Annotated in this window: 97 protein-coding genes and 1 tRNA gene (2 of these 98 running past the window's edge); 40 read left to right on the plus strand and 58 right to left on the minus strand. The window is 51.2% G+C overall.

The genetic code is table 11. The features are described 5' to 3' along the window. Positions 1–626: the 5' portion of a M3 family oligoendopeptidase gene (locus B156_RS0104975; RefSeq protein ID WP_018618542.1), read on the minus strand. Its footprint begins 1,108 nt before the window's first position; the window shows 626 of its 1,734 coding nt (coding positions 1–626); it begins with the start codon at positions 624–626; the stop codon falls past the left edge of the window. A gap of 149 nt (positions 627–775) precedes the next feature. Here B156_RS0104975 and B156_RS0104980 point away from each other — a divergent pair, with 149 nt between their 5' ends. Both B156_RS0104980 and B156_RS0104985 read left to right on the plus strand, forming a co-directional pair. Beyond that, complete coding sequence (locus B156_RS0104980; protein WP_018618543.1) at positions 776–1,153, plus strand: BlaI/MecI/CopY family transcriptional regulator; 378 nt, start codon at positions 776–778, stop codon at positions 1,151–1,153. Between the two features lie 107 nt (positions 1,154–1,260). Then, positions 1,261–3,510 (plus strand): M56 family metallopeptidase, encoded by a 2,250-nt coding sequence (locus B156_RS0104985; protein ID WP_018618544.1) that lies wholly within the window; start codon positions 1,261–1,263, stop codon positions 3,508–3,510. 92 nt (positions 3,511–3,602) lie between these two features. Here the strand turns inward: B156_RS0104985 and B156_RS0104990 are convergent, their stop codons facing one another. From B156_RS0104990 to B156_RS0105005, 3 genes are all read right to left on the minus strand, one after another. Continuing rightward, entirely contained in the window at positions 3,603–4,673 is a 1,071-nt protein-coding gene (locus B156_RS0104990; RefSeq protein WP_018618545.1) for a ferredoxin--NADP reductase, read from the minus strand. Between the two features lie 144 nt (positions 4,674–4,817). Next, positions 4,818–5,669 carry a BadF/BadG/BcrA/BcrD ATPase family protein gene (locus B156_RS0105000; protein WP_018618547.1) on the minus strand — a complete coding sequence of 284 codons (852 nt, stop codon included), beginning with the start codon at positions 5,667–5,669 and terminating at the stop codon, positions 4,818–4,820. A 59-nt stretch (positions 5,670–5,728) separates the two neighbouring features. Beyond that, the gene (locus B156_RS0105005; RefSeq protein WP_018618548.1) at positions 5,729–5,968 is read right to left on the minus strand and encodes a cytochrome b5 domain-containing protein; all 240 of its coding nucleotides are present in this window, start codon (positions 5,966–5,968) and stop codon (positions 5,729–5,731) included. A gap of 118 nt (positions 5,969–6,086) precedes the next feature. Here B156_RS0105005 and B156_RS0105010 point away from each other — a divergent pair, with 118 nt between their 5' ends. Next, positions 6,087–6,533 carry an immunoglobulin domain-containing protein gene (locus B156_RS0105010; protein WP_018618549.1) on the plus strand — a complete coding sequence of 149 codons (447 nt, stop codon included), beginning with the start codon at positions 6,087–6,089 and terminating at the stop codon, positions 6,531–6,533. Positions 6,534–6,669: 136 nt separating this feature from the next. Then, positions 6,670–7,704 carry a thiamine-phosphate kinase gene (thiL, locus tag B156_RS0105015; RefSeq protein ID WP_018618550.1) on the plus strand — a complete coding sequence of 345 codons (1,035 nt, stop codon included), beginning with the start codon at positions 6,670–6,672 and terminating at the stop codon, positions 7,702–7,704. A gap of 55 nt (positions 7,705–7,759) precedes the next feature. Here thiL and B156_RS0105020 read toward each other — a convergent pair whose 3' ends face one another. Together B156_RS0105020 and B156_RS0105025 are read right to left on the minus strand one after the other, a co-directional pair. Beyond that, entirely contained in the window at positions 7,760–7,981 is a 222-nt protein-coding gene (locus B156_RS0105020; protein ID WP_018618551.1) for a heavy-metal-associated domain-containing protein, read from the minus strand. 54 nt (positions 7,982–8,035) lie between these two features. Next, on the minus strand, positions 8,036–10,312 hold the full coding sequence (locus tag B156_RS0105025) for a heavy metal translocating P-type ATPase (protein ID WP_169518244.1): 2,277 nt from the start codon (positions 10,310–10,312) through the stop codon (positions 8,036–8,038). A gap of 235 nt (positions 10,313–10,547) precedes the next feature. Between B156_RS0105025 and B156_RS0105030 the strand changes: the two genes are divergently transcribed. After that, a complete protein-coding gene (locus B156_RS0105030; RefSeq protein WP_245563690.1) occupies positions 10,548–11,897 on the plus strand; it encodes a glycoside hydrolase family 2 TIM barrel-domain containing protein in 1,350 nt (449 codons plus the stop codon). Between the two features lies 1 nt (position 11,898). On the opposite strand, the gene B156_RS0105035 is transcribed toward B156_RS0105030, so the two are convergent. The 5 genes from B156_RS0105035 to B156_RS0105055 form a co-directional block, all read right to left on the minus strand. After that, on the minus strand, positions 11,899–14,451 hold the full coding sequence (locus tag B156_RS0105035) for a glycosyltransferase (protein WP_018618554.1): 2,553 nt from the start codon (positions 14,449–14,451) through the stop codon (positions 11,899–11,901). A 115-nt stretch (positions 14,452–14,566) separates the two neighbouring features. Continuing rightward, complete coding sequence (locus B156_RS0105040; RefSeq protein WP_018618555.1) at positions 14,567–15,139, minus strand: hypothetical protein; 573 nt, start codon at positions 15,137–15,139, stop codon at positions 14,567–14,569. Positions 15,140–15,231: 92 nt separating this feature from the next. Then, positions 15,232–16,329, minus strand: a complete 1,098-nt coding sequence (locus tag B156_RS0105045) for a mannose-1-phosphate guanylyltransferase (protein ID WP_018618556.1) — start codon at positions 16,327–16,329, stop codon at positions 15,232–15,234. A 131-nt stretch (positions 16,330–16,460) separates the two neighbouring features. After that, positions 16,461–17,966 carry a TolC family protein gene (locus B156_RS0105050; protein WP_040585125.1) on the minus strand — a complete coding sequence of 502 codons (1,506 nt, stop codon included), beginning with the start codon at positions 17,964–17,966 and terminating at the stop codon, positions 16,461–16,463. After that, positions 17,953–18,261 (minus strand): DUF952 domain-containing protein, encoded by a 309-nt coding sequence (locus tag B156_RS0105055; RefSeq protein ID WP_018618558.1) that lies wholly within the window; start codon positions 18,259–18,261, stop codon positions 17,953–17,955. The genes B156_RS0105050 and B156_RS0105055 overlap by 14 nt, the downstream gene beginning before the upstream one ends. Positions 18,262–18,518: 257 nt before the next feature. On the opposite strand from B156_RS0105055, the gene B156_RS0105060 reads away from it, so the two are divergent. Beyond that, positions 18,519–18,956 (plus strand): peptidylprolyl isomerase, encoded by a 438-nt coding sequence (locus B156_RS0105060; protein WP_018618559.1) that lies wholly within the window; start codon positions 18,519–18,521, stop codon positions 18,954–18,956. Positions 18,957–19,366: 410 nt separating this feature from the next. Then, positions 19,367–20,335, plus strand: a complete 969-nt coding sequence (locus tag B156_RS0105065) for a gluconolaconase (RefSeq protein WP_018618560.1) — start codon at positions 19,367–19,369, stop codon at positions 20,333–20,335. 161 nt (positions 20,336–20,496) lie between these two features. On the opposite strand, the gene B156_RS0105070 is transcribed toward B156_RS0105065, so the two are convergent. From B156_RS0105070 to gcvP, 4 genes are all read right to left on the minus strand, one after another. Next, on the minus strand, positions 20,497–21,306 hold the full coding sequence (locus B156_RS0105070; RefSeq protein ID WP_040585198.1) for a TspO/MBR family protein: 810 nt from the start codon (positions 21,304–21,306) through the stop codon (positions 20,497–20,499). A gap of 64 nt (positions 21,307–21,370) precedes the next feature. Then, positions 21,371–23,374, minus strand: a complete 2,004-nt coding sequence (locus tag B156_RS0105075; protein WP_026260612.1) for a CHU_0125 family OmpA-like outer membrane integrity protein — start codon at positions 23,372–23,374, stop codon at positions 21,371–21,373. A gap of 131 nt (positions 23,375–23,505) precedes the next feature. Further along, entirely contained in the window at positions 23,506–24,780 is a 1,275-nt protein-coding gene (locus tag B156_RS0105080) for a gliding motility protein GldB-related protein (protein ID WP_018618563.1), read from the minus strand. Positions 24,781–24,888: 108 nt separating this feature from the next. Beyond that, complete coding sequence (gene gcvP / locus B156_RS0105085) at positions 24,889–27,792, minus strand: aminomethyl-transferring glycine dehydrogenase (protein WP_018618564.1); 2,904 nt, start codon at positions 27,790–27,792, stop codon at positions 24,889–24,891. Between the two features lie 497 nt (positions 27,793–28,289). Between gcvP and B156_RS0105090 the strand changes: the two genes are divergently transcribed. From B156_RS0105090 to B156_RS0105100, 3 genes are read left to right on the plus strand one after another with little or no spacing between them, the layout of a single operon-like run. Further along, positions 28,290–29,132, plus strand: coding sequence for a glycosyltransferase family 2 protein (locus B156_RS0105090; RefSeq protein ID WP_018618565.1), 843 nt, complete (start codon positions 28,290–28,292; stop codon positions 29,130–29,132). A gap of 5 nt (positions 29,133–29,137) precedes the next feature. Then, positions 29,138–29,905 carry a DUF268 domain-containing protein gene (locus B156_RS0105095; protein WP_018618566.1) on the plus strand — a complete coding sequence of 256 codons (768 nt, stop codon included), beginning with the start codon at positions 29,138–29,140 and terminating at the stop codon, positions 29,903–29,905. A 28-nt stretch (positions 29,906–29,933) separates the two neighbouring features. Continuing rightward, a complete protein-coding gene (locus B156_RS0105100; RefSeq protein ID WP_018618567.1) occupies positions 29,934–30,803 on the plus strand; it encodes an alpha-1,2-fucosyltransferase in 870 nt (289 codons plus the stop codon). Between the two features lie 41 nt (positions 30,804–30,844). On the opposite strand, the gene B156_RS0105105 is transcribed toward B156_RS0105100, so the two are convergent. The 3 genes from B156_RS0105105 to B156_RS0105115 are packed head-to-tail and all read right to left on the minus strand — an operon-like array spanning position 30,845 to position 33,988. Continuing rightward, on the minus strand, positions 30,845–31,210 hold the full coding sequence (locus B156_RS0105105) for a DUF2304 domain-containing protein (protein WP_018618568.1): 366 nt from the start codon (positions 31,208–31,210) through the stop codon (positions 30,845–30,847). Then, positions 31,210–31,890, minus strand: a complete 681-nt coding sequence (locus B156_RS0105110) for a glycosyltransferase family 2 protein (protein WP_018618569.1) — start codon at positions 31,888–31,890, stop codon at positions 31,210–31,212. Before B156_RS0105110 ends, B156_RS0105105 begins: the two co-directional genes overlap by 1 nt. Next, entirely contained in the window at positions 31,883–33,988 is a 2,106-nt protein-coding gene (locus tag B156_RS0105115; protein WP_018618570.1) for a DUF7657 domain-containing protein, read from the minus strand. Before B156_RS0105115 ends, B156_RS0105110 begins: the two co-directional genes overlap by 8 nt. A gap of 131 nt (positions 33,989–34,119) precedes the next feature. Between B156_RS0105115 and B156_RS0105120 the strand changes: the two genes are divergently transcribed. After that, complete coding sequence (locus B156_RS0105120) at positions 34,120–35,145, plus strand: lysylphosphatidylglycerol synthase transmembrane domain-containing protein (RefSeq protein WP_018618571.1); 1,026 nt, start codon at positions 34,120–34,122, stop codon at positions 35,143–35,145. Positions 35,146–35,233: 88 nt separating this feature from the next. Here the strand turns inward: B156_RS0105120 and B156_RS0105125 are convergent, their stop codons facing one another. Both B156_RS0105125 and B156_RS0105130 read right to left on the minus strand, forming a co-directional pair. After that, a complete protein-coding gene (locus B156_RS0105125; RefSeq protein WP_018618572.1) occupies positions 35,234–35,665 on the minus strand; it encodes a hypothetical protein in 432 nt (143 codons plus the stop codon). 66 nt (positions 35,666–35,731) lie between these two features. After that, positions 35,732–37,363 (minus strand): amidohydrolase family protein, encoded by a 1,632-nt coding sequence (locus B156_RS0105130; RefSeq protein WP_026260614.1) that lies wholly within the window; start codon positions 37,361–37,363, stop codon positions 35,732–35,734. Between the two features lie 159 nt (positions 37,364–37,522). On the opposite strand from B156_RS0105130, the gene B156_RS0105135 reads away from it, so the two are divergent. After that, on the plus strand, positions 37,523–38,494 hold the full coding sequence (locus B156_RS0105135) for a hypothetical protein (RefSeq protein ID WP_018618574.1): 972 nt from the start codon (positions 37,523–37,525) through the stop codon (positions 38,492–38,494). 31 nt (positions 38,495–38,525) lie between these two features. After that, a complete protein-coding gene (locus B156_RS0105140; protein WP_018618575.1) occupies positions 38,526–39,308 on the plus strand; it encodes a hypothetical protein in 783 nt (260 codons plus the stop codon). 20 nt (positions 39,309–39,328) lie between these two features. On the opposite strand, the gene B156_RS0105145 is transcribed toward B156_RS0105140, so the two are convergent. The 5 genes from B156_RS0105145 to B156_RS0105165 all read right to left on the minus strand — a co-directional run bounded on the left by B156_RS0105145 (position 39,329) and on the right by B156_RS0105165 (position 44,278). Then, on the minus strand, positions 39,329–40,210 hold the full coding sequence (locus tag B156_RS0105145) for a metallophosphoesterase family protein (RefSeq protein WP_018618576.1): 882 nt from the start codon (positions 40,208–40,210) through the stop codon (positions 39,329–39,331). A gap of 32 nt (positions 40,211–40,242) precedes the next feature. Beyond that, positions 40,243–40,920 carry a hypothetical protein gene (locus B156_RS0105150; RefSeq protein WP_018618577.1) on the minus strand — a complete coding sequence of 226 codons (678 nt, stop codon included), beginning with the start codon at positions 40,918–40,920 and terminating at the stop codon, positions 40,243–40,245. A 4-nt stretch (positions 40,921–40,924) separates the two neighbouring features. Continuing rightward, positions 40,925–42,190, minus strand: coding sequence for a glycerophosphodiester phosphodiesterase (locus tag B156_RS0105155; protein ID WP_018618578.1), 1,266 nt, complete (start codon positions 42,188–42,190; stop codon positions 40,925–40,927). Then, a complete protein-coding gene (locus B156_RS0105160) occupies positions 42,187–42,930 on the minus strand; it encodes a hypothetical protein (protein WP_018618579.1) in 744 nt (247 codons plus the stop codon). Before B156_RS0105160 ends, B156_RS0105155 begins: the two co-directional genes overlap by 4 nt. 250 nt (positions 42,931–43,180) lie before the next feature. Further along, positions 43,181–44,278 (minus strand): glycosyltransferase, encoded by a 1,098-nt coding sequence (locus tag B156_RS0105165; RefSeq protein WP_018618580.1) that lies wholly within the window; start codon positions 44,276–44,278, stop codon positions 43,181–43,183. A 424-nt stretch (positions 44,279–44,702) separates the two neighbouring features. On the opposite strand from B156_RS0105165, the gene B156_RS0105170 reads away from it, so the two are divergent. From B156_RS0105170 to B156_RS0105180, 3 genes are read left to right on the plus strand one after another with little or no spacing between them, the layout of a single operon-like run. Beyond that, on the plus strand, positions 44,703–45,869 hold the full coding sequence (locus B156_RS0105170) for an acyl-CoA dehydrogenase family protein (protein WP_018618581.1): 1,167 nt from the start codon (positions 44,703–44,705) through the stop codon (positions 45,867–45,869). After that, the gene (locus B156_RS0105175) at positions 45,853–46,605 is read left to right on the plus strand and encodes a PIG-L deacetylase family protein (protein ID WP_018618582.1); all 753 of its coding nucleotides are present in this window, start codon (positions 45,853–45,855) and stop codon (positions 46,603–46,605) included. The genes B156_RS0105170 and B156_RS0105175 overlap by 17 nt, the downstream gene beginning before the upstream one ends. Positions 46,606–46,631: 26 nt before the next feature. Next, positions 46,632–47,231, plus strand: coding sequence for a class I SAM-dependent DNA methyltransferase (locus B156_RS0105180; RefSeq protein WP_018618583.1), 600 nt, complete (start codon positions 46,632–46,634; stop codon positions 47,229–47,231). A 14-nt stretch (positions 47,232–47,245) separates the two neighbouring features. Here the strand turns inward: B156_RS0105180 and B156_RS0105185 are convergent, their stop codons facing one another. Then, positions 47,246–48,415 carry a glycosyltransferase family 2 protein gene (locus B156_RS0105185; RefSeq protein ID WP_040585205.1) on the minus strand — a complete coding sequence of 390 codons (1,170 nt, stop codon included), beginning with the start codon at positions 48,413–48,415 and terminating at the stop codon, positions 47,246–47,248. Between the two features lie 174 nt (positions 48,416–48,589). On the opposite strand from B156_RS0105185, the gene B156_RS0105190 reads away from it, so the two are divergent. The 8 genes from B156_RS0105190 (at position 48,590) to B156_RS0105225 (ending at position 56,697) form a co-directional block, all read left to right on the plus strand. Beyond that, a complete protein-coding gene (locus B156_RS0105190) occupies positions 48,590–49,456 on the plus strand; it encodes a glucose 1-dehydrogenase (protein WP_018618585.1) in 867 nt (288 codons plus the stop codon). Positions 49,457–49,480: 24 nt separating this feature from the next. After that, the gene (locus B156_RS0105195; RefSeq protein ID WP_018618586.1) at positions 49,481–50,089 is read left to right on the plus strand and encodes a gluconate 2-dehydrogenase subunit 3 family protein; all 609 of its coding nucleotides are present in this window, start codon (positions 49,481–49,483) and stop codon (positions 50,087–50,089) included. Between the two features lie 55 nt (positions 50,090–50,144). Then, positions 50,145–51,686 carry a GMC family oxidoreductase gene (locus B156_RS0105200; RefSeq protein ID WP_018618587.1) on the plus strand — a complete coding sequence of 514 codons (1,542 nt, stop codon included), beginning with the start codon at positions 50,145–50,147 and terminating at the stop codon, positions 51,684–51,686. A 77-nt stretch (positions 51,687–51,763) separates the two neighbouring features. Continuing rightward, positions 51,764–53,104: a family 1 glycosylhydrolase gene (locus B156_RS0105205; protein ID WP_018618588.1), complete on the plus strand. Its 1,341-nt coding sequence runs from the start codon at positions 51,764–51,766 to the stop codon at positions 53,102–53,104. A gap of 11 nt (positions 53,105–53,115) precedes the next feature. After that, on the plus strand, positions 53,116–53,910 hold the full coding sequence (locus B156_RS0105210; RefSeq protein ID WP_018618589.1) for an alpha/beta fold hydrolase: 795 nt from the start codon (positions 53,116–53,118) through the stop codon (positions 53,908–53,910). Continuing rightward, positions 53,907–55,073, plus strand: coding sequence for a glycoside hydrolase family 1 protein (locus B156_RS0105215; RefSeq protein ID WP_018618590.1), 1,167 nt, complete (start codon positions 53,907–53,909; stop codon positions 55,071–55,073). The genes B156_RS0105210 and B156_RS0105215 overlap by 4 nt, the downstream gene beginning before the upstream one ends. A 59-nt stretch (positions 55,074–55,132) precedes the next feature. Beyond that, on the plus strand, positions 55,133–56,002 hold the full coding sequence (locus B156_RS0105220; protein WP_018618591.1) for a serine hydrolase: 870 nt from the start codon (positions 55,133–55,135) through the stop codon (positions 56,000–56,002). Further along, a complete protein-coding gene (locus B156_RS0105225; protein ID WP_018618592.1) occupies positions 55,999–56,697 on the plus strand; it encodes a uracil-DNA glycosylase family protein in 699 nt (232 codons plus the stop codon). The genes B156_RS0105220 and B156_RS0105225 overlap by 4 nt, the downstream gene beginning before the upstream one ends. Before the next feature lie 39 nt (positions 56,698–56,736). Here the strand turns inward: B156_RS0105225 and B156_RS0105230 are convergent, their stop codons facing one another. Continuing rightward, on the minus strand, positions 56,737–57,246 hold the full coding sequence (locus tag B156_RS0105230) for a lipocalin-like domain-containing protein (protein ID WP_018618593.1): 510 nt from the start codon (positions 57,244–57,246) through the stop codon (positions 56,737–56,739). 246 nt (positions 57,247–57,492) lie between these two features. Between B156_RS0105230 and B156_RS0105235 the strand changes: the two genes are divergently transcribed. Then, a complete protein-coding gene (locus B156_RS0105235) occupies positions 57,493–57,828 on the plus strand; it encodes a heavy metal-binding domain-containing protein (RefSeq protein ID WP_018618594.1) in 336 nt (111 codons plus the stop codon). Positions 57,829–57,991: 163 nt separating this feature from the next. Here B156_RS0105235 and B156_RS0105240 read toward each other — a convergent pair whose 3' ends face one another. After that, complete coding sequence (locus tag B156_RS0105240) at positions 57,992–59,521, minus strand: P-loop NTPase family protein (protein WP_018618595.1); 1,530 nt, start codon at positions 59,519–59,521, stop codon at positions 57,992–57,994. A gap of 177 nt (positions 59,522–59,698) precedes the next feature. On the opposite strand from B156_RS0105240, the gene B156_RS0105245 reads away from it, so the two are divergent. After that, entirely contained in the window at positions 59,699–61,492 is a 1,794-nt protein-coding gene (locus B156_RS0105245) for an IPT/TIG domain-containing protein (RefSeq protein WP_018618596.1), read from the plus strand. A gap of 96 nt (positions 61,493–61,588) precedes the next feature. On the opposite strand, the gene B156_RS0105250 is transcribed toward B156_RS0105245, so the two are convergent. Continuing rightward, positions 61,589–62,527, minus strand: a complete 939-nt coding sequence (locus B156_RS0105250; RefSeq protein WP_018618597.1) for a 2-hydroxyacid dehydrogenase — start codon at positions 62,525–62,527, stop codon at positions 61,589–61,591. 103 nt (positions 62,528–62,630) lie between these two features. Here B156_RS0105250 and pdxA point away from each other — a divergent pair, with 103 nt between their 5' ends. Together pdxA and B156_RS0105260 are read left to right on the plus strand one after the other, a co-directional pair. Continuing rightward, positions 62,631–64,232: a 4-hydroxythreonine-4-phosphate dehydrogenase PdxA gene (gene pdxA / locus B156_RS0105255; RefSeq protein WP_018618598.1), complete on the plus strand. Its 1,602-nt coding sequence runs from the start codon at positions 62,631–62,633 to the stop codon at positions 64,230–64,232. A gap of 97 nt (positions 64,233–64,329) precedes the next feature. Beyond that, on the plus strand, positions 64,330–65,217 hold the full coding sequence (locus tag B156_RS0105260; RefSeq protein WP_018618599.1) for a YicC/YloC family endoribonuclease: 888 nt from the start codon (positions 64,330–64,332) through the stop codon (positions 65,215–65,217). A 54-nt stretch (positions 65,218–65,271) separates the two neighbouring features. Here B156_RS0105260 and B156_RS0105265 read toward each other — a convergent pair whose 3' ends face one another. The 4 genes from B156_RS0105265 to B156_RS0105280 form a co-directional block, all read right to left on the minus strand. Continuing rightward, positions 65,272–66,765, minus strand: a complete 1,494-nt coding sequence (locus tag B156_RS0105265) for a lipopolysaccharide biosynthesis protein (protein WP_018618600.1) — start codon at positions 66,763–66,765, stop codon at positions 65,272–65,274. A gap of 89 nt (positions 66,766–66,854) precedes the next feature. Continuing rightward, positions 66,855–67,922, minus strand: a complete 1,068-nt coding sequence (gene pseI, locus B156_RS0105270) for a pseudaminic acid synthase (RefSeq protein WP_018618601.1) — start codon at positions 67,920–67,922, stop codon at positions 66,855–66,857. After that, positions 67,919–68,401: a GNAT family N-acetyltransferase gene (locus B156_RS0105275; RefSeq protein ID WP_018618602.1), complete on the minus strand. Its 483-nt coding sequence runs from the start codon at positions 68,399–68,401 to the stop codon at positions 67,919–67,921. The genes pseI and B156_RS0105275 overlap by 4 nt, the downstream gene beginning before the upstream one ends. Before the next feature lie 142 nt (positions 68,402–68,543). Further along, positions 68,544–69,896, minus strand: coding sequence for a PQQ-dependent sugar dehydrogenase (locus tag B156_RS0105280; protein ID WP_018618603.1), 1,353 nt, complete (start codon positions 69,894–69,896; stop codon positions 68,544–68,546). Positions 69,897–70,048: 152 nt separating this feature from the next. On the opposite strand from B156_RS0105280, the gene B156_RS0105285 reads away from it, so the two are divergent. The 5 genes from B156_RS0105285 (at position 70,049) to B156_RS0105305 (ending at position 75,907) form a co-directional block, all read left to right on the plus strand. After that, a complete protein-coding gene (locus B156_RS0105285; RefSeq protein ID WP_245563691.1) occupies positions 70,049–71,740 on the plus strand; it encodes a PA14 domain-containing protein in 1,692 nt (563 codons plus the stop codon). 52 nt (positions 71,741–71,792) lie between these two features. Continuing rightward, positions 71,793–72,131 (plus strand): tRNA-binding protein, encoded by a 339-nt coding sequence (locus B156_RS0105290; protein ID WP_018618605.1) that lies wholly within the window; start codon positions 71,793–71,795, stop codon positions 72,129–72,131. Positions 72,132–72,163: 32 nt separating this feature from the next. After that, complete coding sequence (locus B156_RS0105295; protein WP_018618606.1) at positions 72,164–74,221, plus strand: plastocyanin/azurin family copper-binding protein; 2,058 nt, start codon at positions 72,164–72,166, stop codon at positions 74,219–74,221. 211 nt (positions 74,222–74,432) lie between these two features. After that, complete coding sequence (locus tag B156_RS0105300; RefSeq protein WP_018618607.1) at positions 74,433–74,996, plus strand: hypothetical protein; 564 nt, start codon at positions 74,433–74,435, stop codon at positions 74,994–74,996. A 44-nt stretch (positions 74,997–75,040) separates the two neighbouring features. Then, on the plus strand, positions 75,041–75,907 hold the full coding sequence (locus tag B156_RS0105305; protein WP_018618608.1) for a tetratricopeptide repeat protein: 867 nt from the start codon (positions 75,041–75,043) through the stop codon (positions 75,905–75,907). A 122-nt stretch (positions 75,908–76,029) separates the two neighbouring features. On the opposite strand, the gene B156_RS0105310 is transcribed toward B156_RS0105305, so the two are convergent. Then, positions 76,030–76,102, minus strand: a tRNA-Met gene (locus B156_RS0105310). 146 nt (positions 76,103–76,248) lie between these two features. Between B156_RS0105310 and era the strand changes: the two genes are divergently transcribed. The 3 genes from era (at position 76,249) to B156_RS0105325 (ending at position 79,253) form a co-directional block, all read left to right on the plus strand. Beyond that, a complete protein-coding gene (gene era / locus B156_RS0105315) occupies positions 76,249–77,184 on the plus strand; it encodes a GTPase Era (RefSeq protein WP_018618609.1) in 936 nt (311 codons plus the stop codon). Positions 77,185–77,287: 103 nt separating this feature from the next. Next, a complete protein-coding gene (gene der, locus B156_RS0105320) occupies positions 77,288–78,595 on the plus strand; it encodes a ribosome biogenesis GTPase Der (RefSeq protein WP_018618610.1) in 1,308 nt (435 codons plus the stop codon). 352 nt (positions 78,596–78,947) lie between these two features. Further along, positions 78,948–79,253 (plus strand): ArsR/SmtB family transcription factor, encoded by a 306-nt coding sequence (locus B156_RS0105325; protein ID WP_026260618.1) that lies wholly within the window; start codon positions 78,948–78,950, stop codon positions 79,251–79,253. Between the two features lie 67 nt (positions 79,254–79,320). On the opposite strand, the gene ruvB is transcribed toward B156_RS0105325, so the two are convergent. Further along, a complete protein-coding gene (gene ruvB, locus B156_RS0105330; RefSeq protein ID WP_018618612.1) occupies positions 79,321–80,349 on the minus strand; it encodes a Holliday junction branch migration DNA helicase RuvB in 1,029 nt (342 codons plus the stop codon). A gap of 100 nt (positions 80,350–80,449) precedes the next feature. Further along, entirely contained in the window at positions 80,450–84,112 is a 3,663-nt protein-coding gene (locus B156_RS0105335; protein ID WP_245563692.1) for a PKD domain-containing protein, read from the minus strand. Positions 84,113–84,345: 233 nt separating this feature from the next. Between B156_RS0105335 and B156_RS0105340 the strand changes: the two genes are divergently transcribed. Beyond that, positions 84,346–85,377: a PorP/SprF family type IX secretion system membrane protein gene (locus B156_RS0105340; RefSeq protein WP_018618614.1), complete on the plus strand. Its 1,032-nt coding sequence runs from the start codon at positions 84,346–84,348 to the stop codon at positions 85,375–85,377. 219 nt (positions 85,378–85,596) lie between these two features. Here B156_RS0105340 and B156_RS0105350 read toward each other — a convergent pair whose 3' ends face one another. From B156_RS0105350 to ettA, 15 genes are all read right to left on the minus strand, one after another. Then, the gene (locus B156_RS0105350; protein WP_018618616.1) at positions 85,597–86,055 is read right to left on the minus strand and encodes a hypothetical protein; all 459 of its coding nucleotides are present in this window, start codon (positions 86,053–86,055) and stop codon (positions 85,597–85,599) included. Positions 86,056–86,081: 26 nt separating this feature from the next. Then, a complete protein-coding gene (locus tag B156_RS0105355) occupies positions 86,082–87,215 on the minus strand; it encodes an FAD-dependent monooxygenase (protein WP_018618617.1) in 1,134 nt (377 codons plus the stop codon). 84 nt (positions 87,216–87,299) lie between these two features. Beyond that, positions 87,300–88,058, minus strand: a complete 759-nt coding sequence (locus B156_RS0105360) for a cyclase family protein (RefSeq protein WP_018618618.1) — start codon at positions 88,056–88,058, stop codon at positions 87,300–87,302. Positions 88,059–88,072: 14 nt separating this feature from the next. Continuing rightward, positions 88,073–88,363: an antibiotic biosynthesis monooxygenase family protein gene (locus B156_RS0105365; protein WP_018618619.1), complete on the minus strand. Its 291-nt coding sequence runs from the start codon at positions 88,361–88,363 to the stop codon at positions 88,073–88,075. After that, positions 88,360–89,280 (minus strand): fumarylacetoacetate hydrolase family protein, encoded by a 921-nt coding sequence (locus B156_RS0105370; RefSeq protein WP_018618620.1) that lies wholly within the window; start codon positions 89,278–89,280, stop codon positions 88,360–88,362. The genes B156_RS0105365 and B156_RS0105370 overlap by 4 nt, the downstream gene beginning before the upstream one ends. A gap of 23 nt (positions 89,281–89,303) precedes the next feature. Next, complete coding sequence (locus B156_RS0105375) at positions 89,304–90,050, minus strand: SDR family NAD(P)-dependent oxidoreductase (protein WP_018618621.1); 747 nt, start codon at positions 90,048–90,050, stop codon at positions 89,304–89,306. A 7-nt stretch (positions 90,051–90,057) separates the two neighbouring features. Further along, complete coding sequence (locus tag B156_RS0105380) at positions 90,058–91,806, minus strand: DUF5597 domain-containing protein (RefSeq protein WP_018618622.1); 1,749 nt, start codon at positions 91,804–91,806, stop codon at positions 90,058–90,060. Between the two features lie 62 nt (positions 91,807–91,868). Beyond that, complete coding sequence (gene hisD / locus B156_RS0105385) at positions 91,869–93,164, minus strand: histidinol dehydrogenase (protein WP_018618623.1); 1,296 nt, start codon at positions 93,162–93,164, stop codon at positions 91,869–91,871. Between the two features lie 23 nt (positions 93,165–93,187). Further along, entirely contained in the window at positions 93,188–94,315 is a 1,128-nt protein-coding gene (locus B156_RS0105390) for an alpha/beta hydrolase family protein (protein ID WP_018618624.1), read from the minus strand. A gap of 159 nt (positions 94,316–94,474) precedes the next feature. After that, entirely contained in the window at positions 94,475–95,470 is a 996-nt protein-coding gene (locus B156_RS0105395) for a VOC family protein (RefSeq protein ID WP_018618625.1), read from the minus strand. A gap of 20 nt (positions 95,471–95,490) precedes the next feature. After that, entirely contained in the window at positions 95,491–96,387 is an 897-nt protein-coding gene (locus tag B156_RS0105400; protein ID WP_018618626.1) for an alpha/beta hydrolase, read from the minus strand. A gap of 24 nt (positions 96,388–96,411) precedes the next feature. After that, positions 96,412–97,275: a CE1 family esterase gene (locus B156_RS0105405; RefSeq protein ID WP_018618627.1), complete on the minus strand. Its 864-nt coding sequence runs from the start codon at positions 97,273–97,275 to the stop codon at positions 96,412–96,414. Between the two features lie 7 nt (positions 97,276–97,282). After that, a complete protein-coding gene (locus tag B156_RS0105410) occupies positions 97,283–100,624 on the minus strand; it encodes a glycosyl hydrolase (RefSeq protein WP_018618628.1) in 3,342 nt (1,113 codons plus the stop codon). 264 nt (positions 100,625–100,888) lie between these two features. Next, the gene (locus B156_RS0105415; protein WP_018618629.1) at positions 100,889–101,818 is read right to left on the minus strand and encodes a helix-turn-helix domain-containing protein; all 930 of its coding nucleotides are present in this window, start codon (positions 101,816–101,818) and stop codon (positions 100,889–100,891) included. Positions 101,819–102,017: 199 nt separating this feature from the next. Further along, positions 102,018–103,685: an energy-dependent translational throttle protein EttA gene (ettA, locus tag B156_RS0105420; protein ID WP_018618630.1), complete on the minus strand. Its 1,668-nt coding sequence runs from the start codon at positions 103,683–103,685 to the stop codon at positions 102,018–102,020. A gap of 68 nt (positions 103,686–103,753) precedes the next feature. Here ettA and B156_RS0105425 point away from each other — a divergent pair, with 68 nt between their 5' ends. Both B156_RS0105425 and B156_RS0105430 read left to right on the plus strand, forming a co-directional pair. Next, positions 103,754–105,028 (plus strand): DUF349 domain-containing protein, encoded by a 1,275-nt coding sequence (locus B156_RS0105425; protein ID WP_018618631.1) that lies wholly within the window; start codon positions 103,754–103,756, stop codon positions 105,026–105,028. An 81-nt stretch (positions 105,029–105,109) separates the two neighbouring features. Then, a complete protein-coding gene (locus B156_RS0105430) occupies positions 105,110–105,385 on the plus strand; it encodes a hypothetical protein (RefSeq protein ID WP_018618632.1) in 276 nt (91 codons plus the stop codon). Here the strand turns inward: B156_RS0105430 and serS are convergent. The 5 genes from serS to B156_RS0105455 all read right to left on the minus strand — a co-directional run bounded on the left by serS (position 105,382) and on the right by B156_RS0105455 (position 109,818). Then, positions 105,382–106,668: a serine--tRNA ligase gene (serS, locus tag B156_RS0105435; protein WP_018618633.1), complete on the minus strand. Its 1,287-nt coding sequence runs from the start codon at positions 106,666–106,668 to the stop codon at positions 105,382–105,384. The genes B156_RS0105430 and serS overlap by 4 nt on opposite strands. Before the next feature lie 64 nt (positions 106,669–106,732). Continuing rightward, a complete protein-coding gene (locus tag B156_RS0105440; RefSeq protein ID WP_018618634.1) occupies positions 106,733–108,070 on the minus strand; it encodes an aspartate kinase in 1,338 nt (445 codons plus the stop codon). A gap of 82 nt (positions 108,071–108,152) precedes the next feature. Further along, positions 108,153–108,653, minus strand: a complete 501-nt coding sequence (gene ribH, locus B156_RS0105445; protein ID WP_018618635.1) for a 6,7-dimethyl-8-ribityllumazine synthase — start codon at positions 108,651–108,653, stop codon at positions 108,153–108,155. Between the two features lie 159 nt (positions 108,654–108,812). Next, a complete protein-coding gene (locus tag B156_RS0105450) occupies positions 108,813–109,508 on the minus strand; it encodes a tetratricopeptide repeat protein (RefSeq protein ID WP_018618636.1) in 696 nt (231 codons plus the stop codon). A gap of 67 nt (positions 109,509–109,575) precedes the next feature. Next, positions 109,576–109,818 carry a DUF4926 domain-containing protein gene (locus B156_RS0105455; protein WP_018618637.1) on the minus strand — a complete coding sequence of 81 codons (243 nt, stop codon included), beginning with the start codon at positions 109,816–109,818 and terminating at the stop codon, positions 109,576–109,578. Positions 109,819–110,075: 257 nt separating this feature from the next. Between B156_RS0105455 and B156_RS0105460 the strand changes: the two genes are divergently transcribed. After that, on the plus strand, positions 110,076–112,457 hold the full coding sequence (locus B156_RS0105460; protein WP_018618638.1) for a TonB-dependent receptor: 2,382 nt from the start codon (positions 110,076–110,078) through the stop codon (positions 112,455–112,457). Here B156_RS0105460 and B156_RS0105465 read toward each other — a convergent pair. Continuing rightward, positions 112,454–115,114 (minus strand): PQQ-dependent sugar dehydrogenase, encoded by a 2,661-nt coding sequence (locus tag B156_RS0105465; RefSeq protein ID WP_018618639.1) that lies wholly within the window; start codon positions 115,112–115,114, stop codon positions 112,454–112,456. The genes B156_RS0105460 and B156_RS0105465 overlap by 4 nt on opposite strands. A 51-nt stretch (positions 115,115–115,165) precedes the next feature. Then, positions 115,166–115,343 carry the 3' end of a cystathionine gamma-synthase gene (locus tag B156_RS0105470; protein ID WP_018618640.1) on the minus strand. Its footprint extends 962 nt past the window's final position, so only the last 178 of its 1,140 coding nucleotides appear in the window; its start codon lies off the right edge, out of view — the gene reads right to left on this strand; its stop codon occupies positions 115,166–115,168.

A 115,343-nucleotide genomic window follows, 5' to 3' on the forward strand; every position in this document is an offset into this window, starting at 1 on the left:
AATAACTGGTCCAGCGCTTCGTGGTCCTGATACCGCCGTTCCCATATTTTGCGCCAGGCATCTTCCCGCACCGCCCGGTCGGTAGATTGCAATCGGTCGCTGGCTTCGGGCAAAGTCATCTCCCGGCCATCGATGTTTACCGTCATAGCCCCGGCAATAGCTCCGTACTTCCGCTCTTCGGTCTGCAAGTCGGTTTGCAACGGGATATTTTCATCGCGGAAGATTTCGATGGCTTTTTTCATACCCCGCACCATCACCTCATAGCCTTCATCGGTCAATTCATTGATGTAAGGGCTATTTACGGCTTTCAGGTCCAGGTCGTTGCCATAGGCAGTCATGGGAGGTTGAATCTCCGCAATAAAAAAATTAAGGTTGTTCACCAGCTCTTCGTTGGCCGTATCGCAGGTCATGCGGATGTACCGCCAGGCAAAATCCTCCGACAGATAGGACTCCAGTTCACTACGGTCCACAAGCCACTGCTTCAGTTCATGAGCGGTGCTGATTGGGCGGTCCAGTAATTCGTCGTAAAATGGTTTCACATCGTCCCAACTCTGCAACGCTATGGATTCGCCAATGAACAGGCGTGCCGGACGGGTGGGTACAGTTATCGTTTCGTCAAAAGTCATCGGTATCACAGACTTTAGTCTGTTTTAAAGAGAAAAAAACGGCACAAAGTCCGTACTAACTTAATCCCGTTTAAAACTTTTTTGTTCACAAGTTTGTATCTACGAAAAAATTCGTATATGTTTACTACGAAATTATTCGTAGATTAATTATGAAGCCAACTGACGCTGAACTGGAAATTCTGCATGTACTCTGGACCAACGGCCCCAGCACAGTACGGCAGGTACACGACGCCCTGAGTCAAAACCGGGATTTAGGCTATACGACAGCCTTAAAGCTGATGCAGATTATGGTTGAAAAAGGCTTGCTTACCCGCCAGGAGGATGCCCGGTCGCACACGTACACGGCAGCCGTCAGTGAAGAAGCAACACAGCAGGGATTAGTCGACCGCTTTGTTGAAACGGCGTTCCGGGGATCGGCGTCCAAACTGGTTATGCAGGTATTGGGCAACCACAAAGCCTCGCGGGAAGAGCTGGACGAGATTAAGCTGTTGCTGGATAATCTGAACCGTCACGATACCCCGGCGTGATTTACAGATTTACCGGATTGCCCTGATTTTGTGGCTATAGTGTGTCATCAGTCGACTGTACATATAGTCTTTTTCGATTTTTCCCAACCAAAGAAACTTACTTTCTCATGAGCGTCTATTATTTTCTAACAAGCCCAATTGCCGATGCCTTAGGCTGGACGTTACTACATGCCATTTGGCAGGGCTTTGCACTGGTGTTGCCCGCTGCGGTACTACTATATTTTCTTCGGCATCGGTCGGGGATAATCCGTTACCGCGTGGGGGTGTCTACCCTGCTGGCACAGGTGCTGGTTTCGGCCGCAACGTTTTTCTGGTACTACCAGCCCATTTCCGCTACGCAGCCTCTATCGCCAGCTACTACAGCCCGATATGCATCGCAGATCCGATGGCAAACAGTGGCCCAGTCGATACCCTGGCATCAGCAAACCCAGCAATTTCTGGAGAATCACCTGAGTCAGTTTGTGCTTATCTACCTGATTGGGGTGGCCCTGTTCGGGCTACGACTGGCTGGTGGGTGGATTTACCTGCAACAACTGAGCAAAACAGCTATGCTCCCTACATCGCAGCACTGGCTGGAGATGGCCAATCAAATTCGTTCTACATTGTCTATTCGGGCAGTCGTGCAGGTTCGTGAGTCGGCGCGCATAGCCATGCCAATGGTAGTGGGCGTATTGAAACCCGTTTTACTACTCCCCATTGGCCTGGCCACGCATTTATCGACCCGTGAAATTGAAGCCGTTTTAGCCCACGAATTAGCCCATATCAAACGGCACGATTACGCCGTCAATCTGCTGCAATCGATGGTGGAAGTGCTGTATTTTTTCCATCCGGCCCTCTGGTGGCTGTCAGCACGGGTGCGAGAAGAGCGTGAGCATTGCTGCGATGACCTGGCCGTGCAGGTTTGCGGGGGCAATGGCCGCATTCTCGCGCAGGCACTGGCCCACGTGGAAGAACTACGGCTGACTCAATCCACGCAAACGCCCGTACTGGCGATGGCTTTTGCGGCAAAACGGCAGCATTTACTACACCGCGTTCAGAGGATGTTGGGTGTACCCACGCGCCCCTTTGTGTCGAATAGCAGTCTGGCAGGCCTGACGCTGGCTACTATCCTGTTCATGAGTGTATCGGTATACGCCGTACAGCAGCAACCAAAACCAGCCGCCAAACAGCCAAAACCAGCTCATTCAACCCGAAAGCATACAGTTGACAGTAATTCAGCGTATGGTATGGTAGATAACCAGCGGATTAGCTACGTTCTCTGGAAAGGCCAGAAGCTACCGGCAACGCGTGTAGCCCGGCTGCAACGCCAACTTGACCAGGTGATGGCCGGTAAACTTTCGCTCGACACCGTGAAGCAGCCCGACCGGGATATTCTGCTGACCATTATCGAGCAGAACAATGCGCTTGGTGGCGGAATGGCATCGTTGAACGAAAACGCAAATGCTGACTTAAACGCGAACTTGAACGAAGATTTAAATACGGATTTAAATGCACAAGTTTCAGCCCGAATTGACTACAACACGATTATAAAAACCGCGCTTGATGCGGCTAACTCGGCTGGTACGTTCCCGGTTGATGTTGATGGTGTTCTGAAGAGAGTCGAGAAAATAGATTATAACCGGATTATCAATGAAGCGATGGCTTCGGTTGACACTACTATTTTCGACAGGGTCCGCGTGGCGAACGGGCCGGGCAGTAATCGATACAATCAACGCCGGATGGACAGCCTGAGTCAACTCATTGCCGAACGTTCCCGGCAGATGCAGGCTCTGCACCTCCAGATGGAAAAGTTGCGCTTTCCGGTGGAGGAAGTGGAACGGCAAAACGAAGTATTGAACTGGAAAAAGGATAAACTCATGGAGCAGCGTAACACGCTGATTGAGAAGCATCAGAAGTTACTCTACAATGACGGGAAAACAAAACTAAGTCAGGCGGAGGTTGAAAAGCAGATAGAAGCACTCGAACCGGAAATTAAGAAACTGGAAGGGGGCATGGAAGAGTTGAACCGGCAGATGGAGCAGTCTAATGCGAAGCAGGAAGAACTGAAAAAGCCAATGGAAGAGTTGGAACGCCAAACGCAACAGCTCGAAAATCAGGTGGAAAAGCTCTCTGACCAAATGGGACGATACGGCGATGATATGGCGCGCATAATGTCTATGATACCACCCATGCCCCCATCGGGTATTCGGGCAACACCCCGTCCCGTCCGGGCTCCCCGCCCGGCCCGCCTACCCCGGCCTGCCATAGCGCCCACTCCGCCTGCAAGCCCGAACCTGTCAGTTCCGGCCGTTCCTTCGGTAAACCCTCCCAGAGTTACCCCGCCCGCTGCTCCTAAGCCAGCGCCGAAGCCTAGATAATTTTTGTCATGGCTCCGCAGTAGAGAATCTCAGGCTTGACGAATACGCAGCGTTGAGATTCCCCCTGCGGAGCCATGACAAAAACGGTTGGTCTACTCAATCTCGATTACCACATCGGCCCCTACAGGGTGAGCGACGCAGGTTAGTATGTAACCTGCCTTCAGTTCTGATTCCGACAGGCCATCTTCCTCATCCAGTTTTACTTTACCCGATAGGCAGCGACCCATGCAGGCCGTACACATACCCGCCTGACAGGAGTAGGGCAGGTCAATATCTAGGTCCAGTGCTGCTTCCAGAATGGTTTGGTGCGGAGCAACGGCAAATTTATACTCGCTGCCTTCGTACAGGACCGTCACTTCGGGGGTACCACTGTCGGCAGCCGTGAGGGGTTCTTCTACTACATCACCCGCCATGACCGGTGCCGTAGCGTAGCTCTCCTTATGAACGTGCTCTGCCGAAACACCGACCAGTGCCAGTGCCGAACGGGCCTCGGCCATCATCCCATCGGGACCGCACAGGTACACACTGGCATTTTGCCGGTCTGTAGCAGGCATTTCTTCCAGAAGTTTGGTCAGCGTAGACTGATTCAGTCGTCCTTCGGCACCCGTCCAGCCCGCCGATGGCTGGCTAAGTATGTGGGTGGTCTGAAACCTGGATTTGCCATAGGCTTGCTCCATGGCATCCAGATGCGCTTTATAGATGATAGACGCCTGGTTTCGGTTGCCATAAATGAGCCATACCCGGCTATTGGGTTCAACGTGCAACGCCGACTTAGCCATTGAGAAGAGGGGCGTAATACCACTACCGGCCCCAATCAAAATAATAGTCCGGCGATTTTGCAGGTCCAGTTTTGGCGTGAAAGTCCCCATTGGCTCCAGGGTTTCCAGTACATCGCCGGACCGGATACTGTCGCACAGATAATTGGAAGCCAGACCACCCGGCACCCGTTTTACGGATACCGACAGTGATACGTCGACATGGGGCGACGATGCCATTGAATAGGACCGCCTTATTTTCTGACCGTTGATGTTGAGTAAAAAAGTTAGAAACTGACCGGGCTGATAGCGTACTTCCTCGTTGATAGGGTGCCAGAAACTGATTGTCACGGCGTCGGGCGTTTCCCGAACAATGTCTTTAACTTTTAAAAAATACCGATTTGCCATTACTATTCTTGTGGTTGCTATATACTAAACGCAGCAGGGAGCAGAAAAGCGAGGATACCTGAATAAAACCACCTGGCTTCCCTCTTTTTCTTCACCTGCCCGACGTTAGTTTTATCCGGCAAAGGTACGGCGAACGCCGGAAATTTATCCATTTCGGTGGTACCCAACCAGTCCTTCGGCGGGTGCTTTGAGGAGGTTACCCATTGTTAATCCCGTTTGTTCAACAGCCGTACGCAATTGCCGGGAAAAATAATGAGCTATCGACCCGACAAAATGAACAGGCCATTCAACCGATTCCGGAAAGCGGCTGACGTAGGTAGTAAGGAATGAAATAAACGCACCGGTTACCAGTTCTGTAACGTACGGGTGGGCCAGATGGTCGGACAGAAAGGGGGTAAATGAGGCAAAGTACCGGTTCGGAAATGGCTTTCTGTAAGCGTTTTCGAGCAACGCAGGCCGGTCGAGCGCGTAACGAATCTGGAAAGCCTGATGCAGGTCGGCAGGCAAACGGTCCTGAAAAAAGTCCCGGACGAGGGTTTTCCCCAGATATCCACCGCTTCCTTCGTCGCCAAGCCAGAACCCCAGCGATTGAATACCCCGCGTAATCTGCCCATTTTCGTAACAACACGCATTGGACCCCGTTCCCAGAATACAGACGATCCCGGCCTGATGGCCCGATGCCCCCCGGGCTGCACCCAGCATATCGCTGTTTACATCGATATGCTTTGCATCAGGAAACAACGTTTTCAGCGCATTCCCCACAATACCGTTTACCGGGGAGCCACTGCAGCCCGCCCCGTAGAAGAAGAGTTGTTCTATACGGGCATCGGTTACAGGCAAATGCAATTGATCTTTCAGTATATCTACCATTTGGGCAGACGACTGATAATAGGGATTCAAGCCATCCGTTTGCCGGGCGTGGATAGTACCATCAGCATCCAACAACCGCCAGTCGGTTTTGGTAGAGCCGCTATCCGCAATTAACTGTGTAGTCATTGACTCAATTGATAAATGCACTTGACCATAACTGATTGCCCATGACCACTACGGCTAATTTATACCAGTTCCCCTATCACCGGAAAGCGATTGAACACACTGTCGGAATGGGGTGCATCGGTCAACTCATCGGTCAGATCCTGACCCGCCCAGTGTTCATAGTGCTTTCCGTTGCGCCAAAGTCGTGAAGTCGACAAATCGTAGATAATTCCCTTGAATGCACACCAGATATCGTCGCGGTCCTGTCCATTACGTAGTGCTAGCTGTGAGCGGGTGTACTTTTGTACTAAATCAGGCATAAAAAAAGCGGCCGCATCCGTTAAATAACCAGTGAATTATTAGGCATTACTTTTGCAGGGAGAAAACAAAATTAGCGTAACTTTAGCCACTTCAAATCCTTGTGTAGTTGAATTACTTATGAGAAAGACTCAATCAATCGCTTTCTTTTCGGCACTGGCTCTGTTTAGTGTAATCCTGAGTTGTAAAAGCAATAAAGTGGCACCCGTTTCAGAACGCATTGCCAAAGTGTGGACCGCCAGCAAGATAGACGAAAACAGCACGACCGTTTATACAAAGGGAGCTACTAGCAACATTCGTAACTACGCTGGTTTCAAACTGGATTTAAGCGCTGCCCCAACCGTTAGATACACAGAATACGATGGCAATACCTTCGTTGGGCAGTATTCTGTTCCCGATGATAACACGCTCAAATTGACAAACCTGAACCCATCCCCCACCGGCGATAATGGTTCGATTACGTTTACCATCAATTCTATTGACGACAATAACCTGAAACTCACCCGGACATCGGCTAGTCAGAAAACGGGTGGTACCACCAATGTGTATACCCTAACAAATCCGTAAGTACGTCCTTAACGTTGTTTTCGTTAAAAAGCCACTCTGTCATCATTCGGAGTGGCTTTTTAACGAATTATGGGTAATAATCCGTTTTGTCTATCTTTAGGGTCTATCACTATTTGCACACCTTATATCTCTCCCTATGACTGATTTAAACACCCTTGGCGAGATCGGTTTAATTGATCGAATACGCCAGACAATACCAAAACCAACTCACAAAGAAACGATTCAGGGTATCGGGGACGATGCTGCTGTGTTTGACTGGGGTGACGATTTTGGGCTGTTTTGTACCGATATGCTTGTAGAAGGTATTCACTTCGACCTTACCTACGTCCCCTTAAAGCATCTTGGTTACAAAGCGGTGACGTTTGCGGTATCCGATATTGCCGCCATGAACGGTTTACCGATACAAATAACCGTTAGTATCGGATTAAGCAGTCGATTCACCGTCGAAGCCATCGACGAACTGTACGCCGGTATAAGAGCAGCCTGTAAGGCGTATAACATTGACCTGGTGGGGGGCGATACAACCTCTTCGCGTTCCGGCCTGATTATCTCGGTATCTGCTTTGGGAAAAGTACCGAAAGAGGCAATTACCTATCGGGACAAAGCGCAGGTCAATGACATACTTTGTGTTACCGGCGATTTAGGAGCAGCTTACATGGGTCTGCAGCTACTGGAGCGTGAAAAGCAGGTGTTTATGGCCGACTCCGGGATGCAGCCAAACCTGTCCGAAGAGAGAACCTACCTGGTTCAGCGTCAACTTCGTCCCGAGGCCCGTACCGATATTGTTCACGAACTTCGCGACCTCGGTGTGGTTCCTACTGCCATGATTGATGTGTCGGATGGGTTAGCCTCCGAACTGCTTCACCTGTGCCGTCAATCAAAGTTGGGAGCCATCATCTTTGACGAAAATATACCCATCGACGACCAGACTTATCTGGCGGCCGATGAATTCAACATCAGCCCGATAACCGCGGCTTTGAACGGAGGAGAAGATTACGAGTTGCTGTTTACCGTTCGACCGCAGGCGTTTGAAAAACTGGCAACCAACTCGCGTATTACCGCTATTGGTTATATCTCCAGCGATTCCAAGTACGTTGGCCTGTCAACCAAAGCGGGCCAGTTGACTCCTATCAAGGCACAGGGCTGGCAAGGTATATTTTCGTTGACGTAATCAAAATCGGGCCGTTCTTATAGATAGAACGGCCCGATTTTGGTTGATGCCAGCACTAAGGCCTGGGTATGGGTTCGGCTTTGAAACCTGCCTTCTCAACAGCCTCCCTGACTACATCGCCAATTCGGTTATCGGTGGTTTGTACAGTCAGAATTTTCTCGGGGCTGCTGGTGTCTACATTCCAGCCGTCGAGTTGTTCGATGTCGTTCAGGAAAGGAGTTACGGTGGCTACGCAGCCACCACACTTGATATTTGTTTTGAAATTGAGCGTTTCCATAGTTTGATTAACGTTTTACTTTTCTAGAATCTACACAAAAGACCAGTAATCGGATTATAACTTAACCGTCTTCAACCGCAGACTGTTCGTTACGACCGATACAGAGCTAAGCGCCATAGCTGCCCCGGCAATCATCGGGTTAAGCAGAAAACCGTTGATTGGGTACAACAGTCCAGCCGCCAGCGGAATGCCGATAAGGTTATAAATGAACGCCCAGAATAAGTTTTGCCGGATAGTCTGCACCGTCCTCTTCGACAGGTACAAGGCCTTCGGTACACTGGTCAGGTCCGAGGTGATAAGCGTCATTTTAGCTACGTCCATTGCAATATCCGACCCGTGTCCCATAGCAATACTAACATCGGCCTGAGCCAAGGCCTGTGAGTCATTAATGCCGTCGCCAATCATGGCCACTACTCGGCCTTTCGCTTGTAACTGTTTAATAAAATCGGCTTTATCGGTAGGCAGTGCTTCAGCCTTGTATTCCTCAATACCAACGGCCTGCGCTACGGCCGCTGCGGTCTGCTCGTTATCACCCGTTAGCATATATACGGCAATACCGCGCTGTTTCAGCGTATCAATGGCCTCCGCTGATGTTTCCTTAACCGGGTCGGCGATGGCCAGTATGGCTAGTACACGCTGTTCATCGGCAAAGAAAACCACTGTTTTTGCTTTCCGTTGCCATTGCGTTGCCTGCTTTTGTACGGCATCATCCGCTACAATTGCGCGGTTAGCCAGCGATCGGATATTTCCGACACTATACGTTTTACCCCCGTAAGAACCCGAAACACCCTGCCCGGTGAGGCTCTCGAATGTATCCAGAGTAACCCCCATCAACTTAGGAGACTCATGATGTATCTTCTCTACCACGGCCGATGCCAGCGGGTGCTCCGACCGCGATTCCAAGGCGTATAAAATGGGCAGCAATGCCGTTACGTCCGGTTCTGCTACCTGCCAGACTGCATCCGTAACGGTAGGTTTACCCTGCGTAATTGTGCCCGTTTTATCCAGCACCACGGCATTGACCCGGTAACCGAGTTCCAGACTTTCGGCATCTTTAATCAGGATGTTGTTATCCGCCCCTTTACCCACGCCGACCATAATGGCGGTGGGCGTAGCTAGCCCCAGCGCACAGGGACAGGCAATAACCAGGACCGTAACCGACGTGAGCAAAGCATGGGTAAACGCATTTTCTCCCGCAAAGACCATCCAGGCAATAAATGTCAGTATGGCAATACCCAGCACAATCGGCACGAAAATACCGGCAATTTTATCAACCAGTTTCTGCACCGGGGCTTTACTTCCCTGTGCTTCCTGCACCAGCCGGATAATTTGCGCCAGGACCGTGTCACCCCCAACCTTTTGCGCGGTAAAGCGAAAAGAACCGGTCTGATTGATGGTTCCGGCAAAGACCGATGCGCCACTATTCTTCTCTACCGGCACGGATTCCCCGGAAATCATGCTTTCGTCTACAAAAGATGCCCCCGACTCAACCAGACCATCTACGGCAATCCTTTCGCCGGGCCGTACCATAAGCACCTGCCCTACCTGAACCTGCGCAATAGGCAGGTCTCGTTCTATGCCGTTTTCTACAATCCGAACGGTACTGGGTTGTAAGCCAATCAGTTTTCTGATAGCCGATGAGGTATTGGACTTGGCCCGCTCTTCCAGCAGCTTCCCCAGCGAGATAAACGTGATGACCACCGCGGCCGCTTCAAAATAAACATCGGGGGTCAAACCGCGCTGCAACCAGAAGTCGGGGTTAACGGTGTTAAAGGCACTGAATAGAAACGCTATTCCGGTGGACAGGGCAACGAGCGTATCCATATTGGCTTTACCATAGCGAGCCTGTTTCCAGGCATTGCTGAAATAGGATCGGCCCAGCCAAAAGACAACGGGAGCGGTGAGCACCATCATCAGGTAGTTCTTATACCCCGCCGTTCCGCCCGGTTCCATCAGAAACATGCCGATGATTACGACGGGTACCGTAAGGATGGCCGCCCAGATGGTTCGCTTCTTCAGCGATTCATAATGCTTCTCCTGAGCTTCCTGCTGCACCTGCCGGGGGTCCTCCACGTTGACCACTAAATCGTAGCCGATTGCCTGCAAAGCCTGCTGCAAGCCCGTTGGCGAAACCACGTTCGGGTCATAATCCACCGTAGCCGACTGATTGGCGTAGTTTACGGTGGCCTGCGCAACGCCCGGCGTATTGGTCAGCATCGACTCTACACTCACGGCACAGGCAGCGCAACTCATCTCCAGCACCGGAAACTGCTGATGCGTCAATGCCGAATGTATCTTTTTATTTGTAACAGGCTTGCTTGCCTGAGTCATTTTATCCGTCGGTATCATATCTTTATAAGGACAAGACCTATCTTCCAGGTGTTCTTCTCTACCTTCAGATATAGAACAAAAAAAGGCATCGTTTGCGCTGATACTGACTTATATAATTCGGGTTACGCAGTACATTTTGACCCAGTTCTACGAATACCATAAAGCCCTGGCTACCTGGTGCAAAAGCTGAAACCGGACCAAAATAGCCATGCCCAGGGGTGACCTAGCAGCCAGTATGAGTCATTACTATATGATGCCTGACCAATTGTGCTTCCGAAAGCGGCTCCCCCTGCCTGGTATCTATTTGTTGTTAATACTGTTAACCAGTTGTCAGAAAACTGAACAACAGGCAGAAACAGCGAACAGACAGGCGCCTACGACTATAGTTTCCAGCGATAGTGGCTATCAGTTGCTGCACTACGGAAAGCCTTACTTCATAAAAGGAGCGGGTGGCATCAGCCATCTGGAGGAATTGGCGGCCTGCGGTGGTAACTCCATCCGGGTTTGGGACGATATTGACGCGGGACGAATTCTGGACGAAGCCCATACACTAGGGATTACGGTTATGCTGGGCCTGTGGGTAGAGCGCGAAATGGAAGGCTTTGATTATGACGACCGGGCCGCGGTGGAACGCCAGTACAATCGCATACGCAAAACCATACTCCGCTACCGAAATCATCCCGCCCTGCTGATGTGGTGCGTTGGGAATGAGTGGGCACAGGACGCAGATAATTTCAAGGTTTTCGACGAAGTGAACCGATTGGCCCGACTGGTCCATGAACTCGACCCCGGCCACCCGACCAGCACGGCTATATCGCCCGATAGCAAACGGGCCATCTGGTTAGTGAGCCAGCGATGCACAGAGGTTGATATTTTAGCGGTGAATTCCTACGGCCTGACCGCCCGGCTGGACGAGTTTTTTCGGGGAGGGGGCTGGACCAAACCTTACCTCATTTCGGAATACGGTGCCCCGGCCTACTGGGAAGTCCCTACTGCCCCTTGGGGTGCTCCCGATGAGCCAACTAGCCAGCAGAAAGTAGACTTTGTCCGTCAGTTTTATCGGCAATATATTGCTTCCAAGCCGCTCAACTGCCTGGGTGCTTACTTATTTTACTGGGGCAGCAAGCAGGAGGAAACCTCCACCTGGTTCAGTATTTTTGATGAACAGCGACGACAAACACCCCTGGTTGGCCTGATGCAGGAACTCTGGCGGGGCACGAAACCAACCAATAGAGCACCGGTTATCCAACAACTACTGATTGATGGTGAAGCAGTTGCGCATCGTTCGTTCGCGGTATCGGACACAGTGCACTGGGCAGCAATACGAGTAACCGAACCGGAACGGGATTCACTGCGGTACGAGTGGGTCATGAAACGCCGGGCGCGATCGGGCTCCGACTATGTCGGCATTCCCAGGCCAGCTATTCAGGGATTGATAACCCGTTCGGATAAAGCGATCATTCAGTTTCGCCTTCCCCAAAATCCGGGCGCTTACCGGCTATTTGTAAACGTGTTCGATACCCATGAGCACGTAGCAACCGCTAACTTCTCCTTTCTGGTTACTGCTCCACAATCTAGGCAGTAAATCAATTGGGTCTGGCGGATACTAAGGTTGCCCGGTAAGTACGCCATTCGTTTTCATCCCTGAAAATAACGCCCCGAACCGTTGGATACCGCTCCTGTAACAGGTCTATAGCTTCAATCGTCCACTGGGTGGTATCCGGTTGCTCAGCCACCGATGTCAGATGCGTAATAAGTATCGGTTTCTGACGAATGCTATACGCAGGATGCGTGCGTACGGCAGTGTGCGAAAGCTGGAAAAGGGCGGCAAACGAGTGACTTTTCCTATCAGGAGCTTGGTTCGGGTCATTCGTCACATTGAAACCCAGCCAGTCCACGAAGCCGTTTCCCGGATAATGCGTTACCAGCGTTGAGGGTAGAAACGGGCACCACACCCAGGTAATATTCGTGGCTTTCTGGTCGTGGCAATAGTGTACTATGTGCTGCCAGGCCTGTCGGCACAGGATTAAGTTGGCCGTTTGCTCCACGCCCCACGGGCGGGCTGCATTATCGAACTCCGGCATAAAACTCGCAAATACAAACCGATTATACGACCGCGTTTCCAGTACGAAGCGATGAAGAGCGGCATCGCGCTCACCCCGGATAATACTAAGCAGAAAGGTACGAATAGCTACTTCTGAACCAGCTTGTATGCCCGCTGGCTCAATATACAACAGGGGTAGCTGATTGAGTACATCCAGTTTTGGCGGGAGTGATACAATAGACTGGGGCTCAATTGACCAGTTTAGATGGTAAGGAATGATAGGACGGGATGAAACGGGAGTACCAGCCGCCGGCCGGTGTTTATACGAAGCCATCCCTACATAAAAAGGCTGCGTATTGGCATAACGCAAATTATTCGGAACGGTATTCGATGCCTTACGATAGGTAAACACCCCCATGCCGATAGTCAGTATCAGAACACCCACAAAAAGCGGGACAGCAGCCTGGCGGAGCCAGTTATACAGGCCATACCGTAAATTCCATATCCGAATACGAACGTTCCGGACCTGCGCCCGACTGGCTGATAGGTTGCTTAGCCAATTCCTTATTCCCATCAACATTTTTTCCTGCCCAACCAGCACATTCAGCATCAGAATCAGGGTGTTCAGCAATCCAAAACCAATCATTAGCTGGAAATAAATATTGTTCAAGGCAAACCGACCGTACCAATAAATGCTGTATCCAATGACTAACAGTGTCAGACCACTCATCAACACATTGGGTAAAACCAGCAGAATATGATTGCGGGGCTGATCATCTTTGGGTGTAGGAATGTAGGGCACCCTCACCCGGAACACCGTGTACACAAACCCCAGTACGTACACCCACCAGGTACCGCTGGCCAGAATGCCCCCGGCCAGGTGGAAACCAACTTCGTGCCGTTCAATCAGCCACCGCTGGGCGTACTGCCGAACCAGGAAGCCCGTCAGCAAGAGCGGAATATATACTGTACCAAATAGCAGGAGGTCCAGTTGAAGCGGCAGCTTCATTGTCATTAGCGATAGAATCGGAATAAGCAGATCAATCAGTTGTACTACACCCAGCAGATAGTACAGGGGCAGCGTGGCGTAGTGAAGCCGTTGTGAGCCTGTTAACCCGTTAAACACCTTCGGGTACGTTGTAAACAGCAACTCAAATGTTCCCCTTGCCCATTTGAGTTGCTGTTTATAATAGGCAGACAGGGTGGCGGGCACCAGTCCATACGATAGAGGCAGGGGAACATAAACGGACTGCCATCCCCCGGCATGGAGCCACATGGCGGTATGCATATCCTCCGATAACCCGTTGGCATGGCCGCCAATCGAATCCAGCGCACTCCGGCGGAATGTGCAGTTGGCCCCAATGGCCTGTGCTGTACCGTAATTACCCATGCAGGTCATCATGGGCCCGTAAAAGCTATAGGTCTGCTCAGAAGCCCCGAAAGCCGCCAGACTCTCTTTATGGTTATAATAGCCCTGTACACACTGCACGAATCCCACGACCGGGTTGTCAAAATGTGGTAGAACCCGGCTCAAAAAATCGGGGACGGGGATGTGATCGGGGTCAATAATGAGACAGATTTCGCCGGTTGCCTGCCGAAGGGCATTGTTGATATTACCGGCTTTGGCATCAATTTTAACCTGTCTCGTTACGTGAATCACCCCCAGTTCAGCGCATACCTGTTGTAGATAAGGGTCATTGGCTTCATCGCAGAGATAGGTTGTGTGAGGATAAGTGATTCGCTGAATAGCCCGCAGTGTATTGACAACCATTTCTTTCGGCTCACCATCGCAGTACGTCGTTAGCACATCAACCGTCCAGGTGCGGGTCGTTTCTGGCGTAGTGGTTGGTTTCACGCGCCAGTAGTGATACCATTCATGCAGCAGACGAAGTAGTTTAAATAGTACGGATATCGTCAGCAGGATGAATAGCCAGGATACACCCCTGTTCTGAGGCTGAAAGTAAACCCATAAAAAAGCCGCCATAAACAGCAGACCAATGCAAATAAGTACCCGTATCGGCCGATTATCGCCCGGGCGGGAGGAGAAAGAGTACTGTTCGCTGGGAGAATTGGTCGTAAAATCAGGCCATCTCATTGGCTGAATAAATTAATTACCGGTCTGATTTAGACTTTGTTCCTGAAGAAAGGTCAACCTGTTGGCCCAGCTAAATACGGGTCGTTCAGAAAAGTACAACAAAGCACTAATAGCCTTATCGGGTACGCAGAAACATGGAGTAGCAGGCCCGCTCGCATCGGGGCAACAGGAGCAGCGTGTCGGCCCGAAAAGCTACCCTCTGCCGAAAGGGGACAGTAGCCCGGTTGGTGGTAATATACAGGTTGACGCCTAAACTATCCTGACTCGTTGAGTCAACCCGAAAGTACCTGATAGGCGCGTAGTAAGTCATTTCGCTCCCAATGGCACTCAGCTTACCGTCCGGGGCAAAGGTGAGTGTTTGGGCGGGGGTACCAGGATATTGCCGGATCACATCAATCGTTTTCGTTATCCGGATAGAGTCTTTTACGTAGCGATCTTTCACAAAGACTGAATCTTTCACGTAAATACCATTCACTAAAGACGAGTCAATCCGAGTTCCTCCTTTCACAAAAACCGAATCAATCCGATAGTAAGCACTATCGGATTGATAGAGTCGCTCCACGAGTCGCCACGTACCGATAATGCGGGGGTCACTCGCACCGGGCGAAAATTCGGCCGTATTATCCTGACAGCGGGTAAGCATACCAGCCAGAAGTAAAGCGACGCTTAGGTAGAGGTTTTTTTTCACAAGTCAGTGGGTAGCTCGTAACACTAACGAACAGCCTGTTTCTGCCATTGCCTTGCCGGGCGTATGTGAAGAAACTAACTGCGCAGGGCTAGTTACACAAACTCTATGCCCCGTTCTTTGGCGTCAGAAACAAAATTTTTCACTTTCTGCTCTTCTTCTTTCCGGCAAATCATCAGCACGTTGTCGTACTCGGCTACAATATAGCCGTCCAGCCCATTCACGACCACCAACCGGTCTTTGGGTGTTTTGATGATGCAGTTTTTGGTATCGTACAGCATGATATGGCCGTCGATTACGTTGAAATCATCATTTTTTTCCGAGACTTCATAAAGCGATTTCCACGTACCCAGGTCCGACCAGCCAAAATCACTCAGCACCACATACACGTTTTCAGCCTTCTCCATCACACCGTTGTCGATAGAAATACTTTGCGTAAGTGAGTAGGCTTTGTCAACAAAAGCTTTCTCCCGGCTGGTGTAATAGACCTCATTACCTTCCTCAAAAATCTCGGCAACTTCGGGCAGATACTTCGTAAACGAACGGATGATAGCCTGTACATTCCAGACGAAGATTCCCGCGTTCCAGACGAATTCGCCACTGTCCAGAAACTGCTGCGCCAGTTCGAGGTGCGGCTTCTCGGTGAATGTTTTTACTTTGTTTATCGCACTGGCCGGCTCAGTGTCCGCTGTAGCACCATCTGCTGCGGGAATAAACTGGATATACCCATAGCCTGTATCGGGGCGGCTGGGCTGAATACCAAGGGTAACCAGAATCTCTTTGCCTCTTGTGGCATCGATAGCCGTCCTGATTGTTTCCTTAAACGCTTCTTCTTTGAGGATAATATGGTCGGCGGGGGCAACAACAACTACAGCATCCGGGTCCTTCTGCGCAATCTTGTAACACGCATAAGCAATACAGGGTGCCGTATTTCGGGCAATTGGTTCACACAGAATCTGGTCGTCCGCTAGTTGGGGGAGCTGTTGCTGGCAAAGGTCTTTGTACAACGAACTGGTAACGATATAAATATTTTCGGACGGGCAGATCCCGTCAAACCGGTCGGCTGTTTGTTGAAGTAATGTCCGGCCAGTGCCCAGAACATCATGAAATTGCTTGGGATAACTTGTCCGGCTAAAGGGCCAGAACCGCGTTCCAACACCCCCAGCCATAATAATTACATACGTATGATTCATTTTACTTAGCTAATTTTGTTACGAAGTTGCCATTATCTTATTGTTTTACCCCACAAAAACTTAGGATATTTAGTATCTGGCAAACAGCAGGTATCTCCGCAAAGTCAAAGTGTGGGCCTGATTTTCTACGTTTACCAATCTCCACCTACAGCCCGGAGCAGCGCAACGGCATATTGTGCTTCCTGGCTCTTCAGTTGAACCAATTGTTGCTCAGCCGTTAGAATGGTACGCTGGGCGTCAAGCACTTCCAGGTACGTGGCCAGCCCCCTAATGTACAGTTCACGATTATATTGCTCCGTTCGGCGGGCCAGGGCTACGGTCTGATTCTGCAAGTCGATTTGCTGACGGAGTAACGTGAGGTTGTCCAATGCCGTTTCGGCATCCCGTTGCGCCAGTTGAACTGCCTGCTGGTAAACGTACTGATTGGTTTGTGCCTGCTGTTTGGACAAGGCGATGGTTTGGCGGGCGCGGTGACCTTCATAGAGCGGCACCGACGCGTTGAGCCCCACCAGGAACGTGGCACTGCTGGGCGTAAACCATGGGCCAAGCCGTCCCGACAGCAACCCACCAGAGCCAATGAGGGTAACGCGCGGCAACGTGGTATTTTGCTGCAAAGTCACCTGAGCAGTCGCTATCTGGTTTTGCCGGACATACTGGATTACATCGGGCCGACGCTGTACCTGTTCGGGCGTAATGGCCGCGTACGGATACGAGGGGATAACTGTTGGCAGCAATCCGACCGGCACCGAAAACTGGTTTGGGTCCTGCGCACAAAGCTGGGCCAGTCCATTCACCAATTCCTTTCGGGCACGTTCCAGTCCTTTCAACGTCACCTGTAAACCGGCGTAATCTGTTTCGGCGCGTTGTACGTCAATCTGGTTGATCAGTCCAACCCGGAAACGCTCCCGCAAAATACCCAGGGTCGTATCCCGCGACTGACTATTTCGCTTAAAAACCGCCTGCTCCGCATCGTTTCCCCGAATCAGCAGGTACGTCCGGGCAATATCGGAAGCCAGCGTGAGTCGAAACGATTGATAGTCGGCTACGCTGGCCTGCGCCTGTAAATCGGCCACGGCAATACCGGAACGAATCCGTTTAAATAGATCCAGCTCGTAGCTGGCGTCAATCGGCAGCAGTTGAAGCGTGTTGAGCTGAAAGCGGGGTAGCTCATCCGGCACAGCCGTTGAGATAGCCAGCGGACGGTGTTGCGACAGACTTTGGGTGGTAAGCAGCACCGAACTCCGAAGCGACGGCGATAGAAATGACTGGGCCACCTTCACCCGAATGCGGGCTTCCTCCAGCCGACTCAATGCCACTCGCAGGTTAGGGCTATTATCCAACCCGAGTTGAATAAGCGATTCAAGCATAGTATCACCAAATCGCAGGAAACCACTGGTGGTAATAGCCAACTCATTATCAGTCAAACCCGCTGCCGAAGTCGGGAGTGGGGTAAATCCACCAGGCGCTGTAGGCACCTGCGACTGGATGATGCCGGGCGTAGTGACTGGTCCCGTACCCGGCTGGATGGTAACGGCACCACCCGTTGGATTGACCGGAGCAACCTGAGCACGGACTGGATAAACCAATGCACTTATTACCAGGATACTTCCCACAAAAAACGATTTACTTGACATCATCATTACTGTCTATTGCTACCACTGCGTCTTTGTTGATGGGCCCGTATACGTGTGGGAATAACTCATTATTCGTAGCCTGCTCATACCTGAGTTCGTGAACCAGTTTATCTGCATCAATGTGCAATACCAGCAGGTTGGGCGCATTTCGGTAGTATCGATCCAGCACACCGGGCAGCTGCTCCCGCGTCGACAAATGAATAAAACTTTCTGTTTCCAAACTACCGGCGCTATAAACGGGCTGGCCCTCCTGTCTTGCCCATTCACTGGCCTCAACAACGTGATAAAGTAGGTTCATCAATGTACAGATAAAGCGATTATAGCCCTTATTCTAATTGCACAAAAGCAAGAGGTTATCCAATACTTCTTTCTTCTTACTTCTAACTATCAGGCAATTTAGCCCTATTTACCCTAAAACCATCGTTGGAAATATTGACTTATTCAAAGAATAAATTGATTTAGCCAGTTACTCCCAGACAAGTGTAGTTTACTCGTTCATGCCTGACAATGACCAAAAATCATTGTAATTTTGCCTTCTACCAAAATGATTGTATCATGCCAAAGGCACAAATGAACACCGATAAGGGCAGAATGCTCATCGAATTTTTTGAGAAAGATGCTCCTAAAGCGGTCGATAACTTTATTTCACTAGCAAAAAAAGGATTTTACGACGGCGTCAAGTTTCACCGCGTCATTCCAAACTTCATGATTCAGGGGGGCGACCCAACAGGTACCGGTTCGGGCGGTCCGGGTTACACCATTGACTGTGAACTGACGGGCGAAAACCAATACCACGACCGGGGTGTACTCTCCATGGCTCACCGGGGACGCAACACGGGCGGTTCGCAGTTTTTCATCTGCCACAACCGTCAGAACACGGCTCATCTGGATCGGAATCACACCGTATTTGGTAAAGTGATAGATGGGCTGGACATAATCGATGAAATCCAGCAGGGTGACAAAATCAATAGTATCACCGTACTGGAAGAATAGCATCCTGTTTCCCTTCCTTGTTTCTTTCAGCCTCCACAGCATCCCCGGGCCTATTTGCCGGGTTGCTGTGGAGGCTTAAAAGTTAAAATCCAGCGAGTCACTTCTTGGACTCGCTTGGCTTTCTCTGGCAACGCTTCGCTTAAAGGTGAGCGTCCTGCCGGGTACATCGACTAACTGATTGAGCAGAGATCCCAGCCTATAAGCTCAGGGGGTTTAGCTTACGTAAAAGCAGATTCAGGCCACCAGTCAACTGAATGTTATATTCAGCTATCCAACGTAATGCAACGCAAATAAAAATTCGTGTTTATACACGAATTAACAAAACAAACTCGATGATATAAGTATTAATAGGAATGCCGGACCCGGCGTATTTCGTCGGAGAGACGAGAACCCAATTAATCTCATTCATCATGAAATCAAAATACATTCCGTACTCACTTCTCCTGTTGTCAGCCACGGGGCTAATCGCCTGCGAAGACCATCGCGACAGCCCGAACGCACCGTTTCCGGAGCGTATCGAATTCGTGGCTGAGCGTCAGTACCCCGAGGGTATTGCTTACTCCTCACAACTGGCCAAATTTCTGGTTACGTCGATTCCGCTCGGAAAAATCGGCACGGTTGCCACTGATGGCCGGTATCAGGATCTGCTCACTGACCCTGGATTTATTGCGGGTATCGGCATGAAAGTAGCGGGCGACCGCGTGTTTGTCTGTAATAGCGATCAGGGCCGTTCGGTCAGGAGCACCCCGGCGACTACCCGCCAACTGGCCGAGTTGCTGGTTTTTAACCTGAATACCCGTCAACTCGAACGGCGGACTGATTTAGACGCGCTTCTCCCGGAGGCTGAGCCAAACTTCGCTAATGACGTAACCCTCGCCCCCGACGGTACAGCGTATGTAACAGACTCATTTTCGCCCGTCATTTACAAGGTTACGCCGAATGGAGCCCCCAGCATTCTGCTCCGGGATAACGTCCGGTTCGCCAGCATGACTTTTGGCCTGAACGGCATTGTGTACCACCCCAACAATTTCCTGATTGTAGCTAACACAGGCCAAGGAAAGCTTTTTAAAGTTGATCTGGCCAATGGCAATGCTGTTTCGGAGATAATTGTGGCTAACACCAGCCCTGTTGCCAATTCATTACCAGGCGATGGCCTGACGTTATTCAACAATGACCTGTACGTGGTGACGGGCGGTAATCGCGTGGCTCAGGTACGCACAGCCGACAACTGGCAAACGGCATCGGTTGTCAAGTATGATGCCAGTGGCTATGTGGGTGCCACGACCAGCGTTGCCGTAAACGCGCAGGTTTATACGCTCAACGCCCGCATCGGCCAGACTGGCAATGACCAGAACTTTAGTATCCAGCGTTTTCGGTAAGCTACGGTAAATGCATAAATGGCCAGGGGGTCAAGTGGTGGTATCACTTGACCCCCTGGCCATTTGTACACTATCGGTCAGGCAGCTCATAGGGATGGGGTTATCCGGATTGTATCCTGCGTCGACCCCATCAGGCGATAAAATAAGGAGTTAGTTTTTAATCATGAATAGGACGGGGCCTTTCGCCAGATGGAACCTATGATAGCCAGCACAATGGCCACTATTACCCCCGCTCCGGCTAGTAACGGTATATTTCCAACCCCTTCCTGTTCTACAGCAATAGCGGCATAAGCCCAGGCAAATACCAGTATATAAGCTATTGACCGATATCGATTAAACACAATAGCTCCTATTACCAGGCCCACAATCAGCACACCTACGGCCCACGTTTGTTCGTTCAGCCCGATCAAACTGAAATCCGTTGATTTGAGGTAAACAGTTATGTTCAGTATCGTAGCAACCGTGAGCCAGCCGAAATAGATTGAGAAAGGAACGCGGGCCAGCCAGGTCTCTGCTGGCGAGGCTGCCGATTCAGGCAGGGTAGCATTAGGGTTAGTAGGTATAATTGGAACGTGCTGTCTTTCCAGTAGCCGCTGTTCAATCACTACCAGTGAAAATAACATCACCAGGATAACCAGCAACGCCACCCCGATAAGTTCATTGTTAAATAGGGGGCTCCAGGCCGCATTACAAAACGCATTCAATACGACCCACCACCCGATGGCCCGGAAACGGGGATTTGTTTGCTGTGAACCAAGGGACTGATATACTGCAAAAGCTAATAACCCCAGAAAAATAAGCCCCCAAATGGAAAATGCATAGCCTGCGGGGGTAATGAGCGTATGGTATTTATCGGAAATTTCACCGTTTGTCTGACCACCAAATGCACCCGCATTCGACAGGTAATTCATAACAATCATGGTGATTATACTGAACACAACGGCGAACTGCCTGATTTTATCGTTTTGCATAACAAAGCCCATTGATTGATACGTATACCAACCAATGGGCTTAGCGGTTTGTTCGCCCGGTAATTTATAGCTCCAGTATCTTGAATTCCGTCCGGCGATTGCGTTGGTGCTCTTCTTCTGTTTTGGCGTTCTTCACAATCAGCTGCGTTTCTCCGTAGCCTTTGTAGGTGAGCCGGTCGGCATCAACACCTTTCGAAACGATGTATTCAACCGCCGATTTAGCCCGGTTCTGCGATAGTTTCTGGTTGTAGGCATCCGTAGCACGGGCATCCGTATGGGAGCCTAATTCAATTTTCAGCGTTGGATTGTCCTTTAGAATCGTGACCAGTTTATCCAGTTCATCGGCCGCATCGGGACGGATGTTATACTTATCCAGATCGTAATAAATGTTATCCAGCACAAACGTTTTGTTAAGTGTTGCTCTGTCGAGCACAATAGCTACATTGAACGTCGTATCCGTCACAGGTTTGGTCAGGAACACGGGCGGAATACTTTTACCCTGCATCGTAAACGGCTCCCGGCGGGTCAGGTACCCTTTGCGTTCGGCCAGAATGGTATAGTCTTTACCTTCCTGCAACGGGTATTTACCAAAAGTGCCGGGTTGATCCGTAATCACTTCGGCAACAGGTTGCCCGGTAGCATCGTCCAAAATCCGCACTTTCGCCGAATCGAGTGGCGTTACGGGTGTTTCGTTGGCCGAAACCGTACCGGCAATAAAGTAGCGAACTGTTTTTGGCGCACTGGCCGGGGGCGTCTGAACGATAACCGTCGAGTCGCGTACCGGGCCTTCCTGGAAGTAATAAATATCATCGTCACCTTTCCCCCCCGACCGGTTCGAGGCCATGTAGCCGCTCGTTGGGTCGGTATAAATCAGGCCAAAATCATCGGCGGGCGAGTTGATGGGTTGCCCCATATTTTCCACCCGCGTAACCCCGCCCGAACGGGTAGCCACAAAAACGTCCAGCTTGCCCAATCCCGGATGACCGTCGGAGGCAAAATACAATTTGGCATCAGGTCCAACGTAGGGAAACATCTCATCGCCGGGTGTATTGATGTCGCGGCCCATATTGACCGGGCGGCTAAACCGCCCCGATGCGTCGATACTGGTACGATACAGGTCGATACCACCGGCACCACCGGCCCGGTTGGAGGCAAAATACAGCGTTTTACCATCGCCCGAAAAAGCGGGGGAGCCATCCCAGGCCAAAGAATCACTAATGGGTAACCGAAGCGGCTCATTCCAGGCGCCCCCCTCCCCTAACCGACTGATAAACAAGTCAACGTCCAGTCCACCTTTGCGTTTACCATTGTTGCCTCTAGCAAAAACCATTGTTTTGCCATCCTTCGTAAAAGTCGGTGTTCCTTCGTTTACGTTGCCCTGGAAGACGTTTGTGCTGAACAATTCGGGTGTCCCTGCCGCAACGGTACTCCCGGTTTCGTCCGGGTTTTGTGGTAGTTTCGTCTTGTACAGCCCCAGCATCGGCTGACCGTTGTTTTTGTAGGTCTGCTCTTTCCGCGACGCCGTAAACACCAGGTCCTCTCCCCGCACCACGGGCGCAAACTCGGCGCCCGTCGAGTTCAGGTTACCCATGTTTTTGAGGTTGATGAGCGATTTGTTCTTCGCTATGAGGCCGATAGCTTTCAGCGTTTCCACCTCCTGCTTCGCCTTGTTCAGGGTAGCTTTTGCGGTTGTTTTAGGCGCGTTGGCTACGAACTGCTGTAGCTGTTCCAGCGCAGCCGCGTAGTTCCCCTGCGATTTCAGCGCGTAGGCGTAGTTGAAGCGGGCATCCGACTCCGTGGTGTTGGCTTCGATTGCTTTCTGGTAGAACGGGACAGCTTCACCAAAGCGATTCGACAATCGGTACGATTCTGCCGTGTAATAATTGAGACGGGCAGCGTCAATCGTCCCCGCAGATGCCTTCTGAAATTGATTCAGCGCCAGGTTATATTCGCCAGCGTCGAAGTGTCTAACACCTTTTTTGTACGCCTGGAGAGCCGAGTTGCAACCCGTCAGCGCGAAAGCCAGACCCAACGCTACCAGCAATACAGACAACGTATTGGTTTTCATAGAGGTTAGTAAACTGAAATTGGTCAACCCGCTCAAGATAACAGAAATTTGGGCGGGTCTTACTTTTAACGAATTCCATCCGTCATTTATTGAGGATTGCATCAAGGTAAAATCAGCCGGGAAACAGCCAATCATTTACCACCATTTATCTTTTCATCCAGCCTGCTTTTCTCCAGAAATTGTCTGTAATCCGTGATGTGCAGGATATCATATACCGCCTGTTTTTTGTCGGCCATTTCCTCATAATAAGCCTTGCAAATCATGTATCCCACCCAATAGCCCAGGTCGGCAGGTTTATCGGCGGTTTCCTGAGCCGAGTTAGCAATCCAGTTCGAGGCTTTGTTTAAAAACATTTCGTTTTTAAAATCGGACCAAATTTGCTGTTCGCGCCCTTTAGCGTAGCTGGCTAAGCGAGGATTGGCCGTTTGGCCCGATATGAGTTCGCCCAGAAAATCCGCCATTCCTTCAACCAGGGCACCCCGCAACAGCGTCGTATCCTGCGCTAAATGGTTCTGCTGAAAATGGATGAGTTCATGTGCTACTATGTGGGGCAATCCTGTCAAATCACAAAAATTGTTCTTCTGCCAAAGCGTCAGCTCATCGGTAGGAGTATCAGGGGTTCGGCAGTTTTGGTCCAGGCCAATTATGAGGCCGTTAGCGGTGGATGTACCACCACTGGTAAAGCTGCCAATAACAAAATAGACGTTGGGAAATCTAGCGGGTGGATATAGGTTCTTAAAGTTAACGAAACTGGCAAGCATCTGAGGTTTTTGATCATCAACACTGAGCGTATTCGGGCGGATAGCCGCATAAAATCTGGGCTTACTATCATGGCCTTTGACGAAGTTACTAACTTCACGAATCTTGTATTGGTAGTAATCCTGTAATCCTACTGATGCTTTTGCCAGGTATACATCCTGATAGATCTGGGTCCGCCGAGCGGTATCTACTTGTATTCGATCGTATGCCTGCCAGAAATTGTGGACATCAGTAGTAACAAAAGTAGCCTTGAGCGGATCATCAAAATAGGCCTGCGCTGGTTTGATGCTGTTAACCAGCGGTTTCCAGCGTGGGTCGGGATGCAGGGCTTTTAAATCGGGATCGTTGGTAATGTTATCAAGATTATTGTAGCCGTACGTTTTGACTGCCAGCGTCAGGTATTTAAACGCCTGTTCAGGTTGACCTATGAGAGAATAACAACAGCCGGCATCGTAATAAACACGCTTACGCTGAAACGGAAAGTCGGCAGCGTCACCCGCCTGTAGATACAGAGGGGCAGCTACAGCAAAAGCCTTTGCATTGTAGCTACTATCTGCTTTCCACTGCAACGTGTTGAACGATTGCGCCAGTAGTTGGTTTGCCAGTAAACAGATGCCTAAACAAATCGAGTAATAAAATCCACTCATGAGACCCTGAAGACCTAATAGTTGGCAAAATAGTACGCTTTCCTGAATTAAAAAAAGTCACGAACCTGGTAACCAGGTTCGTGACTTTTTTTAATTTGTTTTCTTTCATTAAGCCTCCTGCTCCGCAATAGATTCTTCCGCCGTTTCTGTACTATATTCCTCCGTCGGGATGCAGGAACAGACAAGGTTCCGGTCGCCGTAGGCTGAGTCAATGCGGCTAACGCTTGGCCAGAACTTACGGGCACGAACCTGTGGGAGTGGATACACCGCTTTTTCGCGGCTATACGGCCGGGTCCAGTTGTCGCTGAGGGCTACCGTGGCGGTGTGTGGTGCGTGTTTCAGCACATTACTTACCCGGTCGGCAGCACCAGTTTCTATTTCGCGGATTTCGTCCCGAATGGTAATCATGGCTTCGCAGAAGCGGTCGAGTTCGGCTTTCGATTCCGATTCGGTCGGCTCAATCATGAGCGTACCCGCTACCGGAAACGATACCGTTGGGGCGTGGAAACCGTAGTCCATCAGTCGTTTGGCAATGTCTTCTACCTCGACTCCCGCAGCCGCTTTAAACGAGCGACAGTCGATAATCATCTCGTGAGCACAACGGCCGTTCGTACCGGTGTACAGCGTGTCGTAATGACCACTCAAACGAGCTTTGATGTAGTTCGCATTCAGGATAGCCCGCTTTGTAGCGTTCGTCAGTCCCTCCCCGCCCATCATGGCAATGTACGCGTACGATATAGTCAGGATACTGGCCGAGCCGTAGGGTGCTGCCGATACCGCATGGATAGCCTGGCTCCCTCCGGTTTGGACAAGTGCGTGACCCGGAAGGAATGGTACCAGCTGTTTGGCCACACCGATGGGGCCCATCCCCGGTCCACCGCCACCGTGCGGAATACAGAATGTTTTGTGCAGATTCAGGTGACAGACGTCCGCACCAATAGCGGCCGGGGAGGTTAGCCCAACCTGGGCGTTCATGTTGGCGCCATCCATATATACCTGCCCACCGTGGTTGTGAATGATAGCGCAGATTTCCTTGATGCTTTCTTCGAACACACCGTGTGTGGATGGGTAGGTAACCATCAGACACGACAGGTCACTGCTGTACTGCTCAGCTTTGGCTTTCAGGTCGTTGATATCAATATTGCCGCGCTCATCGCATTTCACGATAACCACTTTCATGCCGGCCATTACGGCACTGGCGGGGTTTGTGCCGTGCGCCGACTGAGGAATCAGGGAGATGGTTCGGTGATGGTCGCCCCGGCTTTCGTGGTACGCCCGGATAACCATCAGCCCGGCATACTCGCCCTGCGCACCCGAGTTTGGTTGCAGCGACATGGCCGCAAAACCCGTAATTTCGCACAGCCAGTCATTCAATTCCGTGAATAACTGCTGATAGCCAACCGTCTGTTCTTTCGGGGCAAAGGGGTGAAGTTTTCCAATCTCTGACCATGTAACCGGAATCATTTCGGCCGTGGCGTTCAGTTTCATGGTGCAGCTACCCAGCGAAATCATCGAATGAACCAGCGACAGGTCTTTCTCTTCCAGTGATTTCAGGTACCGCAGCATTTCGTGCTCCGTGTGGTGCGTATTGAAAATAGGATGGGTCAGGTACTCCGACGTACGAACCAGTTGCTCCGGCCAGGTCAGTTCCAGACCATCCAGAATCGTGTCTATATCCGCCTTTACACCAAATACGGTGAGCAGTTCCGTCAGGTCGTGTATCGTTTTGGCCTCGTCGAATGAAACACTGACGTGCTCCCCATCGGGTAGATAACACAAATTTATCTGCGCTGCCTTTGCCGACTTTTTCAGCGATTCGGCATCATCTACTTTTACCGTAACGGTATCGAAATAATTTTCGGCACTTACGACGTATCCACTCCGGCGCAGTGCCGTAGCAAAGGCTTTCGTCAGCCCGTGTACCTGTTCGGCAATGGCCCGAAGCCGTTGCGGACCGTGGTATACTGCGTAACTGCCGGCCATAACCGCCAGCAGCACCTGAGCCGTACAAATGTTGGATGTAGCTTTCTCCCGACGGATGTGTTGCTCCCTCGTTTGAAGCGCCATCCGGAGGGCGGGTTTCCCTTCGGCATCCTGCGAAACCCCGATGATACGACCAGGAATCTGACGCTTAAAAGCATCACGGGTTGCAAAGAAAGCCGCGTGCGGACCACCGTAGCCCATCGGAACGCCGAAACGCTGCGACGACCCAACAACAATATCAGCCCCCATCTCGCCAGGGGAGGTCAACATGGTTAACGCCAGCAAATCGGCCGCAACGGCCACGGTGATATTCAGTTCGTGAGCCGCAGCAATAAGGTCGGTGTAATTGAACACTTCCCCGTCCGAAGCCGGATATTGCAGCAACATCCCGAAAATAGTATCGCCGGTCAGGTCGACCGTACGGTGATCGCCAACCAGTACCGTAACCCCAATGGGCGTAGCGCGGGTCAACAGCACGTCGATGGTTTGCGGATGGCACCGTTCCGACACAAAGAAGGTACCGGCACTTTTCCGGCTGGCCGGGCGCATGGCAAACAACATGTGCATGGCTTCGGCGGCTGCCGTTCCTTCATCCAGCAGGGATGCGTTAGCTAGGTCCATACCCGTCAGGTCCGATACAACCGTCTGAAAGTTCAGTAATGCTTCCAGCCGCCCCTGGGCAATTTCGGCCTGATAAGGCGTATAGGCCGTATACCAGGCTGGGTTCTCCAGAATATTCCGCAGAATAACGTTGGGCGTAATGGTATCGTAATAGCCCGTACCGATGTACGACTTGAACACTTTGTTCTGCCCCGCCATTTTCTTAAAGTCGGTCAGAAACTGGATTTCTGATTTGGGAGCCGGTAAGTCGAGAGGTTTCTCAAGCCGGATCGCATCCGGTACAGTTTGCTCAATGAGTTGGTCGATAGAGTCAACGCCCACTGTCTGGAGCATATCGGTCAGTGCCGCGTCGGTCTGACCATGATGACGGTCTTCAAAAGATTCCTGGTAACGAAGATTCAACTTCATTGAACGATAATTTCTTTAGATGAGTGTACAGCGACAAAGTTAGGCAGGCCTTCCCTAAAAACAGGAACGAAATAGCCATTGGCCTAGCCCTATTGATTTCTGGCAAACGCTTTTTTTAACCGCGTGGTTCGACTTGAAGACGGGTTTGTTATACGCTCTATGCCCTGACCCGGCATGAAAACGGACTGTACCCTCCCTTGGCATTGATTGACAAGGACTTACCCGGCCACATAATCGATTAGATAGCGGACAGCAAGCTACCACCCGTTCTTTGTAAACACTCCCCAACAAGTCAGTAACGACGTGACCAATGGTACGTCAGGCAGGGGTATACGCAGCCCGGGTTTCCTGCGTTCTGGGTAAGAGACACCAAAACCGGGCATTATAGACTATGGCTTCGCTTAACAGGATACCAGCGCAGCCGTGTGGGATAGCTGTATGACCCGAATCGATAACCCGGCCACCCTCTTGGTTCGATAATTGCTAAACGCTTTTTTATGACGGCTCCAGACTGCCCACTCGTATCGGTTATTATGCCCGTTTACAACGGTGAACGGTTTTTGAGGTATGCTATTGAGAGCGTACTGGAACAAAGCTACGAGCACCTGGAGTTGATTATCATCAACAATGGCTCAACGGATGATACGGCAACTATTCTGGAGGCATATGCTCAAAAAGATCGTCGAATCATGGTTCTCTTCCACCCCGAACCGCTCGGCCATGCGGGCGAGGCTGCTTCTAATATGGCTAGCCGACACGCGACGGGAAAATACATCGCCAAGCTCGATGCCGATGACGTAGCGGTACCGAACCGGATTGAAAAACAGGTTGCCTTTCTGGAAGCGAACCCAGCTATCTTCCTGGTTGGCAGCCATCTGGAATTGATCGATAGCCAGGGCCGTAGTGTTGGAATACGTCAGTATCCACTCAGTAGCGGAGCCATTTACAAGGAGTTTTACCTTAGGTTCCCCGTTGCCAACCCGGCTATTATGTATCGGAATGGTGTTGTTACCGGCGATTTTTACACCTTACGCCATAAATCGTTCACCGACGACTACTACAGCTTGTTTTTGCACATTCATAATGGCCTGCTGTTCGCTAACTTGCCCGAACCCCTTACCCGCTACCGGGTCCATGATAGCAATACGGTATTTACTGACCTACGCCGAAAATGGATGATTAACATGGAGGTGAAGCAGGCTTTTGTACGCGATTTTGGCTATCAGGCTCCCTGGAGTCATCGGGTTCGAATCAGGCTTATCACAGTTTTCATTAATACATTGCCGGAAAAACTGCTGGTTAAGTTCATGAATCAGGCCCGTCAATTTTTAAACGCTTAAGCAGCATGATTTCCCGATTAATCCGATTAGGATCGCAAGTAGTATGGAATGGTTTGAGGGCGGTTCCGCCGTACATTGATGGTTACCTGCAACTCAAAAAGCAACTGCAGCATCGTACCGATTTTCCGGTTCTCAGTTACTACCCGGCCTTGTTTGACCGGTATGATGAAAGCGGTCATCTGATAAAGCATTATTTTCAACAGGACTTATTTGTAGCGCAGCAAATCTTCAGGAATAACCCCGTTCGTCACCTCGATATCGGCTCTCGAATTGATGGATTCGTCGCCCACGTGGCAACATTCAGGCCCATTGAAATCCTCGATATCCGTCCGCTGAACCGGCCCATTCCAAACGTGAGTTTCCGGCAGGCCGACCTGATGGCTTTACCTCCGGACCTTCACCACTATACCGATTCCATATCGGCCCTGCACGCCATTGAGCACTTTGGTCTGGGCCGTTATGGCGACCCAATTGATGTGGATGGCCACCTGAAGGCACTGGCCAATATCCGTCAGATTCTAAAGCCTGGCGGACGGTTTTACTTTTCTTCGCCCATTGGCCCCCAGGGTATCGTATACAATGCCCACCGGGTTTTCGATCTGTCTTACCTCATCCGGTTATTCGAGCAGGATTACCGTATCGATACGCTGTCGTACATTGATGATGATGAACGATTTTTCCACAACGCAGACTGGCATTCAGAAGCCGTGAAAACAAATTTCGGGTGTACCTACGGGTGTGGTATTTTTGAGATGACCAAACGATCCGACTAACCCACTCTAACCTTTCTCATTCCATTCCATGGTCATCTCCGTCCTGTCAGGAGGGTTGGGTAACCAGCTTTTCCAGTATGCCTTTGGCCTTAAATTAGCCGCTCAATTGCAGACGGAACTCCGGCTGGAACGACACCTGCTGGAAAGTAAAGCGATAGCCCGTTTGCGACAGTACACCCCGCGTACGTACGAACTTGACACCTTTGGGGTTGAAGCACCGGCGGCTTCCCTGATGGATACCGTTAGTTGTCTAAGCCGGGTAGCGTTATCTGACAAAACGGCTTTGTTACTCCGCGAGTCTACCCTGACACCGAACGCCATTAATAACCTAAACAATCGGGTTCGGGATGTGGTTTGCCTGGGTTACTGGCAGTCCGAGGAGTATTTCAGACCGGCAACAGAACAGCTCAGAAAGCACCTTGTGTTTCGGAAAAATCCAGCTCAGAGCCGGTCAATGGCCGATACTATCCTGTCTTGTCAAAATGCGGCTTTTGTTCATATTCGCCGGGGCGATTATGTAACCAATACCCACGCGAACCAGCATCATGGGCTTTGCGATGTGTCGTACTATCGTCGTGCGTGCGAGTACGTGAAGGAATGCATACCTGACGTCCAATTCTTCGTCTTTTCGGATGACCCAGACTGGGCCAAACGGGAGTTGGGAATTCATCTTCAGCCCGCCCGGTTTATCGACCACAACCGCGGAGCTGATAGCTGGCAGGATATGTACTTGATGAGTTTATGCCGCCACGCCATCGTAGCCAATAGTTCATTCAGCTGGTGGGGAGCCTGGCTCAACCCGGTGGCAGAGCGACTGGTTGTGGCGCCGGGCCAGTGGTTCGTGAATCAACCGGTTCTCAGCCAGCAGATCATCCCACCGCACTGGCATTGCCTGTAGCTAACGTGTCTGGGGATTTTTGCCCCCTCCGGATATGTAGTTTACGCTTTTTTGGTGCCCTGAAAAACGCGGTGATTTTTGATGGCGTTTTGCCGGATAATCTGCGTCAGGATAACGTCGTGCTGTAGTATCCGACGGTAGAGTATGGCAATCAACATCAGGAAACCGGTAAAAAGCAAGTAGAATAATAAATCGACACCGCGCCCCACACCCAGGCGGTTGGCAATGTAATAGGGAAGCTCGGGTACGGCAACAAACAGAATGCCGGTTAATACAATGGCCACAAAGAACAGCCGATACAACAATCGATTTCTGAAAAGACGCAGAGAAGCAACCGCAATGATCAGCAGCAGGACTGATAGCAGTAGCTGAATGGGGGTAAAACTAAAGTGAAAATCAGCGTTCATCAGCGAAAGTATTTATTGATAAAGACGTCTATCAGAATATCAACAGCCCCCTGCCAGCGTTGTCCTTTTACCTGGGAGTAATCCGTGTAAATAATGTGCGTGGGCATCTCTACGTACTTCAGACCCAGTCGCCGGATCTGCATCAAAATCTCACTGGCGTGTGCCATTCGGTTCTCCTTGAGCTGAATGGCATTCAGTGCCCGGCGATTCATAACCCGGAACCCATTATGGGCATCAGACAACCATAACCCCGTTAACAGGCCATTGATAACGCGGGCCACCCGCAGCAACAAACGGCGCAGCCGCGGAATAGCCATCAAGTCCTCCCGACGCAGAAAACGGGAGCCTAGCACCACATCGAGTTTTTGGGTACGCAGCGTTTCAATGAACCGATCAATATCAGCCGGGTTATGCTGCCCATCGGCATCGAAATGAACGACAATATCAGCCCCCTGCTGCCGGGCAAAATCCATTCCCGTTTGCAAGGCCGCTCCCTGCCCCAGATTAATGTCGTGACGCAGATAACAGACCGGCAGGTCGCGTACGGCATTGGCGGTTTCATCCGTCGAAGCATCATCTACCAGCACGACATGGTACTGATTCCCGAGCGAATTAATCGTTTGCCGAATCACTTTACCTTCATTATACGAAGGGATAACGATGTATACCTGCTCAATCATTGCTACGGTAGATTTGAATATTACCTAACACAGCCACCTGTTTCATGCACCGAATCTCAACGGGTTGGGGTACCCGATCAAAGATAAAATAGCGAACATTGAGTGTTCGTAGCTTAGGAGAGCAGGGGTCAAGTCCCACCTGATACCCATCTTCATAACCGTTCTGGATGATGACCGAGTCCGGATGAGCAGGGTCGACGTAAGAACCGTAAACCGTATGGGCATACCGATTGTAAGCCGAGTCTCGCTTAGCCGTTGGGTCCAGCACGCGCATCGACTTGAAATCTGGCTGATTTTTCACCCCACTCAACTGGTTTACGCCTGTGGCCGTTACCAGATAAGTTATGTACTGACTCCCCAATACCACCCACCTGGCTTTGGGTTCCTGGAGGTGAATTTCCCGGACCTTCCGGTAAAGCGCATTCTCGGTTATGGGTGCTGTTCCCTTGGCAACCGGGTTGATTTTCAGGTTAGGCAGGGTAAAGAGTACCAGTGCCCCGGCAATGAAGAGTTCCTTCCGGTGAAAGGTAGTAACGGGTAGCATCAGGTAGTTCAGGCCCGCGAAGAACAGCGTTGGCAACACCAGTTGATGGACCTTGAAGAACCCCTCTGAGGTGGAGATATTCAGCCAGGCCGCAAAGACCATAAATGCCAGCACGGCTATCGTCAATAAAGTCGCCGTTGTCCCGGAAAGCGATAGTTTTTTCTGCTTGCCAGCGTAGTCCAGATACAGTACAGCAAGAAATACATTGGCGATACCAAAGGGCACCTGCGCCCGCCGGGTCGGACTGAGGTCGAACAGGGTGATTTTGGCAAGAAATTCAGGAAAACCAACTTCAATGTAAATCAGAACGAACACAACGAATCCTAACAAAATCGTCAACAGCGGATCGAACTGTTTATGCCGCAGGTAGTAAATACCCAACCCTACCGCCACCACTGGCGTAAACGTGATAAAGTGTGATAACTCGCAGACATTCAGCCAGACTTTCGGGAAACTATCGTTGTTGATGAGCCAGCCAGCGTAGTATTCAGAAAACCAGTTGGCAATAAAGCCGGTCCCCCCCGTTTCGCTGCGTTTGCCCGGATAAACGGTATTACTCATCACATCGATGGTGGGTTTGGCATCCAGGTAGAACTGGTAAAACAGAATACCCATAACAACGAAGGCAATAGCGAATGTGGCCAGTTTGAGCCATACCTTATCCAGCAGATACTCTTTTTTTGCATTTCTCCAGACGAACCCAATGAGCAGCATAATCATCAGATAGCCGAGCATGACCTGGTAAGGAGGGTATAGGATAAGGGCAAACATGACGAAAGACCACATAAACAGCGGTCCCGCAATGAGCAGGGTTCGGACGTTACGGGCGTAGAACAGATAGACCGACGAAATCAAGAGTAAACTGGCCGCGAACTGTGTAGTGAGCACAAAATAAGACCACCAGGCAAACCCAGGCGAAAAAATCAGCCAGAATGCCCCCATCACCGACAACCAGAAATTGTTTCGGGTGAACAGCAAAAAGACCAGCGTGCTGGCAATCAGATTGAAGAAAATAACAAAGTTCCAATGCCACGAAAACCCGTGGTCGAAGTCGAATAGAAAAAACCCCCAGTGACTGGGTCTGAAGAAAGAGACAAAATGCTTGATGGGGTAATAGCCCACCAGGGCCACTTTCTCCCCCCCGATAGCTGCGTTTTCGAGCGGAAACCCCTGATGGGCCTGCGACATCATAAAAGGCGTTACAACGCCCCATTCATCAATTCGTATCGACTTAGGTGTACCCGATATAACCCCCCGTTTTATATCCGAACCATCGGGAATAACCGTATTCCACATGCCAATGGATGAATAGTTTATTTTCGCCAGCGTCAGCAGAATAAAAAGCCCCACGCAAATCCCGATAAACCACTTCACCCGCTTGTCAAACCGTATTAACTCAAAAGGTCGTTCGGCTTCGGGTAAATCGTCTGGCCTGGGTGGCACAACCGGCTGCGAACGAACCGCGGCAGCTTGAGGTTTTGGGGGTATTTGGGCCGAACGACTGGTTGAAGGTGCTGCCGCTGTAACGGGCAAACCTTTCTTTTTCTTTGACATGAGGGGGCTACGGACGAATTATTGTATGGGCTATGTTGTACAAAAAAGGTACGCGAAATCAAATCTACTAATACCATGCCAGTTCTGCCAGTGGCGAATAATCTGTTTGTAAAAATACCTAATTTGCCCGTATGAATAAACGATTGGTTCAGCAGGGGTTGCCCGTTGTACTTTCCATTGCTTTGCTTTGGTATGTGCTGAAGGACGTTCCACTGGCTGAGATAGGGGAGCAGTTTCGACAAGCTGACGTTGGCTGGCTGGCGGTATCGGGGTTGGTAACGGGCCTGTATCAACTGGTACGGGCAGCCCGCTGGCAACTTACCCTGCAGGCACTCGGTTATCAGCCTTCTTTATTCAGAACTACCACTGCGCTGCTGGCCGGTACCATGGCCAGTATGCTGGTTCCGGGGGCGGGAGAACTGACTCGCTGCGGTACCCTACAGCGAACCGATGGTGTACCGATGGCACAGGGCATTGGCTCGGTTGTGGCCGAACGGGTGGTCGATCTGATTATGTTGCTGGTCATCATTGCCCTGACGGTGCTGCTTGAATTCAGGCGCGTAGGGCAATATATGATGGATCTGCTGATGCCCGTTGCAAGACGGCTTATACCCGGCAAGCCATCGACTACACTGCTCGTTATCGTGTCAATCAGCTTAGTGGCCCTGTTCATTGGCCTGTATCATGTTTTGCGAAGTGAGGCTTTCTGGAAGAACCGGCTCGTTGTCCGGGTAGTTACGATTATCCGGGAAGTGAAACGGGGTTTTTTGAGCATTCAGCAGCTCAAACAGCCGGGACTGTTTGTCTTTCTGACTGTCGTGAATTATGGCCTGGCTTTTCTAATGACGTACAGCTTGTTTTTCGCGTCATCCCAAACAACGGCGCTCCCACCCCAGGCTGCCCTGACCATTCTGACCGTTAGCTCAGTAGGGGGAATAGCCGTACCGACCCAGGGTGGCATTGGTACGTACCATTTTCTGGTTAGCCGGGCATTGGTCTTATACGGAATGACCCTTACCGAAGGGGTTGTGGTAGCCACCTTTCTGCACGCGGTTCAAACCGGCTTCTCCCTGCTTTTCAGTAGCCTGAGTTTCCTGATTGTGCCATTGCTAATTGCCAGTCGCCGAAAAAAACAGCCAGCCCGTTTGATCAAGTAATCGGTCTATGGCTGCCACCTACTCCCAGCTGACAGGGCAGGCTCCTCATAACCTCATTCATGGCTCCTTCCCGTCAGCCCCGTCCGTATCAGGGAACGTCGTACTCGATGGTTGCCAGGTCGAAGGACTTGGCAAACAGGTCGACCAGTCGATTCAGAACCATAAACCCAGCTTTGGTATCGTTTTCATATACGAAGGGTGCCTCCGATGCGGCATCACCAGCAGACACCCGACCCGCTGCCGTGAAATGCACCGTGCCGTCGGTTACGGTAACCAGCACCCGAATCTGCACGTTGTTCAGTTCTTCCCGACGTTCGGTCGTTAAGGTGTACCGGGCTTCATCGGCCTCTTCGATAACGTAATCCTGCGTTTCCAGAAAACCTTGTACGGCCTGATAAAGGCTCGAATCGGCCGTAGCCGTTTGCAGGTCAATGCCGGTAGCCCCCTCCGGAATCGACTGAGTATAACCCGGCAAGCTTTGGCCTACTATCAATAGCAGGATGAACAGTACTAATTTCATGGTGTAAAGGTAAGACGATCAACCCAAACCGATGACCCGCTGGCGAGTGAACGCGTAGGGCTGCGGTCAGTTTTTACGCCCACCCGACACTTTACCCGCTTTGGCCGGTACGCCCGGCTGGGTTATCTCAAAGTTTTCTTTCTGCTTGGCGTCGGCCACCAGCTGGCGAACGTCGGCCAGCAGTTTTTTGGCATCATACACAATACCGTCTTTCACCGTATAGGTGACGCCACCTACCCGTTCTACTTCATTTTTGTCATTCAGATGGATGGCACCGGTACCATACAGCACTTTCAGGTTGGCCAGCGGGTTTTGATCGACAATCACAAAATCGGCCAGTTTCCCTACTTCGACGGACCCAATCTGGTCGGCCATACCGAGAGCTTCGGCCGCTTTCAGGGTGGCGGCCCGGATTACTTCCAGCGGGTGGAAACCGGCTTCGCGCAACAGTTCGAGTTCGCGGATGTAAGCAAACCCGTAAAGCTGGTAGATGAAGCCCGAATCGGACCCCGCCGTTACGCGCCCACCCCGGTTTTTGTATTCGTTGATAAAAGCCATCCATAGCTGGTAATTCTTTTTCCAGGCCACTTCCTGTTCTGTACCCCAGTTATGCCAGTACGACCCGTGCGAAATCCGGCTGGGGCCGTAAAAACGCCACAGACTGGGCATCGTATAATCGTCGTGCCACTCGGCGCGCCGGGCCAGCATCAGTTCGCGGTTGGCTTCGTAGATGTTGAAGGTGGGGTCGAGGGTAAAATCCAGGGCGATGAGTTCGTCCATTACCTTGTTCCAGCGTTCGGTACCGGGTTTGGCGGCTTGTTGCCAGAGGTTACCAGCTTCCTCAAACCGGTTTTGTTCGTTGCTGTAGTTATAGTTGGCGGGGTAGTTCTGCACCGTCTTATCGTCGAAGAGGGCTTCGGGCAGGCCGTACCAGTGTTCGAGTGAGGTCAGGCCTGCTTTAGCGGTGGCCAGGGCATTCATCCGGGCTACTTCCAGCTGGGCGTGGTGGCAGGCCGACCGCAGGCCCAGCTTCTTGTTTTCTTCCAGGGCGGCCCGAAAGATGTTCGGCTCGGCACCGAAGAATTTTATCCCATCGGCCCCGCGTTTAGCATTCAGCTGGACCCAGGCCCGCGCCTGTTCGGGCGTACTGATGGGTTCTTTGGCGCCCTGCCCAAATACGGTATAAGCCAGAATGCGGGGAGCCGTAATCTCGTTCTTATTGCTTTTTGCCCGGTGCTCCAGTACCCAGTCGAGGCCGTTGCCGCAGCTAGGGTCGCGGATGGTGGTGATACCGTGTCCCATCCAGAGTTTAAACACGTATTCGGCGTTGGCACCCTGCGCATGCCCGCCAATGTGGCCGTGCATGTCAATAAAGCCCGGCATCAGGTACATACCCTCGCAGTTCAGCTCTTTATCACCCGGCCCCGCCTGCGGGCGGCTCTTCGGGTCGATGGGTGTACCCGGAAACCCCACCTGCCTGATCTGCGAGATTTTGTTTTTCTCCACCACAATATCGACCGGACCAATGGGCGGTGCGCCGGTGCTATTCACCAGCGTAACGCCCCGGATAATGAGTTTTCCAAACGGCCCTTCTCCTTCCTGCCGCGCGGGCGCTTTTTCCACCTGCGCCAAAAGGGAATGAATACTAAAGAGGGAGCAACAAAGAATAAGAAGGAATGACGGGTAAACTGTCTTCATAAGTCAGGCGTTTCGATTTTGATAAAGAGTTGTAAGATAAGCGAAACAGTTGGACTTTTGTGATGCCCCTAGCCTGGATTTTAGTCTGGGTGACCGGCAGGCAAACTAGCTATCGATTCTTGACCAAACGGCTACCGGGCCTAAAGTCCAGCCTACTTTATGAAACAGTTCGTCACGAAAAACTTTTTACTCATCATCCTGCTCTTATCCGTTGCGTTCGCCTTCGCCATGAAAGCGACGGTTTTTCAGAAAGAGCCGGATAGCAAACCGAAACCGATTAAAGTAGTCCCGGCTGATTTTAATGCCTACTGGTTTTCGGGAAAGGCTGAATTGAACAGCTATACGCTTGAACAGGCACACTACGGGTCAATGTACCCCGGCGAAGCGGTGCTGATTTTTGTAACGGAGAATTTCCGCACCGATACGCAGGTTAAATCAGAATCACCGGCCAGCTATGATAAATCGGTGCCGGTTCTGAAAACGAACATCGTCCGGAAATTTGCGACGGGTATATACGACTATTCCCTGTTTACGTCCGTTTTTACGCCCGTGTCTGACGGTGACAACCGTGCGGCTGCGTTTCCGAATACGCTGAAAGTAAGCACATCCGTACAGGATTGGTGTGGGCATAGCTACCAGCAGATCAACTACCGCGATGCAGCGTATCAGGTGAGCGGCAAGTCGTACTTCGAAAATGAAGTGGATGCACAGTACACCGTACCGAAAGTGATGCTGGAAGATGAGATCTGGAATCGGATTCGTATCAGTCCCGACCAGCTGCCCACGGGCGAATTTCAGCTTATTTCCGGTACCATGGCTGCCCGACTGCGCCATAAACCTCTGGAACCACTTTCGGTACGAGGAACGCTGGACAACTACAAAGGCATCCTGTTTCCGGGTACTTCCCTAAAAGCCTATACACTCGAATACCACACCGACGACCGGACACTCGTGATTGTTTTTGAAAACCGATTCCCGCATAAAATCGTTGGTTGGAGAGAAACGTACAAAAGTCGAAACGCAATCCTGACCTCCACGGCTGTTCTGACCAAAACACTTCAGACAGACTACTGGAATCAGAACGCACCGGCCGACAGTACGTTACGGTTACAGCTACTACTAAAGCCATAAGATTTCACTCCCCTTTGCTTCTCTCAATCGCATGAACCGTAAAGCCATCTATTCACTTTTTTTGCTGGTATTCCTTAATGCCTGTTCATCGGACAAAGACAAACCGGCAAAAGCGGACGACCCCACTTACACGCTGATCTTCATTGACAAGACCCGTAGTGTAAACGTTGATAAAGACTTTGTAGCCCGAAAATACCAGCGGGCCATCACCGACATTATCGAGCAGAATATTCACCGGAAAGGCGACAAGCTGGACGTTTATTTTATTCACGAAAACACCTCAAAAGCCCGCGCGCTGAACGTATCGGTTCGCGCTGAAATGGAGGATGTCTCAGCGGCCAGTCCAACCGATCGGGAAGCGGCCGAAACCGAATTCGACCTGATGCTGACCCGCGAAAAAGCACAAATCAGGCAGCGGGTACTCCAGCAATTGATGACACAAAACAGTAGTTCGTCCAACCAGGAAACCGACATTTGGGCCAGCCTCCCCGTCATCGCAAAAGCCAACGAGTCGGGGGCAACGGTAAAGGTGTATTACCTGAGCGATATGATTGAGAGTGTGAGGGGACGGCCCGGCGAGTCGACCACCCGGCGGGATTTTCAGAAGACACCACCAAAAGACAACGCCCAGGCCGAAGAGTGGGCCAAAGCCGATGCCGAACAACTAAAACGGTACACCATCGGCAGCCCCGACATTACCATGATTTTACCCTTCGAACCGAATGCTTCCGTAAAAGAAAACAATCCCGCCGTTACGCAATACTGGCAAACGCTGTTTGCAGAACTGGGTGCAGGAACGGTGGAAGAGGAATAGCAGGCGGGTAAGTCCCCTGTCTAAACAGAAACCGAAACTGGTTCTGCGAGAATCTCGAACTGATACCCGATCGCAAAACCGGAGAAATCATTTTTTAGGCAATACGAAGTCAATACCAGCCCCTCGCCTTCGCGCCGAACGGCCAGGTAATGGAACATGGGTTTGTAGGTCGCAGCAATGTCGGGCAGGCGGCTGGACGAAGTATTCAGGGGCTGGCGTAATCCACCACCACCGCCAATGACCAGAAACGTTTTACCCTCAAACTCATACCGTTCAAAGGCATGAGAGTGACCGGTGATAAACAATCGTGCTTTCTGCGACTTTAAATAAGCCAGCACAAAACGCTGTTGCACCAGTTTGGATGAACCCACCAACTTACTGTTCGAATACGGTGCATGATGACAGGTTACGATAACTACCTTCACGTCAGCATCAGCATCCAGATCAACCAGCGTTTGCTGGTACCATGTCTGCTGCTTAACCAGGTCTTCGATTGACATTGTACTAAAGTTGGAGTTCAGCATGACCACTGCAATTTCGTCCGTGCGTTTTACGTAGCCGGTAGGGCTGTGTTCGGGAAAACGCTGCTGGAAATTTCTGGCTCCTTTGCGGGGACGACCCATTACGTCGTGGTTGCCCATGATGGCATACACCGCCGTTCCTACTTCTGTGCATTTCAGCAGAAACTGGTCAATGATACGCCACTTATTTTTTCGATAGCCAAGCGATACTATATCCCCCAGCCAATACAGGACGGTCGGCTTTAGCCGGATTATCTCGTCAAAAATAGTCCGGGTAGCCTTGGTGTTGTTATATGCCCTCAGTACTAACCGCTCTACCCACATGGGGGCCTGCGTGTCGCTCAAAAAAAGAATTTCCGATTTACTATTCTCTTCTTCCATAAATTATTCCGTTTACGGGCCGAATGGTTTTTTCACCAGGAAAAGGCTCGCCATACCAGTTGTACCTCCGCTGTAAAGGCCGCATTTTCTGCCGATACAGCATCATACCATTTCAACTCCCCTGCCACTCGAAAACGACGGCCAATTGGTTGCGTATAAGAACTGGCGGCCATCCAGCCCAAACTGTTTTTACTGCCAATAACATCGCCCCCATACCGCAACCTCGATTGGTTCAGGTAATAGCCCGACCCTACCGTTACCGCCATCCGCCGGGCTATACTCCGATCGGTACCACTGATCCAGGCCAGTGGCATCGAAAATACAACCAATACCGGAATAACCGATATGTTTACCCGGGCCGGTTCACCGATTATCTGCCCCCGGTAGCTATACATGGGTATCCACCCCGATTCCAGACCAATCCTCAACCGATGATCCGGATACCACATTAACCGAAAGGAAGCGGGCACTCCAAACCGGCTCAGATGGGATTGCTCCAGTGCATCCGGAATGAGTACATGCGTAGCATAATAGGATAGCCCGCTACCGGCTGTGGCAACGATTGTATAAGGGCCACGCCTGGTATCTTTTTTTGTATCAATCGAGTCGGGCACCATCCGGCGTGCCCGACGAACCTGCTGGGCGCTGGCAGACAAGCTCAGTAACAGCAGCACCAGTAGCCAGGTAATAGTAGGTAAACGAACATTCATAAGTTCATTGCTCAGTATAGTGATAAAAGGCAACTACGGGCGAATAGTTGGAGAGAATTCCGTCGAACCGATTCTGATTGATAAATTTCTCAATAAATGTTGGCTCATCAAGCGTCCAGACGTATACGGTGCGACCCTGCGCTTTCATGGCCAGTACCTCATCCGTTTGGGGGCCTAGTGTCCAGCGGGGGGCCCAGATACCTGCGCCGATACTGCGTGTAATAGCGGTGTCCAGTTCGCATAAAATGGGCGTATTTGCCTTGCTTTCCAAGGCTTTGTAGGAGTCCAGCGCATCGGTAGTAGGCAGACCAATCACAATAGTCAGGTCGCGGCCAGCCTGCTTTGCCTTCTGGTTATATTTTTGCTGAATAGCCTGTACGGGTTCCATAGGACCAGCGTATTTAGTGTCGAGCCAGACGAATGTAAGATCTGTATTGTACACAACGGCCTCCAGTGCTTCCTCCAGCGTTGGGATTTTCTCCCCATTCACCAACCGGACCAGGGCACTTAGCTGTTTGTACGTATACGACTCCAGTGAACCCGTCAGCCCATTTTTCTGAATGAGTCGTAAGTTTAGTGTATTGTCGTGGTAGAGTACCGGCACTCCATCTTTCGTGTAGCGTACATCCATCTCAATGCCCGTTGCTCCCAGGCGAGACGCCAGCTTGATAATGGCTACCGAATTTTCGGAAGCGGGCAGTAAGTCGGCGGTACGACCACCCGAACGGTGAGCCATAATGCTGAACGGTCTTTTGTTCAGCGGTCGTGCGTACTGCAACGTTAGTGGCTGAGTTGGCGCATCCTTACCGGCCCCATACAATCCTTTGATTACCAGTGAATCACCAACGGGCAACTTTCCCGTAAATGCCTGTAGCCTGCCATTGTGTTTAGCCTGCACAACCAAACGGGCCAGACCAATATCAGCATTTACCAGTTTACGCCAGTACCCATTCATCACCAGGCTGTCAGTCTGCGCACTACCCTCCAGGTTGAAATAGGCCGCATCAATGCCCGTAAACACCGATAGATAATGCGTTGAGTCAGTTCCCTCCAGTAGATAAGACCATTTCAGTGCAACCTCGCTGCCAAACTGCGTCGACCCATCAGAAACAACGTAAACACCTTCCATAGCCTGACGGACAGCCGGGGAAAACCGGCCGGAGCCAGGTGAATTTGAGAATGTATACGGCAGGGGTGCTTCGTACTCTTTTCGACAACCACCAAAGGCGATAACGAATAAGATGGGCACCAGGCAGGAATATCGTTTCACAGAATAAACGCGAAAATAAGTTGCGGATAAAACAGGTTCCGGTCAAATGTATCGTACAGGGACCAAAGCTGCCAGTTGAAATTTGAGTAAGCCGCCCGAAAGCCTGCCGATACGTACCGCTGATGGTAAAACGGTTGTTCCAGTACAATTGTGAAGGCAAACCCGTTTACCTGTAAACGATCCCGAACAATAGCCAGTGTACCCACTTCCGAGCGGTAATAATGATCCAGTATCACTTCAGATTTTACCGTTAAACGGAGGTCATTCTTCAGACGGTAGCCTACAGACACGTTCGGCATGGATTCAAGGCCGTAGGCCTGACTACTGAAAACGTCCTTTATTTCCAGTGCACCTCCCCATCCACTAACATCGTACCCCGCCGACACCGCCAGTCGGTCCGTTATTGGCCTGGCCCACCGCAGGCCCAGGCTTAGGTTATTCTGAACGAACTGGGTTTGAAACCGTCCGGCAAAAAATAATCGTTTGGTCAGGCCCCGCTGAAAATTAAGGTCGATGGCAGGCACACTTACCCTTACTTCCTCGGTCAGTTCGGGCGGTGTAGTCGTGAAAACAAGGCCCAGGGAATTACGCCAGGTGTGCGGCAGCGGTGCCTGAGGAAAATAAATTTCTGATTTCCTCGGCTTGCTTTCGGCCGACTGGGCACTAGCAAAGAAGGGTATTCCAAGCAGGAAGACTACAAATAAGTAGCCCCTGATACGCTTACGTCGAACTGTAGTCACCTGGCGGGTTTGTATTAGAGTGATTTGTAAACCGCACTAGGGAACAATATGTTGCGGAGGTACTACAAAATCAGTACAAATAGCAGGCCAACCACCCGTGTTTTACCCCCGTTGGATGCCGAATCCGGTAATAACTCCACATTTTTCTACCCGCTCAGGTAATGTAACCAGTCAGGTCAACTTTACAGGCATACACCACTATTGCACCCTTGTTAGCGCAATAGTGGTGTATGTATGGTATCGGTAGAACTTATTGGAAAACCTCTGCTAGCTGACTTTGCATAAGCCGGTTCATAGACTCCCAAGTTTTGTCCCAGGAGTTAGCCAGCAGGTACTCATCCACGGCCACCCAGTTGTCCGAGAAGTTAGGTTGGTCGAGTGCTTTTTCAATCTCCTGCTCAAATGCCGAAGCTGAATCAGCAATGAGCACGGGTGCCCATCCACCGTAGGTACTGACCACATCGTTAATTTTTGTCGAAACCACGGGCAAACCAGCCGCCAGGTATTCGGGCGTTTTGGTCGGGCTGATGTACCGGGTAGCTTCGTTGATGGCAAATGGCATAATTGCCACATCCCACTGACTAAAATAGGCCGGTAGTTCAGCGTATGCTTTCATACCCAGGTAATGAATATTAGCAGCTTTGGGAAGTGCGGCCGGATTAATTTTCACCACTGGACCCAACAGGATGAACTGCCAGTCGGGGCGCTGCTGAACCAGTGCTGCCAGCAGGTCAATATTCATCCGCTCGTCAATCACTCCACAGAATCCAACGCGGGGGCCTGATGGAATAGACTGCATATCATTGGGTACAGGTAACGAATGCCGGGCGGGCTCAAAATGGTTGTAGTCGATGCTGCTCGGGAAAGCAAACACATTGGCGTGCCGGTTCAGTTTGGCCTCATACAGACTTAGTCCACCGGTGAATACCAGATCTGCTTTGGCTAGCAAGGCTTTTTCCTGCTCAAGCAGACTGGGTGGTGCGCCCAGAAAAGCAGACAGTTCATCCATGCAGTCGTAAACAGTCAGGCGCGGAGTGAGGTGATCGCTAAAACGAAGTGCCATCGGGGTATAATACCAGGCAACAAATTCCTGAATACTATTTTGACTAAGCAGATCGTTCACTGCTTCCCGCTGTTGATGGATAATATCCTCATGCGGCATGCCATGTTTCAGGTGGGGCACCACCACCGTAATTGTTTCGCTAACGGCCCGCGTCTCAACCCATTGCCTGTCGCCATACACCGGCTCTTCAATGAACCAGACCCGCCATACCTGGCTGGCCCGACTCAGCAAATGCTGCGGGCGCTGGTAGACAAAATTCCAGCGCAGATGAGAAAAACAAAGCAAATTGTTAACACTATGATTGGTTAATCCTACTCCCGGGGATTGATGTTCAACTAGTTTATTGATTGTACTTGTATGTACTGAGGAAGTCTCCCCTAAATTTTGTTGCTGAAACATAAGTTGAATTGTGAGCTATAGTTTTGGGCAATAAGAATACAAACCGAGTAGAGTTGACTTTGTTAAGGCGATAAGAGACAAAATTGAAGGTATTTTGTGTTTCCTATCTGGTGGTCTCGCATCAGGCGCGCTAAACCAGCCGGTCAGGAAAGAAATACCTGTCAGACCAGCGTAACTTCGTCGTCAGCCTGATGCTGTTTTCAGGGTTGTCATCACCCTGCTCCAGTTATTTGCGGCCTGTTTTTTATGGACAGCCATTTCAGTAAACTGTTTCGTAAAACAATCGGTCGCACTACGGATTTATACGGGCATGGAATCCATTCAAATAGCCCCTCCTGCCAGCCAGACAATCCTTTCACTGGATGCCCCCTCTCAGCTCAACCCATTACTGGATCGCATTGCCGAACTGGCTCCCGACACCGATAGAGAAGGGGAATTCCCGGAAAATGCGTTCAACGAGTTAGCCGATGCTGGCTTGCTGGCCATTACACTGCCCGGACACGACCTTGATTTTACCCAGGGACGAACAGCCCGGCTGCTCCATTTGTTGAAGCGGATTGGCTCGGCCAACCTGGCTGTTGGACGCGTGTACGAAGGACACATCAATGCCCATTACCTCGTTCATTTGTACGCTACCCCAGCGCAGCAGGCAATGTGGTACGCAGATGCCAGCCAGCACCACCGGTTGTTCAGCGTCTGGAATACGCAGGCGGAAGACGGTATTCGTATTGACAAAGTAAACGGATCATACCGGCTCACGGGTGCCAAAACGTTCTGCTCCGGGGCCAACTGGGTGCAGCGCCCCCTGATAACTGGCCACTTGCAGGCGGAGTCAAAAAATGGCTGGCAGATGGCTATCGTACCCACAGAACGGGTTGGAGAAATAAGGCAGGATGAACGCTTCTGGCAACCACTGGGGATGCGGGCTTCGGCTAGCTTTAAACTTGATTTTACCGGCGTTGAAGTAGCGGAATCCGACCTGCTGGGTCAACCGGGGGACTACCTTCGGCAGCCCTACTTTAGTGGAGGAGCTATCCGCTTTGCCGCCGTGCAGCTGGGCGGTGCCGAAGCCATTTTTCAGGCTACCCGCTCATTCCTGATGGCTATGAACCGCACGGATGACCTCCTCCAGCAGACCCGGCTTGCCGAAATGGCTTACCTGATTGAATCGGGAAATCAGTGGCTCCAGTCTGCCGGGGATAAAACCGATCAATGGCTGGCCCAGGGAACAGACTGGGCCACAATTGTTGGATACGCTAACATGACGCGCACCGCCATTGAAGAAATCTGTTTGCGCGTGATGCCACTGGCAGAGCGCTGTGTAGGGGCAAGGGGCCTCCTTCGCCCCAACCCATTTGAGCGACTCCACCGCGACCTGACCCTGTACCTGCGCCAGCCTGCCCCGGATGCTACCCTGGTGGACATTGGGAAGTATGTACTGACAAACCCGCAGCAAGCCGATGAACTCTGGTCATAAATACGTCCAGCTATTGGAAGAGCGAGCTGTGCCGTTAACCGACTTTCAACCTATCGGTTCGGCCCTGGTAATGGCACCGCACCCCGATGATGAGTCGCTGGGCTGTGGTGGAACCATTGCCCTGTTGCGCGAGAGAGGATACGCTGTCCACGTGCTTTTTGTGAGCGATGGGACCATGTCGCACCCAAACTCGAACGCGTATCCAGCTTCCCGGTTGCGTGACCTGCGGGAACGCGAAGCGCGCGAAGCATTGCGGCAACTACACATTGATGCCGATGCCTGTACATTCCTGCGTTACCCCGACCGTCGGGTGCCAGCGGGCCGCGATTCAGGTTTTCCGGAAGCCGTTGCCCGCGTAGCAACTCTATTGGATAAGGTGAAACCCAACACCGTATTCATGCCCTGGCAACGGGACCCCCACCCAGACCACCGCGCCTGCTGGCAAATTGGTCAGGCAGCAGTTCAACAAAGTCACGCAAAGCCCAGAATACTGGAATACCTGATCTGGTTGTGGGAACTGGGAACGCCGGACGACTTGCCCACGCCCGACGAAAGAAAAGTCTGGCAGGTGGCTATTGAGTCGGTAATGAACCAGCGGAACCAGGCTATAACGGCCCATCAATCTCAGGTGACCCGGCTGATTGATGACGACCCGACTGCTTTTTATTTATCCCCCGAACTGCTGCGCCATTTCGATCCACCCCGTGAGTTATTTCTGGAAGCTACAGGTCTTTAATTATTTACCACAATAACTAATCCGTTATGTCAACGCCATCAGATAGTCTTGATCAAGCTTACTTCGACCGGGTTTATGAGGCCAATGCCGATCCCTGGTCTTTTGCTACCAGCCCTTACGAGTACCAAAAATATAAGGCGACAGTGGATGCTTTACCACGGGCGCATTACGCCAATGCGTTCGAGATTGGCTGCTCCATCGGGGTGCTGACCCAGATGCTGGCTGACCGCTGCGACCAACTGCTGGCCGTGGATGCCAGTGCATTGCCATTGCAGACTGCCCGCGAAAAACTGGCCGCTTACCCCAACGTCGCGATTCAACAAATGAGCATCCCCGGCGAATTTCCAGACGACACCTTCGACCTTGTTATTCTGTCGGAAGTAGGGTATTACCTGTCAATGCCCGATCTGGAACACGCCCGGCAGTTGCTGGTAGACAGCCTACGTCCCGGAGGTCATTTGCTGCTGGTTCACTGGACTCCTTTCGTCCATGACTATCCACTGACCGGGGATCAGGTCCATGACTCTTTTTTACAGGAAGCCCGGCCAGGAGGGCCATTGAATCATCTAACCAACCAGCGGGAATCTACGTACCGGCTGGATTTGTTCGAGAAAAGACCGCACTAAAATGATACACTCGATCAGGCAGCGTTCATTGACTGAATAAGCAGCCGCAACTCGCTGATGGCCGCTTTTATGGGCACGGATTGCCAGTACGAAGCCCAGGGGCCTGTGGCCTGCCGGTTTTCTGTATTTTCCCACAACTGACCAAAGTACGTCGCCTGGTTTAGTTGACCGCGTAGCCAGTATGCATCAACCATTAAATCGGTTGCAACGCGGGTCAGCCCATCTGCCGATTGGCTGATATGACGCTTCTGCCAGATTGTACGCAGTCGATGCCGGTTTACCAATCGCCGGTAAATGGCCTGTGGTGCCTCCACCAACTGACACTGACTGGTCTCATTCAACGCTTCCCAATACCGAAGTTGCTCCGAAAATCCCACGTCGACCCGTCCCCTGGTTCGGGTTGAGGTAGTTACGCGGACCTGCGGACTCTTGCGAATCGGGGTGTCCGTTCGCAGCAGGGCGCGGTACAGGGCTTCATCTTCCAGATGCGGCACGTTTGGTAGTCCCCCCACTCGTTCGTAAGCAGCGCAGGTCAGGGCCAGACTAGCCCCGAAATGCTGAAAATGGCGGGGCCAGGGGTCTACAGGCTGGGGATCGAGACAGGCTTCCAGCTGGGCGATAAGCATCCGGTAGGTTACGTCGCGCAGGTGATTGAGCCGAACCAGTTTACCATCGGGACAGGTAAGAATTCGCCCACCAACCACTTCGCACCCCCGCCTGATTTCGGCCCGTATCTGGTCAATCCAGTAAGCATCAACCACAGTATCGGCATCGGTAGACGCGATAATACCATCCGGACGGCCAACCTGAAACAACCGCTGACAGGCGGCATCCATGAGCATCCGCCGGGCGGTTCCCACGTTGGCCTTGTCGGGAGGGAGGGAAACGACCGCCACCCGAAGTGGAAAATCAGGATACCGCTGCCGGTACGCCTGCACCATGGCAACAGAATGATCCGTACAATTATTCAGCAACAGTAATACTTCATACGTTGACAGGGGAACGGGTGCGCCGTTTTGCTGTCGCTGGTTGCGTAGCGCATTCAGTGCCTGCTCAAGATGGTTTGATTCGTTTCGGGCAGGAATAACGACCGAAACACGTAACTGGGGATCAGGCAAATAGGAATCAAACAGGACAGATTGAACGGGTAGCAGGATAGACAACGGAGCAGGCGTAGACTGCATAATATAATTATACTCACGGGGAAAAGACGCGTAGTCGATAAAGTGAGTAGACTCTAAACAGCCCGTAAGCCGGATTGTTACGGATTGCGCTGTATTGGGAGTAGCTTCCAACAAAACCAGTAAACACCGGTTTAGTAGTATTAGTGAACTACTCAATTTTTGCTTAATGACACGATGGATACGAACGAATTCAGACCCCAATCCGAAGAAATTCCCGGTCAGCAACTCCCATACCCAGCCAAACAATCGGACATGGACCCGGCCCCCGACAGCAACCTGTCTAATTACAAACCGGCGGGAAAACTAACCGATAAAGTGGCCATTATCACCGGTGCCGACTCAGGTATTGGCCGGGCAGTTGCAATTGCGTTTGCCATGGAAGGTGCGGATGTCGCTATCCTGTACAACGAGAACACCGACGATGCCAATACCACCAGAAAAATGGTGGAGAGCAAGGGTCGGAAATGCCTGGTTATCCAGGCCGACGTTCGTGATTCGGCGGCCTGTCGGGATGCCATAAAACAGACCGTAGATGCGTATGGCAAACTCAATATCCTGGTGAACAATGCGGCTTACCAGATGGCCCAGGAAAAGCTGGAAGACATTAGTGACGAGCAGTTTCGCCGGACGTTCGAAACCAATATTTTCGGCTATTTCTTTATGGCCAAAGCGGCTTTGCCTCACTTACAGGCGGGCGATGCCATCATTAATACAGGGAGCATTGTCGGGATTGTGGGTAACCCGATTCTGGTCGATTATACCGCTACCAAGGGCGCCATTCACGCGTTCACCAAGTCACTGGCGATTCAGCTCGGCGAACGCAATATCCGCGTTAACTGCGTAGCTCCCGGCCCCGTCTGGACCCCGAATATTCCCGCTACCATGCCCGAAGATGAAGTTAAGAATTTCGGACACGAAGTAGCCCTGGCCCGACCCGGCCAACCCGAAGAGCTAGCCCCTGCCTACGTGTTGCTGGCATCCAGCGATGGTAGCTTCATAACGGGCAGCATTGTAGAGGTAACGGGCGGCAAATTAGGTTAATCAGCCTCCAGACACGCAATCCACATGCCCGAAAAGTATCCCAATGGCACAGTACGTGCCCTGCTGCTAACCAACCAGGTTACCGAAGTAACCCGGCAGGCGCTGACGGAACGCCTTGAAACATCTTACCGAAAGCCTGATTTTTTCTCTGAAACCGCATTCGGTCTGTTGAAAGCCATTTGCCGTCGGCTAGTGCCGCAGGATGAAAACCAGCCTCACATCGATATAGCAGGCGGTATTGACGAGCGGTTGGTCCAGAACAAGTCGGACGGCTGGCGTTACGACACCATGCCTGCCGATGGGGAGGCCTACAAACTTGGTCTGGCGGGTGTAGAGGAAACAGCTTCGCTGCTGTTTGAGGCATCGTTCCAGTCCCTTTCCGAAGAGCAGCAGGACGAGGTGCTGCAACAGATTCAGCAGGAAGATGCACCGGGTGAGACTTGGAAGAAACTCCCTGCAAACCGGTTTTTTGAAGAACTACTCGCCGAAGCAACCACCAACTACTACAGTCATCCGCTGGCGCAGGAAGCCATTGGCTATGTGGGCATGGCTGACGTACCCGGCTGGCAGCGCATTGGCCTGAATCAACTGGAAGACCGGGAACCGAAGGAAATAATGATAAATGATGAATGATGAGTGCTTGTACGTACTAATCATTCATCATTTATCACTCACTACTCAAAAAAATATGCCTTACTCAACCTCCGAAACGGTTGACGCCGTCGTGATTGGCACGGGGGCGGGCGGTGCGCCTTTACTGGCCCGGCTCGCAGCCGCGGGGCTGAAAGTGGTTGCCCTCGAAGCGGGAAAACACTGGAATCCAGCCACTGATTTTGCTACTGACGAAAAAGCACAGGAAAAACTATTCTGGACTGACGAACGACTGAGTGCCGGAGCGGATCCAATTCCCTTTGGCAGCAACAACTCTGGTATAGGTGTGGGCGGTTCTACCCTGCACTATACAGCTTACACCCCACGCGCCCAGCCGGATGATTTACGCATTCGGACGGATTTTGGCGTGGGTGAAGACTGGCCCATTCCGTTCGATCAGCTTGAACCGTACTACGATGAAGTAGAGCAGTTTCTGGGTGTTTCGGGGCCGTCGCCCTATCTGTGGGGACCGACCAGAAAACAAAAATATGCACTGGGTCCATTACCTATAAACGGGGCAGGACAGCTCATGCAGCGCGGGTGCGAGCAACTTGGCATCAAAACGTCCCCGGCGGCTAATGCCGCCTTGTCGGCCGACTATTATCAGGCAGGTGTTGGGCATCGCAAGGCCTGTACCAACCGGGGCTTCTGTCAGGCTGGGTGCACTACAGGAGCCAAAGCCAGTATGGATGTCACCTACATTCCGCTGGCACTCCACCATGGGGCCGAAATCAGGCCGGAGAGTTTCGTTACGCAGCTTATCACCGACGGGTCGGGCAAGATTCGGGAAGTAATTTATGTGCGCAATGGGCAGGAAGAGCGGCAACGCTGTCGATTCGTGTTCCTGTGCGCGGGTACTGTAGAAACGGCCCGGCTGTTGCTACTGAATGGCCTGGCCAATAGTAGCGGGCAGGTAGGCCGCAACGTAATGGCCCACACGGCCCTGCAAATATGGGGTGAGTTCGACGAGGATATTCGGCCCTACAAAGGCGTTCCGGGTGCCCTGATTTCTGAAGATACCCACCGCCCTGCGCGAGCGGATTTTGCCGGGGGCTACCTGCTTCAGTCAATTGGGGTAATGCCGGTTACGTATCTTTCCCAGATGGCACGGGCGCGGGGTTTGTGGGGGCAGGAGTTGAAACGGGCCGCGCTGGCTTACAATCACGTAGCGGGGATAAACATCCTCGGCGACTGCCTGCCCGCTGTGGGTAATTACCTGGAGCTGGCCGACGAAAAAGATAGTCGGCAGATGCCTAAACCACGGGTTTACTTTTCGAACGGCGAAAACGAAAAACGGATGACTGCCCATGCAGATAAAATTATGCGCGCCATCTGGGACGCGGCCGGGGCTAAAAACGTCTGGGCATTTCCGCGCAACGCTCACATCATTGGCACCTGCCGGATGGGTGAAAGTGCCGATGCGGCCGTGGTCAACGCCGACGGGCAGTCTTTTGACGTACCGAATCTATACATCAGCGATAATTCCACATTTCCCAGTGCCCTCAGCGTCAACCCCGCACTGACGATTATGGCGCTGGCACTCCGCACGGCGGATCGGTTTCTCGAACAACGGAAGTGAACAGACTGTTCGCCCTATCATAATAAGACAATCATCTACAACGAGTTAACCGTGGATATACATCCATACGCTGATACATGGCTGATAAGAATTTTTTAAATCACATCAAGAAAAAGTTTGGGGATAGCAATTACGAGGGCGACCAGTTTGGGGGAGCCGCCGGCAATGACGGTAGCGGATTACCTCTCAACAACCCCGGCAATTTCATGTTTGCCACGGGCATCGAATGCTCTTACCCAACCATCAAACACGGCAAGGTACGCCGGGATTTATTGCGGGAATGCGACCATTACAACCGCTACAAGGAAGACCTCGGGCTGGTGAAAGAGCTGGGGCTAAACTTTCTGCGATACGGCTTGCCGTATTACAGTATCCACAAGGAACCGGGCAAGTTCGACTGGAGTTTTGCCGACGAGGCCATGGCCGAAATGAAACGACTGAAAATTACGCCCATTCTGGATTTAATGCACTTTGGCGTGCCGGACTGGATTGAAAACTTTCAGAACCCGGAACTGCCCCTTCACTTTGCCGAATATGCCGGTGCCGTGGCCGAGCGGTATCCCTGGGTACGGTATTACACACCAGTCAACGAAATTTACGTTACGGCCCGCATCAGTGCCAAAGATGGCAACTGGAATGAGCAGCTCAAAACCGATAAAGGCTTCGTTACGGCGCTTAAACACTGCGTGGCTGCCAGTATTATGGGCAATCATGAAATTGCCAAACGCCGAAACGACTGCATCATCGTACAGAGCGAAAGTGCCGAATATACGCATGAATTCTGCGCTACTCCTACCCCTGAGGTCGGGCTGGAGAATGAACTTCGCTTTTTGTCGCTGGACCTGCTTTATGCCAATTCACCATCGGCCACGGTAGCCATGTACATGATGGACAATGGGTTGACCCGTGAAGAGTACGACTGGTTTATGGCGGGTAAACCACCTGGTTATCAGATTATGGGCAACGATTATTACGGCCGGAACGAGCGAATAAAACTGCCCGATGGCACTATCGAAACCTCAATGGATGTACTGGGCTGGTACGAGATAACCAAAGAATATTACGAGCGGTATCATATGCCCATCATGCATACCGAAACTAACGTATTCGATCCGGACCTGGCCCCAATGTGGCTCTACAAGCAATGGGTCAGCATCATGCGGATGCGCCGGGACGGAGCACCTGTTATGGGTTTTACGTGGTATAGCCTGATTGACCAGTTAGACTGGGATTCCCAACTGAAGGAATTCAATAGTACCGTGAACGCCTGCGGGTTATATGACCTCGACCGCAAACCCCGGCCCGTTGCCGAAGCATATAAGACCCTGCTGAAAGAGTTTGGTCAGATCACGGTCATTCCGCACGCGGAAATGCTGGAAATTACGGAACGACCGGCGCGGTTGAAAGTTGCTATCTAATCCCCCTGGTTATGCATTATTTGGTCAATAACACGCAACTCAACGTGCTGGAATCAGGAAATGGGCCGTTGACACTCGTGTTTTTGCACTATTTTGGGGGCTCGGCAATGGAGTGGCAATTTGTGATAGCGCAGCTTGCCGACCAGTATCGGTGTGTGGCTGTCGATCTGCGTGGCCATGGCGATTCGTCGTCACCAGAAACGTATACGGTAGGGGATATGGCCGATGATGTGCAGGCGTTGACTCAGGCAATGGGTATTCAGGATTTTGTGCTGATTGGTCATTCCATGAGTGGCAAGGTGGCACTTGCCTTAGCCAGCAGGCAACCGGCTGGACTCCAGCTAGTATTGCTGCTGTCTCCTTCTCCGCCCGAACCAGAACCTATATCAGATACCGACCGGCAGGAGATGCTTGAAACGCACGGGCAGCAAACGGCAGCGGAAGAAACATATGCGAAGATCACGGCAAAGCCCCTTTCTAAATTGATAAAGGCGCAGATTATTGCCGATAATCTGCGCACATCCGAAGCGGCCTGGAACGCATGGCTGCTGCTGGGTAGTAAAGAGACTATTTCTGAACAGATGCTGTTCATCCTTGTTCCCATCCATATCCTGGTCGGCACAAAAGATAAAGCCTTACTACCCGATGTTCAACAAGAGATGACGTTACCCTACCTACCCGGTGCAACGCTCGAAAGCGTTGACGGGGCGGGGCATCTGCTGCCCTGGGAAACGCCGGATGAGCTTACTATTTTCATACGGGCAAAAGTAGGGGTAATGTGTAGTAACACCGAACTAAACTTATGACCTCTTCACTACTTGATAACCCATTTGAATCGTTCTGGTGGGCTGGTTTCGAATGCACCGACCAGCTTAACTGTTTTGGCAACCGGGTCGACTTTTTGACCATAACCGGGCACCTACAGGACTTGGAAGCTGATTATACCCGACTGACCCCTTTTGATATTCGGACTGTTCGGGAGGGAATTCAATGGAGCAAGGTCGAGAAAAGCGCGTATCAGTACGACTGGAGCACGGTGAAAACTATGCTCGCCGAAGGCAAACGGCAGGGGATTCAGCAAATCTGGGACCTGTGTCACTTCGGCTATCCCGACGACCTGACTCCGCTACACCCAATGTTTGCCCGGCGTTTTGCGGCCCTCTGCCGAGCCTTCGTCCGTTTTTACCGGGACCTGTATCCTGATGAACCGCTGGTGGTTACACCCATAAACGAGGTCAGCTTCATGTCGTGGCTGGGGGGTGATGTTCGCGGCACATCACCCTATTGCACCAATCAGGGCTGGGAAGTCAAACTGGGTCTCATGCGGGCTTACATTGAAGGGGTAGCGGCCATGCGGGAGATCGACCCGGCCATTCGTATTCTGACTACCGAGCCATTAATACATATTGTGCCCCCTTTCAGGGCTACGCCAAAGCAGGTTAGCGAGGCCCGGCGAGCGGATGAAAATCAGTTTCAGGCAATCGATATGCTGGCTGGCCGCATAGCTCCCGAACTGGGCGGATCACTGAATTATCTGGATATCATCGGTTTTAACTACTACTACGATAACCAATGGGTAGTTGACCATTCGCTCTATCTGCCCTGGGGCGACCCAGTGCCTGACCCCCGCTGGCTACCGCTGCACAGACTCCTGATAAGAGCGTACCAACGCTACAAAAGACCCATTGCCCTGACCGAAACCAGCCACCCCGGCGAGCATCGTCCCCACTGGATTAGTATGATTGGGCGGGAGTGTGCAGCCGTCATTCGAGCGGGTATACCGCTGTGGGGTGCCTGCATTTACCCCATCATTGACCGGCCCGACTGGGATCACCTGCACAACTGGCACCGTTCCGGCTTGTGGGATGCCGATCATACCGTTACCCCTCCCCGCCGGGTGTTGTATGAGCCTTACGCCCGTGCGCTGTTGCAGGCCCAGCAGGTGATGAAGGCCGTCCGTGGGAATTAGGTAGTTGCTCGTTATTTTTGGTTCGCGAACCCCGTTTCTACCAACTTCGTCCGAATCGATTGGCTTACACTACGCTGTTTCTATCCATTCTATTCTCACTACTGACGTTGTCTACCACGGTTCGGAGTCAGTCGCAAAATTCGGTTTTCAGCCTGACAGATTCACTAACCAGCTATCTGAATCTATCGCCCCCGGAGGCTCGGATTAGTTTAAGCACCCGCTCGCTGGTTGATACCACGCTATCATTTGCGCACCGGGCCACTGTGCGGATACCGTCGGCCAGTGTAATTAAGTTGCCCATCATGCTGGAACTGATGGAGCGAGTTGAAGCTGGTACCATAAAGCTGGACGCTATTCATAGCCTGACCGAAGCCGAAAAGGTAGGTGGGGATGGGGTGCTAAAAACGTACCCTGACAAAAGCCGGGTTAGCTACCGGGAATTACTGCGCCTGATGCTGATCAAAAGTGATAATACCGCAACCAATATACTTATTCATCTACTTGGGCGCGATGCTGTAAACCAGCGCATACGAAAACTGGGTCTTGAGCGGAGTCAGCTAAATCGTGTGATGATGGACACGCTGGCGGCCAGACAGGGGCGGGAAAACTACGTGACAGCGCAGGAAATGAATACCCTGCTGGAAAAAGTATACCGATATCAGGTGGCTACGCCTGAACGTTGCGAGGAGATGCTGGCCATCCTGAAGCAGAACGAAGACACGCTTACCATCCCCCGGCTGTTACCAAAACGTGTGGTAATAGCGCATAAGACGGGGACGCTGGCCTATGTCCGGGGCGATGTCGGGATTGTTTATACGCAGAAACCGTTTTTGCTGGCGGTATTTGTGGAGGGCGTACCGACGCCGGAAGCCGAGCGGATTATCAGTGAGGTTGCGATGATATGCTATACTTATTTTTCGCGTTTATGACTACGTTCGCCGATAAGGCTATCCATTATTACGATAATCTGGCTGCACCAGCCAACCTGCCGACCGGTATCAACGTGATGAACCCGTATCAGGCCCCGGCCGTGCAGGAAATTGTGCATTCTTTTTACACCCGTTTTTTCAGCGATACGAAACCGCGCGTTTTTGTGCTGGGCATCAACCCCGGCCGTTTCGGGGCGGGCGTTACGGGCATTTCATTCACCACACCCCAGAATCTGCGCCGGTACTGCGGGATTGACAATGAGCTGCGCGATACGCCGGAATTGTCGAGTCGGTTTATTTACCAGGTCGTCGAAGCCTTCGGGGGAGCGGAGTCGTTTTACAGCTGTTTCTTTCTGAGTTCGCTGTTTCCGCTGGCGTTGACGAAGGATGGCCCCAACGGCGGACCGAAGAACTATAATTTCTATGATGACCGGGCTACTACCGCTGCCCTCTGGCCCGCCATTACGGAAACTATTCGAACGCAACTGGACTTTGGTGCCAACCGGAACGTGGCCGTTTGCCTGGGTCGGAAAAACGAAACGTACTTACGCCGACTGAATGAGCAGCAGGGCTTTTTCAGCCGTATCATTACGCTCGACCATCCCCGCTATATTTTGCAGTATAAGGCTAAAGACGTTCCTGCTTATCTGGAAAAATACATTGCTACGCTACAGGGATGTCTGGAAGAATCATAAAAAAACCGGCTCCGTAAAGAGCCGGTTTTTTAAAAGTCGCTATTTCTTCAGTTCCATATTGAACGTGTAAACGGTTGGATCAGGGGCCGGGTAATTTAGCATTCCCTGCCATTGCAGTTTCAGCGTGGGGCTCATACTGACGACTGTATACTCCGTTTTGGTGCCATCTGCTTTAGTAACCGTTAACTTGTTCGCATTCAACACCCATTTGCTGGATGCATCAATACCGGTGAAGGTGCTTACAGGTACCGGAATACTCTGACACGAGCTTGGATTGTCAGTCGTTGCTGTTCCATCTGCTTTGAATGTAATGGTCAGATCGTTCAAACAGGTGGTATTACTAAATAGCAGTTTTGACGCAGCAATGAGATCGCTGAACGTGCCCAGCACCTTGGGGTCAGCGGTAAGCGTAGTGATTTTGTAACTTCCCTCAATGGTGGTGGCAGGCGCTACCGGATCGGGGTTGTCGGATTTACAACTGTCGAACCCTAATAGCAGGGCCGTAATGGATGCGCACAGGAACAGGCGCGATAGATGTGCTTTTTTCATTCGTTTTGGTCGTTAGAGGTAAAAAACAGCGTCATACGCCGTATTGACACGCAAATAAAAACGTTACAGGATAAATTGAGCAACGAGTTTACGTATTTTTTTGTGTTTTTTTGCGCTTAACTCTGTCGTCAGAGATAGCTACGCTGAAAAGACCGCTCGCCAACTCACCAAGGAAGGGACTATTACGTGTGTATTTTGCTTCTGATTACTCGCTTTTGCTTATCTACCCGAATCACTTATCTCCCTATGCTTATAACGACTACTTCTGCCATTGAAGGCAAACGAATTACACAGTATATCGGCCTTGTCAATGGAGAGGCTATCATTGGTGCCAACCTGGTCAAGGATTTCTTCACCAGCATCCGCGATGTAGTGGGTGGTCAGACGGGAGCTTACGTACAGGCCCTTCGCGAAGCGAAAAGTATTGCCCTGAAGGAAATGGTTGATCAGGCTACCCGCCTGGGTGCCAACACCATTATTGGCGTTGACCTGGACTATCAAACCATTGGTGCCAATGGAGCCATGCTTATGGTAAGTGCCAACGGCACGGCGGTCGTCGCCGAAAGTATAAAACCTGCTTAATAGAAAAGCTTCGGGTTGGTAGTAGTTCCAGTGAACCAGAAAGCAGCAAAGTAACCGTAATTTTTCCTGGTTACAGGTTATATGAAACCTATTTAGCCTGAAAAACAACAGGGGCCGTGATTATCACGGCCCCTGTTGCGTAAAAATAAACTATAGATGCGACCTAGTACCGGTCGTCATCGTCTTCCTCTTCTTCGCCAAAAGTAGCATCCGGGTTGAACATAGACCCCAGCAGGTCTTTGAAGGATAATCCGGTGTCCATTGCTTTCTTTCCCACCAGTGAGTGTTCTGCCAGGCCGTGCAATGCAAACTCCATCATGAATAACTTCTCGGATTTGCTCAGCTTCGGATGAAACTGATCCACAATATCATCCAGGCCATCAATTGTCTGTAGCCTGGCTTCGTAATCCCGGTTGGTCAGGTCGTTCAGGATGTCCATCGTATTCCCGTCGCCAAACCAGTCGGTCACTTTGCGGTACGGGTTACCCCGCTTGTCTTTTTTGGCCTTTTCCGGATTCGGGAAATATTGTAAAAACTGATTCCGGATGGCTTTTCCAATCAGGTTCTGAGCCACAATAACCGGACCCTCTACTTCCCCTTCGTACACCAACTCGACTTTGCCGCAAATGGCGGGAACCACACCGTACAGATCGGCAATGCGGACGTGTGTTTCTTTTTCGCCGTTGAGCAGCGTACGGCGTTCGGCGGAGGAGAGCAGGTTCTCGTAAGCGGAAATTGTCATCCGGGCCGAAACGCCACTTTTAGAATCGACATATTCGCTTTCGCGCGCTTCGATAGCTACCTGCTCAATCAAATCGGCAATCAGCTCATTGGCCTTCACCATGCTTTTCTGCTCCTTCTTGATAACAGCCTCCTGCATAGTGATTTTCTTCCCAATCTCGATTGATTTCGGATAGTGGGTCACAATCTGCGAGTCGATACGGTCTTTCAACGGGGTAACAATACTGCCCCGGTTGGTATAATCCTCCGGGTTTGCCGTGAATACGAACTGAATATCGAGCGGAAGGCGGAGTTTGAAACCCCGAATCTGAATGTCACCCTCCTGCAAAATATTGAACAGCGACACCTGAATACGAGCCTGTAAATCGGGTAGTTCGTTGATCACGAAAATGCAGCGGTGCGAGCGTGGAATCAGACCGAAGTGAATTGTACGCTCATCCGAATAGGGTAGTTTGAGGGTAGCCGCTTTAATCGGATCAACATCCCCAATGAGGTCAGCCACTGATACGTCGGGGGTAGCGAGTTTCTCGGTGTAGCGATCACTGCGGTGCATCCAGGCGATGGGCGTCTGATCACCTTTTTCGGCAATCAGGTCAATGGCAAAGCGGGAAAGTGGCTCCAGCGGATCATCGTTCAGTTCCGACCCGGCCACTATGGGGATGTATTCATCCAGCAAATTGACCATCAGGCGGGCAATCCGTGTTTTAGCCTGCCCTCGCAATCCCAGCAGGTTGATATGGTGCATCGACAGAATAGCCCGTTCCACATCGGGGATAACCGTGTCTTCGTACCCCCAGATACCCGGAAAAACGTCTTCTTTGTTCTTGATTCGCTCAATCAGATTGTCACGCAATTCCTGTTTGATGGATCGGGGCTGATAGCCAATGGCCTTCAGTTCGCCTAGTGTGTTGGTAAGTATTAGTTTTGATGCTTTCAGGCTGCGGTAGTTCATTCGTATAAGAGTAATGAGAAATGGATAATGGGCGTTATAAATGGGTATCAGGCCCCGTTACAGCTACGTATACATTACCCAATTCTTCTAACAGGCTTTAGTAGAAAATGGTTTTTCGTTCGGCAAATTGACTAATTTTACCAATTATGCGTCGGGCCGGAACACCCGCTGCTTCCTATGAAGGCTATTATATCATTTTTCTTTTTGCTTGTTGTATTACTGGGCGTAGCGAGTTGTCGCGTTCAGCGTAATCCGCCCGAATTAACGGGTCTGTCGGCCTCCGAAGCATTTGTGGGAGACCCACTACTCCTGACGGGGTACCAATTCGGCTCCAGCCCAACGGTGACGTTTGGCATTGCTACATCAGTTACCACCGCAGCCATCACCAGCCAGGACGAGAATACGATTCGTATAGTGGTACCGGGAATTAAGCCCGGCCCGACTCAGATTCGGGTTCAGACGGACGAGGGTGTTTCGGACCCGCTGCCCTTTGTGGTTAAGCAACCAACTCCCGTTGTGGCAGCTATTAGCCCCACAAACGGGCTTCAGGGTTCACTCGTTGTCATTACTGGTACCTTCCTTAATCAGATTAGGCGGATTCGGTTCGATGATGTCAACGCGGAGATAAAAGACAGTACCGCTCAGCAATTGACCATCGTGGTTCCTGCCATCCTCCCCCGCGGACCGGTGCCCCTGGTGGTCGAGACGGCAGGGGGCGCTGTTTCTAACCGGTTCATCGTATCCGGAACGCCCCAAATTACCAGCATCAGCCCTTTGCAGGCCAGACCCGGTGCAGAACTGGTTATAAAAGGGCAGAATCTGACGGATGGTATTGTCAGTATCAATGGGCTGGTAACCGATAAAGCAACCACAACCGTAAAGGATACCGAAATTCGAACCATCATCCCAGCCACGGCAACATCGGGTTTGGTACGGGTGAGCGTATTTGAAACGCTGCTGACTGCCAGCACGGATACGCTCAAAATCGTTCAATCGCCCCTTATCGCCAATTTGCTCGCTCAGGACGGGATAACAGGGGATAAACTGACCATTGTGGGGCGTAACTTCAGGGATATAACAGCCGTATCGTTGGGCAGTACGCCCGCTACTTTCCGCATTATAAGCGATACACAGCTTGAAGCGACCGTGCCCGCCCTAGCGGCCTCCGGCCCTGTAAAGGTGTCGGCCAGTGGTATAGGAGGCACTACGACCGCTACCGACCCCTTCTTCTTTTACCTGCCGCCATCCAACCTCGTCGTTACGCCGTCCCAGCAGCTTCCCGGCAGACCGCTTACAATCTCCGGCAAAAACCTGTACCGTATTACCACTGTTACGGTCAGCGGCATTCAGGTGCCTATCACCAGCCGGAATGAAGGAGTTGACCTGCTGATTGGTGTACCCCCTGATGCCCTAAGTGGCCAGGTGGTCGTTTCGAGCCGGGCGGGTAGTGCCTCTGCTCCCTTGTCTGTATTGCAGCCCCCCGTCATTACCGCCGTTTTACCCACAAAAGCGCGACCGGGCGACCAGGTAGTGATTCAGGGAAACTTCCTGATGAATGCCCAGATTTTCTTTACCGGTGCTGTAACCGCAGCTGCAGATGGGGGTAAAAATGAAGATAAAGAGCGATGGGTAATCGTACCGACAGCCACTCAGACTGGACCAATACGGATAGTCAATGCAGCCGGAGAAACCACCAGCACAACCTCTTTCACACCCATTCGGCTGGTAACGATTACCGATTTTACGCCCAAGTCAGCTAAAGCCGGAATTGAGGTTTTCTTTACCGGGCAGAACCTGGCTACCGTAACGGCCGTTAAATTCAATGGCGGCACATCGGCCCCGGCTACGTTTAGGGTATCGGGTGGTACATTGGCCGTAACGGTCCCTGCGGATGCAGTTACGGGTCAGATATGCCTGACCAACGACGCGGGTACCGTGTGTACCAGCAGTAATTTCACCGTCACCAAGTAGAGCCCGATGCGGCTCATAGGCATCAGCAATACACTAAAATCGTGGCTATGATTTCAACCATCCGGTTGTTAGCCGCAAGGTATTGTTGCACCGGGCCTACGCGGTTTGAATTTGCCGAACCAGTACTTCATTGATGCGTACGTAACTTTCGTGCGTCCAGCCTGCTACGTGCGGGGTTAGTACAACGCGGTCCGACTGACGCAGGTAATCAAAAGCCATCTGCTGACCCGGCGTCAGTTTTGTTATCTTTTCATTCTCCAGTACATCCAGGCAGGCACCACGAATTTTGCCCTGCTGTAATCCACGTACGACGGCCTCCAGTGACACAATTTCGCCCCGGGCAATATTGATCAGGTAAAATGGTTTGGCAAACCGGTCAATGAACGCATCATTTACCATCGTGCGGGTATCGTCAGTTAACGGGATGTGTAGACTCAGCACATCCGCTTCGGCCATGATTTCGGCCATTGTAGCCTCCTGGACCAATGCACTGCCGTAGTTTGTCAGAAATTTATCGTAGGCCAGCACCCGGCATCCGAAACCACTCAGTCGTTGCGCCGTAGCCCGGCCATTATTACCAAAACCAACCAGACCCACCGTTAGACTCCCAAGTTCGTACCCCCGGTTGCCTTCCCGATCCCATATCCCCTGCCGCACTTCCCGGTCTGCTTTCAGGATAGTAGCAAGCAGTGCCAGTAACATACCAACCGCGTGTTCAGCTACGGCATCACGGTTCCCCTCGCCCGCATGAAAAACCGCAATGTCCCGGCGTTTGGCAGCATCAAGGTCGATCAAATCCAGCCCGGCACCAGCACGTCCGATAAAGCGCAGCATAGGTGCCCGATTAAGTAGCTCCTCGTCAACGTTCGTCTTACTACGAATAATAAGTCCGGTGTAGGGAGGGAGCGATGCCAGTAGTTCGGCACGGGTGATGGTCGGTTTATAGTCGTAGATAAAGCCCGCTTTATCGAGCATGGCAAAAAGGGACGGATGCATTTCATCCGCAATCAGAATAGCAGGTTGATTCTGGAACATTCGGGGCTTTTCGTAACTTGCAGGCTATTAATCTCACATGGTCACCCTGTTTTCGACAGGAGAAGGGTGTAGGTGAGTTTTTTGGCGAAACTACAAAAAGTATATGGAACCACGCCAACCGAACGAAGCAAACCAGTCACTACCTATCAGCCCCAAAGTTGAGGCAGCAACAGATGAAAATCTGAGCAACACCCCATCGCCCAAGCCGGAGAAGCGATCAGGCAATCAATCCCTTTCTAATCGGCAGGATGTCCCGTACCGAAATAGCAATAATCGGGTAGATCACGCTTCTGATGAACCAGATGGCGCAGCCCAGCCAGAACGCTCTTTCAAGCCAGTACCGAATCAGCGGAATAATCGCCAGCAACCGGGCCAGAATGAGGAACAACGGCAAAAAGGTCAGCGCGACAATCGACCGGACCGGGAAAACCGACCGGAGAAAGAAAATAAACAGGAGCGGGAGAACCGGCCGGAGAAAGAAAATCAAAATCGGCCAGATCGGGAGAATCGGCCGGACAGCCGGGGGCAAAGGTCGCAGGAAGGTCGTCAGCGGGGCGAAGGCCGCTCTGACCGCGACCGGGGCAATCGCAATCAGCCTCGGGAATCCCTGTTTGGCGACTCAGATACCCGCGATTTTGGGAACCAGCCCCCGGTAGCAACTGAATATGCGGGACGGGAAGACCGGCTTGTTATCGGCATTTCGCTGGGCGATTACAACGGCATTGGGCCAGAAGTAATTTTGAAAGCCTTACAAAACAACCGGTTACAGAAAATATGCACACCCGTCATTTACGGCTCAATGCGAATTCTGAATCGGTATCGTAACCTGCTCAACCTGAAAGACTGGACATTGAACGGTGCCCAGACGATTGGGCAGATCAGTCATAAACTAACGAACGTTATTACGTGCTGGCCCGACCAGAATCAGGATATTCAGCCGGGGCAGGTAACGCCCGAAGCCGGGCAGGCGGCACTGGCCTGTTTGCAACGGGCCGTGGATGACCTGAAAGAGGGCAAGTTGGATGCCCTGGTAACGGCTCCGATAAACAAGTACAACATTCAGTCGGAGGAGTTCAACTTTCCGGGTCATACCGAATACCTGGCGCAGCAGTTTGGCGTTCAGGATAACCTCATGTTTCTGGTTAGCGATACCCTGCGCGTTGGCGTGGTAACGGGCCATGTGCCGCTGGGAAGTGTCCGGCAGGAAATAACTCAGGAGCGAATTGCTCAGAAGCTAAAACTGATGATGCACTCGCTGAAACAGGATTTCGGCATTGAGCGGCCTAAAATTGCGGTGCTGGGCCTAAACCCACACGCAGGGGAAGAAGGCTTGCTGGGAAATGAAGAAAAGGACATCATCAAGCCCCTGCTCACCCGGCTGCTGGATAAAGGTGAACTGGTTTTTGGCCCCTACCCGGCCGATGGCTTTTTTGGCACCCGAGCCTATCGAAAGTTCGACGCCGTGCTGGCCATGTACCATGACCAGGGTCTTATTCCGTTCAAGGCCATAGCTTTCGAGGAAGGGGTCAATTTTACGGCGGGTATGCCCGCCGTCCGTACATCTCCCGACCATGGTACTGCCTACGATATTGCCGGTAAGAATCTTGCCGATGAAACATCCATGGTACAGGCCATTTATACCGCTATAGATGTAGCCCGTAACCGAAAAGAATACCTGGAACTGGAAGCAGGTAAGCTGAAATAGGTCTATGGTTTACGGTGGCGCAACGTGGTCTGAAAAACCGGCTACTGCTTAACCAGATACCGTAAACCAGATACCGTAAACCATAAACGATTCTCTAATGCTCAAATCAATGACCGGCTTCGGCAATGCGACCGTAGAAGCCGGTGGCCTATCGGCAACGGCGGAAGTCAAAACACTGAATTCTAAATTCCTGGATATTTACTGCCGTATTCCCCGGCAATTTTCCGACAAGGAAATTGACTTGCGGGCCCTGCTCACCCAACAGCTGGAGCGGGGTAAAGTTGAGCTGTCAATAAACCTTGCCCGGACCAGTGCCGTTCGGCCGGGGATTACCATCAACCGCCCCCTGGTGATGGCGTACGTGAGCGACCTGAAAGAAACAGCCAACACTATGCTGATGAGCATTCCTGACGGCGATGTGTTCCAACTGGCCCTGCAGCAACCGAATGCCTACCTGACCGAATCTGCCGACCCCACCGCCGATGCGTCGGAGTGGGCTACTATACTGGCGGCTGTGCAGGAAGCCATCCGACGGTGCGATGCCTTTCGGAAGCAGGACGGTGCCGTACTGGAGAGTAAATTTCAGGAATATATTCAACTTATTACGGATCGGCTGGCTGATGTTGAAGAGCAGGATGTGAAGCGTATCCCGGCGGTACGTACCCGCATGCGTAACTCCGTAAAAGAACTGCTGGACAGCGAGACGTTTGACCAGAATCGCTTTGAGCAGGAGTTGGTTTACTACGTGGAGAAGTTCGACATTTCGGAAGAGAAAGTCCGGCTAAAAAACCACCTCAGCTACTTTCTGGAAGTTCTGGCCACGGAAGAAGCCAATGGCAAAAAATTGAACTTCATCTCGCAGGAGATTGGCCGTGAAGTAAATACCATCGGCTCCAAAGCAAACGACTCCACCATTCAGCGGTTTGTAGTCCAGATGAAAGATGAACTGGAGAAGATAAAGGAGCAGACGATGAATGTGATTTAGCGAGCATCGCTCTATCAGGACCGACAAAATCAACTCGCCGGGTTGATTTTGTCGCTATAAATAACGCTTCCGCAACTGCTCAATCGTCTGGTTAATATCCGATGATAGATTAAATCCCACAACGGCTCCACCAAACAAACCCGTAATCAGAGCCGACCGCACGGCCATGTCCAGCAGGACGCGGGTGTTTGTGGCGTTTGGCGCCGGATAAGGAAACTGCACAGCAATCCACCACACGCCTGCGCCCAGCAAAACAACCAGTCCGTTTCGCCAGGTGAACGGTTGCATAGTAAACGCAAACCCGACAAATAGCGTCCGGGCCAGATTGTACAGGAACGTAGCCAGAGCCGCCCCTATAGCCGCTCCGTTGATACCAAAACGGGGAATCAGGTACTGGTTAGCGGCAATGGTGATAAAAATCAGCACGACAAAAAACAGTGAGTCGTAGGTATAAAAGCGCGAGGTGTTCAGGATAATACCGTTTACGCCTGTGGCCATGTCAATGAGCTTACCCAGACCAAGCCATAGAATAACGTAGTATCCCGCTTCGTAGCTTGGCGGCAGAAACCGGAACACATTAGGCAGGTTAGCCGCTACGCCAACAAATACCAGACACCCCGCAATGAGTTGATTCAGACAGCTTTTTCGGTAGATACTGGCAATATTATCCAGGTCGTTCGTTTTCCACGACTCCGCAATCAACGCCCCCGACACTTTGTATAGCGCTGTGGCGGGTACGGCAATAACGGCGGCAAAATAGGAAGCCGTGCCGTACACACCCGTATCGCCTAATCCCTGTTTGCTATTAATCATCACCTTGTCAATCGTCAGAATAATCTGCGATGAAAGAGCCGTCGTCAGGGTCAGGGCTGCGTAGCGCGTCAGGTTTCGGCGTAATTCGGGGTCCAGGTTGAGGAATCGCCGATGGAGGAACAACGCCTTGTCCCGAACAACGCTACCTATCATCAGCATCGTTTGCAGAAAGAACGCCAACAGCCACAGGCCAAGAAACTGCGGAAAACTCACCCACCCCAGCCAGTAAATTACCCCCGCCAGCAGAATGAGTAACCTCTGGACAAACTGTTGCAGCACCGTACCCGTAACGGGGTTATACAACAACCGGGAGTAATTATCGAAAACAGCAAAGTAAACCGTAAACAGCGTTAGCGGAATGAGCAGGTAATAGTAGTCGGTAAATAGCGCCGATTCCCCTCCGCTGTTGGCGATGAACCAGGGTCGGGCCAGCCATAATCCCAGCACACACAACCCGAAACCGATAAGTGTCGTCAGGCTGGTCAGGAAGAGGTAGCCGTTATGTTGCCGGTCGGGGTTGCGGAAATACGGAAAATACCGCCCTCCCGCGCCGTTGGTGCCCAGATTAGCGAATTGGGCCAGTACCTGCGCCAGCGAAATCAGCAGCGTTAGCAACCCGACCTGCGCCTTACTGAACAGATTCGGAAATAAAAGCCCCTGCGTCAGGAAGCCCACCGCCACCCCCGCGTAGGTGTACACCGAACTCTGAATCGTCTGCCGTTTTATGATACCCATTTTACAATGAGCGACTGCGTGGATGAGCGAATGAGTGAATAGCTGGCGCGAGCAATTTGTTTACGCCAGCTATTCACTCATTCGCTCATTCACGCAGTCGCAATTAGATTCCAGTCCAGTGCCGTGCCGGCGGGGATGTTCTGCGTGGCGGTTTTTCCGATTATGTCGTCGTAATAGCGGGTGTGCAGGCCGTTGGCCGGGCGGATACTGCGCACGTTGTCGGGCGTGAATGGGTCACCCGCTTTCATAGGTTGCACGACGTACAGCGACCGTTTGAATTGCAGGCTTTTCGCTTCTTTGGGGGTAAGGGTATAACTAACTTGCCCCATAGCTAATTGCGCCCGTTCGGTTTCGACAACGAGGCTTTTGAGTTCGTCGGGTTCCAGCGAGAAAGCAGAATCGACACCCCCATCGGTCCGGCGCAGGGTAACGTGTTTCTCCAGCACTACCGCTCCCAACGCTACGGCTGCCACGGCCGCTCCAATGCCCATTGTGTGGTCGGAAAGGCCAACGGGAACGTCGAAGAGTTGCCGCATGTGCGGTATGGTGAACAGGTTAGTCGTTTCGGGCGTGGCCGGGTAAGTGCTCGTGCATTTGAGCAGAATAAGGTCTTTACACCCATTGGCTCGCAGCACTTTTACCGACTCGTCGAGATCAGCTACCGAAGCGACGCCCGTACTCATAATAACTGGCTTGCCGGTCTGGGCTACTTTTTTGAGCAGGATATGATCAGTATTTTCAAAGGAAGCAATCTTATAGAGGGGCACATCCAGCGACTCCAGAAAGTCGACCGCCGTAGTATCGAACGGCGAACTGAAGGCAACCATACCCCGCTTTTTGGCGTGGTCGAAAATGGGCTTGTGCCACTCCCAGGGGGTGTAGGCTTCAGCGTAAAGTTTATACAGGTTTTTATCAGCCCAGAGTGATTTGGCATCCCGAATGTAAAACTCTTCCGAGGCACCGTTGAACGTAATCGTATCGGGGGTGTACGTCTGAAGTTTGAGGGCGTGGGCACCGGCATTCGCTACGGCATCCACGATTTCCAGCGCCCGGTCGAGAGACTGGTTATGATTCCCCGACATTTCGGCAATAACAAACGGGCGATGGTTTGGGCTAATGGTAAACTGGGCAACCTGAATCGGCTGGATACTGCTCATTGACTGTTGATGTAAAGCAAACTTGGCGTATCAAATTTACCGCTTTCGCCCGACAGTACGAAACCCGCCCGCTCGAAGGCCCGTATCGACGCCTGGTTATCAGCCTTGATGTAAGCATGAATCGATACCGCCCCCCACTGCTTACGGCATACAGCACAACCCTGTTGAATCAGCGGAGTAGCCATCCCTTTACCCCGCTGACGGGCATCGACCGAAATGCCGATAATGATTTCGTCGGGCATATCGGCTACGGGTGTTCGCTCGAATCGAACCTGCCCCACCGCTTGCTTCATCTCATTGAAAAATATGAGCAGCAGGGTATTGGCATCGGTCAATTTACGCGTAAACCAGGCCGTATGCGTTTCCAGTGAGATAGGGTTTGTATTGAATGACTGCCGTCGGGTGTCGGGGTCATTTGCCCAGTTGAAGTAAAGCTGAGCATCGCTGGTTTGGGCAGTTCGACAGATTAATTGAGCCATTCAACGTATTGACTTATAGGAGTATGTAAGGGAATAGCGGGGCCTGTATCATCCGGTCTTTTCTGCAATGACCAGTAAAAATAAGCGTCCGGCCTCAACCTGTATAGGTGGAAACCGGACGTTATCTACTAATGATGGGCGATTATTTCTTCGCCGTGTACGTTACTTTCCAGACATTTCCTTTCACCGAATCACTGATGTAAAGCGAACCATCGGGTCCCTGCGCCAGACCAACCGGACGAGCTTTGGCATCGCCGGGGCTGTCCAGGTCGAGCTTACCGGCGTTAACACTGGTACCTGGTGTGCCCTGCTCCGGTACACCGGCAAAATTCTCCGCAAACACTTCGTACTTGCCCGATGGTCGGCCGTCTTTCCCGAACGGGATAAAGGCCACGAAATAGCCCCCCTGTTTTAGTGGGGCCCGGTTCCAGGAACCATGAAAACAGACAAACGCACCGTTTTTGTACCGGGCCGGGAACGCACTGCCGGTATAAAATAACAGGTCATTTGGTGCCCAGTGACCCGGAAACGCCATAATAGGCTTCTCTTTACCAGCGCACCGGTCTACTTTCGTGCCATCACCGCCATATTCAGGAGCCAGAAATTTCTGATTTTTTATCTGGTTGTTGTAGCAGTACGGCCAGCCGAAGTCATTACCTTCTTTCACCATCAAAAACTCTTCGGAAGGCAACTCCGCGCTGGCTTCATCCGTAAAAGCGCCACCCCAGCTATTGAGCATATCGCGGCCATGTTGCAGGGCGTAAAGCGTATTGTTCGCCGTGTTCCAGTCGAGCGAAACAGCATTTCGGATACCGGTAGCGTACCGTTTGCCATCCGCTTTATGCTGATTGAGTTTGTTGGCATCAAACTGCCAGATACCGCCGTACTCCTCCAGAATCGGGCAGGGGTCCATTCCCATCGAGCCTTTCTGCCGGTCTTTCTCCTGACAGGCATTGGAAGGGGCACCGAAATTGACAAACAGTTTTCCATCCGGCGAAATCGTTATCGACTTACTGGCATGCTGCCGCTGGAGCGTTAACCCAACAATGATCGGCTCGGCGGGTGTTGTCTCCATCACCTTTCCGTTGGTTAGTTTATACCGGTACACCGACGTGTCAGACGAAGCGTATAGATAGTCCTTGTAAAGAGCCATACCTGTACCCGTGTAATTACCAAACATCATAGTTTGGTCGGCCTTACCATCGCCGTTCGTATCATTCAGTTCAACGATACCTTTACCCTCATTCAGCTTTTCCAGTTTTACGAAAACCGTTCCAGCCGGGTCTACTACGATATGCCGGGCTTTACCCAGGTTTTCGGCGAAGACCGATGCCTGGAAGCCATTGACAAGTTTAATACCGCCCGTTTCGGGAGGTGTTGTATTTCGACTGACAACGGCGGCCTTTCGGGTAACAGCCGACCGGAATTTTGCGGGCTTTTCGGGTCCGGCAAGCGCAACTGACACAGCCGTCAGTAAAAGAAGCGTTAGTTTCATAATGAGATTAATTCGATTTAAACTATGTCAAAGGAACGGAAGGTTAACGTTAAAAGTTTTTAAAGGTATCCCGGTATGTATAGTCTTTTACCGTTATCAATGGGTATCCAGAATGCCTGCACTACTTTTCTTAATCTATGCTACTAACTACTATGTCAATTCTTCGCCGAACGGCTTTGCTAATGCTTGGTGTCCTGCTGTCGGCATCTCTGTATGCGCAGGGTGATCTACCGACGATTGCACCCTCGCAGCTACCATTACCCAAAGGCTGGCAACTGGCCGGGTCGGTATCGCCTACGGCCGATGGCTCATCGATGCGTACACAGTCGGGCAATACTGTGCTGACGGGTTCCGGCGCGCCCTTAGCCCTGCTTACCCCAACGGATGATTTTCGGTTGCGTTTTAACCTGATGACGACACCCAACGCCGATGTAGTGATGACCTTACCTACCGGCCAGACTATTAATTTGGGAAAAACGCCGGAGATGACGCGGCTTATGAAGGCCCCCGGTTTGTGGCAAACGGTGGATGTGTGGTACGGGACGACGGGGTCTACGGGCCGTTCAGTCCTGGAAAAACTTGCCCTGAACGGGGTAACGGTACGCGAAATGCAAACCTTGTCCAATAATAAGCTGGGGCCGCTAACAGTAGCGTCTGCTTCCGGACCCATAGCGGTTCGGAACATTGGCTACCGGGTCATGATGCCCCGTAAAGTAGCCCAGTGGAGTTCACCCCTCAGTTATACCGTTGTTGAGGGTCAGTTTATCGAAAACCGGGAGAACGCCCGCACCCGGAAAGTGCTGAAACAGGACACTACGTCCGTGCTCAACTACGAGGTGTCGTACGGACAGCCACGTCAGTTTACTATTCTGTTTACAGGTAAACTGAACGCTCTTCAAACCGGTGATTACCGGTTTGACCTGGACCAGGGTGGCGTGGGTGGTCTGTGGATCGACGGAAAAGAAGTGATCCCCACCAGCCACCGGGAACTGGGTCAGACGGCAACCGGCAACACTACGCTGACTGCCGGACCGCATACGGTCGAGGTTTATTTTTCGCGGTCCTGGTTCCGGCCGGGTCTGGGCTTATTTGTCTCCCAGGCCGGTACGCGTCCGCAGCCACTTCATGCCCCGGCATCCTTACCCGAACCTGACCCCGTGGCAGTTATCAGTGTTAATCCCGATTACCACGACCCCATGAATCAGGTACAGCGGATCCGTTCGTTCGTGCAGATGCCGGGCGAGAAAACCAAGCGGACGCACAGTATGTCAGTGGGTTCACCTACAGGTATGCACTATACGGTTGACCTCGATCAGATGTCCCTGCTGCAGGTGTGGAAAGGTGATTTTGCCAACGTCACCGAAATGTGGTATGAACGGGGAGAGCCACAACTGCTTACTCCATTAGGCGAAACGATTTATATGTCGGGCAAAACGCCACTGATGGTATTGGAAAGCGAATCAGCCACCTGGCCCGACAGTGTCAGCGCAAATACCCTCCAGTATAAAGGCATGAACGTAGACAAGCAGGGTACGCCAACGATTGAATACAAACTAGCGGGTACCACGATTATGGATGCTATAAAACCAAACGGCGATGCCCTGACCCGTACCCTGACGCTAACCGGTGCTCCCAGCGGAACGCTCTATTGCCGACTTGCGGCCGGCACATCGGTGGAGGAAATCAGCAAAGGACTTTATGCCGTTAACGACCGTAGTTACTATATCCGTATCGACCCGAAAGCTAAAGTCAGAATGCGCCAAAGCAGTGGTAAACAGGAATTGTTGCTGCCCGTCGATATGAAAAACGGGGCCGGATCGGTTCAGTATTCGATTGTGTACTAGCCCATTCCGCCAGTACCGTAACCTGGACATAACGCGCCGTTTTATGACAACTATGCATAACCCGCTAACCTGGGCTGATTTCGAGAAAGTGGAAATGCGTACCGGTACAATTGTAGCCGTGGAAGCATTCCCACAAGCGCGGAAACCGGCTTACAAACTGACGATTGGTTTCGGTGAGTTTGGCACCAGACGTACCTCGGCTCAGGTAACAGCGTTGTATACTCAGGACGAATTAATAGGTAAGCAGGTGGTGGCGGTGGTCAACTTTCCGCCTAAACAGATTGCTGCCTTCATGAGTGAATGCCTGGTATTAGGCGCCATTGCTGCCGATGGCACCGTAACCCTGCTCCAACCCGAACGAAAAACCGAAAACGGGCAGCGTATTGGTTGAATTAATGTACCATGATTAATAAGTAATGTACAATGACTGACTTGAATAAATCACTTACCAGAGCGACCCTTCTATTCACACTTTCGCTCTTTGGCTCTTTCACTCTTTCAACTGCCCAGCGGCCAGCCGTAGAGGAGGATTATTACCGAATTATAACGCTGCCTATCCCGGAGAATATCAAACTTGAAGTGGGTGGTCTGGCTCCTTTGCCCGACGGACGACTGGCCGTTTGTACGCGTCGGGGCGATGTCTGGCTGGTCAGCAATCCATATATGGAAGGCAGCCGCGTACCGACCTACAAAAAGTTTGCCTCAGGATTGCATGAGCCACTCGGTTTGATGTGGCACCCAAAGGGTTATTTTCTGTGTACACAGCGGGGCGAAGTAACAAAACTGGTAGATACTGACGGCGACGATGTAGCCGACGAGTATAGCTCATTCTATAAGTGGCCGCTATCGGGCAACTACCATGAATACAGCTACGGGCCACTATTACTGCCAGATGGCGACATGGTCATTACGCTCAACCTCGGCTGGATTGGCTACGGAGCCAGCCTGGCCAAGTGGCGTGGCTGGATGCTAAAACTGAATGATAAAGGTGAAATGACGCCCTGGGCAACGGGTCTGCGTTCGCCCGCTGGCTTCGGTATTCTGCGCGATGGCAGCATTCTGTACACCGAAAATCAGGGCGACTGGGTAGGTTCCGGTCGGATGACGCACCTTAGCAAAGGCGCTTTTGCGGGCAATCCCGCTGGCCTGCGCTGGTCAGATGAACCAGGGTCACCATTGGCACTCAAACCCAGCGATGTACCCAGCACGGGCAAGCCTATGTTCGAGGTGGCCAAAACTATTAAGGAGTTGAAAGTACCCGCCGTCTGGTTTCCGCACACGCTGATGGGCATCTCGACCTCCGACTTCAAACAGGATACAACCAAAGGAGCCTTCGGCCCGTTTGCTGACCAGTTGTTCGTAGGCGACCAGGGGCACAGCAAGATTATGCGCGTGGCTCTGGAAAAAGTAAATGGCGAGTGGCAGGGAGCATGCTTCCCCTTCCGCGAGGGGTTTCAGTCTGGTATTATCCGCACCGTTTGGGGGCAGGATGGGTCCATGATTGTAGGTATGACCAGCCGGGGATGGGCTGCCACGGGCAAAGACCCTTACGGCATTCAGCGGCTGGTCTGGACGGGAAAAACACCCTTCGAGATGAAAACAATTACCTCCAAGCCCGACGGTTTTGAGGTAGCCTTCACGCTGCCTGTTGACCGAAAAACCGCTGAAAACCCCAATAGCTACAGCCTGAACAGTTTTTCCTACAAATACCACAAAACGTACGGTAGCCCCATCGAGGATGCCCGGACGTTGCCCATTCGGGGGGTGGTAGTAGCTCCCGATGGCATGAGTGCCCGCATTGTGATGGATACGGTACTGCGCGAAGGCTACATCCACGAAGTAAAAGCAGAGGGTGTCCGGTCGGCATCGGGTAGTCTGGCACTGCTGCATCCGGTAGGCTATTACACGCTCAACGCCATTGCTCCTGGGGAGAAGTTGGCCATAGCGGCTCGCGCTGCGGCTCCTGGCCATAACCACGCCGATATGATGGCAACGGCTTCAACGAAAGATACACCCCCTACCAATAGCAAAGGAAAAACAGGAAAGCCAGCCACAACGGCTCCGAAGATGGCGAAACGCATCATAGCCATGCCTGCTGACTGGACAAACGGTCCCGACCAAACGCTGACCATCGGAACGAAACCAGGTCTGAAATTCGATACCGACAAGCTGGAAGTGAAAGCCGGGAGCCGTATAAAACTTGTGTTCAACAACAACGACGATATGCTGCATAACTTCGTGGTTACGAAGCCAGGAGAGGCTAACTCAGTAGGGGAAGCGGCTCTGAAATTAAACTTGAACGGCCCCAAAATGAACTATGTGCCCAACACGCCTGATGTGTTGTATCACACTAATATTCTTCAGCCCGAGAGTGCAGAAACCATTTATTTCGTGGCCCCTACCACACCGGGCAACTATCAGTTCGTTTGTTCCTTCCCCGGCCACTACTCGCTGATGCAGGGAACGCTGGTGGTGAAGTAAAATGGACGGTCACGACCGTTTAGCCAAAGGATACGAAATCCGGTTGAGATTGTCCTCAACCGGATTTCGTATTTCATTATTCGCTTGTTCGGGTCCAGTGAAAGAAAGTAGCGTGAAAAGGTTAATGAAAAATGTCATTTTTGCAGATGAATCATCAACTAAAGTTACGCTGATACGTTTCTCCTAGTAGTTCTGCATTCACCTACCTGTAATGATCATATATAAGCTGAATGGGCCTGTTATCATCTCGATGATATCGTTGTTTTCCCTGCTGACAAGCATGAAGTTGTTCGCTCAGCGTCGACCCGACGAAACATCTTATTACCGAACGGTGCCCGTTCCAGCCCATTTGCTGCCCATCGAGCGGGCGTACGGTTCGTCGTCATTAGGGAGCGTTTATTTTTATGGAGGTAAAAAACTATCTTCACCGTATTCGCTGGAAATACCATTTTTTGAACTCAACGATCCTGAAGTAACACACCACTTCAAGGCCTTTCGAACGCTGGTAACGGTCGGTCGCTTAACAGCGTTAGTACCACTGGCTTTCATTCTGTTTCAGAACAATAACCGATACAGCGGGGGCGCTTACTGGACGGTATACGGGGGCTCACTTGTGGCCTCGCTAACCCTCACCCTTGTTGGAAATGGACAGGTAAACAAAGCGGTAACACGTTATAACGAAATGCTCATCCAGCCCCGCGTCGGTTTATCGGCTTCGCCCATTCCCATGACCGGGCAAACAGCTATTGGAGCGGGGGTATCGTTGGGATTTTAACCGGCGTCCTTTCTGTTAATTAGTTGGGACGTTACCCCTTCTTTATGGAACTTCTGATGACCGTAGCTATTATCAGCTACATTATTTACCTCCGCTACTACGCCGACCTCCGAACCAAATCGGATAAAGAACTGGATCAGTTACAGATAGGAGTAAAACTATATAATACCGGCCAGTTTGACTCCGCTTTCCACTACTTCGACCAAACCATTCAGGAGCATCCACAGTGGAGTATGGCGTATTTGTATCGGGCACGATGTAAGGTAAAACTCGGAGATACCGAAGCTGCTCTGGCCGATCTGAAAACCGGCGAGAGTTATGACAACACAGTGACTGATATTCACACCGAGATCGGGCGAATTTTGTATGACCAACAGGATTTTGATACCGCCTTTGCCGAATTCGACAAAGCTGTTTTTCATTCGCAGGGACGCGATTCGATGGCGTACTACTGGCGGGGGCGAACGCGGCAGAAACTGAATCAGCCGCAGGAAGCACAACGTGATCTGGATCAAGCGATTACGCTGGAGGAACAGAGCAAAAATGGTATCCCCCCAGCCAGTACGTCAAACGCCTTTTTCGACAAGCGCCTGCTGACCAACATCGCCTTTGTCCTGGTCAATAGCATCGTGCTACTGGTTATCATCAAGAAATCGCCGGTCATTCACTGGCCCTACATTCTGGCGGCCAGTTCGGCGGCTGCCATTGGTTTTGCCGAACCGCGCAAAGGCTGGGTACTAGCCATTATCCAGTCGGTATCCCTGTGGATTGCGTTCACTTTCCTCACCGACCATCCGGCCAATAACGAATTACGGGGTTTGGAAGCATTTAATCTGTACGGCTCAATTGGGTTGACCTTCGTGGGCAGTTTTATTGGGGGAATTCTAAAAAGGTCAATGAAGCAGGGGTGATTTCTGACAGCAGATACGTACAGAAGTAATTAGATACGGTTGCTTTTGTATACTAATTCAGGCACCAATAAAAAGAAAAACCCCTGACCAACTGTAGTACAGTTAATCAGGGGTTTTCTTAGTAGCGGGAGCTGGACTCGAACCAGCGACCTTTGGGTTATGAGCCCAACGAGCTACCAACTGCTCCATCCCGCGGTGTTTGGTCTGCAAAAGTACGACTACTTTCTGTAAATACAACTAGCTTTTTATAAAAAAGTTTATCCGCTAGCGGAAACGTTTTCTGCTGGCACGGAGTTGTTTGCTAAAGCCGCTGGTAATCAACCAACGGGATCACCTCAAGTATGGAACAGGAAATTACGGAAACTACTCCGGCTGGCGACCCGTCAGTCAACCACAAAGCCGGTTTTATCAGTATTGTCGGAAAACCCAACGTAGGGAAGTCAACGCTGATGAATAAACTCGTTGGCGAACGGCTCTCCATCATCACTGCCAAGGCGCAAACCACCCGGCACCGCATTATGGGTATCCTGAACGGGACCCACAACGGTCAGGAGTTTCAACTCGTTTACTCCGATACGCCCGGCATTATCAAGCCGTTGTACAAGCTCCAGGAATCAATGATGAGTTTTGTGCGCGGTTCCATTGAAGATGCCGACGTAATTCTGTTCGTGACGGACATTTTTGAACTGCACGACGAAAACGACGTTATCGAGCGACTGAAGAAGTCAGAGGTTCCGGTCCTGCTATTAATCAACAAGATCGATCAGGCCACGCAGGAACAGGTTAACGAAAAAATTGCGTACTGGCAGGAGAACTTCACAGCGGAGGAAATTATTCCCATATCGGCCCTCAATGGTTTCAACACGGAACATGTGTTTGAAAGCATCATAAGCCGGTTGCCCCAACACCCGGCCTACTTTCCCAAAGATGAATTGACGGATAAGCCGGAGCGATTTTTTGCCTCGGAGATTATTCGGGAAAAGATTTTTCTGAACTATAAGAAAGAAGTGCCTTACAGCAGTGAGGTAGTCGTTACCGGTTTCAAGGAAAAGGAAGACATCATTGTTATTCAGGCCGAGATTCTCGTTGAGCGCGCTACGCAGCGGGCTATCTTGCTGGGTGAGGGGGGGAAAATGATCAAAAAAACGGGCATCATGGCCCGCGAAGAACTGGAACGGTTTTTTGGCAAAAAAGTATTTTTAGAACAATTCGTTAAGGTCGAACCCGATTGGCGGCAAAAAGAGCGCATGCTCAAGCGGCTGGGATACGACGAGTAAGCACCAGGCGTTAGGAGCGAGTAGTGAGTAGCCGTTCGGTAACCTGAAAACAACCGGATGGATTCTCACTACTCGCTTCCAGCCCCTCACTCCTTCAATAAAAATGGCAAATATTGTTGCAATTGTTGGCCGCCCCAATGTGGGTAAGTCAACCTTTTTTAATCGCCTGACCGAACAGCGGCAGGCTATTATGGATAACCAAAGCGGGGTTACCCGAGACCGGCACTATGGCACGGCTGAGTGGAACAACCAATACTTTTCTGTTATCGACACGGGTGGTTACGTGGTCGGTTCCGAAGACGTGTTTGAAGAATCAATCCGCGAACAGGTTGAGATAGCCATTCAGGAATCGACTGTGTTGTTATTCCTGGTCGATACGCAAACGGGTATAACTGGCCTGGACGAAGACTTCGCCAATGTGTTACGCCGGTCCAATAAACCGGTGTACGTGGTAGCCAACAAAGCCGAAACGGCAGAGCGTTCGCACAGTGCGGCTGAGTTCTACGGGCTTGGTCTGGGTGAACCCTACCCCATCTCGTCAATGACTGGTACCGGTACAGGCGATCTGCTGGATGAGGTTATTAAGCACTTCCCGACAGCGGGTATTGAAAACCCGGACGCAGGCATCCCCCGAATCGCTATTCTGGGCCGCCCCAATGTAGGTAAGTCATCATTTCTGAACGTACTAACCGGTCAGGATCGCAGTATCGTGACGGATATTGCCGGTACAACCCGGGATGCGATTGACACACGCTACAAGGCGTATGGCAAAGACTTTATCTTGACCGATACAGCCGGTATCCGGCGAAAGGCCCGTATTAATGACAACATTGAGTTCTATTCGACCCTGCGCGCCATTAAGGCAATGGAAGAGTCGGACGTGTGTATTATCATGCTCGACGCAACCCGTGGCCTCGAAGCGCAGGATTTAACGATCATTGGTCAGGCTGTAAAAGCTAAGAAAGGCGTGGTCATTATGGTCAACAAATGGGACGCTGTTGAGAAAGATCATCGTACGGCCGATGTGTTGCGAAAAGAAATGATTCAGCGGATGATGCCTATTGATTACGTGCCCATCATTTTCGCATCGGTTCACGAGAAGCAGCGTATTTTTCAGGTGATGGAAAAGGCAATGGAGGTCTTTGAAAACAAGACGAAAAAGGTGACCACCTCCAAACTGAACGAGGCTATGCAGCCCGAAATTGAAAAATATCCACCACCGGCGTTGAAGGGGAAGCACGTAAAAATCAAATACATGCTACAGGTTCCAACGCCTTCGCCCACGTTCGTTTTCTTCTGCAACCTACCTCAGTACGTACAGGAGTCCTACCAGCGTTTTCTGGAGAATCGCCTGCGGGATCACTTCGATTTTACCGGTGTGCCGCTCACGCTCTTCTTCCGGCAGAAGTAACCCGTTGAAGTAATAAAAATCAGCCCATCGACCGTTTAGAAGAATCTAACTGGCCGATGGGCTGATTTTTATATCGTTCCCAGTTTTTAATTTTGGCACCCTGTTTATCGCCTTATGAAGACCATTCGTAAGCCGATACAACTCTGTCCTTTCCCTAATAACTGATTATAATTTTGTGTCCTTTTCTATTAAAAATACATACACATGTATTTTCGGTCAGATAAATTGATAATATTGTCACGGAAAATCACCTTTAAATAAAAAGTGTGCTCACGTTCAGTCGGTTAACGCTTTACATATGTTTATTTTTGGTGTACCTTTCTGCCTTTATCTCCCTTTAAATGCACCTACCATGGTTACTGAAAAAATTGTAGATGATGAAAAGCGTATCGACCGGGCCGCTTACGTCTTGAAAGCCGTAGCACATCCTCTGCGAATAAAAATCATTCATATGCTGAATGAGAATGAAGAGCTAAATGTGTCGGCGATTTACAAAAACCTCAATGCGGAGCAATCTTTAATCTCGCATCACCTGATCAATATGCGGGATAAAGGTATTCTCGACATACGGCGGAGTGGTAAGAATATTTACTATTTCCTGATTGACAAGGCCGTAGCTAATATCATCCACTGCATCTACGAAAGCAAACTAATGTAGTAGTCAATAAAAACAAAAAAAGTCGTCTGAAGTAAACACTACTTCTGGACGACTTTTTTATTGTACCCTATCCGAACAACTCACCTGTCCGGAAATTGGGTACAATACCGAGGTGTATATAGGCTTTCTCCGTTACTTCCCGTCCCCGGGAGGTCCGCTTCAAAAATCCTTCCTGAATCAGGAAAGGTTCGTACACTTCCTCAATTGTGTCGGACTCTTCACCGCAGGCGGTTGAAATAGTAGACAAGCCCACCGGACCACCCTTGAATTTTTCGATAATAGTCAGCAAAATACGGTTGTCCATATCGTCAAGCCCATTCTGATCAACTTCCAGCGCACTTAGTGCGATTTCAGCAATGTCGATGTCAATGATACCCTTTCCTTTCACCTGGGCAAAGTCGCGGGTTCGGCGTAGCAGGTTATTAGCGATGCGGGGCGTTCCCCGACTACGGCGCGCAATTTCGTAAGCTCCCGTGGCATCGATAGGTGTACTCAGAATTGCCGCCGACCGTTGTACAATGCTGGTCAGCAACTCAGCATCATAATACTCCAGCCGACATCTGATGCCAAAACGTGCCCGCAACGGGGCTGTTAGCATACCCGCCCGTGTAGTGGCCCCAATGAGGGTAAATGGGTTTAGTTTTATCTGAACTGTCCGGGCATTAGGCCCAGAATCCAGCATAATGTCAATCTTGTAATCTTCCATTGCCGAATACAGGTACTCTTCCACAATGGGATTAAGCCGGTGTATTTCGTCAATAAACAGCACATCGTTCGGTTGCAGATTCGTCAATAAGCCAGCCAGATCACTGGGCTTGTCCAGCACCGGTCCAGAGGTCATTTTTATGCTGGCATTGAGCTCATTGGCAATGATGTGCGACAGGGTCGTTTTACCCAAACCCGGAGGCCCGTGCAATAACACATGGTCGAGTGCCTCGCCCCGCTGCATAGTAGCCCGGACAAATACTTCAAGGAGTTCGATTTGTTTGGCCTGTCCTGTAAAATCAGTAAAAGAGAGGGGTCTGAGTGCCCGTTCAATTTCTTTATCGGTAGCCGTAAGCCCCTCGTTTGAGCCTTTTAAAAAGTCGTTTCGCATGGTTTTAATTCGTGCAGATCCGGCCAGATTCCACCGTAAAAGCCGTGTTTTTTTGTCCGGTCGTCTACGTCAAATTTACAAAAAAAATGGCACAAAATTGCTATCGAATCAGCAATACCGATCCCCTTTTTGTGGCCCGTCCCCGCTCGGGAAACGACTCGCTTTTAAAGGTCACGGTGTATGGGTAAAGCATTGAAGGATAGGTAGTCCCTTTGTAGGTTCCGTCCCATTTCTGCTCCGGGTTACTCGTGGCAAAAATCACCTCACCCCAGCGGTTATAAATCCTGAATTCATAATCCGTAACGTAGGCTGTAAATACCTGAAGCACATCATTCACTCCATCGTTATTGGGCGAGAAGGCATCGGGCACGTTCACTCTCGGCTCGCACTGATTGAGTACGCGAGCCAGCCCCGTTGCCGTACAACCCAGCGGATCGGTTACCTGCACGGTATACGAGCCCGCCTGGGCTACGGTTATTGCCTTTGTGGTATCATTCCGGTTGAGCCATAGGTATTGCAAACCGGGTGCTCCATTTGCAGAAAGCTGCACCTGACCCTGATCGCCCTCGCACAAAGCCGCCAGTTCCGTGAACGAAAACGCTGGTGGTGGCCGTTCCCCAACGCGTGTACTACTCCGGCCCACGCAACCCGTTTGCGTATTTCTAACGGTCAGGCTATACGAACCCGGCTGAGCAACCAATATCGTTGGCGAAGTCGCCCCATTACTCCACTGGTAAACATTACCGGGCTGATCGCCGGAACGCGGAGCGAGTAGCACCGAAAGACCGGGGCATGTAAGGGTATCAGGCACCAGACGGGCAAAACCAGTACTGTCAAGACCAACTTTTATACTATCTTTAAGTGCTTTACAGCCTAGTATATCGGTCACTTGCACCGTGTAAAATCCCGCATTCGCAGTGCCTAAAACGGGCGTAGTAGTAATCAGGTTGTTGTTCGCATCCAACCAAGCGTAACTGGCTGGCGTTCCTCCCGTAACGGTCAGACTAATGGTGCCGCTGTTAGGTATACTGCATAAAGCGTCTACAATCCTAGGGGCAATGGCCAGTTGATTCGCTGGAGATTTCAGCGTGAAAGCCGTATCTGCTTTACAGGTGTGAACCGTATCGTTTACCGTTACTTTGTAGCCACCTTCGGTTAAACTTGTCTGCTGACTCCCCGTACCCGTCAGGATGGCTCCATCAAAGCGAGTCCAGTCGTACTGATAGATTCCTGTGGGGGTTGGTGTCAGGGCAATGGCCCCATCGGCCGAGGTACAGGTGGTAGGGCCGGTAAGAGCGGCTGCCAGTCGTAACTTCGGTAATTCACTAACCCGGATCGTATCGGAATTTTCGCAGGTTGTGCCATTCACTGTAGCCTGAGCGGTAACGGTATAGGTGCCCGGTGTAGACACCGAGATCGTTTTGGTATTGCCGCCATTGCTCCATTGAAACTGGGTCCATGTCTGTTGCGGAACGGTCAAATTGACCGATGATCGATAACAGAAGAGCGTATCAGGCCCCAGGTCGAGGGACGGTGTAGGCTTGATTTGCACTTCAATCGTATCACTTTTAAAACATTCGCCATTGGCAGCCAACCCCACTACAATATAGTAGCCGGGCCTGTCGAGTTTTATGGTTCGTTGCCTCCCCGCAACGGCCCCATTCACCAGCCAGACGTATACCTTGGCCGTTACTTTTATATCCAGGGTTATTCCTTTCTTATTACAGATAGCGGTATCGGCCCCCAGCTCTATGTCGGGTGGTGTCGCCAATATCGTTAGGGTATCCTTAATCAGCGTGTCTTTACAAATACCCCCCGCGCTGGTTTTGGTAATGATGCGAAGGCTAACAGCATACTGACCGGGCGATACATACGAGTGCGTAACGGGCTTGGTAGCTGTTGTGGAGTAAGGACGGCTACCATCGCCAAAATCCAGCGTGTAGGCTTCCTTTAGTTTCGGGCAGTTTGGCCCAATCTGAAACACAGTCGGTGCGTTTACACAGGTATCGCTGTACATCAGGCCCGGGCCGCTGGATGGATCGTTGAAGTTTGCCACCAGGTTTGGCAGTCCCAGCTGACTGGTTTGTCCACCCAGCGACTGACCAGCCGGATTGTAGATTAAACTGTCGAGCAGTCCCCCATTTGGGTTTTCAATAGTACCGAGGGATTTACTTCCCTCAATAGCCACATAGATACGACCATCTGGTCCAATCTGGATAGAGCCGTACTGGCGCGTTGTACTACTATCGACCACCGTCTTCGACTTTGTCAGCAGCGAGTCTTTTTGCGTCAGATCATACTTCAGAATATACGAACTACCTTTCAGACTACCGTCACTGTTGGTATCCGCCAGCATGGTTACGTACAAACTCTTGCCATCGGGTGAGAACTCGACGCCGTAGGCTTTGGGCGGGGCAGGCCCTAAATCGAGTGTCCGATCAAATTTGAGTACACCCGTAGAGTCATTGAACGTATATAAATCAACCGAGTTTTTGGGTGGCCCCGGAATAACAACGGCCATAGGGCGGGTGGCCTGATTGGCGCTGGATGTGTCGGCAGGACCAATTTTGATGTAACCTTCGGCATTGGCCAGCGAATCAATCACCTGACCGCCCGTGTAGGTTACAGGATCGGCATTGTCGCTGCGGGTCAAATGGCGAACCTCAAACTGATTTGTTCCATACTTACGGGTAATAACCCAGTAGGTAGAGTCACGTTTGTTTTCTACCGACGCCGACTGCTCCGTACCCTGGTTTGCCAGAAGTAGGTTTTTCTCCACAATAGCGCCTTTGCCTCCATTCTGACGCATATCCACTACACTATACGTCAGCGTTTTCTGCCCCCGAATTTCGGAAGTTGTGTACACGTAATACAGGTACTCGCAACCCCGGCAGGTTGGTTTTGGCACAATCAGCGCGGACTGAGTAGAGTTTTTACTCCCTTTCAGCGGCTGCTGTACGGTGTTTGTGTCGCCCGGCACAAGCGATTTTAATGGTGTCCCATCCTTGTCGTAAATGATAATCCCGTCGGTATAAAACAGGAGTATGCCTTTGGTATTGGCAATGGAGGAAGACCCTTCAATCGTATTCAGTTTGCCGTCAGTTATGGGTTTTGGCGACCCGCCACCGCTAAAATCAAGGCCGGCATTTTGTCCAAAATACCACTTCACACCCTGCGATTCCTTTTTCTCCCCACAAACATCAACGTTAATCCGATCCTGGTAAGAACACCCGTTGGGACTAATGGCCTCAACCGAATAACAGCCAGAGCTGTCAACCTGGATACTCTGCGTAGTATCTCCCTTTGGGTACCAGATAAATCGCAGTCCTGATTGAGCCGGACTGCCTGCATACGGATCCAAAGTTATTGTCTCCCCTGTACAGATGGTAGTGTCCGTGCGCCAGTTGGCAAATGGTTGTGGGCGATTATAGACTGTAATCGGTTTGCTGGCTGTTTGCGTTACGCCATTAACCGTCCTTGTCAACCGGATGGTATAAGACCCTGCCTGTTGGTAAACGTGCCGGGCTACTGAATCCCTTTGCTTCGTTACGGTGGTTCCATCGCCAAAATCCCAGACCCGGTTGGTTACACCAGTTAGTACGCTATCCGTAAACACAACAGAGTCCGACTTACATTCTATATCAGGAACACACGTTTTACCACTGATTTTAAATCCCTGTGCCCAGGACGCAGTCTGTCCTGCCAGCAGAAACAGCACGGCCCAAAGTCCAGCAACACGAATAACATGATTAAACCTTACCATGAACAAATAACAAATGAAGCCCACTGCTCAAATTCATTCCCACAACATAACAACAACAAGGGCATTACGTTAGTATAAACGACAGTAATCCGTTAAAATTTTATCGACTCACTGCCATAAAAAGCCGTGAAATTCGCCTAATTTTATTGATTGCTTTATTCTTAAATACTTCGTTTCGGTTGACAACGTTGCAACAATAAAGTTGGCCTAGTCTTTGCCCTGATTTTGCCGTTATGCTCAAAAAATACATACTGACGATTTTGACGCTGGCCCTGAGCCGGATGGTCTTCGCTCAGGATCCTCAATTCACTCAGTTTTACGCGGCTCCCCTTTACCTGAATCCTGCGTTTGCCGGATCAGCACTAGCCCCCCGCATTACGGCAAATTACCGGAACCAGTGGCCTGCCATTACCAACTACGTAACGACGATGGTGGCTGTCGATCATTTCATCGATAAATACAGCAGCGGTATCGGTCTGACGATTCAAAACGATAACCAGGGTCAGGGCCGGATTCAGTCAACGGACATTGGGTTGCACTATGCATACCAGTTTCAGGTGAGCGAGTCCTCCTTCATCCGACTAGGGTTGCAGGGCTCGTACGTCAACCGAAGTATCAATTATTTTGGCCTGACCACGGGCGATCAGTTTACCGACCGGGGATTCATTACGGGCAGTGTTTCCGGGGACCCGGCGTTGCAGGGTGGTTTGCCCTCACAGAAATACCTTGATTTCTCGACGGGGGGACTCTTCTATTCGGACTGGTTTTGGGTGGGCACAGCTGTGCACCATATCAACCGGCCAGACCAGGGATTTTTCATTGGCGGGCGGGACCGGCTACCGGCTAAGGTAAGCGTTCAGGCTGGCCTGCGCATTCCCTTGGGGGGCTTCACCGGGTTGGCTGATGAGGAGGACAGAGAAATCAGCATCTCACCCGTTATCATGTACAAACACCAGGGCAAGTATGACCAGTTGGATCTGGGAGCTTACTTAACGTACTCTCCACTGACGATTGGTGCTTATTATCGGGGTATTCCGTTCAAGAAGTACGATCAGACACTCAATAATAACGATGCGATTGCGGGCTTGATTGGCTGGCGTATGGAAAAGTTTTCCATTGGCTACAGTTATGACCTGACAATATCGACCCTCGGCAATAGCGGTGGCTCCCACGAGTTATCGCTGTCGTATATCTTTGACAAGCCCGAAGGCCGCCGACCCGGCGTTAAACGACGGGATAAAAAACTCCCCTGTCCCAAATTCTGAGGGTTTTCAACGAAGGCTCCCCTCATCTGCGGGTAACGCGTGACCGGCCATAAAACCAGGCTCGTTGGAAAAGACAAAAGCCACATCCATTACTTCTTCGGGTTGCCCCATGCGTTTCATCAGCCTTCGAGGTGGAGCGGACTTCGATGGTTAATTACCAAAAAATGGTTTTGGTGATACCGTTTTGTGTGTTCGCCCGGTCAATTTCCTGAAGCTGAATTAGCAAACCAGTTTGGCTCGGTGTACGGCAATGAATGACGCTACGAGGGCAACCATTGCCCCAACGGCTCCAGACAGGCCCAGCGCAACCCATTTTGACAGTTGAAATTCACTGAACAGAGAATGGAGCCCGGTCATCAGCAGAATAAATACCCCGGCAAAGGCAACAGCCAGTATAACTGACGTGAGCACGGCGGTTCCTACCCAACTGGTAGCTGGAGCCAGAACGGGTTGCAGCTTTTGCGCCACTCGCAGTTTCGTCATGGTCACGAACGTGGCTAGTGTGGTGGCAAAGACTGAAATCAGTACCGTGGGCACCAACAGGTCGACCAGCGTTGGGCTTTCTCCCTTAAAATTGAAGAACGCATCATTACGAAAAATAACGGATGGTGCTACGATATTGATAATCAGGTTCAATACTGTAGCCGTTAGGGCGTTTCGCTGGATAAACTCTTTCATGACACTCGGTAGGTGTTAGGTTCTGGTTAAATCGGCGCGCCCATTGCACCGAGCGTTTTGCCCATCAGGGCACCCATATTAGCTCCTTCGGGTAGTTTACCCTGCCAGTCCAACTGCTCCCATTCTCCCAGCGTATTCGAGGCATCAACCACTAGGTTACAGCGGTCATACCGGCGGGTCATGAACTTCTCCAGCACGGTAGGCAATAAATCATCGGTTCCAAGCAACTCCCCTAATACCACAGCATCCTCAATGGCCAGCCCTGCTCCCTGCCCCAATTGCGGGATAGTCGCGTGAACGGCATCGCCAATGAGCAATACCCGATTTTTGTACCAGGGTGCGGGCAGCAGCAGGGTTTCGAGAGGCCGGTAAATAACCCCTTTGGGATCCGTAATCTGGTCGATAACGGCGCGGATCATCGGTGCTTCGTACTCGGCCAGCAAAGCTTTCATGCGCGGCACCAGTTCCGATTCAGGGATTTTGGGGTCATTTCCCTCCGCCGATACCACGAACATATACATAGTGTTTGCCGTCATCGGTATCAGACCAACTTTCGTTTTCTTCCCGAAGTGAATGTAGCCCGTATCGAGGTCGGCGGGGCGGGGAAACGCATAGCGCCACACCGATTGACCCGTGTATTTCGGTTTATAGTCGCCCATGACCAAACTACGAACGCTGGAATAAACCCCATCCGAACCCACCACCAGATCGTACTGCCCCGTACTACCATCGCTAAAGGTTACAGTTGCCGAATCAGGACCGTTTTCAAGAGCCTTCACGGTTAGTCCCATGCGGGGCTGTACGCCGTTAGTCAAGGCTCCCTGGTGCAGGATTTCGTGCAGTATCCGGCGGGAGATGCCGTTGTGCACAGGCAAACGGCCCATGGGTGGCGTTCCTGCCTGCCCGAACTGGAAACCGCTCGACGAGCACATTTTAACCGGGCCATAGGGAGAACCGTGCTCCATACACTGGTCGGCCAGACCCAGCGCGTCCAGTGCCCGCAGAGCATTGGATGGCTGAATGATACCAACCCCATATACGTCAAACTTGGGTTGTAATTCGGCTAAATCGACCTCAATACCCGCTTTACGCAGGGCTATGCTGGCAGATAAACCGCCAATACCGCCCCCAACGACGAGGGCCTTTTTTATTGAAGACATAAAATTTCAGATTTAGGATGTCGGATTGGGGATTTATTGCTGATGCATAAGCCTTGGTGCCAGTAACAAATCCCCAATCCCGAATCAATTAAATATGGCTACGGCCCGGCACCAGCCCGCGCTGCCGCCTTTTATTTTAGCCGGAAAACAACTAACGGTGAAGCCAAAGGGCGGTAACTGGTCAAGGTTGGCGAGTTTCTCAATCTGGCAGTACTCTTTTTCGCGACCAACGTAGTGCGCAGCCCAGATAACACCGGGACGAGGGTTTTTGACATAGTCTTCGGCCTGGATATGCAGCGGAATATCCCATCCCCAACCATCGGTACCCATCACTTTGATGCCCTGATCGATTAGCCAGTGCGTGGCTTCGGCTGAGGCTCCAACGTGGATTTTCACGAAATCATCATCGTGCAGTCGTTTGTCGGCATCGCAGCGAATTAGTACGATATCGAAGGGTTTCAAAGTGTAGTTGATGGCGGCCAGTTTTTCTTTTAGGTCGTCGGAGGAGAAGCAGTACCCATCGGGTTTATCGGTAAAGTCGAGGACGACGCCATCGTGGAAAAACCAGTCGAGGGGCATCTCCTCAATGGTTCGGGATGGTTTGCCTTCGCTGGTCGGGAAATAGTGCCAGGGGGCATCAATGTGCGTACCGGCATGGCCCGTCAGGTACAGGAACTCTCCGGCGGGGCCATTTCCTTCCAGAAATACAGCCTCCGATGCGCCACCAAAAAGTTTGGAACCCATCTTTTTTGCGCCTTCCTTGTGGTCTTCGTAGTCGATTCGGGTAGGAAGCGGCTCTTTTATATCCGTTGAGATCGTTACGGATAAATCGATGATTTTCATGGCTCGGTTCAGGTTTAGGCAAGTGGTTCAAAATGGTCGACAGCGGGTGGGCTGGCGAAGAAAGGCCCAATAATGGCCCGCCATTGGGCAAACAGTTCCGACTGCCGGAAGCCAACCGTATGGTCGTCCAGCGTTTGCCAGTGAATCAGCAACAGGTAGGTTTCCGGCGATTCAATCCCCCGCTGGAGTTGTAAGTCAATAAAGCCCCCGGCCTGACTAATAACGGCCTGCGCCTTCGGGAACTCAGCTTCAAACTCCGCCTGACGGCCGGCCTGAATGGTAATTAATGCGTGTTCAGTGATCATACAATTTGATTTTTTAGAATACCCAGCCCGTCAATTTCCAGCTCAACTACATCACCAGGTTCGAGCGGGCGGTGGGCCTCAAAATTTGTTTCAATCAGGCTACCCCAGCCCACAGTGCCGGATCCAATAATGTCACCAGGATGCAGCATAACGTCGTTTTCGGAGGCCCGTTCCATCATTTGCCCAAAAGTGTAATGGATGGTGTTGAAGTTGCCGTTGCAGATGGGTTGCCCGTTGATACGGGAGGCCATCCGTACGTTGAAGCGTCCGGTTTCGTCGCGCGTCGGTTCCAGCTCATCTTTCGTAACGATATACGGCCCAATGGCATTGGCGAAATCTTTTCCCTTGGCAGGTCCCAGGTTACACTTCATTTCTTTACCCTGAATAGCCCGTGCGGTGAAGTCATTGAAAATGGTGTACCCAAAAATGTACGCATCGGCCTGATCGGCCGGGATATTCCTGCCTGCTTTGCCAATAATACACCCCATTTCCAGTTCATAATCCATGCGGGTTTCGCGGGCGGGACGGGGAATATTCTGGCCGGGGCCATAAATGGCCTGGTGGTTGGTGAAGTAGAAAATGGGCATTTCGTACCATTCCGGGGCTACCTGATGCCCAAATTTGGACGACGCATTTTTGAGGTGCTGCTCAAAGCCGATATAATCCCGGAAGCTGCGGGGATTTGGCAGCGGAGCCAGTAGCGTCACATCAGCTATAGCATGGGTGGCGGGCAAACTCCGCCAGTTGTTGGCCTGAATCAGTGCCATATACCGCTCATGGTCATCAATGAACGACAACATGTCGACCGGTAAGGCACCATTGCTGATGCGGTGCATGTCCACGACGCCCGTCGCATCGGCTGTGAGCCAGCCCGCACGAGGTTTATTGGTCGAATCGGTGAAGGTTACGAGTTTCATCGGAAAGAATAAAAAGGTTCGTGTTATAGCAGGGTTCTACCCCCGTCAACCGGGATAATACTACCCGTAGTAAATGTCAGCGTAGTAGCCAGTGCCAGCACCGCATTGGCTACATCGATGGCTGTTGCCAGGCGATCCATTGGCGTCAAATCAGCATTGCTTTGTAGAAAAGCGGGGTCGAATCGGCTGGTGTACTCTCCCAAAACCAGCCCCGGCGCCACGGATACTACCCGAATTTTCGGGGCCAGTGAGCGGGCTAGTGAACGCGTCATACTATCAATAGCGGCTTTGGAGGCACAGTAGGCGACATTGCTGCCCAGTCCCGTTTGCCCGGCAATAGACGATATATTCACCACCAGCCCGCCTTCATCGGCCATCAATAATGACTTACAGGCGCGAATCATGGCAAACGTTCCCCGGACATTGGTCTGTAAAATCCGATCTATCCACTCATCCGTCAATCCCTCAAGGTCGTCGTGCGGCACGGGCGTGGTAATGCCCGCATTGTTCACCAGTATATCGAGCCGACCGTACGTTTCGGTAACGAAACCGACCAGTTTTGCCAGCGATGCACTATCCGTAACGGACGCCTGCCGCACGGCGTGTCCATTACCGGGCAGGGTAGCCAGCAGCGCGTCGGCTTTAAGTGGGTCACTGTTGTAAGTAACAATAACCACTGCCCCGGCCTGCGCCAGTTGTCGGGTGATGGCGGAGCCAATACCCCCTGCTCCACCTGTAACGATGGCTACTTTATTCTGTAATGCGCTCATTCTCTAACTAGTTACGATACAGTCTGACTTTTAGCACAGTCAGCTGATTTTCGGGTAAGCTTACCTTTTGTTCATCGCCATTCCAGCGTTTCCCAGCAACAAACTGTTCGTTTTCAAACGTCCCCTCGTCAATGGATAAAAAACCCAGATGGTTGAAGGCGATACCTTCTTTCAAGGCAAAATTCAATTTCACACCATAGCCGACTACGTAAAACTCATCCGCCGAATGCTGAATAATCATAGCCGACCCCAGTGGTTTGGGCGCTCCACCGAAAGGTACTGGAGTGGCAGTGGCCATGGTTGCCGGAGCTGGCTGGGGTGGAGCATCGTTACCGGATAATTCGGCGAAGGTTATTTTATGTTTCCCCACCTGCTCCAGCGATTTACCAAAGTCGATGCTGAATCCATCCATGCCACCGGAACTTGATGCGATAATCTGATAGTCGCCTATATCAATGGCGTGTTCTTTCCGTTTGGGATTGATGTAAACGGCCCTCATCTTCGGAGAGTTGTAATTAGCGGTGATGACGGTAGCCATCTGGCTGATGGTTTCATTCAATCCTGTCAGTATGCGCACATTCGTGGCATTTTCAGGACTTTTGACGGATGGTCCGTCGATACCGAAAGCAGAAAATCCAAGGGCATCAAACTCCCCAATAGCGTACAACGCCCCGGCAGGAACTGGCAGACTTTCGGGAATAAAAAGTGCATTACCACCCCGCACGTAGTTTGAAAAAAGCTCGTCGTACTCAATCGTGTAAACGTTGGGCGAGTAAAAATTCAGTGCCGTACCACCGGCCCGGTAAGCATCCAGCACGTGCGGATTGATGGTTGCGTGGGGATAAAAGCCTTTTTTGTTGTAGAGCCAGCCATTGCAGAAGGCGGGCAAATCCAGTTTCTTTCTACCTTCAGCCGCCACATAGTTGATGTACTTCGAATACTGATACGCCATAAAAAGCTCCTCTGTGTACTGCTTGTGTTCACCCTCGTCGGTACTTTTGCCGAGTACGTCTTCCCACGTCCCTTTCGTTTTATACCCTGTGGCAGCCCAGGCTTTTTCGAGCCCAGGAAACAGTTTTCCTTTGTTAGCCTGTAGATAGCGGACCATCTCAGAAGGCACCGGACTTTGCCATGCTTTCTGGGCCGCCGGAGAATAGTCGCGGTAATTTTCGAAACAGCCCGGCTCGTTTTCTACCTGCATCATAATGATGGTATGCCGTGTATCCACCGCCTGAATATGTTGCATCAGCGCCGTATACGCTTTCGCGTCGGCCTGCCGGTTTTCGTCACTGAATGGCGACAGAATTTCGAGTGTTTTTCCGTCGGCCAGCGTGTACCTTGGAAATCGTTTTGGATTAGTTTTGACCCACTCCGGTGCGTACGCCGATGCCGTGCTTTTCCAACTCCCGAACCATACCAGTGCCACCCGGATGTTTTCTTTCCCGGCTCCATCAATCAGGGCGTCTACCAACTCGAAGTTATATTTCCCTTCAATCGGCTCCACCATCTCCCAGTAAGCGTAGGCAAGTACCGTGTTGACGTTCATCGCTTTCAGGCTTTTCCAAACCTGTTTCAAAGCGGCCGTATCCGAGCCGGTCGAATTATGCAGTTCACCCCCCATCATGATAAACGGTTTGCCATCTACCATTAATTTGGTGGCATTGGCCGTTTTGACCAGTTGCGGTAGTTGGGCATATACGCTATTCGCACTGAATACAGTTAATAGGATAAAACACGCTCGGATGATAGATTTCATTGGTAATCCTGTTTTGATAAAGCCACTAAATGGGCCGGTGCGTCGTTTGATTGCTTAGTCTTCTACTCATTGACTAGCTCACGTTTGCCGTACCGTTCGACGCGCAAATCGGCCTGTGCCTGATGACCGGCAAAGTTTTCGATGGCGCACAGCCGCGAGCAGTATTCTCCAATCATGGCGCTGGCTTCGGCCGTTCTGATTTCCTGATAGGTACAGGTTTTCAGGAACTTACCCACCCATAGTCCGCCGGTGTAGCGGGCCGCTTCGCGGGTGGGCAGGGTATGATTGGTGCCAATCACCTTGTCGCCGTAGGCCACGTTGGTTTTTTCGCCGAGGAACAGACCGCCGTAGTTAGTCATCCGCTCAAGAAACAGACGCGGGTTTTCGGTCATCACCTGCACGTGTTCGCTGGCAATCCGGTCGGCTTCCGAGATCAGTTCATCCACCGTGTCAACCAGAATCACCTGCCCGTAATCGCGCCAGGCTACGCCCGCTACATCAGCAGTAGGCAATGTTTCCAGTTGCCGCTCTATTTCAGCCTGTACGCCATAAGCCAGTTCCGGGCTACTCGTGAGCAGGATGGCGGGCGACGTGGGTCCATGTTCGGCCTGGCCGAGCAGGTCGGTAGCGCAGGTCCGCACGTCGCAGGTATCGTCGGCAATAACCAGCGTTTCGGTTGGGCCGGCAAACAGGTCGATACCCACTTTGCCGTAAAGTTGGCGTTTGGCTTCGGCCACGTAGGCGTTGCCCGGCCCTACCAGCATGTCGACGGATTCTATGGATTCGGTACCGAGCGCCATCATGGCAATGGCCTGCACACCACCGAGCAGGTAAATTTCATCGGCACCGGCCATGTGCATCGCGGCTACCGTAGCCGCCGGAATTTCTCCTTTGATGGGCGGTGTACAGGCAATAACCCGCTTCACGCCCGCCACCTTAGCCGTCAGCACACTCATGTGCGCCGATGCCACCATGGGGTAACGGCCACCCGGCACGTAGCACCCAACGCTGTTGACGGGAATGTTTTTGTGACCCAGAAATACGCCCGGCAGCGTTTCAACCTCCACATCCTGAATAGAGGCCCGCTGAATCTGGGCGAAGTTCCGAATCTGGGTCTGCGCAAACCGGATATCGTCGATTACCTGTTGGGGTAACATGGCTACGATATCACCAATCTGATCCGGCGATAGTCGGAAACTTTCGGGCGACCAATCATCCAATCGGCGCGACAAGGTCCGAACGGCATCGTCACCCCCATCCCGGATATCAGCAATCATTTGCTCGACAGTAGCTCTTACTTTGGCATCGGCCTCGCCCGATTCGGCGTAGGTGATCCCTTTTTTTATCTGTTGTATCACAATGGATTGCTAGTTAACAGTTATTAGGCCTTCATTTTCTTCGCGACCCAGTCGAACATGTTAAATGTCTTCGTGAAATCGTCGATTTGGCAATGGGCAGAGCCGCTGCTTTCTTTGGGTACAATTTCGAGGACGTGTTCGCAGGTTAGGGCGGCATCCAGTTTGTAGGCATTTTCCACAAAATTCTGCCGGTCATCTTCCCCATGCAGGATATACGTTGGCATCGAAATTTTATCGGCCACGTCGTCCAGGGCGAATTGTTTGAGCCGCTCGCGGGCGTCGGCCATGGTAGAAGCTCCCACGATGTGCTGCACAATTTCGGCCAGAGGGTGTGTGTCGGGGCGGTTTTTCCAGATATCGTAGTAACTCCAGACGGCTCCGAAGACCATACACACCTTGAAACGAGGGTCAAAAGCAGCACAACGAGCCGCCATATACCCGCCCATCGACACGGCACCAATGCCAATCCGCGATGTATCTACGTGGTCGGCCAGGTTAGCAATGGCCCAATCCAGCACAGCCGTACCGGCTACATTATAATCATAGCGCGTCAGAATATGGTTGACCCGCAATGCATATCCCTGGCCGGGGCCATCCATTGCCAACAGGGCAATACCGCGCTCGTTGAGGTGTTGAGAAATGCCAAAATACAGTTCCTCCGCCAGGCTGTCGAGTCCCCCGAACATAATCATCAGGGGCGGGTTTTTCACTCCCGTCGGCGCAAAGAGATAGCCCGGCAATTGTGATAGGTCCGCCTGCCCGGCCTCAAACGGGACTTCCACCTGAAGGGGTTTCTGTTCGAAATGGGCAATGGCTTTCAAAAAGGCTTCTCGTGCCTTGAGATAGGTCGGCATTTTCCGGCTGTCACTGGGCTTCAAAAAAAACTCAGCCGTACGGAGGTAGTTGAACGCCCGCAGAAAAGAGCGCCGGGCCGTCACCGGGTTTTGGTTCTCAAGCGCGGTTTCGCCAATGGCATAAACGCTATTACCCATGTTGACCCACGCTTGATGAAAGCTTTCATTATCGCCGGGTGTGATTTGACTGGCTACTTCGAGGCATTCGGCAAATTCACCACCGCCGTAATGGGCCTGCGTTAAGGCGCGGTTTACCTGATAAGAGGGCATGTACTGCCCCGGAAAATAATACCACATAATTACAGGTTGTTTATAGTCATTTGCTGCACTGTCATTTGCTTCGCGTCATAGCCGGTCATTCGTTGTACTGCCCGTTGTGGCCACGCAGCTATTGAGTATCAATGACTACTATGACCATATAATGACAATGAATGACGCGCAGCAAAGCACCAGTACTTACATATCAACAGGTTTCACCACGCCGTCTGTAAGGCCCAGTTTTTTGCCTTTACCCATTTCGGCGAATGGGTTGGCATGGCCCCAGGCATCGTTTGGGTTGTCTTTGAGGTAGTGAATGTCCGGGCCGTGGTCGGGGGCAAAAATCAGGCGGGCGCAGGCGTAAAACTCGAAGAGAATACCACTGCCGGGGTCGGTGATGTAGATAAAGAATCCCTCGTCGGCCTTGTGACGGGTGGGTGCGCCCATTACGCTTTTGAAGCCCCGCTCGGTGAAGTAATCCAGCGCCAGCAGCACCTCTTCGCGGCTATCGAAGTTAAAAGCCAGGTGGTTGAACGTGCCTTCGTTGGGTTCGATGTTCGGGTCAGAAAAAACGGCCAGATCGTGCGACAGGTTACCGATGGTCCACAGTCCGCCAACTGCTGGGATTTCGTCGCTGATGCGTACTTCGTCCGGGTTCTTGAGACCCATTCCCTGCCAGAATGCTTTCTCCTTGCCGTATTGAAATTTGGCTACCATGTACGTAACGTGGTCGAACCGGCGCGGGTTAACGCCAATCCGGCGGTTGCTGGCGTATCGGTCGGCGTAGATACTGCCCCGCTGCCCGGTTTCTTTCAGCCAGACAACATCCCAGAATACTTCATGAATGTGCCCATCGGGGGACTTAAATCGGTACGCCCTGCCGTGACCCAGATCGCCATCGACCCAGCCCATACCGGCCCCCGTGCTTTCCAGATACGCCACGCATTCGTCGAGGGCTTCGGCACTATCGGCGCGCCAGCCGAGGTGGCCCATACCAGGTGTTTCGCGGGGTGATATTTTGAGCGTATGGTGAAAATAATCGCCCCAGGCCCGAAAATAAACGGAGCCATGTTCATCGCGGCCGGTTTCGTCCAAACCGACGACATCCGTGAGAAAGGTTACTGTTTCCTCAACCTTCGGACTGAACAACTCCAGGTGCGCCAACTGTGAGAGGTAATGGGGATTCTTAGCCATTTTAGTACGTTTTTAGGCGTTTAAGGTTTTGCTTTAGTGAGAAATCCATTCAGGTTCAGCCAGTCGCCGAAGCGGTCAATCCAGGTATCAGTGGGTAGGTTCTGCTTCCGCATGCCAAACCCGTGCCCCCCCTTTTGGTAGATATGCAGTTCGGCCGTTTTTTTGGCCGCCAGCCAGTCATTATAGAGCTTTGTACTATGCGGAGCCAGCCCAAGCTGATCGTCAGATGCGGCACAAACGAACAGGGGTGGTGCATCGACCGGAACGACTTGTTTGGCTATAGCCATCTCGCCGAGATAGGGGTAAATTGGGGCCAGAAAATCGGGTCGATTAGCCGCGGTGTAGTCAAAGCCAACGCCCATTGTAACGGTACCACCCGCCGAAAAACCCATGAAGCCGATCCGGTTCGGGGAAAGGTTAAATTCTTTAGCGTGCTGACGAACGTATTCCATGGCCCGTCTACCATCGGCAATGGCGAGTGGGATGACGGGCGCGTTCTCTTCGTCTAGCTTCTTGAAGTCCGCCATTTTAGCCATCAGTTCGCCAACCGGGTCATTCGTCAGGCTATGGACGACACGATATTTGAGCACAAAAGCGGCCACCCCTTTCTCGTTGAGCCATTTGGCCACATCGACACCTTCTGAATCAATCGACAGCGTATGAAACGCGCCCCCCGGTGCCACAATGACCGCCGTTCCGTTGGCCCGGTCGGGGCTGGGCAAATAAGCCGTGAGGGTTGGGGTCGATACGTTGTAGACAACGCGCGTTTTGAACATGTTGGTCGTGTTCTCGGCTTCCTCCCATGTCCAGCTTTCGGAGCCCGGCGCTTTACCATCATACAGTTTAATGACCCGCTGCGCCTGAACAAATGGGCCTATAAGCAGGCCCAGCCCAATGGCTAGGAAAGATAGTTTCATGCTTGTTAGTGGGTGTTACAGGTGTTACAGTTGCCGCTTAAAGAAGGCCAGTGCTTCCAGATAGACGTTGATATCGTTGGGGTAATCGTGCTTGCCGTTAAGCACTTTCAACAGGGTCACCTCGGGCTTGCCTTTTTGGCGGTAGGTGTACTCTTCAATGGTTTTCCCGTCGGCAGGGTCAGTATCAGGCAAGAGTTTCTTCATTGGTTCACCCGTATAACCGGCCAGCGTCGACCAGTAGCGAAACGTCCGATCGGTAGACCGAACGAAGCCCAGATTCATTTGCGGCCCCAGTTTCACTTCACCACCGTCGTAAGGATTTATGTTGTCGGCCGTGCCGTTAATGATCAAAACGGGTAGCGCCACCCGTTTTTCCGGGCAGTCCAGGTTGTTGGTATCGGGCAGATTGGCGATGATGGCCGTAATGGCCCGGAAGCGTTCGGGCATGGTCAGCGCGAGTTTATACGCCATGTGCCCACCCCCCGACGTACCGACTACGAATACCTTCTTTTCCTCAATTTGGTACTGTTTTTTGAAGTAGTCGATCATGGCTGCGAAGAAGGCATCTTCGTCGATATTAATCGTATTAGCCTCCGCCGGGGATGATTTACGGCACTCATTCCAGTACTTTTTGTAACCGTCGGGATAAACCAGCAATAGGTTTTCGGCCGGGGCAACGTCTTCCAGTTTTTTGGCTCCGGGTCTGTTCTGCACACCAGTACCGCCAGACCCGTGCAGGATGAAAATCAGGCTTGCCTTAGGATGGGTCGGTTTCAGAAAATGAAACGAGCGGACGTGTCCATCAACCAAAAGTGAGTCGTTGATTAGCTGGCTTTTAGCCGAAAGCGCCGTACAGAGGATGAGGGTAGCCAGTGCGTATTTTAGCATAACGGATTTATTTAGCGATGAGCGTTACCGGTCCCAGCAGGCCCGAAGGCAGCAGCGGTGAATCGGCTTTGTAGAAAGGCATTGTGGTGAAGGTTATCTTGTTAGTTACACCGGCGGTCCCGCCTTCGGGTTGAGCATCGCCAATAAGCCGGTTTACCCACAGATTGGTAACCTTTATTTCCAGGGTGTTGGTCCCTGTTTTGAGCGCGTCGGTCACGTCGATGCGGAATGGCTTTTTCCAGATGATACCCACGTTTTTGCCATTCACGCTCACCTCCGCCATATTCTTCACATCACCCAGGTCCAGCATATAGGTATCCCCCTTTTTCACCGACGGCACGTTGACTGTTTTCGTATAGGTTGCGGTGCCGGAGAAGTACATGATGCCCTTGTCCGGGTTCGTGGTCCAGGAATCCAACTGGCTGAACGTAGCGGTTGCCGGTGCGCCACGGCCCTCCTGAAACGATACGCTCCAAGGCCCGGAAACCGTAGCGACCGTCTTTTCGACCGATTTTGGCACGTTGAACGCCGTTGCCGTTGCCTTATTCCTGAACAGGATGAAATACGCATCCCAGGGCGCAAACTCCAGCGATATGATGGTACGTCCGTTCTCGATGCGGTACGATACCCGTTCAGTTTTCCCCGTTTGTGGATTCCACCGTTCGGGGACCATGCCCGTTACGCGGAAACTGATGTCGGCCGCATTCGGGTTTTCGCTGCGGCTGTTGAGCCAGTACAGATCGACCGTCTGTGGCGTTTCAACCTGCCGATGGACGTATAAAATGTTAGCGTTGGCGTTTTTGACGATCACGTCCTCCGGTATGTCCATTTCCTTCAGCACCTCAGCTACGGGTTTGCTAGATACCGTTGGCTGGCTCCAGATTTGGTTAGCCAGCGTATTGAATGCCGCCGGGTCATCGCTCAGACTGGGTGAGCGTTCGGGTTTCGCACCTACCACGTGAATGCCCGCACTAGCCAGTTCGCCGATTTTTTTCAGGACGGGCAACGTCATATAGCGTGCTGAAGAGTCGAGTGCCAGCACCCGATACGTCATACCGCTGGGTGCTACCAGGCGGCCATTTTCCGCCTTAATAGCCTCCCGAATAACCGTTGAGTTGGCAAAATCGAACTCGTAGCCGGTTGGCAGCGTGGGTAGTTTCTGGGCGCAGATCTGAGTAATGTTGTTATTTTCGCCGTAGTAGTAAAGAATGTCAACGACTGGTTTTCCCTGCTGCAACAGGTACGAACTACGGCTCAGGTAATCAACCCAAGCTTTGGCGGGTTCGGCCCAGGTTTCTTGCCGGGTGAAATACTGCCCAAACGGCCCCAGCGAAAAACCGGGTTTTTTATCAGTCAACGGCTGGTGTACCGAGGTATGAATCACGAACCGGTTCAGGCCCGACGCCAGTTCCATATCGGCGGTGCGTTTGAGTTTTTCGGGATGCCAGCTAAAGGCGTTCATAATGGACGTCATTGACTCGGCCGCTACGAGGTTTTGCCCGTAAATGTGCGCCACCGATGCCGTTTCCCGAATATCGGCCTTACTGCGGTTTTCTTCTTCAGCCCCCCCGGCCAGGCTGCCGGGTGTCCACATGGCTCCCATCGGAACATCAGCTTTGCGTTTCACGTCCATGCCATCGGCCAGGTAGATTCGCCCGTTTTCATGCGATTCCGTGTAGCGTTTCATACTGCGCTTGTGCAGCGCATCACCAATGGCCTCGTAATGGTTTTCGACAATCAGTTCACCAATCGTCTTGCGGAAATCCCACAGAAACCGTTCACTGGCTTCGGCACTTTGTATAATCCGGCCTGTGAGCACTGGAAGCCAGAGTGTGAGGTCGTAACCCCGGCGACGCTTGAACTCATCGGGCATATTTTTAGTCCAGGTCATATGCCCGGCCTCGTAACTATCCAGAACCATGTACTGCAAGCCCTGCGCCCCCATCATACCTCCGGTGGCATCCTTGTACATGTCCAGGTAGGTTTCTATGTACCGCAGCACGGCGGCCTTATCGAGTTTATCCACTTCCAGACCAGTAGCTTCGGGCGAAGCGGGGTGATTTTCACGGCCTGTAATCGAGTAGCCCAAGCGTACAATTACCCAGTTCCCGGCTGGCACCGTCCAGTTTAACGTACCGTCTGTGCTCATTTTACCCGTCAGATCAATCACCTCCTCCGTTGGAATGGCATCGGCGTTCGGCTTTATCAGCGAGTGCGTACTTTCAGACCAGGGTGTAAAACCCGCCTTTTGCTCAAAGAGGTCTACCCGGTCGGTGTTATGCAGCACCAGCTCGGCCACGGGTATTCCCTGCGGCTTGCCGGGTTCAGCACTCCCTCCGAACATGGCGGCAAAGGGGCTACTCTGAGACTGCTCAGTTTTAAATGTGAACCGAAAGTATTTGGCCGTTGTGGGTAAAATACCCATGGTACTTTGTGGCATGGTAGAACCTCGGATGATGACTACATCGCGAAATTTCACCCCATCATCGCTCACTTTCAGGGAGCGGTTATCAGGCATTCCCCGAAATTCCGCCAACTCACCCGCCGGGGGCGAGCCTACGATGGTAAATGCTTTAAATGTCTGTGGCTGATCAAAGGCGTACTGAATCCACATATCCTGCCCTACTTCTACGGGCGGCAGCATGGTGGTTTTCGCCAGGTCACCGTCAGTTAATTCAGCAAGGGTGAAGGTCCCCCCGCTCGACGTTATGGTTGGGTTAAGCTCCGACAACTGTTTTTCGGCGGCAGGCAGGCGATAGGCGATTACGGCCGCATTAGCATAGTAGCTGGGTATATCTTTCGGCGGGCCACCCATTATGGTAGAGGCTGTCAGTGGAACATTCTGAAACTTGCCCGTTGCTGTGGGTGGCTGCGCCAGCTTACCAGCAAAAGGCTGACCACCGGTAACCCGCGTTTCACTCCAAACGTACTTTTTCATGGCGTCGGCGGGAGGTACCCATGGGCCACCCGTCACGCTCCAGCCCGGCGAGCCGGCAATAGCCATTTCGAGATCAAGTTTACTGGCCAGATTCGTCGTGAATTTGAACGCATCCTTCCAGTCGGGCGTCATGAATACCAGTTTTTTGGGCACGACTACCGGTGTAAACAGGCTGGCGTCGAAGTTCTGAAATCCACCGATTCCTACGCGCTTCATCCATTCAAGGTCTTTCTGAATGCCTTCTTTGGTAATGTTGCCGTTCATCCAGTGCCACCACACGCGGGGCTTTGCCGCATTGGGTGGGGTCTGAAAATTGTGCTGTAACGGAGATTGCGCCTGCGCCATCAGAAAACCGGTCAGGCAAAGAAGTATACTGATAGATGACCTCTGAAAATGGGTGTAAAATCTCATAAACGTTATTAGTTAAGGATGCTCTTGGTTGCTGAATTATCTTTTGTAGCAACCTCTTCCGAAAGGCTCCTTGTATCAGTTATTACCTGAATGACAGTTAATGAAACTCATAAGGAGTCTTATACATCGCTTGCTTCGATGTCCTACTTCATTTGTATAATTACGTATGAGAAAAGTCGTAGAAGATCAACAGTTCAGGAATAAGCAAAACTACCACCCACGAAGTGCAATTTTTTATCAGAATCAGGCTATAGGTAGTCAAAATCAATCAACCTGCTGATACTCCCTGGGTGTCATCCCTGTTTTTGTTTTGAAAAATCGCCCGAAGTTACTCGGGTCCTGTCGCCTAATCCGATAGGCAATCTCACTGATGCTAAGGGTTGTCTGACTAAGCAGTACCTTAGCTTCTAGCAGAATCATTTCGTCCAGTAAATCCCGTGCCGACTGCCCGGTAATCGTTCTGACGCACTTGTTCAAATGATTGGGCGAAATATGAAGTAGTTCAGCATAATCAGCTACGTTTTGCTTTTCGTACACGAATTCGGACAGCGCATTTTTGTATTGCTGTGTCAGACGCTGCGCGGCAGTATCCGCCTGGTCAGGGGTAGTAGAGGCAGTTGCAGGCGTAGTCTGTTTCAATTCAAAGAACAGGGCGAGCAGATATATCCGGAAGATATCAATAGTGGGGTTGCATTCTCTCTGGTACTCTGCTTCCAGCCTGGCAAGCAAGGGAATAATATTCTTAAGCTTTTCTGTATCAATAGATACCAATGGATTACCTACAAAACTAAGGAATGAGAATTCATTCTCCAGGTCTTGCTTCTGCCAGCGCCGGGTTAAAAGATTTGTATCGAAGTGACAGTAGTACCCCCGGATATCTTCACTCATCCATTCATCGAAACTAATCTGATGGGCGGGTAATAAGAAGAAGGTATTTGCAGGAACGGTATAGCTGGTTAGCCCCTTCCGGCGTACCATACTGCCGTGGGTAACCAGAATAAAATCGACGACGGTTTTACGGTGGGGAGGCATCGGAAATTGTAATGACTGACGCACTGTTTCGATCCGATTAATATGAAACGTACTGTGATAAGGTCCTTGCTTTGCTACCCCTTCTGACTGATAAAACACCGTTTCACTCAGTGTGTCGGGCGTTAGGGTTGGTACCCGTTCTGGTTTGACTCCTTTGCTCATGAATCCTGGTAGTGTTTCTCCCTGCTTAGTTCAGAACTAGTATTGACGATGGAATCCACCTTCACAATCAATCAAACAAAAAAGGCACGCACACCAGCTTCTACTGGTATACGTGCCTTTTCGCTCAACGATTTTTCGTTTCACTTACTCATTAGCTTGTTCAGATTGAGCTGTAATTCCGGGTAACAAGTATCTGGTTCTACACGATCTTCCTATACTTGATCCGGGTCGGTGTTGCATCTGACCCCAATCGTTTACGTCGATTCTCTTCGTACTCAGAGAAGTTACCCTCGAACCAATATACCTGCGAATCACCTTCAAAGGCTAGAATATGGGTGGCGATCCGATCAAGAAACCAGCGGTCGTGGCTGATGACAACGGCGCACCCGGCAAAGTTTTCCAGTCCTTCTTCCAAAGCCCGCAGGGTGTTTACGTCCAGATCGTTCGTTGGCTCATCCAATAACAGGAGGTTAGCCCCTTCCTTCAAAATCATAGCCAGGTGAACCCGGTTGCGCTCCCCCCCCGACAGGGTACCGATTTTCTTTTCCTGGTCGGCCCCGCCGAAGTTGAAACGGCTCACGTAAGCGCGGGCGTTCGACTGCTTGCCGCCCATCATAATCCACTCATTTCCGCCCGATATAGTTTCAAACACCGTTTTGTTCGGGTCCAACCCATCGTGCTCCTGATCCACGTACGCTACCTTCACAGTTTCACCCACATCGAATGTGCCCGAGTTGGGTTTGTCGCGACCGGTAATGAGCTTAAATAGCGTGGTTTTTCCGGCTCCGTTGGGACCAATAATACCCACGATACCACCTTGCGGCAGGCGGAAGCCCAAATGTTCGAATAGCAGCCGGTCGCCGAATGCTTTGGATACATCTTCAGCTTCTATTACTTTAGCCCCCAGTCGTGGTCCGGCCGGTATAAAGATTTCGAGTTTATCGTCTCGACTTTTTGCGTCTTCGTTCAGCAGCTTTTCGTAAGCACCCAATCGGGCTTTCGACTTGGCCTGACGAGCTTTGGGAGCCATTTTTACCCATTCCAGTTCGCGCTGAAGGGTTTTCTGCCGCTTGGATTCGGTCTTTTCCTCTTTAGCCAGTCGATTTTGCTTCTGCTCCAGCCAGGAGGAGTAATTACCTTTCCAGGGGATACCCTCGCCCCGGTCCAGTTCCAGAATCCAGCCCGCTACATTATCCAGAAAATACCGGTCGTGCGTTACGGCAATGACCGTTCCGGTATATTGCCGGAGGTGTTCTTCCAGCCACAATACCGATTCGGCATCGAGGTGGTTAGTCGGTTCGTCAAGCAGGAGTACATCCGGCTGTTGCAACAGTAACCGACACAGGGCGACCCGGCGTTTTTCCCCCCCGGAGAGTGTATCAATTACCGCGTCGGACGGCGGACAGCGCAGGGCATCCATGGCCCGTTCGAGCTTTTGATCGAGTTCCCAGGCATTGTGGTGATCCAGTTTTTCCTGTACCTCACCCTGCCGGGCCAATAATTTGTCGAAGTCGGCATCGGGGTCGCCAAAAGCTTCGTTTATTTCATCAAATTCCTTCAGTAGATTAACCACTTCCTGAACACCCTCTTCTACAACCTCACGAACGGTTTTACCGGCTTCGAATATTGGCTCCTGATCGAGCATACCAACGGAGTAGCCAAGTGAGAATACTACCTCGCCCGTGTAATTTTTGTCCAGTCCCGCAATAATGCGTAGCAGGGTAGATTTTCCAGAGCCATTCAGGCCGAGAACACCAATTTTTGCTCCGTAGAAGAAGGAAAGGTAAATGTTCTTTAGGATTTGTCGGTTAGGCGGAATATTTTTACTCACACCAGCCATAGAGAAAATTATAGTTTCCTGGCTCATTAATTTCTGATAGATTTGTGGTTATTCCTCAAATTTAACCCGCAGCGCAGCTTTAACCAAGTATAGTAATGGAAAACGCTTCACTGGTAGATGAATACGGTTACGTCAAAGACGGAAAGGTATTTTTGAAAGGCTACCTGAATTACGAAGATCGCCAGATTGGCGAAGTAAAAAGAACCGAGCAGGAAGCGCTCGATTATTTTAAGAATCGCTTCATCATCGCTGAGAGTAAAGTCAGCCAGTTAGAGAACGATATTACCGAAGCCCAGAACAAGGGTTCGTACCTCACAAAACTGGTTCAACTCCGCAAGAAGTTACTAAACTTCGACGCACTCGGTAACTTTCCACCCCTGATTGAACGGCTGGATGCTCAGGAACAACTGCTCGCCGAATTAATTGCGGTCAACCAGCGGAAAAATCTCGACATCAAGCAGGCCCTGCTCGCCGAGGCCACCGCTATTGCCGACAGCACAGAATGGCGCGAAACCGCCGATGCCCTTCAGGAAATCAAGACTAAATGGATTAAAACGGGACCGGTCGATAAAGCAGTTGACCCCGACATTGAAGATCAGTTTCAGGAACTACTGGATGGTTTTTTTACGCGCAGGCGTGAGTTTTTCAACGAGCAAAACAAGGTTATTCAGGAACGGCTGGACAAATACGACGAGCTTATCCGGCTGGCCTTCCGGGCCAATCGGCTGGGCGATCTGGATGCAGCTTTTCAGGAAGTCCGTAAGCTTAACAACGCCTGGAAAGCGGTTGGCGAGGTACCCATTAAAAAAAGTGGTAAACTGTACAAGCAGTTCAAGAAAGCCACGACCATGTTTTATACCAAGTACAATGATGTGAAAGGCATTGTGCTGGTACCGAAGATTGATCCTCGTTTGGAGCAGCAAATGAAGATGGCGGACGAAGCGGAACAACTCGCGAAACAATCCGATATTTTTGCTGCTGCCGAACGAGCCAAGGTATTACTGAATAGCTGGAAAGAAGTTCGGGTACCGTTTAAGTTGCAGGACAAAGTGGTCAATGAACGATTCCGGGCCGCCTGCGACAAAATCTTTGAACTGAGTTACCTCGGTCGTGTACTTGCCCGGAAATATCCGGCTTTTGAATTAAAAAGCCAGTCAGAACAGGTTCGGACAAAAATCCGGGAGATGGATTACCTGGTGAAACGGGAGAAAAACGACCTGCAATTTGCCTTGCAGGATGCCGATGGACTCGACCCGAACAATGATGCCGATAAGCAGGTGTTGAATAAAATTAACACACAGAAACGCAAAATTGCCATGAAGGAAACCATCCTCCGTGAGTTGCAGAATGAACTGGAAAAGCTAGTATAGACATCCTGTCCTTGTTAAAACGTGAAACGTGCCCCGGCGAGAACTAGGGCACGTTTCACGTTTTAAGGGTGTTCTATCTATATGGAAACAAACCCAAATCAATCTGACTTTACTTCGTCCGAAACCGACTTTCGGGCGGCTATTATTCCCGGCAAGTTCGTTCGCCTTGAATACCTGAGCGAATTGAACGAGTTCATCAAAACAGACGTAACCATTAAGCAACTCGTTAAGGAAGGTACTACCAACTGGCTCGAGCTGGCAACTGGCGAGATGATTCCGCTGGACCGCGTTGTTAGTGTTTCGGGCAACTTATCGCCCCATTATCCGGGTTACGGCAACTACTCCTGCGACTGTTAGTCAATCATATCAAACCCGCAGTAGGGCACCAGCACTTTCGGAATGCGGATGCCTTCCGGGGTCTGATTATTTTCCAGAATGGCGGCCAGAATACGCGGCAGAGCCAGTGCTGATCCGTTCAGGGTATGCAGTAACTGCATCTTCCCCGCAAGCTTAGAGCGAAGTTTAAGCCGGTTGGCCTGGTAGGCTTCAAAATTTGAAACGGAGCTAACTTCCAGCCAACGCTGCTGAGCCGCCGACCATACCTCCATGTCGTATGTCAGGGCTGATGTAAAGCCCATATCGCCCGCGCAAAGCCGTAACACCCGGTAGGGTAGTTCCAGTTTCTGTAGCAGGCTTTGTACGTGCAGACTCATTTCCTCAAGAACTGCGTACGAGTTTTCCGGCTTCTCGATGCGCACTATTTCTACTTTGTCGAACTGGTGCAATCGGTTCAATCCCCGAACGTGGGCACCCCACGAACCCGCTTCGCGCCGGAAACAGGGGGTATAGCCCACATTTTTAATTGGTAACTGATTTTCCGGCAGAATCACATCCCGGTATATGTTCGTAATAGGAACCTCGGCGGTAGGAATCAGGTAGAGCTTATCTTCCGGCATGTAATACATCTGCCCTTCTTTGTCCGGCAGTTGCCCCGTCCCAAATCCCGAATCTTCGTTGACCACAATGGGCGGCTGTACTTCCATATAGCCAGCCTTCATGGCCTCGTCTAGAAAAAAGTTAATCATGGCCCGCTGAATCCGAGCTCCTTTTCCCCTGTACACTGGAAAACCCGCCCCTGCAATTTTGACACCCAGTTCAAAATCAATCATAGGCCCGGCGTCGCTACCGTACTTTTTGATGAGTTCCCAATGGGGCAGGGCTTTGTCGTGCAGAACCGGTTTCTCACCATGCTCCAGCACCACTTCATTATCATCGCCCGAACGACCTTCAGGAACGCTGCTATGTGGCAGATTAGGAATGGTGACCAGAACCGCCTGTAAATCGACTTCGATTTGACGAAGCGAATCGGCAAGTTCTTTCGAGCGAACTTTCAACGCTGCTGTTTCTAATTTGGCCCCTTCAGCCGCTGTTTTATCCCCGGCCTTCATAAACGCACCAATCTGGCCCGCTTTCGCATTGGACTGGGCTAGCACATCATCAAGTTCGCGCTGCGTATCACGCCGTTGCTGGTCCAATGTCAGTACCTGGTCAATACTGGCTTCGGCACCGGAAAAATTTCGTTTGCCTAGGCCTGCTATGGTTGCTTCTTTATTATCGCGTATAAATGGAAGTTGCAGCATTAGTCTATAATGATAAGTCGTTTTCTAACGGCGATTAGTGCTACTGTTAGAAGGTGAGTTGAATCTATGCCAAAAAAAGTCCATCGTTCAACGCATTCAATGCCTGGGCTTTGTACTGACCATGTATCAGTAATGACAGATTACTTTCCGTTCCACCGTACGAAATCATTCGGATAGGAATGTCCTGCATGGCATTGAACACCCGAACGGCTACCCCCTTGTTGTCGGCACTGAAGTTACCGACAATGCAGATAATTGTTTGGTCGTAGTCAGGCTCTTCCAGCGTACAGAACGTATTGAGTTCATCCGTAATCTCCTGAATGCGCTCCGTGTTATCAATCGTAACGGATACTGACACTTCCGATGTAGCCAGCATATCAACGGGTGTTTTGTACTTCTCGAAAATCTCGAAAATCCGGCGCAGGAAACCATAGGCATTCAGCATCCGGGTCGAGTGAATATACAGGGCCGTAATACCATCCTTGGCCGCAATTGCCTTGAATATCTGTTGCTGAGCCGTACCGGCGGTATGGTCGGAGATGAGGGTACCCGGTGCTTTCGGTTCCATCGTGTTTTTTAGCCGCACGGGCACACCAAACATCCGGGCGGGGGTAATGGTAGATGGGTGCAGTATTTTAGCGCCGAAATACGCCAGCTCAGCCGCTTCGTCGAAAGTCAACTCCCGAACGGGGAAGGTGTTTTTTACGATACGCGGGTCATTATTATGCATCCCGTCGATATCCGTCCATATCTGAATTTCCTCAGCCCGAACGGCTCCACCGATCAGCGAAGCTGTATAATCAGATCCACCCCGCTTCAGGTTATCTACTTCGTCGCGTGGATTCCGGCAGATGAAACCCTGCGTAACGATAATTTGCTTATCGGCGTGCGGGGGCAAGATTTCAGCCAGCTTTTGCTCGGTATAGTGGATCTCAGGCTCATTGTCGGCGTCAATCCGCATGAACTCCAACGCAGGTAATAAAGCAGACGACACATTTTCCTCGGCCAAATAAGCCTGAAAAAGCTGCGTACTAAGCAACTCCCCCTCGGCCACCAGTTCTTTTTCCTGTTTGAGGGTAAATGGCTTGATACCTGTTAGTGAGCGGATAAAGGAGAACTCGGCCTCTATAATTTTTTGCCCGGCCGCCTTACCGTCGGTCGTTTTGTAGAGTTCATCCACAAAATGACCATAATGCTCGATGAGCGAATCAATTTTTGCATTCGCATCAACATCATCGTTCACTTTGAGGGCTTCGCCAATGCTCAGTAATGCATTTGTTGTACCCGCCAGGGCCGAGAGAACGACAATCTTATGGGTATTGTCTTCCGTTATCAGTTTACGAATAGACTGCATCCGCTCGGGCTTCCCGACCGACGTGCCGCCAAATTTCCAGACGTGCATATTAGTGAAAGAGTGAATGAGTGAGAGAGCGAAAGAATTAAAAGCCGTTCAGCGCCCTTTCATTCTTTCACTCTCTCACTCTTTAAATTTTACTGTATACCTGTTCTTTTAAACCAATCATTTTAATAGCGGTAATGGCCGCTTCGTCACCTTTGTTTCCGTGGATACCGCCCGCCCGGTCGAGTGCCTGCTGCTGGTCATTGGGTGTAAGTACCCCAAAGATGACAGGTTTCCCTGTTTTCAGGCCAACGTTTGTCAGGCCCTGCGCCACTGCGTGGTTTATGTAATCATTGTGCTTTGTTTCACCCTGAATAACACAACCCAGTGCAATAACGGCATCTACTTTATCCTGCTGAGCAAACCACTGCGCGCCCAGACTCAATTCATAACTACCCGGCACATTGCCGCGGATAATATTTCCCGCTAGGGCCCCGTGCTGAATCAGCGTTTGGTAAGCCCCGGCAAACAACGCTTCGGTAACGTCTGTATTCCACTCCGATACCAGTATAACAAAACACCGGTTGCTAATATCGGGCAGTTCATCCGTTGAAAAAACGCTGAGACTCTTATTGGTAGATGCCATACAATTTAGTGTTCCGGACGTAGCCATCCGGATATTGCTTTAGTTACTTGTTATTTCCAGACGTGCCCCACTCCGGCGTACCGGTCCGGGATACTGAATAAAAAAGGACAAAACCGGTTTCGGCTTTGTCCTTTGCAGTATTGAGTTAGTCAAGTACGCTTACGACTCACCGACAGTGGCTTCCAGTACGGATTTATACTTTTTCGCACTGGCCGCTTCTGCCGACTGGCCGTATTTTTCGATTATCTCGTTATACGTCGAGATGGCTTTATCGTTCTGCTTTGCCTGCTCGTAGGCAACTGCCAGTTTCGTCAGGTAGCCGGGTGTAAAATATTTGTTGGGCTTATAATCGGCTGCTTTCCGGTAATGGTCAGCCGCTTCATCATAACTTTTCTTTTCCATATAGGCATCACCTACAAGCGCATAGGCCCGAGCCTGAATCAGCAAATCCGACGAACTAAAATCGTTCAGATGCGCAATGGCTTCATCGTATTTCCCCTCTTTCAGCAGCGCAACACCAGCGTAGAACTCAGCCAGATTACCGGCCTTCGTGGCACCATAATTATCCGCTACGGATAAGAGACCCGGAGTTTTACCGTCTCCGTTGAGAGCTACCTTGGGCGAATCGGCTTCCAGTTGGTAAACCGATGGGAATAATTCGGCCTGAGCCGTTTCGTCCTGGGTGCTTACGTAATACTGATAACCGAAGAAACCAACGATTGCTAGAACGATAGCACCTACTATACCGAAAATGATGGTTCGGTTCTGTTCAAAAAAATCTTCAGCCCGCTCTAACTGACCGGCCAGCGCGTCCGGGTCTTCTAAAAACTCAAGTCCGGTGTTCTTCTTGCTCATGCTTTTGCAATTTGGAGTGCAAAATTAGAAATATTTAGCATTGCGGAAAAGGGTAAGCGTCAAAAGTTTACGAATCAGCGGGTTCCTGTAGGGTCATATCCCGTACAGCCATCATTTCTGATGGTCGAATTCCCCGAATCTGATGCGGTAACAGCGTTTCTACAGCTACCGATTCGCCCGTCAACGTGGCAAACTCTACTTCAAACGCTCTGTCTTCTCCGTAAACGGTTAAGACTGTTCCAACATCTCCTGCTTTTAACCGCCTGTTTGCCAAATCTTCTGTAAGCACAACTAAATCAAATTCGCTCATATATACATTACTGCCTGTTTAAAAAATAAAAACGCTCAGCTAGAACTCTTGTTATATTGAATTTGACTTAACTTTGTCCCGCTAATCTTATGAAGGGGTGCCCTAAAACAACGGGCTGAGATTATACCCATTGAACCTGCGCGGGTAATGCCGTGAAGGGAAATGTAATCATGAATCGTGTTCATGACTATTTACCAACCAACTATCTATAACCAGAGGTAGGTTTGGCCCCTCGCCTATCGTAATCTTTTTCACAAATGAAAAAAGGTACGACCTATCTTGTTTTCCTCGCGGCCTTATGCTGGCTACCTGCACTGCCCGTATGGGCTCAATTTTCCATTTCGGGTACAGTAAGCGATGCCGATGGCGGTACACTTCCCGGCGCAGCTATCGTGATTGAAAATACTTATAAAGGGACCTTCACCGATGCATCCGGCATGTTTCAGCTCGCCAACCTGAAGCCGGGAACGCTTTCCTTGCGCGTATCACTGCTTGGCTACGAACCCCAACTCAAAACGGTTGACCTTACCCAGAATATCATACTATCCGTTAACCTGACTAAAACAGCCGTGGCCGTTGATGAAGTAGTGGTGAGCGCAACCCGGGCCAATCAAAAATCGGCCATTGCCTACACGGACGTAACCCGCCAGGAACTGAACAAGCTAAATCTGGGGCAGGACATACCGCAGTTGCTCAATTTCACCCCTTCTGTTGTCACAACGTCCGATGCCGGGGCGGGTGTGGGGTACACGGGCATTCGTATCCGCGGGTCCGATGCCACGCGGGTCAACGTAACACTCAATGGTATTCCGTATAACGATGCGGAATCGCAGGGCACTTACTTTGTCGATATGCCTGACTTTGCTTCTTCCGTGAGCAGTATTCAGATTCAGCGGGGTGTGGGCACATCGACTAATGGTGCGGGGGCCTTTGGCGCGTCTATCAATATCCAGACGAATAAACTGGAAGAGAAACCCTATGCCGAAGTAAACCTGTCGGGTGGCTCGTTTGGAACCCGAAAGGTAAACATACTGGCAGGTACTGGCCTGCTAAATAATCATTTTGTCCTGGATGCCCGGTTATCGAAAATACACTCTGATGGCTTTATCGACCGGGCGTTTTCAGATTTGAAGTCGTTTTATCTATCGGGAGGCTACTACGCCAAAAATAGCTTTATCCGGCTAAACGTATTTTCGGGACAGGAGCAAACGTACCAGGCCTGGAATGGCGTACCGGAAGCTATTCTGCCCACCAACCGAACTTACAATTCGTTTACCTACGATAACCAGACGGACAACTACCAGCAGGATAATTACCAGCTGATTAGTTCATTCGGTCTAAGTAAAAACTGGCGGTTGAATGCCTCCCTATTCTACACAAAGGGAAAAGGGTATTACGAAGAGTTCAAACCTAACGATGCTTTCAGCAAGTACAACTTACCCCCCGTTGTGATTGGTGACTCGACTATCAGCAAAACCGATATTGTTCGGCGGAAATGGCTGAATAACGATTTTTACGGTACGGTATTTTCGCTCGATTACAACAGTTTCGGGAAACTGACGGCCAATATCGGTGGTGGGTGGAATCAGTATCAGGGTGGCCACTACGGCGAGATAATCTGGGCACGCATTGCGGGAAATACCAACATTCGGAATCAGTATTATAATGACGATGCAATCAAAACCGATGTCAATCTGTACGCAAAAGCCTTTTATCAGTTCAGCAATCAGTTCAACGGTTTTCTTGATTTGCAGGTACGCACGGTTGGCTATTCGTTTCTTGGGTTCAACAGTCAGCTCCAAAACGTACAGCAGAACGCCAACCTGACGTTTTTTAACCCGAAAGCAGGCTTAACCTATACCATCAATGACCATAGTACGGCCTACGCATCGGTAGGTGTGGGACACCGGGAACCCAACCGGGATGATTACACGCAGTCGACCCCGGAGAGCCGCCCCAAAGCGGAACAACTAATTGACTACGAGGTAGGGTACAAACTACAGGGGCAGAAATTTACGGTTTCCCTTAACGGCTACTACATGGATTACCAGAACCAGTTGGTTTTATCGGGACAGATAAATGATGTAGGCGCCTATAACCGGGTGAATATACCCGAAAGTCATCGGGCCGGGGTAGAGCTGGAAGCCGGTGCTCGATTGACCAGCAAACTCCGCTGGAATGTAAACGCAACACTCAGCCGGAACAAGGTCGAAAACTTCACGGAGTATTTGGATAATTACGATACGGGTGCACAGGATATTCGCCAGTACAGCCAGACGGACATTTCGTTTTCCCCCAATGTAATTTCAGGCTCGCAATTACTCTTTACACCGGCCAAAGGGCTGGAACTGGGGCTTCTTTCGAAATACGTTGGCAAACAATACCTGGACAATACCTCCAGCGAAAGCAGAAAGTTAAATCCTTATTTCACGAACGATATCCGGGTTATCTACACGCTGAAACCAGCGTTTGCTCAGGAAATTGCGTTTACACTGCTGTTTAACAATGTACTGGATGAGAAGTACGAGTCAAATGGCTATACCTACGGGTATATTTCGGAAGGAAAAGTTATATCAGACAATGCTTATTACCCACAGGCCGGACGGAATTTTCTGGCGGGTATACGGGTCCGGTTTTAACGAACAAGCATTCGCCGGAACACAGCTGACTGATCGGCAGGATGAATGGCCAGGTGGTACAATCCTCCCGGCCAGGCGGCTACTGGTATACCGTACTCGTTTGTACCGATTGCTACATAAACGGTTTTCTGGTAAACCCGTCGGCCCAGCAGGTCAGTAACCTCAAGCTGCGCCGGACCGGGCTGGGGAGCTACGTATCGAACGGTCAGGTGGTCGTGGGCGGGTTGGGGAAAAAGGGTCAATGACGCATCAATAGCTGGCTCACTGGCGGTGATAAGGAGTGCTCCGAACAATTGTGATTTACTAATAACTGCTTTATCAAACTGAGGAGAACTCCAGCGTAGATGCACCAGGGATTCTCCCTGATTTTCAAGATATTCCAACCGAATCGTGTGGGTTTGTCCCGCTTTCAGCTCAACATTGGCCAACCATTCGGTTGATTCCTGTATTTCCAGCTTATCAATGACCAGTTTGTCATCTATCCACAGCCTCACTCCGTCATCCGATTCGGCCGCGAAGGTGAATGTGTCCGAAAAAGGAACCTGAAACTTGCCCGACCAACGGGCCACAAAGTTATCAGCGGACAGTTTAGGGTCAGGAGAGCCGTAACTCCAGTAATAATCAATTGTTGAGTCAATCCGGACTACTGTTGGTGGATCGACGAAGTCATTCCTGTCAGTATAATACTCTGCCATCAGCCCATTTCCTCCCGGTGAGGGCAAAGCGGTATAGTTCATGGTCAGTGGCGTACTAACAGCCGGTATTTCGTAGGTAAATATGGTAGAGGTTTGTCCGTTGCTCCAGCCCGAGAACTTATGAAAACCGGTTGAGGCTGCCAGATAAGGCTTTGTGCTAACTGTGCGCAGCATACCAACCACTGCAGGAAAGGTAAGGCTTGTCTGTTGTAACTGTCCGTCGATCGTTACCAGCGCTCCGGCCGGTTGACTAGTGATAGTGACAATACTAACCTGAGGTTTTACGTCTACCCAGGACTCTGCCGTTAGCCCCGACACATCCGTTGCCCGGAGGTGAACCCGATACCAAACATCGGTAGAGGTCTCGCCCACGCGGGCTACTTTATACGTCCCGGAGGTGGGACCGGTAATGGGGTCCAGTGCCGGATGAACATGGTCTTCGTGGTGAAAATCAATCCACCAGGTTAATTTAGCACTGGCCAGGGGCTGTTGACTAGCATTGAGGGCTTCCCCGGCGTAGGTGATTGTGCCACCACCCTGATACGTTCTATTCGTAAGTGGCTGTAAAATACGCGCTACCGGCCGCTGCCCCTGCACCACCCGGAGCATCATGGTGCTGGCCGTATCAGAACCAATTGCGTTCGTTACAGTACAAGTAAATAAAGCCCCGTTGTCGGCCAGGGATGGATTAGTGATAGCATACTGACTTTGAGATGCTCCGCTTATCAGGTTCCCATTCCGATACCAGCGGTACGTCAGTGGTTTCTGGCCTACGGCATCTATTGACAAAGTAGCCGCTTCACCAACAGCCACAAAAGCCCCAGTCGACTGGGTGGTTATATAGGGTATGCCAGAATCAAAATAGGATACTTTGTAAACAGACCCATTGCCGGTTGCGGTGTTATCGGCCTGTGAGCCGCCACCCATTCCACCTCTAGCTATGTAATACAGGTATCCATCGGGGCTGGTAGCCAATGCTACAGGACGGTCAATATTAGTTACGAAGTTACCAAGCACCTGGCCAGTTACCGGGTCAATAGTATGAATTATTCCTCCGCAATAGTCAGCAAAAAACGCCTTTTTTCGGTATTCGGCGGGGAAACGAACGGTGGTAGGGTTGTAAAATGTGAGTCCGGTTATAGCGCAATCCAGGTCATGCTTGTAGGAGTAAATAGGATCGACATAGTTACCGGGGACTTCCTGATTGGTTCGCAACCCCTCAACCAGCGGCCAGCCATAATGCCCGCCAGCTTTAACATCGTCCACCTCTTCAAACAAATCCCCCCCCACCTCGCCAACAAGTATTTGCCCCGATAGGGGGTCAATATCCATTGAAAATGGATTCCGGAAGCCAATGGCATAAACGGCCTTGTAAAAGCCAGTGGCGATCCCAGCAAACGGATTATCTGCTGGAATGCTGCCATCATCATTTATCCGTAGTATCTTCCCTAAGAAACTGTCAAGTCGATCAGCCATTGGCGCATTGGACCCGTCACCGAGTCCAACGTATAATTTTTGATCCCGCCCAAACCGCAGCGAACCTCCGTTATGAATGGAGCCTAGTAACTTGTCAAATTCAAACAGAATTTTCTCACTTTTAGGGTCCGCTATGCCCCCCGTTACCTGGAATCGGCTCAGTCGGTTGTGGTCAGCTCCTTTTACCGTGTAGTAAACGTAGAAATAAGGTGTCCGCGGAAAATCGGGGTGAAAACAAAGGCCCGACAGCCCCCGCTCATTGTAGGTATCTACATTGGCTATCGTCATAAATGGTTCAGAGGCTACTCTATCATTAACGATTTCGATAATTGCCCCCCCTTTATCCGCCACAAATAACTGCCCATTTGGCGCAAATGTCAGTCTGGTTGGGTTCAGATTTCGGGCTATCTGCCGTTGTACAAAGCCGTTTGGAACCTGGGCGAGGGCGGGTGTTAAACAAATAAAGAAAAGTAGAAGTCGAAGCATAAGGTATTGACTGGGTGGGGAATGACCAGTTGTAAACATCCCTCACATTACTTAAGCAATTGCCTGAGCAAGGTCCTGAATTAAATCATCAACATCCTCAATACCGACACTGAGCCGGATGAGGGTATCTTTCAGGCCATTTTTCAGCCTGGCTTCCTTGGGAATGCTGGCGTGAGTCATACTGGCCGGGTGCGTACAAAGTGACTCCACTCCGCCCAGAGATTCACCC

Source organism: Spirosoma luteum DSM 19990, assembly GCF_000374065.1.
In the GTDB taxonomy this organism is placed as follows: domain Bacteria; phylum Bacteroidota; class Bacteroidia; order Cytophagales; family Spirosomataceae; genus Spirosoma; species Spirosoma luteum.

Bases quoted from the DNA above. Each gene is read 5' to 3' on its own strand.
- B156_RS0105250 (WP_018618597.1), bottom strand. From the start codon at position 62,527: ATGTTCCAGAATCAACCTGCTATTCTGATTGCGGATGAAATGCATCCG.
- B156_RS0105130 (WP_026260614.1), bottom strand. From the start codon at position 37,363: ATGAAGACAGTTTACCCGTCATTCCTTCTTATTCTTTGTTGCTCCCTC.
- B156_RS0105465 (WP_018618639.1), bottom strand. From the start codon at position 115,114: ATGCTTCGACTTCTACTTTTCTTTATTTGTTTAACACCCGCCCTCGCC.
- B156_RS0105055 (WP_018618558.1), bottom strand. From the start codon at position 18,261: ATGAACCTACTTTATCACGTTGTTGAGGCCAGTGAATGGGCAAGACAG.
- B156_RS0105075 (WP_026260612.1), bottom strand. From the start codon at position 23,374: ATGAAAACCAATACGTTGTCTGTATTGCTGGTAGCGTTGGGTCTGGCT.
- pdxA (WP_018618598.1), top strand. From the start codon at position 62,631: ATGGAACCACGCCAACCGAACGAAGCAAACCAGTCACTACCTATCAGC.
- B156_RS0105230 (WP_018618593.1), bottom strand. From the start codon at position 57,246: ATGAAAAAAGCACATCTATCGCGCCTGTTCCTGTGCGCATCCATTACG.
- B156_RS0105400 (WP_018618626.1), bottom strand. From the start codon at position 96,387: ATGAAACTATCTTTCCTAGCCATTGGGCTGGGCCTGCTTATAGGCCCA.
- pseI (WP_018618601.1), bottom strand. From the start codon at position 67,922: ATGAGCAGTATCCAGCCGATTCAGGTTGCCCAGTTTACCATTAGCCCA.
- B156_RS0105455 (WP_018618637.1), bottom strand. From the start codon at position 109,818: ATGAGCGAATTTGATTTAGTTGTGCTTACAGAAGATTTGGCAAACAGG.
- B156_RS0104990 (WP_018618545.1), bottom strand. From the start codon at position 4,673: ATGGCAAATCGGTATTTTTTAAAAGTTAAAGACATTGTTCGGGAAACG.
- serS (WP_018618633.1), bottom strand. From the start codon at position 106,668: ATGCTGCAACTTCCATTTATACGCGATAATAAAGAAGCAACCATAGCA.
- B156_RS0105260 (WP_018618599.1), top strand. From the start codon at position 64,330: ATGCTCAAATCAATGACCGGCTTCGGCAATGCGACCGTAGAAGCCGGT.
- B156_RS0105430 (WP_018618632.1), top strand. From the start codon at position 105,110: ATGGAAACAAACCCAAATCAATCTGACTTTACTTCGTCCGAAACCGAC.
- B156_RS0105185 (WP_040585205.1), bottom strand. From the start codon at position 48,415: ATGCAGTCTACGCCTGCTCCGTTGTCTATCCTGCTACCCGTTCAATCT.
- B156_RS0105240 (WP_018618595.1), bottom strand. From the start codon at position 59,521: ATGAACTACCGCAGCCTGAAAGCATCAAAACTAATACTTACCAACACA.
- B156_RS0105380 (WP_018618622.1), bottom strand. From the start codon at position 91,806: ATGAAATCTATCATCCGAGCGTGTTTTATCCTATTAACTGTATTCAGT.
- B156_RS0105360 (WP_018618618.1), bottom strand. From the start codon at position 88,058: ATGAAAATCATCGATTTATCCGTAACGATCTCAACGGATATAAAAGAG.
- B156_RS0105235 (WP_018618594.1), top strand. From the start codon at position 57,493: ATGCTTATAACGACTACTTCTGCCATTGAAGGCAAACGAATTACACAG.
- B156_RS0105335 (WP_245563692.1), bottom strand. From the start codon at position 84,112: ATGGTAAGGTTTAATCATGTTATTCGTGTTGCTGGACTTTGGGCCGTG.
- gcvP (WP_018618564.1), bottom strand. From the start codon at position 27,792: ATGAAGTTGAATCTTCGTTACCAGGAATCTTTTGAAGACCGTCATCAT.
- B156_RS0105365 (WP_018618619.1), bottom strand. From the start codon at position 88,363: ATGATCACTGAACACGCATTAATTACCATTCAGGCCGGCCGTCAGGCG.
- B156_RS0105120 (WP_018618571.1), top strand. From the start codon at position 34,120: ATGAATAAACGATTGGTTCAGCAGGGGTTGCCCGTTGTACTTTCCATT.
- B156_RS0105175 (WP_018618582.1), top strand. From the start codon at position 45,853: ATGAACTCTGGTCATAAATACGTCCAGCTATTGGAAGAGCGAGCTGTG.
- B156_RS0105090 (WP_018618565.1), top strand. From the start codon at position 28,290: ATGACGGCTCCAGACTGCCCACTCGTATCGGTTATTATGCCCGTTTAC.
- B156_RS0105105 (WP_018618568.1), bottom strand. From the start codon at position 31,210: ATGAACGCTGATTTTCACTTTAGTTTTACCCCCATTCAGCTACTGCTA.
- B156_RS0105030 (WP_245563690.1), top strand. From the start codon at position 10,548: ATGAGTCATTACTATATGATGCCTGACCAATTGTGCTTCCGAAAGCGG.
- B156_RS0105135 (WP_018618574.1), top strand. From the start codon at position 37,523: ATGAAACAGTTCGTCACGAAAAACTTTTTACTCATCATCCTGCTCTTA.
- B156_RS0105355 (WP_018618617.1), bottom strand. From the start codon at position 87,215: ATGTCTTCAATAAAAAAGGCCCTCGTCGTTGGGGGCGGTATTGGCGGT.
- era (WP_018618609.1), top strand. From the start codon at position 76,249: ATGGAACAGGAAATTACGGAAACTACTCCGGCTGGCGACCCGTCAGTC.
- B156_RS0105035 (WP_018618554.1), bottom strand. From the start codon at position 14,451: ATGAGATGGCCTGATTTTACGACCAATTCTCCCAGCGAACAGTACTCT.
- B156_RS0105180 (WP_018618583.1), top strand. From the start codon at position 46,632: ATGTCAACGCCATCAGATAGTCTTGATCAAGCTTACTTCGACCGGGTT.
- B156_RS0105390 (WP_018618624.1), bottom strand. From the start codon at position 94,315: ATGTGGTATTATTTTCCGGGGCAGTACATGCCCTCTTATCAGGTAAAC.
- B156_RS0105065 (WP_018618560.1), top strand. From the start codon at position 19,367: ATGAAATCAAAATACATTCCGTACTCACTTCTCCTGTTGTCAGCCACG.
- B156_RS0104980 (WP_018618543.1), top strand. From the start codon at position 776: ATGAAGCCAACTGACGCTGAACTGGAAATTCTGCATGTACTCTGGACC.
- B156_RS0105280 (WP_018618603.1), bottom strand. From the start codon at position 69,896: ATGAAACTAACGCTTCTTTTACTGACGGCTGTGTCAGTTGCGCTTGCC.
- B156_RS0105285 (WP_245563691.1), top strand. From the start codon at position 70,049: ATGTCAATTCTTCGCCGAACGGCTTTGCTAATGCTTGGTGTCCTGCTG.
- B156_RS0105275 (WP_018618602.1), bottom strand. From the start codon at position 68,401: ATGGCTCAATTAATCTGTCGAACTGCCCAAACCAGCGATGCTCAGCTT.
- ettA (WP_018618630.1), bottom strand. From the start codon at position 103,685: ATGAGCCAGGAAACTATAATTTTCTCTATGGCTGGTGTGAGTAAAAAT.
- B156_RS0105145 (WP_018618576.1), bottom strand. From the start codon at position 40,210: ATGGAAGAAGAGAATAGTAAATCGGAAATTCTTTTTTTGAGCGACACG.
- B156_RS0105300 (WP_018618607.1), top strand. From the start codon at position 74,433: ATGATCATATATAAGCTGAATGGGCCTGTTATCATCTCGATGATATCG.
- B156_RS0105210 (WP_018618589.1), top strand. From the start codon at position 53,116: ATGCATTATTTGGTCAATAACACGCAACTCAACGTGCTGGAATCAGGA.
- B156_RS0105060 (WP_018618559.1), top strand. From the start codon at position 18,519: ATGCCAAAGGCACAAATGAACACCGATAAGGGCAGAATGCTCATCGAA.
- B156_RS0105395 (WP_018618625.1), bottom strand. From the start codon at position 95,470: ATGGCTAAGAATCCCCATTACCTCTCACAGTTGGCGCACCTGGAGTTG.
- B156_RS0105150 (WP_018618577.1), bottom strand. From the start codon at position 40,920: ATGAATGTTCGTTTACCTACTATTACCTGGCTACTGGTGCTGCTGTTA.
- B156_RS0105295 (WP_018618606.1), top strand. From the start codon at position 72,164: ATGACTGACTTGAATAAATCACTTACCAGAGCGACCCTTCTATTCACA.
- B156_RS0105440 (WP_018618634.1), bottom strand. From the start codon at position 108,070: ATGCACGTCTGGAAATTTGGCGGCACGTCGGTCGGGAAGCCCGAGCGG.
- B156_RS0105265 (WP_018618600.1), bottom strand. From the start codon at position 66,765: ATGGGTATCATAAAACGGCAGACGATTCAGAGTTCGGTGTACACCTAC.
- B156_RS0105460 (WP_018618638.1), top strand. From the start codon at position 110,076: ATGAAAAAAGGTACGACCTATCTTGTTTTCCTCGCGGCCTTATGCTGG.
- B156_RS0105050 (WP_040585125.1), bottom strand. From the start codon at position 17,966: ATGATGTCAAGTAAATCGTTTTTTGTGGGAAGTATCCTGGTAATAAGT.
- B156_RS0105190 (WP_018618585.1), top strand. From the start codon at position 48,590: ATGGATACGAACGAATTCAGACCCCAATCCGAAGAAATTCCCGGTCAG.
- B156_RS0105200 (WP_018618587.1), top strand. From the start codon at position 50,145: ATGCCTTACTCAACCTCCGAAACGGTTGACGCCGTCGTGATTGGCACG.
- B156_RS0105305 (WP_018618608.1), top strand. From the start codon at position 75,041: ATGGAACTTCTGATGACCGTAGCTATTATCAGCTACATTATTTACCTC.
- ruvB (WP_018618612.1), bottom strand. From the start codon at position 80,349: ATGCGAAACGACTTTTTAAAAGGCTCAAACGAGGGGCTTACGGCTACC.
- B156_RS0105245 (WP_018618596.1), top strand. From the start codon at position 59,699: ATGAAGGCTATTATATCATTTTTCTTTTTGCTTGTTGTATTACTGGGC.
- B156_RS0105225 (WP_018618592.1), top strand. From the start codon at position 55,999: ATGACTACGTTCGCCGATAAGGCTATCCATTATTACGATAATCTGGCT.
- B156_RS0105095 (WP_018618566.1), top strand. From the start codon at position 29,138: ATGATTTCCCGATTAATCCGATTAGGATCGCAAGTAGTATGGAATGGT.
- B156_RS0105070 (WP_040585198.1), bottom strand. From the start codon at position 21,306: ATGCAAAACGATAAAATCAGGCAGTTCGCCGTTGTGTTCAGTATAATC.
- B156_RS0105115 (WP_018618570.1), bottom strand. From the start codon at position 33,988: ATGTCAAAGAAAAAGAAAGGTTTGCCCGTTACAGCGGCAGCACCTTCA.
- B156_RS0105215 (WP_018618590.1), top strand. From the start codon at position 53,907: ATGACCTCTTCACTACTTGATAACCCATTTGAATCGTTCTGGTGGGCT.
- B156_RS0105005 (WP_018618548.1), bottom strand. From the start codon at position 5,968: ATGCCTGATTTAGTACAAAAGTACACCCGCTCACAGCTAGCACTACGT.
- B156_RS0105140 (WP_018618575.1), top strand. From the start codon at position 38,526: ATGAACCGTAAAGCCATCTATTCACTTTTTTTGCTGGTATTCCTTAAT.
- B156_RS0104985 (WP_018618544.1), top strand. From the start codon at position 1,261: ATGAGCGTCTATTATTTTCTAACAAGCCCAATTGCCGATGCCTTAGGC.
- B156_RS0105425 (WP_018618631.1), top strand. From the start codon at position 103,754: ATGGAAAACGCTTCACTGGTAGATGAATACGGTTACGTCAAAGACGGA.
- B156_RS0105375 (WP_018618621.1), bottom strand. From the start codon at position 90,050: ATGAGCGCATTACAGAATAAAGTAGCCATCGTTACAGGTGGAGCAGGG.
- B156_RS0105080 (WP_018618563.1), bottom strand. From the start codon at position 24,780: ATGAGTGGATTTTATTACTCGATTTGTTTAGGCATCTGTTTACTGGCA.
- B156_RS0105110 (WP_018618569.1), bottom strand. From the start codon at position 31,890: ATGATTGAGCAGGTATACATCGTTATCCCTTCGTATAATGAAGGTAAA.
- ribH (WP_018618635.1), bottom strand. From the start codon at position 108,653: ATGGCATCTACCAATAAGAGTCTCAGCGTTTTTTCAACGGATGAACTG.
- B156_RS0105170 (WP_018618581.1), top strand. From the start codon at position 44,703: ATGGAATCCATTCAAATAGCCCCTCCTGCCAGCCAGACAATCCTTTCA.
- thiL (WP_018618550.1), top strand. From the start codon at position 6,670: ATGACTGATTTAAACACCCTTGGCGAGATCGGTTTAATTGATCGAATA.
- B156_RS0105340 (WP_018618614.1), top strand. From the start codon at position 84,346: ATGCTCAAAAAATACATACTGACGATTTTGACGCTGGCCCTGAGCCGG.
- B156_RS0105410 (WP_018618628.1), bottom strand. From the start codon at position 100,624: ATGAGATTTTACACCCATTTTCAGAGGTCATCTATCAGTATACTTCTT.
- B156_RS0105010 (WP_018618549.1), top strand. From the start codon at position 6,087: ATGAGAAAGACTCAATCAATCGCTTTCTTTTCGGCACTGGCTCTGTTT.
- B156_RS0105405 (WP_018618627.1), bottom strand. From the start codon at position 97,275: ATGCTAAAATACGCACTGGCTACCCTCATCCTCTGTACGGCGCTTTCG.
- B156_RS0105020 (WP_018618551.1), bottom strand. From the start codon at position 7,981: ATGGAAACGCTCAATTTCAAAACAAATATCAAGTGTGGTGGCTGCGTA.
- B156_RS0105100 (WP_018618567.1), top strand. From the start codon at position 29,934: ATGGTCATCTCCGTCCTGTCAGGAGGGTTGGGTAACCAGCTTTTCCAG.
- B156_RS0105350 (WP_018618616.1), bottom strand. From the start codon at position 86,055: ATGAAAGAGTTTATCCAGCGAAACGCCCTAACGGCTACAGTATTGAAC.
- B156_RS0105195 (WP_018618586.1), top strand. From the start codon at position 49,481: ATGCCCGAAAAGTATCCCAATGGCACAGTACGTGCCCTGCTGCTAACC.
- B156_RS0105000 (WP_018618547.1), bottom strand. From the start codon at position 5,669: ATGACTACACAGTTAATTGCGGATAGCGGCTCTACCAAAACCGACTGG.
- B156_RS0105025 (WP_169518244.1), bottom strand. From the start codon at position 10,312: ATGACTCAGGCAAGCAAGCCTGTTACAAATAAAAAGATACATTCGGCA.
- B156_RS0105450 (WP_018618636.1), bottom strand. From the start codon at position 109,508: ATGAGCAAGAAGAACACCGGACTTGAGTTTTTAGAAGACCCGGACGCG.
- B156_RS0105325 (WP_026260618.1), top strand. From the start codon at position 78,948: ATGGTTACTGAAAAAATTGTAGATGATGAAAAGCGTATCGACCGGGCC.
- B156_RS0105205 (WP_018618588.1), top strand. From the start codon at position 51,764: ATGGCTGATAAGAATTTTTTAAATCACATCAAGAAAAAGTTTGGGGAT.
- B156_RS0105045 (WP_018618556.1), bottom strand. From the start codon at position 16,329: ATGAATCATACGTATGTAATTATTATGGCTGGGGGTGTTGGAACGCGG.
- B156_RS0105370 (WP_018618620.1), bottom strand. From the start codon at position 89,280: ATGAAACTCGTAACCTTCACCGATTCGACCAATAAACCTCGTGCGGGC.
- B156_RS0105125 (WP_018618572.1), bottom strand. From the start codon at position 35,665: ATGAAATTAGTACTGTTCATCCTGCTATTGATAGTAGGCCAAAGCTTG.
- B156_RS0105415 (WP_018618629.1), bottom strand. From the start codon at position 101,818: ATGAGCAAAGGAGTCAAACCAGAACGGGTACCAACCCTAACGCCCGAC.
- der (WP_018618610.1), top strand. From the start codon at position 77,288: ATGGCAAATATTGTTGCAATTGTTGGCCGCCCCAATGTGGGTAAGTCA.
- B156_RS0105290 (WP_018618605.1), top strand. From the start codon at position 71,793: ATGCATAACCCGCTAACCTGGGCTGATTTCGAGAAAGTGGAAATGCGT.